The organism is Streptomyces sp. NPDC056373 (assembly GCF_042262425.1).
GTDB lineage: Bacteria > Actinomycetota > Actinomycetes > Streptomycetales > Streptomycetaceae > Streptomyces.
The window spans coordinates 56,360-167,476 of sequence record NZ_JBHJPX010000004.1 but is presented as its reverse complement, the minus strand read 5'-3'; the positions used below and the strand labels follow the sequence as shown (position 1 = coordinate 167,476).

106 protein-coding genes, 1 tRNA gene, 1 other RNA gene, 4 pseudogenes and 1 riboswitch (2 of these 113 only partly in view) are annotated in these 111,117 nt (G+C 71.9%); of the genes and pseudogenes, 49 read left to right on the top strand and 63 right to left on the bottom strand.

What is annotated here, in order from left to right:
* Positions 1-157 carry the 5' portion of a zinc ribbon domain-containing protein gene (locus tag ACFCXS_RS09920; protein WP_376642670.1) on the bottom strand. 65 nt of this gene lie to the left of the window's left edge, so 157 of the gene's 222 nt are visible here — the first part of the coding sequence; its start codon is at positions 155-157; the stop codon falls past the left edge of the window.
* Positions 158-406: 249 nt separating this feature from the next.
* Between ACFCXS_RS09920 and ACFCXS_RS09915 the strand changes: the two genes are divergently transcribed.
* The 3 genes from ACFCXS_RS09915 (at position 407) to ACFCXS_RS09905 (ending at position 5,163) form a co-directional block, all read left to right on the top strand.
* Positions 407-2,563, top strand: a complete 2,157-nt coding sequence (locus ACFCXS_RS09915; RefSeq protein ID WP_376643022.1) for a transglycosylase domain-containing protein — start codon at positions 407-409, stop codon at positions 2,561-2,563.
* 44 nt (positions 2,564-2,607) lie between these two features.
* Positions 2,608-3,885 carry a hypothetical protein gene (locus ACFCXS_RS09910; RefSeq protein ID WP_376642668.1) on the top strand — a complete coding sequence of 426 codons (1,278 nt, stop codon included), beginning with the start codon at positions 2,608-2,610 and terminating at the stop codon, positions 3,883-3,885.
* Between the two features lie 105 nt (positions 3,886-3,990).
* A complete protein-coding gene (locus ACFCXS_RS09905) occupies positions 3,991-5,163 on the top strand; it encodes an amidase domain-containing protein (protein ID WP_376642666.1) in 1,173 nt (390 codons plus the stop codon).
* A gap of 18 nt (positions 5,164-5,181) precedes the next feature.
* Here ACFCXS_RS09905 and ACFCXS_RS09900 read toward each other — a convergent pair whose 3' ends face one another.
* Entirely contained in the window at positions 5,182-6,543 is a 1,362-nt protein-coding gene (locus ACFCXS_RS09900) for a hypothetical protein (protein ID WP_376642665.1), read from the bottom strand.
* A gap of 149 nt (positions 6,544-6,692) precedes the next feature.
* Entirely contained in the window at positions 6,693-7,520 is an 828-nt protein-coding gene (locus tag ACFCXS_RS09895; protein WP_376642663.1) for a DUF4097 domain-containing protein, read from the bottom strand.
* Between the two features lie 208 nt (positions 7,521-7,728).
* On the opposite strand from ACFCXS_RS09895, the gene ACFCXS_RS09890 reads away from it, so the two are divergent.
* Positions 7,729-7,800, top strand: a tRNA-Val gene (locus ACFCXS_RS09890).
* Between the two features lie 80 nt (positions 7,801-7,880).
* On the opposite strand, the gene ACFCXS_RS09885 is transcribed toward ACFCXS_RS09890, so the two are convergent.
* Entirely contained in the window at positions 7,881-8,432 is a 552-nt protein-coding gene (locus ACFCXS_RS09885; protein WP_376642661.1) for a hypothetical protein, read from the bottom strand.
* A gap of 178 nt (positions 8,433-8,610) precedes the next feature.
* On the opposite strand from ACFCXS_RS09885, the gene ACFCXS_RS09880 reads away from it, so the two are divergent.
* Together ACFCXS_RS09880 and ACFCXS_RS09875 are read left to right on the top strand one after the other, a co-directional pair.
* Positions 8,611-9,039: a DUF6153 family protein gene (locus tag ACFCXS_RS09880; RefSeq protein WP_376642659.1), complete on the top strand. Its 429-nt coding sequence runs from the start codon at positions 8,611-8,613 to the stop codon at positions 9,037-9,039.
* 97 nt (positions 9,040-9,136) lie between these two features.
* Positions 9,137-9,802, top strand: a complete 666-nt coding sequence (locus tag ACFCXS_RS09875) for a DUF305 domain-containing protein (protein ID WP_376642657.1) — start codon at positions 9,137-9,139, stop codon at positions 9,800-9,802.
* Positions 9,803-9,856: 54 nt separating this feature from the next.
* Here the strand turns inward: ACFCXS_RS09875 and ACFCXS_RS09870 are convergent, their stop codons facing one another.
* Positions 9,857-10,210: a hypothetical protein gene (locus tag ACFCXS_RS09870; protein WP_376642655.1), complete on the bottom strand. Its 354-nt coding sequence runs from the start codon at positions 10,208-10,210 to the stop codon at positions 9,857-9,859.
* Between the two features lie 51 nt (positions 10,211-10,261).
* The gene (locus ACFCXS_RS09865) at positions 10,262-11,158 is read right to left on the bottom strand and encodes a ketopantoate reductase family protein (protein ID WP_376642653.1); all 897 of its coding nucleotides are present in this window, start codon (positions 11,156-11,158) and stop codon (positions 10,262-10,264) included.
* Positions 11,159-11,260: 102 nt separating this feature from the next.
* Here ACFCXS_RS09865 and ACFCXS_RS09860 point away from each other — a divergent pair, with 102 nt between their 5' ends.
* Positions 11,261-11,491, top strand: coding sequence for a DUF2277 domain-containing protein (locus ACFCXS_RS09860; RefSeq protein WP_234845278.1), 231 nt, complete (start codon positions 11,261-11,263; stop codon positions 11,489-11,491).
* 86 nt (positions 11,492-11,577) lie between these two features.
* Here the strand turns inward: ACFCXS_RS09860 and ACFCXS_RS09855 are convergent, their stop codons facing one another.
* The 6 genes from ACFCXS_RS09855 to ACFCXS_RS09830 all read right to left on the bottom strand — a co-directional run bounded on the left by ACFCXS_RS09855 (position 11,578) and on the right by ACFCXS_RS09830 (position 19,032).
* Complete coding sequence (locus tag ACFCXS_RS09855; RefSeq protein ID WP_376642650.1) at positions 11,578-12,864, bottom strand: phosphatase PAP2 family protein; 1,287 nt, start codon at positions 12,862-12,864, stop codon at positions 11,578-11,580.
* 130 nt (positions 12,865-12,994) lie between these two features.
* Positions 12,995-13,588 carry a DedA family protein gene (locus tag ACFCXS_RS09850; RefSeq protein ID WP_376642648.1) on the bottom strand — a complete coding sequence of 198 codons (594 nt, stop codon included), beginning with the start codon at positions 13,586-13,588 and terminating at the stop codon, positions 12,995-12,997.
* Positions 13,589-13,874: 286 nt separating this feature from the next.
* Positions 13,875-14,327: a DoxX family protein gene (locus ACFCXS_RS09845; RefSeq protein ID WP_376642646.1), complete on the bottom strand. Its 453-nt coding sequence runs from the start codon at positions 14,325-14,327 to the stop codon at positions 13,875-13,877.
* Between the two features lie 83 nt (positions 14,328-14,410).
* Positions 14,411-16,336 carry an FAD/NAD(P)-binding protein gene (locus tag ACFCXS_RS09840; protein ID WP_376642644.1) on the bottom strand — a complete coding sequence of 642 codons (1,926 nt, stop codon included), beginning with the start codon at positions 16,334-16,336 and terminating at the stop codon, positions 14,411-14,413.
* Positions 16,337-16,672: 336 nt separating this feature from the next.
* Positions 16,673-18,310 (bottom strand): alkaline phosphatase D family protein, encoded by a 1,638-nt coding sequence (locus ACFCXS_RS09835; protein WP_376642642.1) that lies wholly within the window; start codon positions 18,308-18,310, stop codon positions 16,673-16,675.
* Positions 18,311-18,387: 77 nt separating this feature from the next.
* Complete coding sequence (locus tag ACFCXS_RS09830) at positions 18,388-19,032, bottom strand: HNH endonuclease family protein (protein ID WP_376642640.1); 645 nt, start codon at positions 19,030-19,032, stop codon at positions 18,388-18,390.
* Positions 19,033-19,423: 391 nt separating this feature from the next.
* Here ACFCXS_RS09830 and ACFCXS_RS09825 point away from each other — a divergent pair, with 391 nt between their 5' ends.
* On the top strand, positions 19,424-20,005 hold the full coding sequence (locus ACFCXS_RS09825; RefSeq protein WP_376642638.1) for a TMEM165/GDT1 family protein: 582 nt from the start codon (positions 19,424-19,426) through the stop codon (positions 20,003-20,005).
* Positions 20,006-20,213: 208 nt separating this feature from the next.
* The gene (locus ACFCXS_RS09820) at positions 20,214-20,873 is read left to right on the top strand and encodes an HAD-IA family hydrolase (protein WP_376642636.1); all 660 of its coding nucleotides are present in this window, start codon (positions 20,214-20,216) and stop codon (positions 20,871-20,873) included.
* A 46-nt stretch (positions 20,874-20,919) separates the two neighbouring features.
* Here the strand turns inward: ACFCXS_RS09820 and ACFCXS_RS09815 are convergent, their stop codons facing one another.
* Together ACFCXS_RS09815 and ACFCXS_RS09810 are read right to left on the bottom strand one after the other, a co-directional pair.
* Positions 20,920-22,182 carry a peptidoglycan-binding protein gene (locus ACFCXS_RS09815; protein WP_376642634.1) on the bottom strand — a complete coding sequence of 421 codons (1,263 nt, stop codon included), beginning with the start codon at positions 22,180-22,182 and terminating at the stop codon, positions 20,920-20,922.
* 293 nt (positions 22,183-22,475) lie between these two features.
* Positions 22,476-23,003, bottom strand: a complete 528-nt coding sequence (locus tag ACFCXS_RS09810; RefSeq protein ID WP_376642631.1) for a GNAT family N-acetyltransferase — start codon at positions 23,001-23,003, stop codon at positions 22,476-22,478.
* A gap of 169 nt (positions 23,004-23,172) precedes the next feature.
* On the opposite strand from ACFCXS_RS09810, the gene ACFCXS_RS09805 reads away from it, so the two are divergent.
* On the top strand, positions 23,173-23,868 hold the full coding sequence (locus ACFCXS_RS09805) for a hypothetical protein (RefSeq protein ID WP_376642629.1): 696 nt from the start codon (positions 23,173-23,175) through the stop codon (positions 23,866-23,868).
* Between the two features lie 4 nt (positions 23,869-23,872).
* Entirely contained in the window at positions 23,873-24,637 is a 765-nt protein-coding gene (locus ACFCXS_RS09800) for a hypothetical protein (RefSeq protein ID WP_376642627.1), read from the top strand.
* A 19-nt stretch (positions 24,638-24,656) separates the two neighbouring features.
* On the opposite strand, the gene ACFCXS_RS09795 is transcribed toward ACFCXS_RS09800, so the two are convergent.
* Entirely contained in the window at positions 24,657-25,064 is a 408-nt protein-coding gene (locus ACFCXS_RS09795) for a DUF1992 domain-containing protein (RefSeq protein ID WP_376642625.1), read from the bottom strand.
* Between the two features lie 95 nt (positions 25,065-25,159).
* Here ACFCXS_RS09795 and ACFCXS_RS09790 point away from each other — a divergent pair, with 95 nt between their 5' ends.
* Entirely contained in the window at positions 25,160-25,552 is a 393-nt protein-coding gene (locus tag ACFCXS_RS09790; RefSeq protein ID WP_376642623.1) for a hypothetical protein, read from the top strand.
* A gap of 147 nt (positions 25,553-25,699) precedes the next feature.
* Here the strand turns inward: ACFCXS_RS09790 and ACFCXS_RS09785 are convergent, their stop codons facing one another.
* Both ACFCXS_RS09785 and proP read right to left on the bottom strand, forming a co-directional pair.
* A complete protein-coding gene (locus ACFCXS_RS09785; protein ID WP_376642621.1) occupies positions 25,700-26,371 on the bottom strand; it encodes an O-methyltransferase in 672 nt (223 codons plus the stop codon).
* Between the two features lie 89 nt (positions 26,372-26,460).
* A complete protein-coding gene (proP, locus tag ACFCXS_RS09780; RefSeq protein WP_376642619.1) occupies positions 26,461-27,846 on the bottom strand; it encodes a glycine betaine/L-proline transporter ProP in 1,386 nt (461 codons plus the stop codon).
* 360 nt (positions 27,847-28,206) lie between these two features.
* Between proP and ACFCXS_RS09775 the strand changes: the two are divergent.
* Positions 28,207-30,255: pseudogene (locus ACFCXS_RS09775) on the top strand (phosphatase PAP2 family protein); the annotation flags it as partial.
* Here the strand turns inward: ACFCXS_RS09775 and leuE are convergent.
* From leuE to ACFCXS_RS09760, 3 genes are all read right to left on the bottom strand, one after another.
* Positions 30,209-30,862 (bottom strand): leucine efflux protein LeuE, encoded by a 654-nt coding sequence (leuE, locus tag ACFCXS_RS09770; RefSeq protein ID WP_376642617.1) that lies wholly within the window; start codon positions 30,860-30,862, stop codon positions 30,209-30,211. The pseudogene ACFCXS_RS09775 and the gene leuE overlap by 47 nt on opposite strands.
* Before the next feature lie 65 nt (positions 30,863-30,927).
* Entirely contained in the window at positions 30,928-32,421 is a 1,494-nt protein-coding gene (locus tag ACFCXS_RS09765; RefSeq protein ID WP_376642615.1) for a B12-binding domain-containing radical SAM protein, read from the bottom strand.
* Between the two features lie 165 nt (positions 32,422-32,586).
* Positions 32,587-33,015, bottom strand: a complete 429-nt coding sequence (locus tag ACFCXS_RS09760; protein WP_376642614.1) for an ATP-binding protein — start codon at positions 33,013-33,015, stop codon at positions 32,587-32,589.
* A 93-nt stretch (positions 33,016-33,108) separates the two neighbouring features.
* Between ACFCXS_RS09760 and ACFCXS_RS09755 the strand changes: the two genes are divergently transcribed.
* Positions 33,109-33,957: a helix-turn-helix domain-containing protein gene (locus tag ACFCXS_RS09755; protein ID WP_376642612.1), complete on the top strand. Its 849-nt coding sequence runs from the start codon at positions 33,109-33,111 to the stop codon at positions 33,955-33,957.
* Positions 33,917-34,195, top strand: a complete 279-nt coding sequence (locus tag ACFCXS_RS09750; RefSeq protein ID WP_376642610.1) for a DUF397 domain-containing protein — start codon at positions 33,917-33,919, stop codon at positions 34,193-34,195. The genes ACFCXS_RS09755 and ACFCXS_RS09750 overlap by 41 nt, the downstream gene beginning before the upstream one ends.
* Here ACFCXS_RS09750 and ACFCXS_RS09745 read toward each other — a convergent pair.
* Positions 34,179-35,348: a steroid 3-ketoacyl-CoA thiolase gene (locus ACFCXS_RS09745; protein WP_053672109.1), complete on the bottom strand. Its 1,170-nt coding sequence runs from the start codon at positions 35,346-35,348 to the stop codon at positions 34,179-34,181. The genes ACFCXS_RS09750 and ACFCXS_RS09745 overlap by 17 nt on opposite strands.
* A 218-nt stretch (positions 35,349-35,566) precedes the next feature.
* On the opposite strand from ACFCXS_RS09745, the gene ACFCXS_RS09740 reads away from it, so the two are divergent.
* Positions 35,567-36,802, top strand: a complete 1,236-nt coding sequence (locus ACFCXS_RS09740) for a cytochrome P450 (protein WP_376642607.1) — start codon at positions 35,567-35,569, stop codon at positions 36,800-36,802.
* A gap of 28 nt (positions 36,803-36,830) precedes the next feature.
* Here ACFCXS_RS09740 and ACFCXS_RS09735 read toward each other — a convergent pair whose 3' ends face one another.
* Both ACFCXS_RS09735 and ACFCXS_RS09730 read right to left on the bottom strand, forming a co-directional pair.
* Positions 36,831-37,643 (bottom strand): hypothetical protein, encoded by an 813-nt coding sequence (locus ACFCXS_RS09735; protein ID WP_376642605.1) that lies wholly within the window; start codon positions 37,641-37,643, stop codon positions 36,831-36,833.
* A 4-nt stretch (positions 37,644-37,647) separates the two neighbouring features.
* Positions 37,648-37,788 carry a hypothetical protein gene (locus tag ACFCXS_RS09730; protein ID WP_376642603.1) on the bottom strand — a complete coding sequence of 47 codons (141 nt, stop codon included), beginning with the start codon at positions 37,786-37,788 and terminating at the stop codon, positions 37,648-37,650.
* Between the two features lie 336 nt (positions 37,789-38,124).
* Here ACFCXS_RS09730 and ACFCXS_RS09725 point away from each other — a divergent pair, with 336 nt between their 5' ends.
* A complete protein-coding gene (locus ACFCXS_RS09725; RefSeq protein ID WP_376642601.1) occupies positions 38,125-39,117 on the top strand; it encodes a LuxR C-terminal-related transcriptional regulator in 993 nt (330 codons plus the stop codon).
* On the opposite strand, the gene ACFCXS_RS09720 is transcribed toward ACFCXS_RS09725, so the two are convergent.
* From ACFCXS_RS09720 to ACFCXS_RS09680, 9 genes are all read right to left on the bottom strand, one after another.
* Positions 39,052-40,020: a DMT family transporter gene (locus ACFCXS_RS09720; protein ID WP_376642599.1), complete on the bottom strand. Its 969-nt coding sequence runs from the start codon at positions 40,018-40,020 to the stop codon at positions 39,052-39,054. The genes ACFCXS_RS09725 and ACFCXS_RS09720 overlap by 66 nt on opposite strands.
* Positions 40,021-40,065: 45 nt before the next feature.
* On the bottom strand, positions 40,066-40,797 hold the full coding sequence (locus ACFCXS_RS09715) for a 2OG-Fe dioxygenase family protein (protein WP_376642597.1): 732 nt from the start codon (positions 40,795-40,797) through the stop codon (positions 40,066-40,068).
* A 101-nt stretch (positions 40,798-40,898) separates the two neighbouring features.
* Positions 40,899-42,107: an argininosuccinate synthase-related protein gene (locus tag ACFCXS_RS09710; protein WP_376642595.1), complete on the bottom strand. Its 1,209-nt coding sequence runs from the start codon at positions 42,105-42,107 to the stop codon at positions 40,899-40,901.
* 341 nt (positions 42,108-42,448) lie between these two features.
* A complete protein-coding gene (locus tag ACFCXS_RS09705) occupies positions 42,449-43,273 on the bottom strand; it encodes an ECF transporter S component (protein ID WP_376642592.1) in 825 nt (274 codons plus the stop codon).
* The gene (locus ACFCXS_RS09700; RefSeq protein ID WP_376642590.1) at positions 43,270-44,928 is read right to left on the bottom strand and encodes an ABC transporter ATP-binding protein; all 1,659 of its coding nucleotides are present in this window, start codon (positions 44,926-44,928) and stop codon (positions 43,270-43,272) included. The genes ACFCXS_RS09705 and ACFCXS_RS09700 overlap by 4 nt, the downstream gene beginning before the upstream one ends.
* On the bottom strand, positions 44,925-46,097 hold the full coding sequence (locus tag ACFCXS_RS09695) for an energy-coupling factor transporter transmembrane component T (protein WP_376642588.1): 1,173 nt from the start codon (positions 46,095-46,097) through the stop codon (positions 44,925-44,927). The genes ACFCXS_RS09700 and ACFCXS_RS09695 overlap by 4 nt, the downstream gene beginning before the upstream one ends.
* A gap of 40 nt (positions 46,098-46,137) precedes the next feature.
* Positions 46,138-46,776, bottom strand: coding sequence for an SCO2322 family protein (locus tag ACFCXS_RS09690; RefSeq protein WP_376642586.1), 639 nt, complete (start codon positions 46,774-46,776; stop codon positions 46,138-46,140).
* Entirely contained in the window at positions 46,773-48,029 is a 1,257-nt protein-coding gene (locus ACFCXS_RS09685; RefSeq protein WP_376642584.1) for a prenyltransferase/squalene oxidase repeat-containing protein, read from the bottom strand. The genes ACFCXS_RS09690 and ACFCXS_RS09685 overlap by 4 nt, the downstream gene beginning before the upstream one ends.
* Positions 48,030-48,165: 136 nt before the next feature.
* Positions 48,166-48,231, bottom strand: a riboswitch (cobalamin riboswitch).
* 187 nt (positions 48,232-48,418) lie between these two features.
* Positions 48,419-49,444: an MBL fold metallo-hydrolase gene (locus ACFCXS_RS09680; RefSeq protein WP_376642582.1), complete on the bottom strand. Its 1,026-nt coding sequence runs from the start codon at positions 49,442-49,444 to the stop codon at positions 48,419-48,421.
* 158 nt (positions 49,445-49,602) lie between these two features.
* Between ACFCXS_RS09680 and ACFCXS_RS09675 the strand changes: the two genes are divergently transcribed.
* Both ACFCXS_RS09675 and ACFCXS_RS09670 read left to right on the top strand, forming a co-directional pair.
* Positions 49,603-51,054 (top strand): aldehyde dehydrogenase, encoded by a 1,452-nt coding sequence (locus ACFCXS_RS09675; RefSeq protein ID WP_376642580.1) that lies wholly within the window; start codon positions 49,603-49,605, stop codon positions 51,052-51,054.
* Between the two features lie 2 nt (positions 51,055-51,056).
* Complete coding sequence (locus tag ACFCXS_RS09670; protein ID WP_344457593.1) at positions 51,057-51,290, top strand: ferredoxin; 234 nt, start codon at positions 51,057-51,059, stop codon at positions 51,288-51,290.
* 374 nt (positions 51,291-51,664) lie between these two features.
* Here ACFCXS_RS09670 and ACFCXS_RS09665 read toward each other — a convergent pair whose 3' ends face one another.
* Complete coding sequence (locus ACFCXS_RS09665) at positions 51,665-52,324, bottom strand: TetR family transcriptional regulator (RefSeq protein ID WP_376642579.1); 660 nt, start codon at positions 52,322-52,324, stop codon at positions 51,665-51,667.
* A 211-nt stretch (positions 52,325-52,535) separates the two neighbouring features.
* Between ACFCXS_RS09665 and ACFCXS_RS09660 the strand changes: the two genes are divergently transcribed.
* Genes ACFCXS_RS09660 through ACFCXS_RS09650 form a run of 3 tightly spaced genes read left to right on the top strand, consistent with a single transcriptional unit; the run spans position 52,536 to position 55,788 of the window.
* Positions 52,536-53,981, top strand: coding sequence for a glycosyltransferase family 4 protein (locus tag ACFCXS_RS09660; RefSeq protein ID WP_376642577.1), 1,446 nt, complete (start codon positions 52,536-52,538; stop codon positions 53,979-53,981).
* Positions 53,975-54,724 (top strand): class I SAM-dependent methyltransferase, encoded by a 750-nt coding sequence (locus tag ACFCXS_RS09655; protein WP_376642575.1) that lies wholly within the window; start codon positions 53,975-53,977, stop codon positions 54,722-54,724. Before ACFCXS_RS09660 ends, ACFCXS_RS09655 begins: the two co-directional genes overlap by 7 nt.
* Positions 54,721-55,788, top strand: coding sequence for a prenyltransferase (locus tag ACFCXS_RS09650; protein ID WP_376642573.1), 1,068 nt, complete (start codon positions 54,721-54,723; stop codon positions 55,786-55,788). Before ACFCXS_RS09655 ends, ACFCXS_RS09650 begins: the two co-directional genes overlap by 4 nt.
* 96 nt (positions 55,789-55,884) lie before the next feature.
* Here ACFCXS_RS09650 and ACFCXS_RS09645 read toward each other — a convergent pair whose 3' ends face one another.
* The 7 genes from ACFCXS_RS09645 to ACFCXS_RS09615 form a co-directional block, all read right to left on the bottom strand.
* On the bottom strand, positions 55,885-56,175 hold the full coding sequence (locus ACFCXS_RS09645; RefSeq protein WP_376642571.1) for a hypothetical protein: 291 nt from the start codon (positions 56,173-56,175) through the stop codon (positions 55,885-55,887).
* Between the two features lie 46 nt (positions 56,176-56,221).
* Positions 56,222-57,232, bottom strand: coding sequence for an LLM class F420-dependent oxidoreductase (locus tag ACFCXS_RS09640; protein WP_376642569.1), 1,011 nt, complete (start codon positions 57,230-57,232; stop codon positions 56,222-56,224).
* A 99-nt stretch (positions 57,233-57,331) separates the two neighbouring features.
* Positions 57,332-58,159, bottom strand: coding sequence for a hypothetical protein (locus tag ACFCXS_RS09635; RefSeq protein ID WP_376642567.1), 828 nt, complete (start codon positions 58,157-58,159; stop codon positions 57,332-57,334).
* A gap of 158 nt (positions 58,160-58,317) precedes the next feature.
* Positions 58,318-59,268: an N-acetylmuramoyl-L-alanine amidase gene (locus ACFCXS_RS09630; RefSeq protein ID WP_376642565.1), complete on the bottom strand. Its 951-nt coding sequence runs from the start codon at positions 59,266-59,268 to the stop codon at positions 58,318-58,320.
* Between the two features lie 243 nt (positions 59,269-59,511).
* Positions 59,512-59,799, bottom strand: a complete 288-nt coding sequence (locus tag ACFCXS_RS09625; RefSeq protein WP_376642563.1) for a hypothetical protein — start codon at positions 59,797-59,799, stop codon at positions 59,512-59,514.
* Positions 59,800-59,951: 152 nt separating this feature from the next.
* On the bottom strand, positions 59,952-60,605 hold the full coding sequence (locus tag ACFCXS_RS09620; RefSeq protein ID WP_376642561.1) for a class I SAM-dependent methyltransferase: 654 nt from the start codon (positions 60,603-60,605) through the stop codon (positions 59,952-59,954).
* 102 nt (positions 60,606-60,707) lie between these two features.
* Positions 60,708-62,447 carry an MFS transporter gene (locus ACFCXS_RS09615; RefSeq protein WP_376642559.1) on the bottom strand — a complete coding sequence of 580 codons (1,740 nt, stop codon included), beginning with the start codon at positions 62,445-62,447 and terminating at the stop codon, positions 60,708-60,710.
* Positions 62,448-62,675: 228 nt separating this feature from the next.
* On the opposite strand from ACFCXS_RS09615, the gene ACFCXS_RS09610 reads away from it, so the two are divergent.
* On the top strand, positions 62,676-64,148 hold the full coding sequence (locus tag ACFCXS_RS09610; RefSeq protein ID WP_376642557.1) for an MFS transporter: 1,473 nt from the start codon (positions 62,676-62,678) through the stop codon (positions 64,146-64,148).
* Between the two features lie 46 nt (positions 64,149-64,194).
* Here the strand turns inward: ACFCXS_RS09610 and ACFCXS_RS09605 are convergent, their stop codons facing one another.
* The 3 genes from ACFCXS_RS09605 to ACFCXS_RS09595 are packed head-to-tail and all read right to left on the bottom strand — an operon-like array spanning position 64,195 to position 67,717.
* Positions 64,195-64,812, bottom strand: coding sequence for a response regulator (locus tag ACFCXS_RS09605; RefSeq protein ID WP_376642555.1), 618 nt, complete (start codon positions 64,810-64,812; stop codon positions 64,195-64,197).
* Positions 64,809-66,023, bottom strand: a complete 1,215-nt coding sequence (locus ACFCXS_RS09600; protein WP_376642553.1) for a hypothetical protein — start codon at positions 66,021-66,023, stop codon at positions 64,809-64,811. The genes ACFCXS_RS09605 and ACFCXS_RS09600 overlap by 4 nt, the downstream gene beginning before the upstream one ends.
* Before the next feature lie 14 nt (positions 66,024-66,037).
* Positions 66,038-67,717: a histidine kinase gene (locus ACFCXS_RS09595; RefSeq protein ID WP_376642551.1), complete on the bottom strand. Its 1,680-nt coding sequence runs from the start codon at positions 67,715-67,717 to the stop codon at positions 66,038-66,040.
* A 339-nt stretch (positions 67,718-68,056) separates the two neighbouring features.
* Here ACFCXS_RS09595 and ACFCXS_RS09590 point away from each other — a divergent pair, with 339 nt between their 5' ends.
* From ACFCXS_RS09590 to ACFCXS_RS09580, 3 genes are read left to right on the top strand one after another with little or no spacing between them, the layout of a single operon-like run.
* Complete coding sequence (locus ACFCXS_RS09590) at positions 68,057-68,914, top strand: MaoC/PaaZ C-terminal domain-containing protein (RefSeq protein WP_376642549.1); 858 nt, start codon at positions 68,057-68,059, stop codon at positions 68,912-68,914.
* 31 nt (positions 68,915-68,945) lie between these two features.
* On the top strand, positions 68,946-70,022 hold the full coding sequence (locus tag ACFCXS_RS09585; protein WP_376642547.1) for a Zn-dependent alcohol dehydrogenase: 1,077 nt from the start codon (positions 68,946-68,948) through the stop codon (positions 70,020-70,022).
* Between the two features lie 11 nt (positions 70,023-70,033).
* Entirely contained in the window at positions 70,034-70,981 is a 948-nt protein-coding gene (locus ACFCXS_RS09580; RefSeq protein WP_376642545.1) for a 3-oxoacyl-ACP reductase, read from the top strand.
* A gap of 81 nt (positions 70,982-71,062) precedes the next feature.
* On the opposite strand, the gene ACFCXS_RS09575 is transcribed toward ACFCXS_RS09580, so the two are convergent.
* Positions 71,063-71,230 carry a hypothetical protein gene (locus tag ACFCXS_RS09575; protein WP_376642543.1) on the bottom strand — a complete coding sequence of 56 codons (168 nt, stop codon included), beginning with the start codon at positions 71,228-71,230 and terminating at the stop codon, positions 71,063-71,065.
* Between the two features lie 97 nt (positions 71,231-71,327).
* On the bottom strand, positions 71,328-72,635 hold the full coding sequence (locus ACFCXS_RS09570; protein WP_376642541.1) for a hypothetical protein: 1,308 nt from the start codon (positions 72,633-72,635) through the stop codon (positions 71,328-71,330).
* A 197-nt stretch (positions 72,636-72,832) separates the two neighbouring features.
* Between ACFCXS_RS09570 and ACFCXS_RS09565 the strand changes: the two genes are divergently transcribed.
* From ACFCXS_RS09565 to ACFCXS_RS09555, 3 genes are read left to right on the top strand one after another with little or no spacing between them, the layout of a single operon-like run.
* Complete coding sequence (locus ACFCXS_RS09565; RefSeq protein WP_376642539.1) at positions 72,833-73,687, top strand: Nif3-like dinuclear metal center hexameric protein; 855 nt, start codon at positions 72,833-72,835, stop codon at positions 73,685-73,687.
* The gene (locus ACFCXS_RS09560; RefSeq protein WP_376643021.1) at positions 73,684-74,427 is read left to right on the top strand and encodes a zinc ribbon domain-containing protein; all 744 of its coding nucleotides are present in this window, start codon (positions 73,684-73,686) and stop codon (positions 74,425-74,427) included. Before ACFCXS_RS09565 ends, ACFCXS_RS09560 begins: the two co-directional genes overlap by 4 nt.
* 20 nt (positions 74,428-74,447) lie before the next feature.
* Complete coding sequence (locus ACFCXS_RS09555; protein WP_376642537.1) at positions 74,448-75,695, top strand: bifunctional RNase H/acid phosphatase; 1,248 nt, start codon at positions 74,448-74,450, stop codon at positions 75,693-75,695.
* On the opposite strand, the gene eda is transcribed toward ACFCXS_RS09555, so the two are convergent.
* From eda to ACFCXS_RS09535, 4 genes are all read right to left on the bottom strand, one after another.
* Entirely contained in the window at positions 75,670-76,344 is a 675-nt protein-coding gene (gene eda / locus ACFCXS_RS09550; RefSeq protein WP_376642535.1) for a bifunctional 4-hydroxy-2-oxoglutarate aldolase/2-dehydro-3-deoxy-phosphogluconate aldolase, read from the bottom strand. The two genes, ACFCXS_RS09555 and eda, sit on opposite strands and share 26 nt — an antisense overlap.
* Before the next feature lie 85 nt (positions 76,345-76,429).
* A complete protein-coding gene (gene yaaA / locus ACFCXS_RS09545; protein ID WP_376642533.1) occupies positions 76,430-77,212 on the bottom strand; it encodes a peroxide stress protein YaaA in 783 nt (260 codons plus the stop codon).
* A gap of 44 nt (positions 77,213-77,256) precedes the next feature.
* Positions 77,257-77,835 (bottom strand): hypothetical protein, encoded by a 579-nt coding sequence (locus ACFCXS_RS09540; protein ID WP_376642531.1) that lies wholly within the window; start codon positions 77,833-77,835, stop codon positions 77,257-77,259.
* 35 nt (positions 77,836-77,870) lie between these two features.
* Positions 77,871-78,635, bottom strand: coding sequence for a MerR family transcriptional regulator (locus ACFCXS_RS09535; RefSeq protein WP_376642529.1), 765 nt, complete (start codon positions 78,633-78,635; stop codon positions 77,871-77,873).
* A 173-nt stretch (positions 78,636-78,808) separates the two neighbouring features.
* Between ACFCXS_RS09535 and ACFCXS_RS09530 the strand changes: the two genes are divergently transcribed.
* The 4 genes and pseudogenes from ACFCXS_RS09530 (at position 78,809) to rnpB (ending at position 81,600) form a co-directional block, all read left to right on the top strand.
* Positions 78,809-79,378, top strand: coding sequence for a Uma2 family endonuclease (locus tag ACFCXS_RS09530; RefSeq protein ID WP_376643020.1), 570 nt, complete (start codon positions 78,809-78,811; stop codon positions 79,376-79,378).
* A 24-nt stretch (positions 79,379-79,402) separates the two neighbouring features.
* A complete protein-coding gene (locus ACFCXS_RS09525; protein WP_376642527.1) occupies positions 79,403-80,257 on the top strand; it encodes an AraC family ligand binding domain-containing protein in 855 nt (284 codons plus the stop codon).
* 19 nt (positions 80,258-80,276) lie between these two features.
* Positions 80,277-81,056, top strand: a pseudogene (locus ACFCXS_RS09520) (DMT family transporter); the annotation flags it as partial.
* Between the two features lie 121 nt (positions 81,057-81,177).
* Positions 81,178-81,600, top strand: an RNA gene (gene rnpB / locus ACFCXS_RS09515) — RNase P RNA component class A.
* Between the two features lie 372 nt (positions 81,601-81,972).
* Here the strand turns inward: rnpB and ACFCXS_RS09510 are convergent.
* Positions 81,973-82,149 carry a DUF6177 family protein gene (locus tag ACFCXS_RS09510; RefSeq protein ID WP_376642525.1) on the bottom strand — a complete coding sequence of 59 codons (177 nt, stop codon included), beginning with the start codon at positions 82,147-82,149 and terminating at the stop codon, positions 81,973-81,975.
* Between the two features lie 40 nt (positions 82,150-82,189).
* Here ACFCXS_RS09510 and ACFCXS_RS09505 point away from each other — a divergent pair, with 40 nt between their 5' ends.
* The 3 genes from ACFCXS_RS09505 (at position 82,190) to ACFCXS_RS09495 (ending at position 87,230) form a co-directional block, all read left to right on the top strand.
* Positions 82,190-82,825, top strand: a complete 636-nt coding sequence (locus tag ACFCXS_RS09505) for a DUF3320 domain-containing protein (RefSeq protein WP_376642523.1) — start codon at positions 82,190-82,192, stop codon at positions 82,823-82,825.
* A 201-nt stretch (positions 82,826-83,026) separates the two neighbouring features.
* A complete protein-coding gene (locus tag ACFCXS_RS09500; RefSeq protein WP_376642522.1) occupies positions 83,027-84,937 on the top strand; it encodes a DNA/RNA helicase domain-containing protein in 1,911 nt (636 codons plus the stop codon).
* Positions 84,938-85,115: 178 nt separating this feature from the next.
* Entirely contained in the window at positions 85,116-87,230 is a 2,115-nt protein-coding gene (locus ACFCXS_RS09495) for a DUF2075 domain-containing protein (protein WP_376643019.1), read from the top strand.
* 49 nt (positions 87,231-87,279) lie between these two features.
* Here ACFCXS_RS09495 and ACFCXS_RS09490 read toward each other — a convergent pair whose 3' ends face one another.
* The 3 genes from ACFCXS_RS09490 to ACFCXS_RS09480 form a co-directional block, all read right to left on the bottom strand.
* Positions 87,280-87,408 (bottom strand): DUF6408 family protein, encoded by a 129-nt coding sequence (locus ACFCXS_RS09490; protein ID WP_376642520.1) that lies wholly within the window; start codon positions 87,406-87,408, stop codon positions 87,280-87,282.
* A gap of 424 nt (positions 87,409-87,832) precedes the next feature.
* Positions 87,833-88,171 carry a MazG-like family protein gene (locus ACFCXS_RS09485; RefSeq protein WP_376642518.1) on the bottom strand — a complete coding sequence of 113 codons (339 nt, stop codon included), beginning with the start codon at positions 88,169-88,171 and terminating at the stop codon, positions 87,833-87,835.
* A gap of 41 nt (positions 88,172-88,212) precedes the next feature.
* Complete coding sequence (locus tag ACFCXS_RS09480; RefSeq protein ID WP_376642516.1) at positions 88,213-88,770, bottom strand: DoxX family protein; 558 nt, start codon at positions 88,768-88,770, stop codon at positions 88,213-88,215.
* 167 nt (positions 88,771-88,937) lie between these two features.
* Between ACFCXS_RS09480 and ACFCXS_RS09475 the strand changes: the two genes are divergently transcribed.
* The 3 genes from ACFCXS_RS09475 to ACFCXS_RS09465 all read left to right on the top strand — a co-directional run bounded on the left by ACFCXS_RS09475 (position 88,938) and on the right by ACFCXS_RS09465 (position 91,598).
* On the top strand, positions 88,938-89,264 hold the full coding sequence (locus ACFCXS_RS09475) for a nuclear transport factor 2 family protein (protein WP_376642515.1): 327 nt from the start codon (positions 88,938-88,940) through the stop codon (positions 89,262-89,264).
* Between the two features lie 55 nt (positions 89,265-89,319).
* Positions 89,320-90,306 carry an aldo/keto reductase gene (locus tag ACFCXS_RS09470; RefSeq protein WP_376642514.1) on the top strand — a complete coding sequence of 329 codons (987 nt, stop codon included), beginning with the start codon at positions 89,320-89,322 and terminating at the stop codon, positions 90,304-90,306.
* 164 nt (positions 90,307-90,470) lie between these two features.
* Complete coding sequence (locus tag ACFCXS_RS09465; protein WP_376642513.1) at positions 90,471-91,598, top strand: D-alanyl-D-alanine carboxypeptidase family protein; 1,128 nt, start codon at positions 90,471-90,473, stop codon at positions 91,596-91,598.
* Positions 91,599-91,880: 282 nt separating this feature from the next.
* Here the strand turns inward: ACFCXS_RS09465 and ACFCXS_RS09460 are convergent, their stop codons facing one another.
* On the bottom strand, positions 91,881-92,639 hold the full coding sequence (locus tag ACFCXS_RS09460; RefSeq protein WP_376642512.1) for an SDR family oxidoreductase: 759 nt from the start codon (positions 92,637-92,639) through the stop codon (positions 91,881-91,883).
* Positions 92,640-92,740: 101 nt separating this feature from the next.
* Positions 92,741-93,763, bottom strand: a complete 1,023-nt coding sequence (locus ACFCXS_RS09455; protein ID WP_376642511.1) for a Gfo/Idh/MocA family protein — start codon at positions 93,761-93,763, stop codon at positions 92,741-92,743.
* Between the two features lie 86 nt (positions 93,764-93,849).
* Here ACFCXS_RS09455 and ACFCXS_RS09450 point away from each other — a divergent pair, with 86 nt between their 5' ends.
* The 4 genes from ACFCXS_RS09450 (at position 93,850) to ACFCXS_RS09435 (ending at position 97,746) form a co-directional block, all read left to right on the top strand.
* Positions 93,850-95,157, top strand: coding sequence for a multidrug effflux MFS transporter (locus ACFCXS_RS09450; RefSeq protein WP_376642510.1), 1,308 nt, complete (start codon positions 93,850-93,852; stop codon positions 95,155-95,157).
* A complete protein-coding gene (locus tag ACFCXS_RS09445) occupies positions 95,100-96,278 on the top strand; it encodes a serine hydrolase domain-containing protein (RefSeq protein ID WP_376642509.1) in 1,179 nt (392 codons plus the stop codon). The genes ACFCXS_RS09450 and ACFCXS_RS09445 overlap by 58 nt, the downstream gene beginning before the upstream one ends.
* Positions 96,279-96,331: 53 nt before the next feature.
* Complete coding sequence (locus tag ACFCXS_RS09440; protein ID WP_376642507.1) at positions 96,332-97,315, top strand: small ribosomal subunit Rsm22 family protein; 984 nt, start codon at positions 96,332-96,334, stop codon at positions 97,313-97,315.
* Between the two features lie 77 nt (positions 97,316-97,392).
* Positions 97,393-97,746: a hypothetical protein gene (locus ACFCXS_RS09435; protein WP_376642506.1), complete on the top strand. Its 354-nt coding sequence runs from the start codon at positions 97,393-97,395 to the stop codon at positions 97,744-97,746.
* Here the strand turns inward: ACFCXS_RS09435 and ACFCXS_RS09430 are convergent.
* The gene (locus ACFCXS_RS09430) at positions 97,713-99,080 is read right to left on the bottom strand and encodes a S28 family serine protease (RefSeq protein ID WP_376642505.1); all 1,368 of its coding nucleotides are present in this window, start codon (positions 99,078-99,080) and stop codon (positions 97,713-97,715) included. The two genes, ACFCXS_RS09435 and ACFCXS_RS09430, sit on opposite strands and share 34 nt — an antisense overlap.
* Before the next feature lie 133 nt (positions 99,081-99,213).
* Positions 99,214-99,423 (bottom strand): DUF6243 family protein, encoded by a 210-nt coding sequence (locus ACFCXS_RS09425; RefSeq protein ID WP_376642504.1) that lies wholly within the window; start codon positions 99,421-99,423, stop codon positions 99,214-99,216.
* Positions 99,424-99,573: 150 nt separating this feature from the next.
* Here ACFCXS_RS09425 and ACFCXS_RS09420 point away from each other — a divergent pair, with 150 nt between their 5' ends.
* Entirely contained in the window at positions 99,574-100,215 is a 642-nt protein-coding gene (locus ACFCXS_RS09420; protein ID WP_376642503.1) for a TetR/AcrR family transcriptional regulator, read from the top strand.
* On the opposite strand, the gene ACFCXS_RS09415 is transcribed toward ACFCXS_RS09420, so the two are convergent.
* The gene (locus ACFCXS_RS09415; RefSeq protein WP_376642502.1) at positions 100,194-101,051 is read right to left on the bottom strand and encodes a glycerophosphodiester phosphodiesterase; all 858 of its coding nucleotides are present in this window, start codon (positions 101,049-101,051) and stop codon (positions 100,194-100,196) included. The two genes, ACFCXS_RS09420 and ACFCXS_RS09415, sit on opposite strands and share 22 nt — an antisense overlap.
* A gap of 207 nt (positions 101,052-101,258) precedes the next feature.
* Here ACFCXS_RS09415 and ACFCXS_RS09410 point away from each other — a divergent pair, with 207 nt between their 5' ends.
* On the top strand, positions 101,259-101,996 hold the full coding sequence (locus ACFCXS_RS09410) for a bifunctional DNA primase/polymerase (protein ID WP_376642501.1): 738 nt from the start codon (positions 101,259-101,261) through the stop codon (positions 101,994-101,996).
* A 99-nt stretch (positions 101,997-102,095) separates the two neighbouring features.
* On the opposite strand, the gene ACFCXS_RS09405 is transcribed toward ACFCXS_RS09410, so the two are convergent.
* Positions 102,096-103,088 (bottom strand): hypothetical protein, encoded by a 993-nt coding sequence (locus tag ACFCXS_RS09405; RefSeq protein ID WP_376642499.1) that lies wholly within the window; start codon positions 103,086-103,088, stop codon positions 102,096-102,098.
* Between the two features lie 285 nt (positions 103,089-103,373).
* Between ACFCXS_RS09405 and ACFCXS_RS09400 the strand changes: the two genes are divergently transcribed.
* Complete coding sequence (locus ACFCXS_RS09400) at positions 103,374-104,396, top strand: GAF domain-containing protein (RefSeq protein ID WP_376642498.1); 1,023 nt, start codon at positions 103,374-103,376, stop codon at positions 104,394-104,396.
* Here the strand turns inward: ACFCXS_RS09400 and ACFCXS_RS09395 are convergent.
* From ACFCXS_RS09395 to ACFCXS_RS09380, 4 genes and pseudogenes are all read right to left on the bottom strand, one after another.
* Positions 104,354-105,556, bottom strand: a complete 1,203-nt coding sequence (locus ACFCXS_RS09395) for an IS701 family transposase (protein WP_376642496.1) — start codon at positions 105,554-105,556, stop codon at positions 104,354-104,356. The two genes, ACFCXS_RS09400 and ACFCXS_RS09395, sit on opposite strands and share 43 nt — an antisense overlap.
* Before the next feature lie 344 nt (positions 105,557-105,900).
* Entirely contained in the window at positions 105,901-106,416 is a 516-nt protein-coding gene (locus ACFCXS_RS09390) for a shikimate kinase (protein ID WP_376642494.1), read from the bottom strand.
* Positions 106,413-107,492 (bottom strand): annotated as a pseudogene (gene aroC, locus ACFCXS_RS09385) (chorismate synthase); the annotation flags it as partial. The gene ACFCXS_RS09390 and the pseudogene aroC, both read right to left, overlap by 4 nt.
* 575 nt (positions 107,493-108,067) lie before the next feature.
* Positions 108,068-108,919 carry a helix-turn-helix transcriptional regulator gene (locus tag ACFCXS_RS09380; protein WP_376642492.1) on the bottom strand — a complete coding sequence of 284 codons (852 nt, stop codon included), beginning with the start codon at positions 108,917-108,919 and terminating at the stop codon, positions 108,068-108,070.
* A gap of 118 nt (positions 108,920-109,037) precedes the next feature.
* Between ACFCXS_RS09380 and ACFCXS_RS09375 the strand changes: the two genes are divergently transcribed.
* From ACFCXS_RS09375 to ACFCXS_RS09365, 3 genes and pseudogenes are all read left to right on the top strand, one after another.
* Positions 109,038-110,561 carry an MFS transporter gene (locus ACFCXS_RS09375; RefSeq protein ID WP_376642490.1) on the top strand — a complete coding sequence of 508 codons (1,524 nt, stop codon included), beginning with the start codon at positions 109,038-109,040 and terminating at the stop codon, positions 110,559-110,561.
* A gap of 107 nt (positions 110,562-110,668) precedes the next feature.
* Positions 110,669-110,899, top strand: coding sequence for a hypothetical protein (locus ACFCXS_RS09370; RefSeq protein WP_376642488.1), 231 nt, complete (start codon positions 110,669-110,671; stop codon positions 110,897-110,899).
* Positions 110,812-111,117 (top strand): annotated as a pseudogene (locus ACFCXS_RS09365) (NAD-dependent epimerase/dehydratase family protein) (its annotated part continues 39 nt past the right edge of the window); the annotation flags it as partial. The gene ACFCXS_RS09370 and the pseudogene ACFCXS_RS09365, both read left to right, overlap by 88 nt.

The following is a 111,117-nucleotide window of genomic DNA, read 5'->3' as shown; positions in this document are numbered from 1 at the left end:
GGGCGGAGGCCGAGCCGCCGACCGCGACCGTGGACAGGAGCTTCACCGTGTCGTCATGCCCGGAGGGGCAGGCCGCGGTATCGGAGGACTCGGCCATGGGACGGCTGAGTTCGAACGTGTCGCCGCAGGTCCGGCAGCGGTACTCGTAGCGAGGCATGGGGACAGAGTATCCGCGCCGACCCAAATGCCGCCTTTCGTGAACCCGTCCGACCATTGTTGCCGTACCGGTGTGGAGGACCTGTAAAGGCCGCTGATAACTTTCGAACGCGCGAGGAGCCGAACAGGCGGGGGATGACGAGGGATCGCTGCCGTCGACCACTGCAGCCGAGCCCTTCCGCGCGAGCACCACCGTAAGCGGGAGGGAGACGCAGCCGTGTCGAAGGCTGGGCGGGAACCGGACGAGACCATGCAGTTGAAGGTCCCCGACTCCGCGGACGTGGACGAGACCATGATGTTGCGCGTCGTCGGGGCGCCCTCGACCGACCAGGCGGACACGGCGTCCGGCGTGGCGAAGGACGGGAGCGCACCGGACGGATCGCGCCGGCGGCGCAGAGCTCCCCGGCCCTCCCCGCTGTCCCGTCTGTCCGCCGCCGCCCCGGGGCCGGCCCGACTCGCCGCCCGCGTCGCGTCCGAAGCCCGCCGCCTGCGGCCCCGTTACCCGCACGCCGACCGCACCGGCTGGCGGCGCTGGGCACCTTCCTGGCGGCAGTGGCTCGGTGCCGTGCTGACGTTCACCGGCCTGAGCGTCGTCCTGCTGGGCTCCGCCTACGCCGCGACCGACATCCCGGACAACCTCAACTCGTACGCCACCCAGCAGGACAACGTCTACTTCTGGTCCGACGGGACCCCCATGGCCCGCACCGGCTGGGTGCGGCGGCAGGCGATGCCCCTGAAGGACATACCCGAGGACGTCCGCGGCGCGGTGCTGGCGGCGGAGAACGCGAGCTTCTACAGCGACCCCGGCATATCCTTCAGCGGCCTCACCCGGGCCGTGTGGCGCACCCTCGGCCAGGGCGACACGCAGGGCGGCTCCACCATCACCCAGCAGTACGTCAAGAACGTGTACCTCAACCAGGACCGCTCGGTCGGCCGCAAGTTCACCGAGGCCATGCTCGCCCTCAAGCTCGACAACGAGATGAGCAAGGACGACATCCTGGAGGGCTACCTCAACACGAGCTGGTTCGGCCGCGGCACCTACGGCATCCAGCGCGCCGCCCAGGCCTACTACGGCAAGGACGTCGGCGAGCTCGACGCGGGCGAGGCCGCCTTCCTCGCCTCCCTCCTCAAGGGCGCCTCGCTCTACGACCCCTCCGTGAGCCAGGCCAACCACGACCGGGCGGTGGAGCGCTGGTCCTGGATCCTCGACCGCATGGTCGACACCGGCGCGCTGTCGAAGTCCGAGCGAGCCCGCTACAAGGAGTTCCCCGAGCCGCTGAAGCGGGCGCCCGGATACGACACCGGCAAGCAGAGCGACTACCTGGTGGAACTGGCCGCCCAGTACGCCAAGAAGGCGGCGCACCTGACGGCCCGGGAGTTCGACCTGGGCGGCTACCAGATCTACACGACCTTCGACCGCAAGCAGGAGACCGCGCTCACCGACGCCGTCGACAAGGCCCGCAAGCAGGCGCGCAAGGACCACCCGGCCAAGGCGAAGGCCCTGCACTTCGGCGCCTCCTCGGTGGCCGCCGACGGGCGCATCCTCGCCGTCCACGGCGGCCCCGACCACCGTGAGCAGGGCTACAACGAGTCGAACTCCACCACCGTGCCCGCCGGTTCGGCCTTCCAGCCGTTCGTCTACGCGGCGGCCCTGGAGAACGGTGTGCACCAAACCCGTGACGGCGCCGCGACCGAGGTCACCCCGCAGACGCTGTACGACGGGGACGACGGCATCGCCGTGCGGACCCCCGAGGGCCCCTACTGGGACCGCGGCGGCAAACAGGTCACGTCCCGCAACGACGGCGGGAAGTCCTACGGCCGCATCCCTTTGAGCCGGGCGCTCGCCCTGTCGGTGAACACGCCGTTCATGCAGCTCGGCATGGACACCGGCCTGGACACGGTGCGGGAGACCGCACAGCGGGCGGGCCTGCTCTCCTCCAGCTTCGGACCACAGGTGCCCGCCCTGTCCCTGGGCAGCGCCACACCCAGCGCGATCCGCATGGCGAGCGGATACGCCACGTTCGCCGCCGCCGGCAAGCACGTCGAGCCGTACTCCGTGGCCCGGATCACCCGCAACGGCTCCCAGGTCGCGCTGACGAAGCCGGCGGCCCGCCGGGCGGTGAAGGCGAGCGTGGCCGAGGCGGTCCAGTCCGGCCTCAGGGACGCCTTCCGCACCGCCCGCCCCGGCGCGGCCACGACCACCCCGGTGGCCGGGAAGTCCGGCACCACGCAGAACGACACCGCCGCCTGGTACGTCGGCACCGCCAACTCGGTGTCGACGGCCGTGGTGGCCTACCGCATCGACCTGACCAAGAGCCTCGAACCACTGCCCCTGGACGGGATCGCGGGGACTCCCGGCGACAGTGTCCCCTACCGCATATGGTCCGGTGCCCGAGGCATCGGCTGACCGAGCCCGATCCCCCCACCGCCCCCTCGCAGAATGAGCCGCGCATGAAACAGCCGTCCGGCCGCCGCCGCCGACCCTCCGCGCCCCGCCGCGCCACGCCCCCGCGGGTGCTGACCCTGGCGGCCCTCCTGGTCGTGGCGTCCCTGGTCGGCGGCTACATGGTGCTGACCCGCTCGGACACCACAACCCCGACCGCCTCCTCCGGGGCCCGCAAGGGGACTGCCGCCAAGCCGGACCAGGAACCGCAGTGGGACGGCAGGACGAAGGTGCTCGGGGACGGCTCCACCTCCTACACCGGCCCGCGGAAGGGCCAGTTGAAACCGGTGCCCCTCAAACCGGGTGAGAAGCCGCCCCAGTTCGTGGTCTTCTCCTGGGACGGCGCGCTGCAGGGCGACGACGGGCTCTTCTCGCACTACCGGGAGCTGGCCGAGGAGTACGACGCCCACATGACCTTCTTCCTCACGGGCATCTACCTCCTGCCCAAGAGCAAGAAGAACCTCTACGCACCGCCTCAGCACGCCAAGGGGTCGGCGGCGATCAGTTTCGCCACCGACGAGCACATACGCACCACACTGGAGCAACTCGGCAAGGCGTGGCAGGACGGGAACGAGATCGGCACCCACTTCAACGGCCACTTCTGCGGCAAGAAGGGCGGCGGCGACTGGAGCGTCGCGGAGTGGAAGAGCGAGATCGACCAGTTCTACGAGTTCACCGAGAAGTGGAAGACCAACACCGGCTTCCAGGACGTCGACCCCCTGCCGTTCGACATCAGGAAGGAGGTCACGGGAGGCCGCGCGCCCTGCCTGGAGGGCCAGAAGAACCTGCTGACGGCGGCCAAGGACTACAAGTGGCGCTACGACGCCAGCTCCGCGGGCGACTTCCAGATATGGCCCGCCAAGAAGAACGGCATCTGGGACTTCCCGCTGCAGATGCTCCCGTACGAGGGCGGCAAGTACCAGGGCCTCTCGATGGACTTCAACTTCCTCTACAACCAGTCCGAGGGCGAGACCGAGGGCGACCCTGCGAAGTACCCGGAGTGGGAGGAGCAGACCGTCGCCTCCTACATGTCCGGCTTCAACCGCGTGTACTACGGCAGCCGGGCCCCGCTGTTCATCGGCAACCACTTCGAGGACTGGAACGGCGGCATCTACATGCGCGCCGTCGACCGGGTGATCAAGGACATGTGCACCAAGAAGGACGTCAAATGCGTGTCCTTCCGGGAACTGGCCGACTGGCTCGACGTGCAGAAGCCCGGGACCCTGCAGCGGATGCGCGGCCTGGACCCGGCACAGTCGCCCGACTGGTCGACAGTCGTGAAGTGATCACGCCAAAGTAACGGCCGCAGCACCCTTCACAGCAGCCACACACTCCATGCGAAGATCTCGTACCCCGGCAACCCTTTGGCCGGGGCAAGAGGGGAAACACCAGTGAAATCAAGGAAACTGAGCGGGACGCGCCGCCGCGTCACGATAGTCGGGGCCGCGGCGACCTCGGTCGTCGCCGGAGTGGCCCTGCTGCCCAACTGGAGCGCGGGCGCGGCGGTCGTCGACGATCCGACGGTGGACGCGCGTACCAAGGCCACCTTCCAGAGGCTGGCGGACGCCGTCTTCACCGACCGCACCAACGCCTTGGTCGACGGCGGACGGGCCGGCGCCGGCAAGCCGCTGACCGACGGCTTCTCCGGCGATGTCGCGCTGTCCTCGGGCACGGCACGCACCGAGGACGCCACCCTCTCCGCCCTGGGGCAGCGCAAGGAGAGGCTGGCGAAGGCCGGCGAGACGTACGGCAAGGCCAGCACCACCGTCACCCTGAACGCCACGCGGGTGACGGGCCGTACGGCCAAGGCGGACGTCACCGAGACCACGACCCTGACCTACGCCGGGGCCCGTGGCAACGCGCCGAAGTCCACCGGATTCCAGGCCCGGCACGAGCTGACCTTCAAGGCCGACCGGCAGGGCGACTGGCGGCTGACCGGCATCCGCGACACCGACGAGGGCGGCCTCGCGGTGAACACGCTCTCCAAGCCGGCCCCGGTCAAGGCGACCACCGCCGCGGACAACACCACGCCGAACGCCCCGCGCGCGGCGATCACCCGCAACCCGGCCCCCGCCCCGAAGACCGGCACGACCTACGACTACAAGGCCATGGCGGCCTACGCCGAGAAGTACTGGAACGTCTACAACAAGGACTACCCGGACTTCAACGGTCACGGCGCCGGCGGCGACTGCACCAACTTCGTCAGCCAGTCCCTGAAGGCGGGCGGCTGGAAGCACGCCCCCGGCTACGTGTACGACTACACCAAGTGGTTCGGCAACGCCGACATCCAGTCGGACTCCTTCGTCGGCGTCAACGAGTGGTCCTGGTTCGCCCAGAACTCCAAGCGGACCACGCCGCTCGCCAACGTCTTCCAGCTCGAGGCCGGTGACGTCCTCCAGATGGACTTCGACCGGGACGGGTCCAAGGACCACACGATGATCGTCACGTACAAGAGCGGCGGTGTGCCGTACGTGACCTACCACTCCAACAACACCCTCCGCAGGTCGGTGGCGAGCCTCGTCGCGTCGTACCCGAACGCGTACTACTACGCCTACCGCACCTGAGAACGGGCGGGGCCGGGCTCAGTGTCCGGCCCCTCGCTCCTCGCGGATCCCGGAGACCACGTCGGCCACGGCCCGGCGGACCGCTTCCGTCTCCGTGAGGAAGTGCCAGTAGTCGGGGTGGCGGCCCTCGAGACCGGCGACGGCACGGTCCAGGCGGGCCACGGCGTCGTCCAGGGGCCGGGCGTGGCGCGGGTCGGGGGTGTTGCGGCCGGCCATGGCGAGGCGCTGGGCGTCGCGGATGGCGAAACGGGTGCGGTCGATCTCCTGCTGGGGGTCCTTCTGCACGGCGTTCAGGCGGTGCAGCCGGTCGCCCGCGGCGGAGACGGCCTCGTCGGTGCTGTTCAGCAGCGCCCGCACGGTCGACAGCAGGGCGGTCGCGTCGGCCCAGCGCTGTTCGCTTCGGGCGGTGCGCGCCTCGGCCAGTCCGGTCTCGGCCCGGCGGACGTTCTCGGCGGCGCTGTCGGGGACGTGCTGCAGGTCCTGCCAGCAGGCCGCGGTGAAACGGCGGCGCAGTTCGCTCAGGGTCGGTTCGACCTGCTCGGAGCGGGTGGTCAGAGCCTGGGCGCGGGTGCGCAGGGAGACGAGGCGGTGGTCGATCTCGGCGGCCCGGTCCGGCAGCCGCTCGGCCTCCACACGGACCGCCTCCGCCGCACTCGTGACCCGCGCGGCCCGCTCCAGGGTCTGCGGGACGCCGTGCTGTCCGGCGCCCTGGTTCAGCTTGGTCAGCTCGGGCGAGAGGGCGGCGAGCCGGGCGGCCAGATCGTCCGCCCTGAGCCCGGAGGCGCGTACGGAGTCGAGGGCGCCGGAGGCGGCGAGCAGGGCCTGGCGGGCCCGTTCGACCGCGGGGGCGAGACGGGCCAGCTGGGTCTCGGCCTTGCCGAGGAGGGGCCCGAGGCCCTCGGTGAAGCGGTCCAGCTCCTGCTTGACCCGCCCGAGTTCCTCCTTGGCGGTGGTCAGCTCGGCCCGGGCACGGGAGGCGGCGGAGGCCTCCAGGTCGTCGCGGTCGAGGTCGTGGGCGTCGACGGCGTTGATGTACTGGTGGCTGACCTCGTCGATGCGCCGGCCGAGGGCGTCGAAGTCGGCGACGGCGCGGCGGGCGGCGGGCGAGTCGTCGACGGCGCTGATCGTCTCGATCGAGATGCGCAGGTCGCGCTGGGCGGTGTCGAGCTCGTAGAACGCGGCGGCGGCGGCGTCCTTCGCCGCCTGGGCCTCCGCCCGCTGGCTCTCGGCCCGGCCGCCGAACCAGCGCCGGGTGCCCCCGCCCGCGAAGGCGGCGGGCAACGCCAGCGCGGCCACCAGCGGCAACGCCATCAGGCTGAGCACGTCCCGGAGCGGGCGGCCCGGCATATGGGGAGCGGGGCGACGCGGGCTGCCCGGCATACGGGGGGCGGGGCGACGCGGGCGGTGTGCACGCGGCGCCGACGGCGAGTCCGGCTGTCCTGGTGTCGCCGTCACATCCCTCTCCCGTGCTGTGGTCCGCCCTGCCCGGTGTCATTCTCCCACCGGTTATGGACGAACACACGGGCCGGTCAGTTCGCTGTTCGGACCGTCACTTTGCCGTCGCCGGTCCGGGCGGACACCACATGGGCGCTGCTGTCGTCGCGCGGCACGGACACGTCCACGCCGCCGTCACCGGTCTCGGTGGTCACGCGGTAGCCGGCCCGGGGCACGGCGATGGTCACGGAGCCGTCGCCGCTGCGGGACTCCACACGGTCCGGTACGACGCCGAGTTCGAGGCGGGCCGAACCGGCGCCGGTGTGGGTGCGGACGTCGCGGGAGGAGACGTCCGCCCGGATGGATCCGTCGCCGGTGCGCAGCCGCAGGGGACCGGTGGCGTCGCTGATCCGGATCGACCCGTCGCCGGTGCGCAGCTCGACGGGGCCGGTGGTGTCCGTGACGCGGACGGAGCCGTCGCCGGTGCGGATGTTCAGGGGGTCGTGGAAGCCGCGGGCCCGCACGCTGCCGTCGGCGACCTCGACCTTGACGGTGACGCCGCGGGGCACCTCGATGCGGTGTCTGGCGGAGCAGTCGACGATGATGCCGGAACACTTCATTCGCAGGACCAGCCGGTCGTCCCGCAAGGACCAGGTGGCCTCGGGGGCCGTGCCGATGGCGGCCTTGCCCTGGAACCAGCGGGTGACCTCGACCTTGCCCGCCGGATTCCGGCCGGCGGCGACGATCTCCAGGGCGGAGTCGTCGGAGTCGACGGTGAGGGTGCGGCCCTGGAGGCCGAAGGACCGGTGGTCGGGGTCCGTGTCGTCCCCGGCGGACGCCCCGCAGGCGCTGAGCCCGGCGACGAGCACGACGACGGCCCCGGCGAGGGCGGTGGCGCGGGCAGCGGCGGTGCGTGTGGTCATGACGATCTCCCCCTGGATGGACGACGGGCGCCTCGGGCGCTCTACGACCGTATGGACCGGGGGTCCGCAGGGGGATCCGGCACACTCCCGGGCCGGGGTGGGGTCAACCCCAGGCGCGGCGCCCGCCGCCGCCCCGCGATACGGGTTTGCGGGACCGTGCCCCGGGCCATGTAGGCTGTCGACTCGTCCTGGGTGTGGCCCGGGATCCGGGTGCGTAGCTCAGGGGTAGAGCGCCTGCCTTACAAGCAGGATGTCGGCGGTTCGAAACCGTCCGCGCCCACAGCACCGAGTTCCCACGGCAGAGGCCCTCCAGAGCGTCCTGGAGGGCCGTTCCTGCTGTGATGCCCTCGGTGGCGGGGATCAGTAGTTCGCGTTGGCGAGGAGTTCCCCGTCCTTGTCGTACACCGTGACGAGGCCGTTCTTCGACTCGTAGCAGGAGGTGAACGCGGAGGCGATGAGTTTGCCCTCGCCCTGGTGCGGGCCCATCAGGCCGCCGCTGAAGTCCGTGAAGACCTCCGCGGCGTCGAGGATGTCGTTGCGCTTGTCCGCGCCGGTCACCTTCGTGACGTGTTCGGCGGCGGCCTTCTCCGTGTCCGTGCCGTTCTCCGCGACGCAGTCGCGGAACTGCTCGGCCTGGGACTTCTCGTCGGCCGCCCCGGCCTTCTTCGGCTTGTCGTCGCCCGGCCTGCCGTCGGCGACGACGGCCTTGTCCTTGTTCGAGGTGTCGCCGCTGTCGTCACCCCCGCCGCTCGTCGCGATGGCGGCGATGACGAAGAGGGCGAGGATGCCCGCGCAGCCGAGGCCCGCGATCTTGCCCACGCCGCGCTTCTTCGGCGGCTTGGGCACCGGTGCGCCGTAGAAGGGCTGCTGCGGGTGGGGCTCGGCGGGCGGCTGCGGATACTGCTGGCTCATGGGTCCCCCTCGGGATCATTCGTGTCGTGCGTACGACATGCCGGGGGAGCCGCGTGGTTGTAGAAGGCTGAACGAGTTCACCTGATGGGGGTACGGGCGGTCGCACAGCCGCAGTCGACCCGTACGCGCGTCCGCCCCGGGTCGGCGGCCGCTCCGGGCCCTTCTCTACGATGAGTCCATGAACAGCCCCCGCCGACGCGCTCCGCGACTCGTTCTGGGGCCGTGGCATGTGCTGGGCGTGCTGGGGCTGTTGGTGGGGTTGCTGGGGATGCACGGGCTGGCGCCCGGGGGCGGTCTGCCCGGGCAGGGGCACGGGGAGCAGGCGCACGCCTCGCGGACGGCCGTGCCCCGGGGCCATGTGTTCGAGACCCACGAGCCCCGGACCCAGCTCATGCCCTACGGGACTTGCGGTGACGGGCACGTCCGGCATGCCGACGCGACCTGTGCGTCGGGTGCCGTGGGCGGGGGGCCGGTGGTGCCGCCGCTCGTTCCCGACCCGGTCCCCGTGAGTGCGGGGGCGTCCGCCGTACGGGCGTATGCCGTCGTGGATACGGAGGGTGCCCGGGCCCCGCCTTCCCTCTCCGAGCTTCAGCTTCTGCGGATCTAGACACCACGCGTCACGCCGGCCGGTACCGACCGGTGGCGGTGTGACGCCTCCGTCGTGTCCGCAATCCTCAGTTCCGTGCAGAAGCAGGAGTTCACGCATGAGCAACAGCATTCGTACCCTCGCGCGCCGTGCCGCCCTGGTGGTGGCGACGGGTGCCGCGTCCCTCGTTCTCGCCGCCTGCGGCGGTGACGGCGCGGACCGGGCCGCCGCCGGTCACGGCGACGCGGGAAGCCACAGTCCCACGGAGACCCCGTCGTCCGCCGGTGCCCACAACGCCCAGGACGTCGCCTTCGCGCAGGGCATGATCCCGCATCACCGGCAGGCGCTGGAGATGGCGCGGCTGGCCGGTGACCGGGCCTCCTCGGACACGGTCAAGGACCTCGCGGGGCGGATCGAGAAGGCGCAGGATCCGGAGATCCGGACCATGACCGGCTGGCTGAAGACCTGGGGCGAGGACGTCCCCGGGGCCTCCGGCGGCGGCATGGACCACTCCGCCTCGGGCCACTCCGGTATGCCCGGCATGATGGGCGCCGAGGACATGTCCGCGCTGGAGAAGCTGACGGGCAAGGCCTTCGACGTGCAGTTCCTGACCCTGATGGTCGAGCACCACGAAGGGGCCGTGGAGATGGCCCGGACCGAGCAGAGCAAGGGCCGCCACGGCAACGCCAAGAGCATGGCCGACGACGTCGTCACCGCGCAGAAAGCCGAGATCGGCGAGATGAACAAGCTCCTCGGCAAGAGCGAGGACAAGGGCCAGGGCTGAAGCCGGAGCCAGAGCCGGAGCCGGAGCCAGGGCTGAGCTGACAGCCCGGCCCCGTCACGAGGCTCCGCCGGTCTCCTCCGGTGGAGCCTCATGCGCGTGCTTCAGCTCCGAGCGGGCCGACACCCGCTCGGAGCCCGTGAGTTCGGACCAGTAGCGGTGGGTGCTGACGAACACCGCGAGTTCGTGCTCGCGCCGGCGGAGCTTCTCCACCTCGGCCTGTTCGTCTGAGCTCCAGCCGGGGGAGGCGGGCCGTTCCACCTTGCGCCAGCCGTTGTCGTCGCTGAAGCCGTCCAGTGGCTCCACCGACCACGGGAGCCGCTTCAGCAGGGCCGACAGCTCGGCCCGGACCTGATGGAGTTCCTCCTGGCCGGCCAGGAGGTCACTCGGAAAGTCATAGGTCGCAGCCACGACCCAATGATACGCCTGTTCGAATTTAGCAGGCGAGTTCCTTCCTGGGGTTCATGCGAACGGGTACAGCTCACCGACCACCCGGGCCGCCACCGGAGCCGGGATCCCGTGCCGCTCGGCCGCGCGCAGCAACGCGCCGCCGATCGCGTCCAGTTCGAGGGGCCGGCCGGCCTCGGCGTCGCGCTGCATCGAGGACTTCATGGACGGCGGGAAGGCGTCGTAGCGGGCGAGCGCCCGGGCCGGGTCCGCCGGGCCGCCGCACGCGCGGCTGACCGCGGCCGTCTCCTCGGCCAGCGCGGTCAGCTCGTCGCGGTGGCGGGTGCGGATCTCGCCCATGGGGAGGCCGTGGAGCGTGGTGAGCAGGGCGAACGGCGCCAGGAACGACATCTTCGCCCACAGGGCCGCCGTCTCGTCCTCCAGGACGCGGCTGTCCGGACCGGCCGCGGCGAAGGCCTCGGCCAGGGCGTCGAGGCGGGTCCTCGGCACGCCCGTGCCGGTCAGATCGATCTCCGCGAAGGGGCTGCCGTGCTCGACGTCGCCCGGAGCGACACGGGTCGACTCGACGCGGATCACTGCCGGGGCCACCCGGTCGGGCCGGTAGCGGGCGCGCAGGACCGCCGGGTGTTCGACGCCGTTCAGGAACGGCACGAGGAGGCCGTCGGACAGCACCGGCGCGGGGACCCGGCCCAGGGCGGCGTCGAGGGCCGTGTGCTTGACGGTGACCAGGCACGCGTCGACGGGCTCCCGCAGCTCGGTGTCCGCCTCGACGCGGGCCGTGAAGTCGCCGAAGCGGGCACTGCGCACCCGGATGCCGTCGGTGCGCAGGGTCTCGGCGGTCTTCTCGCCGGACAGGCAGATCACACGATGGCCGGTGCGGGAGAGCAGGGCGGCGAGCAGACCGCCCACGCCGCCGGGGCCCAGAACGGCCACGGTGAGTGCGTTCGCCATGAGGTGTTCCTCTCGTCGGTCGGCCCCGGGACGGTGGCCGCCTCGCAGCGATCATGGCAGGCATCGCTGTCGTACGGGGGCCGAAAGGGTGAGACTGGGGGCATGTGCCGGAGTATCAAGACGCTGCGCCCGCCCGCGATGCCCGAAGAGGCCACCGAGGCGGATGTGCGCGCTGCCGCCCTGCAGTACGTGCGGAAGGTTTCGGGATTCCGCGCCCCCGCCGCTCACAACCAGGAGGTGTTCGACCGCGCCGTGGAGGCGATCGCGCAGGCCACGGCCGAGTTGCTGGACGGCCTGGAGGTCCGCGGGGCCGGGGCACGGAAGGCGAGCTAGCCGGGCCCCGGGCACGGAGGGCGAGCCGGCCGGCCGTCGGGCACGTGAGTCGGCGGACGCGGAAGGCCAGGCGCTCGGCCCTCGGGTCAGACCGCCGGTTCCGGTTGTGGTTCGGAGCGCGGTGCGGGAATGGGCGTCGCCTCCCACAGCCTGATGGTCCGCCGGTAGCCGTGGACCACGGAGGCCATCGCCAGCAGGAGCAGAGGCGCGAAGAGCCACGGATACGCGGCCATCTCCATCGGCAGGAAGCGGTAGGACACGAGCAGCACCGCGAAGACGACCGTCCCGTAGCCGACCAGGCGCAGACCAGCCCGGTCCCAGCCGCGGTCGTACGTGCGCAGCGCCGCCTCGACCGTGTACGCGAACACCACGCCGGCGATGAGGTCCACGCCGTAGTGCCAGCCGAACCCCAGCGTCGCGGCGAGGGTGGCGATCAGCCAGAACGTGCCGGCCAGACGCAGGGCGCGCGGCCCCCTGCGGGAGTGGATGAAGATCGTGGTGGCCCACGCCGTGTGCAGGCTCGGCATGCAGTTGCGCGGGGTGATCCCGTCGAACGGCACCGCGTACGGGGTGGCGACCGGCGGCAGCGTGTCGGGCCACAGGTCGGCCACCGCCCAGTGCCCGCCCTCGGGGCCGTAGGCGAACATCGGCCCGACCACGGGATAGATCATGTAGACGGCCGGTCCGAGCACGCCGATCAGCAGGAAGGTGCGCACCAGGTGGTGGCGTGGGAAGCGCCGCTCGGCCGCCACGTTGCGCAGCTGGTACAGCGCCACGCACACCGCGGCCACCGCGAGCTGGGCGTAGACGTAGTCGAGGGCGTGCTCGCCGACCGGGCCGCTCGCCCTGAGGAGCCGGCCAGCCAGCCACGACGGGTTGCCCAGGGCGTGATCGGCCATGGCGATGTACGGGTCGAGTACGAGCGGGCGGGTCTTCGACGTGATCAGCAGCCAGGTGTCGCCGGTCTTGCGGCCGGTCACCAGCAGCAGGCCGAGCCCCACGCCCTTCAGCATCAGGACGCGCTCCGGGCCGGTGCGGCGGGTGAGGGCGACGACTCCGACGCCCAGGATCACCCACAGCGCTCCGTTGCCGAACGGATGACCTTCGTCGGGATAGGTGCCGGTCGCCCAGCGGACCAGCAGGAACACGACGTCGATGCCGATGGCGGCGCCGAGGGCGACGAGCCGTTGCCGCCAGGTGAGCACCACCATCGTCAGCGCGAGGCTGGCGTAGAGCAGGAACCCCGACTTGGGGGCGTAGATCACCTCGCGTGCCTGCGTGGTGATCGGCCCCGGTATGCCGAGGTGGTACGCGGTGATCTGGAGGGCGACGAGGAACCCGAGAGTGATCACGCCTGCCGCGGCCCACAGCATCGCCCGTGGGTGCCGCCGCGCGGCGGAGGTGATCCGTTCTGTTCGGGAGGCTTCCCGCGGCGCCGTCGTCGTCAATGTCTCAGCCGCTTCCAGGTCGAGGTGGTCGGGGTGGTGTGAGCCGGAGCCCGGGCTACGGCGTCCGCGGTTCTCGCATCAGATACGCCGCTCCCGCCCCGGCGCCGAACAGCGCACCGGCCGACACCGCCGTCGCCAGCCAGGTCGCGCCCAGCCAGTGGGCGCCGAACCAGCCGAGGGCGACGCTGTACACGGCCCAGGTGAAGCCGGCCAGGGCCGACCAGGGCAGGAAGTCGCGGGCGCGGCGGTGGGCGGCGCCGGCGCCGAGGGAGACCACCGAGCGGCCCGCGGGAGCGAAACGGGCGACGACGACGAGGGCGCCGCCGCCCCGGGCGAGCGCCGCGCCGAGACGTTCCTGGGCGGTGGTCAGCCGCCGGGAGCGGGAGATCGCCCGGTCCAGGCGGGCGCCGCCGCGCCAGGCGAGGCGGTAGGCGGCCAGGTCACCCAGGACGGAGGCGGTGGCCGCGCAGAGGGTCAGGGCGAGGATGTCGGGCACGTCGGTCGCGGTGCCCGCTGCCGCCGCCGTGGCCGCCGTGATCACCAGGACACCGCTGGGCAGCACCGGCAGGAACACGTCGAGCAGGACGGACAAGGCCACCACCGCGTAGATCCACGGGCTGCCGATCGGCAACCCCACCTGCTCCAGCACCGCGACTCCCCTTGACTCCCCCGTGGGCCAGACCGTGCCGCGATGGCGCGGGGGGAGCGGCAGGAGTGGCCATGACAGCCATAGAGCGTACGCCGGGGGTGTGACGGGCGGTTCACGGGGGGCTCATACGTTCGGTGCGGACTGTTCACCTCGCCTCGGCTTGTCCAGAGTTGTCAGCATATGCGGGCATGACGCCCTCCTTGCCCCGGCAGCGGGTCACCGCAGACGGAAACGGCGCCTTCCCCGGAGGGGAGGGCGCCGCTGTCGTGCCGAGGGTCCGGGCGGCTCAGGCGGCCACCGGGGTCTGGTCGGCGGAGCGCTGCTCGTGCGTGGAGGTGCGCTTGGCCAGCAGCCGGTCCAGGCCGAACGCGCCGGAGCCCGTGAAGATCAGCAGGAACATGGCCCAGCAGTACATGGCCGCGCCCTCGCCGCTGTTCTCGATCGGCCACAGCCCCTGGGGCTGGTGGACCTTGAAGTACGCGTACGCCATCGCGCCGGACGAGATGAACGCCGCGATGCGGGTGCCGAGGCCCAGCAGCACCAGGATGCCGCCGACGAGTTCGATCACCGCGGCGTACCAGTTGGGCCAGGCGCCGGTCGCGGCGGTGCCGCCCTTGCCGTCCGCGCCGCCGAGTACGCCGAAGAGTGCGACGGCACCGTGGCAGGCGAACAGCAGGCCGATGACGATCCGGAACAGTCCGAGCGCGTACGGCTGGGCGCCGTTGAGGCGAGCGGTCATGTGGGGGGTCTCTCCTTCGGTTGGCCGGCCCTGGGGAGGCCGGTCGGGGACGGATACCGCGGAGTAACCCACGTTAGGTGCGCCTAATTGATGCTTGCAAGTTCAACATTTGGCCACAGCTTTGCCTCCCGTTGAGGCTCGATCTCGGGTCCAACTGCACGTAGAACGGCTCTCGCCACCGCATCCGCGTCCGAAAGTGTGACCGAATCCACCCCTGGCCGGGCTCCCGCGGCGGTCACCCAGTGCACGCCTTCTGTCGGCACACCGATCGCGAACCGCCTTGTGTGTGCAACTCCTTGACGATCCATCAGGCGATAGGGACGCGGAGTGATGTCCAACCCCCCTGTCTCATAACCGTCGATGGTGTGCGGACGGCACCCCCCGTTGCGCAGCAGCCCGGCCAGCAGGGCGTCGGCCGTGTGCCGCAGGTCCGGTTCCGGCAGGCGGGCCTCTATGAGGGTTCTCACACGGACGACCGACCCCGGCACGTCGGGGGAGTGCGCCACCCAGCCCCCGTCCTCGTCCGTCACCCGCAACCGCGGCCCGAGCACCCGCACCGCCCCCGCCTCCACCAGCGCCGCGAGTTCCTCGATGCGGCGGCGCGGCGGACCGATGGACAGGAACGCGTTGAGCGGGGTGTACCAGCGGTCCAGGTGGTCCCGGTGGGAGGCACCGGCCAGTCCCCCGTGGTCCACGATCAGCCGCAGTTCGTTGCGCAGGTCGCGCAGCACGTCCAGTGCCGCCTTCCGCGGACCGTGCACATTGCCCAGAGCTGCCTGCGCGGCGTCCTCGCGCAGATACGCCAGCAGCCAGGCGTCCCACTCGCCGGGATGCCCGAAGCCCCGCCCGGCGTACGGGCGGGACATCCGCTCCCAGCACCACCGGCCGGCGTCCGGCACCCCGAACTCCACCGGCAGCGAGGCCTCCAGGGGATCGCCGTGCGGGACGGCGAGGAAGCGGTCGGTGAACTCCCGCTCGCGCCCCGCGTGCCCCGGGGTCCGCCGGATCAGCGCGCCGTAGTAGACCGTCTCCACCTCCTTCGCCACCAACGGCCATATCTCCGTCAGGAAATCGGGCGCCTCCCCGGAGTCCGCGCGCTTGCGGAACCCGGCGATCACCTCCGGGGTGAGGACGAGCGGGACGTGCCGGCCGTACGGCCCCTTCGCGTTGTCGCCGCGTGCCTGGTACGGAACCCCGCGCCTGGACCCGGCGAAGAGCCGCGGCTCACGGCCGGAGGGCAGGTACCGCAGCCCCTCGGCGTCCCGGACGAAACGGCCGCCCCGGCCCGTCGTCAGCAGGGCCGTGTGGTCGAAGAAGTTGAGACCGAGACCGCGCAGCAGCACGGGCTCGCCCGGGGGCACGGCGGACAGGTCGACGTCGGCCGGGTTGGCGGGCGGGACGTGACGCAGACCGTGCCGCGCGGCGTGGGACGCGTGCCGCAGCAGATCCGGGCCGGCGGTCCTCGGCAGGTGCCCCTGGGCCAGCACCACCGCGGACAGGCCGGTCAGGGTGCGGCCGTCGTCGAGGGTGAGGGCCTGCCGGTCGCCGGGGGAGTCGTCGAGCCGCAGCGCGCGGGCCCGGTGTGTCTCGACCCGTACGGAGGGCGGCGCCTGCCGTACCACCTCGGCGAACACCCACTCCAGGTAGCGGCCGTAGTCGGCCCGGCTCGGGTACTCGTCCGGGCCCAGCCTGCCGCCCGCCCACTCGTGCAGGCTCGGACCCGGCCGGACGGGGCCCGAGCAGTCCACGCTGTCGTCGGTGAACAGCGTCACCTGGCAGGCCACGGTGTTCATCAGCAGCTCCGGCGACTGGGTGGTGCGCCAGACGCGGCCGGGGCCGGGCGGGTCCGGGTCGATCACGTGGACGGTCAGCCGGGCACCGGGCGGCAGGAGTTCCGGGGCGGAGGCGCACAGTCGTTCCAGGACGCTGGTACCGCGGGGCCCGGCGCCGACCAGGGCGACGCAGACACCCTCGGGCCCCGAGGCCGGTCCGGGGCCGTCGGCCGGCACACATCCGCCGGTTCCCTCGCCTTCCCGGGTTTGATCGGCTTCTCCGGCTTCTCCGGCTTCTCCGGTTTCTCCGGCTTCTACGGTTTCCTGAGTTCCCTCGGCTTCCTGGATTTCCTGGGTTTCCTCGTGCGACGCAGACAAGGGTGGGACTCCCGGGCGTGGGGGGGGGCGCGTTCGGCGGTCCGCCGGGCAGGAAGCGGACGGTCCGCCTCATCATGCCGTCGCAGGGGAGAGTCACCGCGGTTCGTGGGGAAGGATTGACGGTCGCTGTGGGATGCCTCACGAGCATCACGGGACATCCCCGGCGCAACGCGGCAAACGGGTGGAACAGCCCGATCACGGGGCGAGTTCGGAGTCCAGCAGCGTCGTCAGGCGGGGCCCCGCACCCTCGCGGGCCTTGGCCTGCTCCAGTCGCAGCCGGGCGGAGCGGCCGCGCATGGTCAGGGTCATGAGCTGGTTGCCGAACCAGGGGCCGCCCGTCTTCCGCCAGCCGACCGGCGGGCTGGGGAGGCGGCCGTGCCGGGCGAGGCCGCGCCCGAGACCCCGCGCCATCGCGCTCCAGCCGATGCGGAAGGCCAGCCGCATCGACAGCGGCACCGAGTTGTGGACGGGGGAGCAGACGAGCTGCACGACCCGGGCGTCCGGGCCCCGGCCGGGCCACGAGGGCTCGGCGACGTAGGCGTGGTGCACGTCCCCGGACAGCACGCACACCGTCGCCGGCGCGTCCCGGCCCGAGCCCGCCTCGGCGATCAGCTCCGCCAGTCCCGCGAAGGACTCGGGGAACGCCGACCAGTGCTCCAGGTCGGCGCCGCGCCGCACCTTCTCCCCGAACCGCGCCCAGCGCTCGCCCCGTTCACCGCCGCACAGTGCCGCGTTCCACCCCTCGGCGTCGTGCACCAGGTGCGGCAACAGCCAGGGCAGCGAGGTGCCGATCAGCAGATGGTCGTAGGCCTCGGACCTGTCCCGCACCTGCGCGCGCAGCCAGGCCTCCTCGCCCGGGTCGAGCATCGCGCGCTCGTCCTCGGCGAGGACCCGGGCGGCCCTGCTGTCCACCATCACCAGGCGGACGCGCCCGAAGTCGCGCCGGTAGCTCCAGCGGGCCGTGGCCGCGTCGGCGTCGGCCCGGGCGGCGAAGTCGCGCAGCGCGTCGGTGCCGTCGGGGACCTTGCACACCACCTCGTACACCGGGTCGGCCGCCAGCTCCTCCAGGGAGAGGTTGCCCAGGTGCTGGTGGACCCAGTACGACATCAGGCCGCTCAGCAGCCGCTCCTGCCACCAGCCGGTGGCACGCATGTCGGTGAGCCAGGCGGCGGAGGTGTTCCAATCATCGATCACGTCGTGATCGTCGAAGATCATGAAACTGGGCACGGTGGACAGCAGCCAGCGGATGCGCGGGTCGAGCCAGGACTCGTAGTAGAGGTGGGTGTACTCCTCGTAGTCCGCGACCCCGCTGCCCGGTCCCTCCTTCAGGTCGCGGCGGCCCGCCAGCCAGCGCTGCGTGGAGTCGGAGGTCTCGTCGGCGTACACCTGGTCGCCGAGCAGCAGCAGCACGTGCGGCCGCTCGCCCTCGGGGTCGGCCGCGAGGCGGGTGGCGAGGGCGTCCAGGGCGTCCGGGCCGACGGGATCGTCACCGCCCGCAGGCGGGGAGGCCCAGCGGCAGGAGCCGAAGGCGACGTTGAATTCGCCGTCCGGGCCGGGCGCGTGGATCGCCGAGGGCGGGAAGGGGGAGCCGGGCAGGGGCCACACCCGGGAGCCGTCGAGGAGCACCTCGTACGTCGTGGTCGTACCGGCCGTCAGGCCCGTCACCGGGATCAGTGCGTAGTGGTGGCCCGCGATCTGGAAACTGCGGGCCGTGCCGCCGGCGCCGTCGGCGCAGCGCACCTCGGCGGTGCACGGACGGCTCGTCTCGACCCACACGGTGGCGGACGAGCCGTCGGTGTACCTCAGCAGCGGTCCGAGGCGCAGTGCGCTCATGTCGTTCCCCTCTCCGTCGCCCCGTACGGTACGCAGCGACGGAGGCCGGCGGGGAGGCCCCGGCGCCAATCAGCGTGTCAGCAGCTCGCCAGGTAGTTCGTCAGCGCGGACTTCTCGGCCGAGTCGACGGAGAGGCCGTAGTAGTACTTCACCTGTACCCAGGCGCGGACGTAGGTGCAGCGGTAGGCCGTCCGGGAGGGCATCCAGGTGGCCGGGTCCTGGTCGCCCTTGGCCTGGTTGACGTTGTCGGTGACCGCGATGAGCTGCGGGCGGGTCAGGTCGTTGGCGAACGACTGGCGGCGGGACGTCGTCCAGGAGTCGGCGCCGGAGTCCCAGGCCTCGGCCAGCGGAACCAGGTGGTCGATGTCCAGGTCGGAGGCGGCGGTCCAGGTGGCGCCGTCGTAGACGGAGTACCAGCTGCCGCTGGTGGCGGCGCAGGAGGAGTCCTGCTGGACGTCGGTGCCGTCGCGCTTGAGGACGACCTCGCGGGTGTTGCAGGCGCCGGACTGGGTGATCCAGTGCGGGAAGAGGTCGCGGTCGTAGCCGGTGCGGTCCTCGGGCGCCACGGTGAGGGAGGCGAGGTAGGTGCGGGCGGTGGCGGCGCTCACGGGGGTGGGGAGGGCGGCGGAGGCCGTGGGGGCGTTGAAGAGGCCCACGGAGGATATGAGCGCGGCGGCCGCGGCGGCGACACTCAGCCGTCGACGCGCGTAGAACCTGGGCATGCGAACTCCCTGGGGAGAGGGGGGTGTTGGCTTGCGAGCGAGGGAATGCTCGCGCTGCCGTGTGACACACAGATGTGCGTCCGGTGAGAAGTTAGTGACGCGACCATGACATGACAAGATTCAAGGCGGAACTTTTCACTCCGGGCGCGTCCCGTACCATGGACGGCGCAGAAGGGGAGTAGCTCTTCGCCGGACCGTCGACATACTGCTCAGCCCGCCTGAGCCGGCGCCCGGAGGCCGGTCCTTTCCCGGACCTGCCAGCGAGACCTTCGGCAAAGCAGTGCACGCCCGTGCCGTCCTCGGCACGGGTACCGATGTGCTGCCGTGCCGAGGTGTCGCGTGCGAAAGTCCAGCACTCTCGGTGGGGCAGCCCCGACCGATTGAGGAACCCTTGATCAGCCTGACCGTGACGGCCGTCGTCTTCGGCGTCGTCTTCCTCGCAGAACTTCCGGACAAGACCGCCCTCGCCGGCCTCGTCCTCGGCACCCGCTACCGCGCCTCCTACGTCTTCGCCGGTGTCGCCGCGGCCTTCGCGCTGCACGTCGTGCTCGCCGTCGCGGCCGGCAGTGTGCTCACGCTGCTGCCGCAGCAGATCGTGCAGGCCCTCACGGGTGTGCTCTTCCTGGGCGGGGCAGCGGTGCTGCTCCTGAAGAAGAGCGAGGAGGAGGAAGAGGTCCGCAAGCCGGAGAACCAGTCCTTCTGGAAGGTCTCGGGCGCCGGGTTCATGCTCATCCTGGTCGCCGAGTTCGGCGATCTCACCCAGATCATGACGGCGAACCTGGCGGCCCGCTACGACGACCCGCTCTCCGTCGGCCTGGGCGCGGTGCTCGCGCTCTGGGCGGTGGCCGGAATCGGCATCGTCGGCGGAAAGGCCCTGATGAAGAAGGTGCCGCTGCGGCTGATCACGCAGATCGCGGCGCTGGTCATGCTGGCGCTCGGGCTGTGGAGCCTGTGGGAGGCCGTGACCGGCTGAGCCGGGCGGGCTGAACAGTGGGTGAACGCCCGCCGGGGGCCCCTGGCGCGCAGGCGGCCTCTTTTTGTACCGTGGAGGAACAAAGTGGCCTCCGCCCGTTTTCCCTGACCGGCGGGCGGGGCCGCCTTGTCCCCCGGGGCGCGCCGGTCGCGATCCGTCGCCACCCCCACTCCCGCGCTGGAACGCGCCCCGAGCCTTGGAGCTGCCGATGACGGCCACCGCCGTGCTCACCGCCCGCGCCCTCCTCCTGGACATGGACGGCACCCTCGTCAACTCCGACGCCTCGGTCGAGCGGATCTGGCGGCGCTGGGCCGAGCGCCACGGGCTGGACGGGGACGACATCATGGAGGTCGTGCACGGCCGGCAGGGCTACGCCTCCATGGCACTGCTGCTGCCCGACCGGCCTATGGAGCAGAACCACGCCGACAACGCCCGGATGCTCGCCGAGGAGACGGCCGACACCGAGGGCGTCGTCGCGATCCCCGGGGCGCCGCAGTTCCTGGCCTCGCTGCGGGGGCTGCCGCACGCGCTGGTGACCTCGGCCGACGTGCCGCTCTCGACGGCGCGGATGGCCGCGGCGGGCCTGGAGCTGCCCGAGGTGCGGGTGACGGCGGAGTCGGTCGGGGCGAGCAAGCCCGACCCCGAGGGCTTCCTGAAGGGCGCCGCCGAACTGGGGATCGCTCCCGCCGACTGTGTGGTGTTCGAGGACTCCGGAGCCGGGATAGCGGCCGGCCGCGCGGCCGGGATGACGGTGGTCGGCATCGGCCCCCGGGCCGCGGCCCACGAGCCGGACGTGGTGGTCGAGGACCTCACGGCGGTGCGCGTGGAGCGCGGGGGCGACGGGACGATCCACCTGCACGTCGGCTGAGCCCGCGGCCGAGCGCAGCGGCGTCACCGCACGACGGCCCCGGCCCTCACGGCTCCCGGGTCTCCGACTCCAGCTTGGCCCGGGTCTCCCGGTCGTAGACGCCGAGGTCCTCGCTCTGGATGCCGCGTGACCACTGGTAGGTGCGGACCGCTTCCTGGAGGCGGTCGTCGAAGGTGCCGTCGGTGTCGTCGTCGTACAGATACAACTGGCGCAGGCGAAGCTGGAGTTCGGTGACCTCCGGACCCCGGTCGCCGACGCGCAGGACGGTGGGGCCGCCCTTCTGGCGGGAGTCGTCCGGGGGTGCCGGCTCGGCGCCGGTCGACGTGGCGGACGGCTGTGATGCCGACGGGGACGGCGACTGCGGCAGACTCGCCGACGCGCTGGGCGCGGACGGCGACGGCGAGGCGGAGGGGCTCCCGGTGCGGGACGGCGCCGGCCGGGGTGCCGCCGGGGCCGGGGGAGCCGCCGGGGCGCTGCCCTGCGGAGGTGTGGAGGCCGCACTGCTCGACGGGGCGTCCGGCACGCTCGCACGGATGTCGTCCGGCAGGGCGGTGTCGCGGGAAGGGCTCTCGTAGGAGAACAGCCCGCTCGCGTACCCGGCCGCCGCGACGACGGCGGCACACGCACCGGCGGTGGCGAGCAGCAGGGTGCGCCGCCGTCGCCCGGACCTGCGCATGCCGGTCCCGCCCGCGTCCGGCGCGCCGAGCTCCGCCCGTGCCGTTCCGTCGAACAGCCGCAGGTCGGTGACGCTCGGTTCGGCCGGGGCGGGAGCCGGGGGTGTCGGGCCCATCGAGACGGTGGCGGCCGGCAGTACGGCGGTCGCGTCGGAGTCGACCGGCGCCAAGGGCATCGTGGTGTCGGCAGGCGAGGTCGGCGGAGCGGCACTCCCGGCGGGCGCCGACTCCGCGTGCCGAGGTGAGGCGGTGACGCCCGGCGCCGTGTGCGGGTATGAGGCTGCGGTGCCCGTCCCCGCGTTCCGGGGCGCGGCTCCTTCGGCCGTCGGCCCCCGGCCCCGGGCAGGCGATGCCTGGGCGGGTCGGGGCCCGGCGCTGCCGTCCGCGTGGGGGACGCCCGGGGTGCCCTCCGTCGCGTCGGCCGGGGGCACGACCGGCGTCGCCTTCGCGCTGGGGTCGATCTCCACATACGGGCGGATCCGCAGCGGGTCGAAGTCCGCCGCTGCCGCCGCCTGGGCCGTACGGGCATCACGCAGGGCCTCGGCGGCTCGGTCCGTGCAGGCGCAGGCGGGGCTGTTGTCCCGCTGTCTGGGCGCGCCGCACTCCGGGCACGGGTGGCCGTTCGGCGGTTCCACGCGTCCTCCCTCCCCTCGCGAACTCCAGAGATTATCCAGATCTTCTCCACAGTGCCGTCGAGGAGCCCCCGGAAGCGCGGCTTCCAAAAGGGCCCGGCAGGCCATAACAGGTCACAGCGGTCACGATGGGAAAAGTCACAGGAGACGCGGGAGGCCGGATGGCTGGCCAGGGCCCGCGAGGATTCCCTCGCCGAGCTGCTCGGCGACTGGTGGGGACCGGACCGGCCGGCCGAACTGGAGCAGCTGGTGCGGGAGCTGAGCGGCGAACTGTGCGGATCGCGTCGCGAGCGGCCCTACCGGGTGCGCCCCTCGCGGGAGCCGGGCTGAGGCCGGGCCAGTTCCTTGCTGAACCAGTGCTCCGCGTACCGGGCGTCGTTGTGCGGCCCCGTCTCCGTGTAGCCGAGGCGGGCGTAGAGGCCGCGGGCTTCCACGAGATCGCCGCGGGTGTCGAGGATCATCCGGGTGGCGCCGAGCGCGCGTGCGGCGTCCTCGGCCGCCCGGACCAGGAGCGGCGCGCCGCCCCGGCCGCGCATCACCTCGTGCAGGAACACCCGCGTGAGCTCGGCGGTCGTGCCGTCCAGCAGCCGTACCCCCGCGCTGCCGGCCGGCTCGCCGCCGTACCGGGCGACGAGCAACAGGCCGTCCGGCGGGGCGAGGTCGGCACCCGGCCGGGCCGCGATCTCCCGCTCCAGCTCGGCCGGGTCCGTCCGGCGCCCCTCGTGCAGCAGGTACCAGCGGTCGCTGACCTCCGTGTAGTACGCCCGCCACAGTGCGGCGGCGACGGGTGAGTCGTACGGTTCCGGCGTCACGGTCCACATCACGAAACGCATTCTCCGCAGCCGCCCCGCCGGACACGCAATCGAATTGTTTCGGCCACGTGTTCGCACCCCGGTGCGACCGGGCGCCGTTTGGAGACGGGCTTTGGGGACACCCGACGGGCGAACCGGCTCGCGAGGAGAGCCGGTTGGGCCGAGAACCCGGAAGGCATTCATGTCCACTGGCCTGATCATTGCTCTGATCGTGATCGCGGCGGTCGTCATCATCGCGGCCGTCATGACCCTGCGTGCCCGAGGCCCTCGGCGGGGCCCGAGCCTGAAGCGGCGCTTCGGACCCGAGTACGACCGGGCCGTCGCCCGGCACGACGGTGACGCCAAAGCGGCCGAGCGCGAACTGACCGAACGCGTGCAGCGCCACGGCGATCTGCGCGAGCGGTCGCTGGAGCCGGCGCAGCGCGAGCAGTACGAGGCGCGCTGGACGGCCGCCCAGGAGCGGTTCGTCGACTCGCCGCGCGAGGCCGTCGCCGAGGCGGACCGGCTGCTCGCCGAACTCGCCGGTGCCCGGGGCTTCCCGGACGGCGGGCAGTACGAGGAACAGCTGGCCGCGCTGTCCGTGCACCACGCCCACCACGTGGACGGCTACCGGCGCGTGCACCGCGCGGCGCACCTGCGCGCGGAGGACGCCCGTGACGGCGGCCAGGGCACGGAAGACATGCGTGAGGCCTTCGTGGCGGCCCGCGCCCTGTTCGAGGAACTGGTGAAGCCGGCCCGCCACGACGGCGGCGACCACACCGGTGGACGGCACGACAGCGGCCGCGAGCGCGCGGCCCTGAACGGCGGCCGCAAGGCCCCGGCCCGCGGCAGTCACCTGCCCTGGGCGATGAACCGACGTCAGGCGAAGGAGAGTTGAGGCAATGACCGACATGACCCGACCGCCCGGCGACCAGACGCCGGCCGCCCCGGACGCCCGCGGCGAGAGCGCGCTGGGCACCGGCCACCGCCCGACCGCACCGGGCACGGACCGCCGCGAGACGGCCCCCGGCCCGGACCGGGGCCGCGGCGCAGGCCGTGACCTCGAAACGGACCGCGGAGCCGCACACGGCACCGACGCGGACCGCGGAGCCACGCACCGCACCGACACCGACCGCGGAGCCACGCACCGCACCGACGCGGACCGTGCCGCGGCGCACGGCACGGACGTCCCCGCCACCGACCGGAACGACCTCGACCGGAACCACCTCGACCGCAACGGCCCCGACCGGACGGGTATCGACCCGCACGGAACCGGCCGGCACGGCACCGACGCTCTGCGCGGTGAGCACGGCACCGACGCTCTCCCCGGCGAGCACGGCACCGGCACCGGCAAGGTCGGCTCCGCCAAGAACCGGGCCCACCTCCTCGCCCACGAGGAGTGCGACAAGCTCGGCTCGCAGCTGCAGCACGCCGTCGCCGGGTTCGTCGACGGGCCCCGGGCGGCCGTCGAGGAGGCCGACCACGTGCTGGAGGAGATCGCGGCCCGCTTCACCGAGGCCGTGACGCAGCACCGCCGCACCCTGCGCCACTCCTGGCAGTCCGTCGAGGGCGGCGAGAGCAGGTCCGCCTCGTCGGCCGACACAGAGCAGCTCCGGCTGGCCCTGAAGGACTACCGCGAGCTGGCGGAGAAGCTGCTGCACGTGTGACGCGGGGTGATCGCCCCCGTCAGTGATCCGCCCGGCGCTCCCGCCACTGCCGTACGACGTCCTCGACGTCGTACGGCTTCTTTCCCAGCGGGGGGCCGGGCGGCGGCTTGAACATCATCTCGCGGATCTTCACGTTGACCTCGTCGATGATCTTCCGCACGATCCGCTCCGAGGGGGCCGCGAGCGCGGCCTCCAGCGCGTCCTCCGCCTCCTTGCGCAGGGCCAGCGCCGGCGGGAGGACGGAGAAGCCCTCGCGGGCCATCTTCCGCTTGACCCACCACAGTTCGTCGTAGGTGCTCTCCATGTCAGGGGGGAGCGGCGCACCCGTGCCCGGCAGCCGGTCGAACTCCCCGCGTGCCTCCGCGTCACGGATCTGCTTGTCGACCCAGGACTCGAAGTCGACGCCCGGTGGCTTTCGCTCGGTCATGAGGCCATTGTGCCGGACACCGCGCAGCCGGGCGTTTTATCATGCGGCGGGTCAAGAACCTGGCTGACCACCAGGACGTCTCAGGAGGAGCGCACGTGCTCGAACTCACCATGGCCACCGTCGCGGAGGCGGAGGCGGGCGCCACGGCCGGCATGCTCATGGCCGACGCGCCCAGCGAGCCGGGCGCGGTGCTGCGGGTGGGCCGCGACAAGTCCGTGTGCCGGCTGAGCACGCCGGACGACTGGCTGTTCGTCTCCCGCGTCCACCTGGAGTTCCTGTGCGGGCCGGAGGGGACCTGGCAGCTCACCTGGCTGCGCGGCTCCCAGCCGGACCCGTCCTCCGAAGTGCGGCTGATGATGGGGGAGTACGCCCAGCCCCTGGCGTACGGCGGCACCGTCCCGCTGCCCCGGGGCGGCAGCGGCGAGATCATCATCCAGGACCGCACCGCCCCGCGCAGCGTCAACGTGGGCTTCTACCACGAGGCCTGACGCGAGGCAGCACGCCGTGTGACGGCAGCGCATCGCGCCGTGTGACGGCGAGCCGCCCGCCGGCTGAGGGCAGGGCATCACGTCGGGTCAGGGCCCGGGGCATGACCACGTGTGGGGGCGGGGCATGACCTCGTGGGAGGGCGGGCCTCACGCCAGGACGCGTGCCAGCGCGAACCCGTCGTAGCCCTTCATTCCCACCGTCTGGATCGCCGTGCCGCTCAGCCTCGGATGGCCGGCGATCAGCTCGATCGCCGTGCGGGTGCCCGTCACGTCCGGGGCGGTGCTGTCCGCGTCGACGACCCGGCCGCCCCGTACGACGTTGTCGAGGACGATCAGGCTGCCCGTGCTGGTGAGCCGGATCGCCCACTCCACGTAGTGCGGGTTGTTGGCCTTGTCGGCGTCGATGAAGACCAGGTCGAACGGGGGCGGGTTCTCGTCGGCCAGCTTGGGCAGCGACTCCAGGGCCGGGCCCACCCGCACCTCGACGAGGTCCTCCAGGCCCGCGCGGGCGATGTTGCGGACGGCGACCTCGGCGTGCCGGGGGTCGTACTCCAGGGAGACCAGCCGCCCGTCGGCGGGCAGGGCCCGGCCCAGCCAGATGGTGCTGTAGCCGCCGAGCGTGCCGATCTCCAGGATGTGGCGGGCGCCCTGGATCTGGGCGAGGAGCTGGAGGAGCTTGCCCTGGTTCCCGGCGACGTTGATGTGCGGAAGCCCGGCGGCGTCGCTGTCGCGCAGCGCGGCCGCCAGGGCTTCGTCGTCCGGGGCGAGGTGGGCGGTGAAATAGGCGTCGACCTCGTCCCAGACGTGCGACTCGCTCATGCACCTCTACCTTTCGTCAGCATAGTTGGCATCCCTGACTACTGGCGCTGACGAAGATAGTTGGTGCGCGGGGCGCTGTCAGTGGGTTTTCACTCGGCGTGTCGACCCGCCACCGACGGCGCCGAACCGGGCAGCGGACGCCCCGCCGACTCCGCCATGCGCCACACGGCGAAACCGCCGATCACGGCCGCGGCCATCATGTAGTACGCGGGCATCATCATGTTCCCGGTCGCGCCGATCAGGGCCGTGACCACCAGCGGGGTCGTGCCGCCGAACAGGGAGACCGAGACGTTGAAGCCGATGGACAGGGAGCCGTAGCGGACCTTCGTCGGGAACAGCGCGGGCAGGGCCGAGGGCATCGACGCCGTGAAGCAGACCAGCAGCATGCCGAGGGCACCCATGCCGAGCGCGACGGCCAGCAGGCTGCCCTGGCGGATCAGCAGCAGGGCCGGGACGGACAGCAGCAGGAAGCCCGCGCAGCCGGTGGCGATCACCGGGCGGCGGCCGACGCGGTCGGTCAGCGCGCCGACGAACGGCTGGGCGATCATCATCACGGCCATCACACCGAGGACGACGAGCAGACCGTGCGTCTCGTCGTAGTGGAGCTGGCCGGTCAGGTAGCTCGGCATGTACGACAGCAGCATGTAGTCGGTGACGTTGAAGACCAGCACCAGGCCGACGCAGAGCAGCAGCGCGCGCCACTGGCCGGTGACCATCTCGCGCAGCGGGGTCTTCGGGCGGTTGTTCTCGGCCTTCTCCGCCTCGGCCGCGAACGCCGGGGTCTCCTCCAGGCGCAGCCGGAGGTAGAGGCCGATGATGCCCATGGGGCCCGCCACCAGGAACGGGATGCGCCAGCCCCAGGAGGTCAGGTCGTCGGCCGAGAGCAGGGCGGTCATGATCGTGACCAGCCCGGCGCCGCCGATGTAGCCGGCGAGCGTGCCGAACTCCAGCCAGCTGCCGAGGAAGCCGCGCCGCTTGTCGGGGGCGTACTCGGCGATGAACGTGGAGGCACCCGCGTACTCGCCGCCGGTGGAGAAGCCCTGCACGAGGCGGGCGACCAGGAGCAGGATCGGCGCGCCGACGCCGATCGTCGCGTACGACGGGATCAGACCGATCGCGAAGGTGCCCGCCGCCATCATGATCATGGTGAGGGCGAGGACCTTCTGGCGGCCCACGCGGTCGCCGAGCGGGCCGAAGATCATGCCGCCGAGGGGGCGGACCAGGAAGGCCGCGGCGAAGGCGCCGAACGTGGACAGCAGCTGGGCTGTGGGGTTGCCCGAGGGGAAGAAGACCTTGCCCAGCGTGACGGCGATGTAGCTGTAGACGCCGAAGTCGAACCACTCCATCGCGTTGCCGAGCGCGGCCGCCTTCACGGCGCGTTTGACGAGCGCGGGGTCGGTGACGGTGGGGTCGGGGGTCTTCGCTTTGCGGGTTTTCACGAGAGAAGCGGGGGCGACGACTGAGGCAGTCGACAAGGCTCGCTCGCCTACCTTTCGACGGGGACAGGGAACCGGTCCCGCGCGGCGGCGCTGTCGTACGGGCCGAATGAGCGACGATAGGCGGATTTGCTCCGCTCACGGGCGGTACAGAAGTCGTTGCACGCTGCACGTAAACCGTTGCTGTACTGCTGCTTCTGCCCCCTCGCGAGCGGTTCCCACATGATCTTCATGTGATCCTTGTCGCTTCCGAGTGTGCAGTCGCCAAGTGATCAGCGATTGCCCGCGCCTTCTTCCCCGGGGTCGCGTGATCCCCATAGGGTTCGCGGGAGAATCCCCGCATTCTGGACATGTGGGATGAACCGCTTGGGATGAACTGCTGCGGAAGGCCGATGGGACGTGACGAAGGCGGATCACGGCGGACGACCGGCGGAGAGCTTCGGAGCGACGGCCGTCGACGGGGTCCGCACACGCCTGCGCGCCGCCCGTCTCGGGCTGTGGCTGATCGCCGCCGTCCTCGCCGCCCGGCAGGTGGCCGCGGTCCTCGCCACCCCGCGCGGTGAGCGGCTGACGGACCTGGAGACCTGGGTCGGCCCGAACGGCGTGCTCCACGTCAACGGCTCGCTCTACGACTCCACCCGCTTCACGGGCACGCCCTTCTCGGGCCTCGCCCTCAAACCCCTCACCCGCTCGGCCGAACAGGCCCTCGGCTGGGGCTGGACCTTCGGCACCCTGCTGCTCGTGGTCGCCCTCGGCCTGACCGCCGCCCGCGCCCTGCCCCAGCCGGTCAGCCGCCGCACGTCACTACTGGCCGCGCCGGTCGCCGTCAGCCTGCTGATGCTGTCCCTGCCCGTGCGCAGCACCCTGTCGCTCGGCCAGACCAGCATCATCCCGGTCCTGCTCGTCCTGCTGGGCTGCTTCACCGTCCACGGCCAACGGACCAGCGGCCTGCTGATCGGCGTCGCGGCGGCGCTCCAGCCCACGCTGCTGCTGTTCACGCCCCTGCTGTGGTGCACCGGCCGCAGACGCGCCGCGCTCGCCACCGGCGTCACCTTCGCCGCCTGCACCGGGCTCGCCTGGGCGGCGATGCCGCACGACTCCTCCCGGTACTGGATCCACCACCTGGCGGGCGCCGGCCTCGGCGGCCGGGCCGACGACCTCGCCAACCAGTCCCTGCACGGCGCCCTGCTCCGGCTCGGCCTGGACGGCCCCGCCGAGGTCGCGCTCTTCCTGTCGCTCGGCGCGGCCGTCGCCGTCCTCGCCCTGCGCCGGGCCGTGCACTGCTTCCGGGACGGCCGGCCGCTGCTCGCCGTCGCGATCACCGGCTGTGCCGCGATCGTCGTCTCGCCCACGGCCTGGCAGCACCAGCTGCTGTGGGTGCTGCTCGCGGTCGTCGGCCGGGTCGGCACCCGCGCCTCGGACCGCTACGTCTGGCCGGTCGCCGTCATCCTCGTCATGACCCTGCCGGCCAGGATGCTGCTGCCGGACATGGCGCTCCTGCGGCCGCTGCGCGACAACGTCGTCCTGCTGGCCGCCCTCGCCGCCGCCACCGCCGTGCCGTTCCTCTCCCGCTCCTCGCCCGCCTACCGCTCACCGGAACCGCCCGCCTACGCGCCCACCACCCCGGCCCGCTTCCGGCACGTGCCGCTGATGCCGTTCCTGCGCCGGGTCCTCACCAGGCCCAACCTCCTCCTGGAACTGCTCCTCCTGCGCGTCACCTACGCCGCCTACTCCCAGGTCCGCCTCGCCGCGGGCGGCGGCAGCAACTCGGCGGGGCGGGCGGAGGCGGAGGAGCACGGCAGGCAGGTCTACGACGTCGAACGCGCCCTGCGCCTCGACTTCGAGCGCCGGCTCAACCACACCGTCGTCACGATCGACTGGCTGCGCGACGCCCTCGACTTCTACTACACGTCGTTCCACTTCGTGGCCCCGCTGGCGGTCCTGGCGGTCCTCTACGGGCGCCACCCCGGCGACTACCGCTGGGCCCGTTCCGCACTCGGCCTCGCCACGCTGCTCGCCCTGGTCGGATTCTGGCTCTACCCCCTCGCCCCGCCCCGACTGATGCCGACGCTCGGCTTCATCGACACCGTGCACGGCACCCAGGACTTCTCACAGCCCGACTACGGCACGCTCACGCACCTGACCAACCAGTACGCGGCCATGCCGTCCCTGCACTTCGGCTGGGCGCTGTGGTGCGGCCTCGTGATCGCGGTCCTGGCGTCACGTTGGTGGGTCAGGGCGCTGGGCCTGCTGCATCCGCTGCTCACCGGAGTCTCGATCGTGGCGACCGGCAACCACTGGGTGCTGGACGCGACCGGGGGAGCGGTGGTGGTCGCGGTGGGCTTCGGGCTCACGTACGTCCTCCAGGGGCCGCGGGCGCGCACGGTGACGGCGGCCGCCGTCAGCCGCTCGTCGTGGCCAGCTTCGCCGCGAAACCGAGGAACAGGGCTCCCGCCCCGGTCGTCAGGCCCGCCGACAGCTTCCGGCGGCGGCGGAACTGGGTGGCGAGATAGGTACCGCCGAGGATCAGCGCGGTCACGTACGCGACGCTGATGAGCTGGTAGACGAGTGCGAGCAGGGCGAAGGACAGACCGGGATAGGCGTAGCCGGGGTCGACGAACTGCACGAAGAAGGAGATGAAGAACAAGATCGCCTTCGGGTTGAGCACGGTGATCACCAGCGAGCGCCGGAACAGCCGCCCGCCCGTGGACGGCTCCGGGGCCGCGGGATCCTCGCCGCCCCTCTCCTCGCGGCGTCGCCACATCGCCCAGGCCGCCCGCATCATGCCCACGGCGATCCAGGTCAGATAACCGGCCCCGGCGTACTTCACGATGGCGAACAGCAGCTCGTTGGCCTGGAGCAGCGAAGCGAGTCCGGCGGCCGTCGCCAGCATGAGCAGGGTCTCGCCCAGGAACACCCCCGCGGCGGCCCGGTATCCGGCCCTGACTCCCAGCCGTGCGGCGACCGACAGTGTGAACAGGGAGCTCGGTCCCGGCAGCACGATGATCAGCAGCGCACCCAGGGCGTAGGTGAGAAGGTTCTCCACTCCCAGCATTCCGGCACCTTCCTCTTCGCCCCCGGGGGCCCGCCCGGGTCGGACGGGCCCCCGGGGGATCACGGCTATCCGACGTTGTTTCCCGTGCGCACGTTGTGGGCGCTCACCATCTCGTCCACCTCGCTGATGCGCTCCAGCGCGTACCTCTCGCTGATGTGGGTGAAGTTGTCCGCCCAGAACGCTCCCAGTTCGTCGATGTCGAGCAAATCCTGGTCACCGAACCTGGCGGACATCTCCTCGCGTTGTTCGCGCGTCACCGTGATGCCCAGAGCGGCCAGGTAGCCGTCGATCTCGGTGCTGCTCTTGAAGAAGTTCGGCCGCTCGTAGTCGACCAGCAGATCCCACGCCGGGCTGTTCGGCAGCGGAATGAAACGTGAGAACTCGACCGAGGAGAGTTCGACCTCGCCCAGCATCTGCCCGATGCCGGAGATGGTGCGATCCAGCGTCTCCGGCCGCTCTCCCGGAGCGCCGGCGATGTACGAGGCGTGGACCGAGATATCCGCCTCGTTCAGCATGCGGATGGCTTCGAGGTTGGTTTCACCCGTCGTCTTGTTCTTCCGCTGCGCCTCGAGCATTTCGGGGTCGGCAGCGTCGAGTCCGATGTTGGCACGCGTGACGCCGAGACGCCGGAGCTTGTCGACGTTGTTGCGCTTGGTCAGCCCGAGGGCGCGGGCGTAGACCATGACCTGCAGTTCACCGTCGTCGATACGGCGTTTCAGGTGCGGCGGGGTGGCGTCGATGAGGGCGTCCACGTAGCGGGGGCTGGCGGTGAAGCTGTCGTAGACCTCGAAGAACAGGTTGATTCCGTGCTCGCGGTTGTACTGGTCTACCGATTTCCAGAATCCGCGCGGATCCCCCGTGTTGACGGTCAGATCGGCGATGGAGCAGTAGGTGCAGCGCTTGTACCCATTCTCGCAGCCACGTGCGTTGTTCACCGTGATGGGCCGCACCTCCTGGCCGTGGAGATGCCCGAACTGCGTGCGGTAGTTGTCGGCGTAGACGTCGAGCACGTCGTCGATGAAGGACAGGTCCGGAATGGTGTTGCGCAGCGACAGTGCGTACTTCGGCGCGGGGTTGCGGCGAATGCGGCCCTCGTGCCGGTAGGCGAGCGAGGACACCTCGGACACACCGGTGCCGTCGGCCAGAGCGCGGACCAGTTCCACGAACGGGATCTCGCCTCCGTCGTTGGCTATCACATAGTCGATCTGCGGCCTGTTGCGCAGGATCGTCTCGGGAAGGAAAATCGCGTGGTCGTCGCCCAGGACGACCTTCGCCCCGCCCGCCTTGGCGGTCTCCGCGATCTTCAGGGCCTCCGAGTACGTCGGTGTCAGCGCGCTGATCCCGACGACGTCGGGCGCGAAATCACGAACGGCCTGCCGCACGGTCTCGGTATTGCTGATGCCGCCGTCGACGACCCGGATGTCGACCCGGCTGCCCAGGGCCTCCCGCGTGGCCGTGGCGAGCTGGACCACGCCGATGTGCGGGTAGCAGGCGTAGTTCGAGGCGTTCCTGTTGGCCGTGGGGTTGGGGGCGTTCGCGAGCAGTACCTTCAACGTCATCTCATCACCTGGCACTGAGGGAGCGAAGCGACGGGCCGGCAGCAGTCCCGCCGCATGGACGGATCATGAACGGTTGCATGCGGGAAGTGACTGTAGAAGGCACCTATCGGCCAGTCGGGGCTGAAACCGGATGGCCCGATTCCATTCGGTCAGAGAGGGGGAAGATCAAGACACCTGAGTGGCGCGCGGCTCGCGAGCGGATTCGGTCCTGCATTCGAACCACACGGTCTTCCCGCCCCCCGACCCCAGCGACACGCCCCACTTGTCGGTCATCGCGTCCAGCAGGAGCAGTCCCCGGCCGTTCTCGGACTCCGCGTCCGGCGTGTCGGGTGTGCGGGGCAGTTCGTCACTGCCGTCCGTGACCTCCACCCGTACGCCCATGCGCTGCCGCAGCAGCAGCAGTGCGCAGCGCCGGTCCGGGACGTGCCGTACGACGTTGGCGAGCAGCTCGGTCACGCCCAGCTCCACGGCGTCCGAGAGGTCGGGCATGTCCCACCCGCCGAGGAACGAGCGGACGATGCGGCGGATGTGCCGGGGGGCGTGGTCACCGACGGTGAGGCGCATCGAGTACTGGGCGGGAAAGTATTCGTTCACGGGACGAGGTTGACGTGCGGTGACTACCCTCGGCTACAGAACGGATACAACCGGTTCTGTTGTGGACCGAGTTGCGTGAGAGGGGCTTTCGCCGTGACCCACATCAACTCCCTCGACCCGGGTGCGTCGCCGCTCGACTACTACGGCTTCGAGCTGCGGCGGCACAGGGAGGCCGCCGGGCTGACACAGCGGCAGTTGGGGGACATCCTCAACTACACGGGCTCCTTGGTGGGCCAGATCGAGACCGCCAGAAAACTTCCGACGCCCGAGTTCAGTGAACGGGCGGATGCGGCGCTGGGCACGGACGGTATGTTCTCCCGCCTCGTCGAGTTGGTGCTGCGGAGTCGGCTTCCGGCGTGGTTCCAGCAGGTGGCTGAGCTGGAGGGGCGGGCGACGGAGATCAGTACGTTCCAGACCCATGCCATCCACGGCCTCCTGCAGACTCCCCAGTACGCACGTGCCGTTCTCGGAGTGCTGGACGACACCGACCTGGAAGACCGCACTGCCGTCCGGTTGGCTCGACAGCGCATCCTGGAGAAGGGGCAGACCGCGGTCCTCTGGATGGTCATCAGCGAGTCCGTCCTGTACCAGGAGGTAGGCAGTCGGGAGACCATGCGGGGGCAACTGGCTCATCTGTTGGCCTTCGAGCGCATCCCCGCGGTCAACATCCAGATCTTGCCGTTCTCTGCCGGCGCGCATGCAGGAATGCAAGGCTCGTTCACCCTCTTCCGGTTCGCGAGCGACGCGGCCATCGTCTACACGGAGGGCTACGGCAGCGGGCATCCGACCGCCAATCCGGACACCGTCAGGGACTGCTCGCTCCGTTACGATCATCTGCAGGCCGCCGCGCTCTCCCTCAGGGATTCGGCGGAGTTGATCCGGCGATTGATGGAGGAACGCTATGGCGAGCAACGCGCTTCCGGCGGGGACTCAGTGGCGTAAGTCCAGCTATAGCGGCGATCAAGGCGGCGAATGCGTCGAATGCGCGCCGATCGGAGCCCTGGCCTGGCGCAAGTCCACGTACAGCGGCGACCAAGGCGGCCAGTGCCTCGAAGTCGCCGAAACCCCGAAGGCGACCGTCGCCATACGCGACAGCAAGACCCCGGCGGGACCGAACCTCACCCTCGACCCCGCCGCCTTCACCACCTTCGTCAACTGGGCGTCTACAACCGCTGAATGATAGTGCCGGTGGCCAAGCCGCCCCCCGCGCACATGGTGATCAGCGCGAACTCCTTGTCCGCGCGCTCCAGTTCGTGAAGCGCCGTCGTGATGAGCCGGGCCCCGGTCGCCCCCACCGGGTGCCCGAGCGCGATCGCGCCGCCGTTGACGTTCACCTTCGACAGGTCCTGGTCGAAGACCCGCGCCCAGCTCAGCACGACGGACGCGAACGCCTCGTTGATCTCCACGAGGTCGATGTCCTTCAGCGACATCCCGGCCTTGCCCAGCACCGCGTTCGTCGCGTCGATCGGGCCGTCGAGGTGGAAGTGCGGGTCGGAACCGACCAGCGCCTGGGCCACGATCCGGGCCCGGGGCCTCAGCTTCAGCGCCCGGGCCATCCGCTTCGACGCCCACATGATCGCCGCCGCCCCGTCGGAGATCTGCGACGAGTTCCCGGCCGTGTGCACCGCCGTCGGCATGATCGGCTTGAGGGCGGCCAGTCCCTCCGCCGTCGTGTCGCGCAGGCCCTCGTCCTTGTCGACCAGGCGCCACATGCCCTGCCCGGCGTGCTGCTCCTCCTCGGTCGTGGGGACCTGGACCGCGAACGTCTCCCGTTTGAAGCGCTCCTCCGCCCAGGCGTGGGCGGCCCGTTCCTGGGAGGCGAGGCCGAGTGCGTCGACGTCCTCGCGGGTCAGGCCGCGGTGGCGGGCGATGCGCTCGGCCGCCTCGAACTGGTTGGGCAGGTCCACGTTCCACTCGTCGGGGAACGGCTTGCCCGGCCCGTGCTTCGAGCCCGACCCCAGCGGCACCCGGGACATCGACTCCACCCCGCAGGAGATGCCGACGTCGATCACACCGGCCGCGACCATGTTGGCCACCATGTGCGAGGCCTGCTGGGAGGACCCGCACTGCGCGTCCACGGTCGTCGCGGCCGTCTCGTAGGGGAGCCCCATGGTCAGCCAGGCCGTGCGCGCGGGGTTCATGGACTGCTCGCCGGCGTGGGTGACCGTACCGCCGACGATCTGCTCGACGCAGTCCGCGGGGATGCCGGTGCGGCCGAGGAGTTCGCGGTAGGTCTCGCCCAGGAGGTAGGCGGGGTGCAGATGGGCGAGCGCGCCGCCGCGCTTGCCGATGGGGGTGCGTACGGCTTCGACGATCACGGGTTCGGCAGCCATGGGTGCGGGTCCTCTCCGGGAGGCTCAGCGGAACTAGTACGCGTTCTAGTTCTGTATGCAGTGTGCTGAGGGTCTCTCGGTGACCGCAATAGTCGTGCGGGCAATTGGCGGGCCCGTGCCTCTTGCTACTTGTAGAACCCGTTACTACCGTCACCGCAACTCCGCACAGCTGATGGGCCGTCAGACCGATGAGTCGGTACGAAGGGTGGGAGCCGCCCATGCACTGTCCCGCGCTGCCCGACGGGTTCGACTTCACTGACCCCGACCTGCTGCACAGTCGTGTGCCCCTGCCGGAGTTCGCCGAGCTGCGCCGGGCCGAACCGGTCTGCTGGGTGCCGCAGCCGGCCGGTCTCGCCGGCTTCCAGGACGAGGGCTACTGGGCCGTCACCCGGCACGCCGACGTCAAGTACGTCTCCACACACCCGGAGCTGTTCTCGTCGTCCCTCAACACGGCGATCATCCGCTTCAACGAGCACATCGAGCGTGACGCCATCGACGCGCAGCGGCTGATCCTGCTGAACATGGATCCCCCGGAGCACACCCGGGTCCGGCAGATCGTGCAGCGCGGTTTCACGCCCCGGGCGATCCGGGCACTGGAGGACCGGCTGCGGGCGCGGGCCCAGGGCATCGTCGCGTCCGCCCGCGCGCACACCGGGCCGTTCGACTTCGTCACCCAGGTCGCCTGCGAACTGCCCCTCCAGGCGATCGCCGAGCTGATGGGCGTCCCCCAGGAGGACCGGGACAAGATCTTCGACTGGTCCAACAAGATGATCGCCTACGACGATCCCGAGTACGCCATCACCGAGGAGGTCGGCGCCGAGTCGGCCACGGAGATCATCGCCTACGCGATGAACATGGCCGCCGACCGCAAGCAGTGCCCCGCCCACGACATCGTCACGCAGCTCGTCGCGGCGGAGGACGAGGGCAACCTCAGCTCCGACGAGTTCGGCTTCTTCGTCCTGATGCTGGCCGTCGCGGGCAACGAGACCACCCGCAACGCCATCACCCACGGCATGCACGCCTTCCTCACCCACCCCGACCAGTGGGAGCTGTACAAGAGCGACCGGCCGGAGACGGCGGCGGAGGAGATCGTGCGCTGGGCGACCCCCGTCGCCGCCTTCCAGCGCACCGCCACCCAGGACACCGAACTCGGCGGCAAGCGCATCCGCAAGGGCGACCGGCTGGGGCTGTTCTACGCCTCGGCCAACCACGACCCCGAGGTCTTCGACGACCCGGACACCTTCGACGTCACCCGCGATCCCAACCCGCACCTCGGGTTCGGCGGCGGCGGCCCGCACTACTGCCTCGGCAAGTCCCTCGCCGTGCTGGAGATCAACCTCATCTTCAACGCGATCGCCGACGCGATGCCCGGGCTGAGGCTGGTCGGGGACCCGCGCCGGCTGCGGTCGGCCTGGATCAACGGGGTGAAGGAGCTGCCGGTGAGCACCGGCTGACGGAGAAACCCCGCCGGCGGAGCGGAGTTCACAGCGGCGTTCTCGCCGAGCACATCCACGGCAGCCGGGAGATCAGCCAGCCGTCGCCCAGGGGGGCTCCTTCGGCGGTGAGCAGGATTCCCGAACGCGCCCGCACGGCGTCCGTCAGCGCCGTTCCGCGCGGTGCGTGATCCTCGGCCACGGCCTGCGCGAGTGCCGTGAGAGCGGCTCTGGCACGGCGTACCGCGCACCTCTGGGGGTGGACGGCCCACACCTCGCGGTCCGATGCCGCCCGGCGCAGGTGAGCGAACGAGACCAGCCCACAGTCCGTCGGCGTGAGGACGGGACCCGTACCCCGCAGGAAGCGCGCGAACCGGTCCTGCGGCGCCAGCACCGCCAGCGCGCCACCGGGGCCCGGCGCCAGCCCTGCTTTGTCGGCCTCCTCGACGACCGAGCGCCCGAGCGCGCGCCAGCGGGGTTCCTCGTCCGGGGCGACGGCCAGCGCGCTCACGCCGAGGGCCGTCGCCGCCTCGACGATCCTGCGGGCCAGCACGTCCCCGTCCGGTGCCCAGCTCAGCGCGGGCGCCCCGGCCCTGACGAAGGGAAGCAGACAGGGGAGCCGGGCGGCTCGGTACACCGGCAGGGCCCTGCGGGCGTCCTCCGTGTCGCTGTGGCCGACGACCGCCGCGTGTCCTGCGCAGACCACGGTCCGGGCGACCTCCGGCGCCTCGTCGTAGACGTGCCACTCGGCGGCGTCCGGGCGGGCCCTTCGGATCCGTTCCAGCTGGCCGAGGAGGGCCGCTCCCCAGTCCGTGCGCGGTCCGGTCAGCGGCGCGACGACGGCGATGCTCGGTCTGGCCACCCGGTCAGCCCCAGATCAGTGAGTCGCCGCTGGTCACGACAGCCCGGGTCTCGGTCGCGGGCGCCGCGGCGCTCTGCACGCCACCGAGGACGAGGGCTGCGGCGAGAAGCGCGAACAGGCCACGGAGCAGATGAGAAGCGGACATGGGGTCCCCCTGGATGATCGTCGCTCGACGGGCGTCGAGTCGCTGGTCGGTCGGTGCGTGGTCGGCGGCGGCCGCTGGGCGATCATCATGTTCCGGCGGAGCCGTCCGCGGCCATCCGCAGGGCGTTCCGGCACCGGCCATGGCCAGGGGCGGACGGCCGGCGGAGCACGGTGGGCGGCAGCCCGTCGCTGTCCGTTCCGTCATCGGTACGGCGATCCGAAGGCCGGTCCGAATGGCGGACCACGGGTTTCCCGCTGCGGGGGACCGTTCCTAAGATCCCCGAGGGAGTGCTTCACGGGGGACAGCGCTCATCACTCAGTAGGGGGACCCATTCCGGTGGACGTGCGTGCCCGAGCCCAGGAGCTCTACCGCCTCGCTCTCGACAACGCGGACTGGAACCCGCAGACCCTCACCGAACACCGCGGCTGGAGCGGGAGCGAGCTCGCCGGCGCACTCCAGCTGCTCGGTGAACTCGGCCTGCTGGTGCCGTCGTCGGGCCACCACAACGGCTGGATGGCCCTCGCCCCGGACACCGCACTGCGCAAGCTGCTTCTCGACGAGGAACAGCACACGGACGCCCTGCTGAGCGCCGTCCGGCAGACCCGCTCCGCGCTCGCCCAGGTGTTAGCGGACTTCCAGCCGGTGTACGCCCGGGAGTTGGCCTCCGTTCAGATGGAGGTGGTCAATGGTATGGCCAATGTATCCGCCGTTCTGGAGGACGCCTCACGGCGAGCGGAGGAGGAAGTGCTGTCCCTGCACCCCGGCCGCCCGCTGCCCGCGGAGATGGTGGAGGCGGGGCTCGAACGCGACCGGCTCGTGCTGGGCCGCGGCGTGCGCATGCGGACGATCCATCTGCGCTCGGCGGCCTCCGCCCCCCACATGACGGCGTATCTGCGGCGGCTGAACGGCGCGGGCGCCCAGGTCCGCACCGCGCACACCCTGCCCATGCGGCTCATCGTGGTGGACGGCTCGCTGGCGATCGTGCCGGCGTCCCGGACCGCGGACGGGGAGATCGCCGCCATCGTGCTGCGCGGCGAGACGCTGGTCGGGGTGTTCCGGGAGATCTTCCAGCACAGCTGGGAAAGCGCCGCCGTCCTGACCGAGTCGGCGACCGACAGCCCCGAGGGCGACTGGCGCCCGACCGGCCGCCACCGTGAGCTGGTGCGGATGCTCGGGGGCGGACTCACCGACGAGGCGATGGCCCGCAAGCTCGGGGTCTCCGAGCGCACGGTCCGCCGCCTCGTCTCCGAACTGACCGAACGGCTAGGAACGGCCAGCCGGTTCCAGGCCGGTGTCTGTGCGGTCCGGCTCGGCTGGCTCGACGACTGACGTCTGCCGCGGGGCGGCCGCGCTGCGGCCCCACGCCGTGCCCGCGAGCACGAGGAGCGCGCCCAGCAACCCCAGCCAACCCGGCCGGTCCCCCGCGAGGGTGACCCCCACGACGGCGGCCCACACCGGCTCGGTGCCCAGCAGCAGGCTCACCCGGGAGGGCGACGTACGGCGTACGGCCCACATCTGCACGAAGAACGCGAACAGGGTGCAGAAGACCGACAGGTAGAGCAGCCAGAGCCAGTCCCCGGCGTCCAGGTCCGCCGCGGCGGCCCACGCGGTGCTGCCGGTGCCGGGCAGTGTGGACAGCACCGCGAACACCGCGACCGCGCTGCCCAGTTGCACCGTGGTCATCGACATCGAGTCCGCGCCCTGCACCGACCGCATGCGCGACATCGCCAGCACGTGCACGGTACGGGCCACGGCCGCGCCCAGCATCAGCAGATCACCGAGGGACGGCGCGGTGAACCCGGCGCCCTGCGTGAGGAGCACCACACCCAGCACCGAAAGACCCGCCGCCGCCAGGAACGCCCCGGAGGGCCGCCTGCCCGTGATCCGGCTCTCCGCGAGCGGCGTGAAGATCATGGTGAGGCTGATGATGAGCCCGGCGTTGGTCGCCGAGGTGTGCACGACGCCGTACGTCTCCAGCAGGAAGATCCCGGACAGAATCAGCCCGAGGACGCCGGCCCCCCGCAGCTGCGCCCCGTCCAGCGCCCTGAGCTTGCGCCACCCGGTGCCGACCAGGACCGGCAGCACCACACCGAACCGCAGGACGAGCACGGCCAGCACGGTCTGTGCCGTGGTGACCTCCTTGGCGGCGAGATAACTGGAGCCCCACACCACCGCCACCAGCAGGACGGGCAGATCGGTCAGCCAGGCGCGGCGGGCCGCTTTGACGGTCATGGGGGGCTCCTAGGGCAGCGGACGGTGGAAGTCGGGAGGGAGGGCTCAGCGCGCCGTGTAGGCGATCACCAGCACGTCGCGGTGGGCGGCGCGTTCGGGGTCCACCGGGTGCACCGGGGTCACCGAGTGCAGCGTGCGGCGGTCGTCACCCAGCAGCAGGTCACCGGGCTCGGACAGGGTAGCTGTGATCAGGTGTTCGCCCGCGTCGGTCCAGACGGCGCTCTCACCGCCGGTGACGTTGCTGCGGCCGATGAGCAGCGAGGTGATGAAGGTGACACCGTCCCGGTGCCGGCCCTCGGGCGCGGGCTGACCCTGCTGGTCGGCGGAGGCGCTGATGCGGTACGGGTGCAGTTTCACGTTCCATGACGCCGTGCCGTCGACGTCGGTGAAGATCCGGCCGAGTTCGACGATGACGGACCGCAGCAGCGGGTCACCGGTGAAGGACTCCGTCAGCGGGTCGAAGACACGCTCGATGCCGCCGTTGAGCGGATTGATGTCCGACTCCTGACGGTAGGGCGCGTGCGGCAGCAGGGTGAGGGCGCCCGCGGCCGGGTCGAGCTCGAACTGCCCGTAGCGGCGGTACCGGTACGTGCCCCCGTCGGCCATGTACGTGTCGAGGGTGAGCTCGTCCCAGTGGGCGGCGAACCGCGCCCAGTCGGAGGCGCCGACACCGGCGAGTGCGGAGAGCCGTGCCGAGGGCATCAGATGACCGCCGCGCCCGGCGAGGGCGTTGACGGCGTCGTCGGCGGCGGGGTGACGGGTGGCGGCAGTGGTCATGGCGTACTCCGTAGGTGAAACCGCGGGTGGAAACCACGGGTGGGGTCCGCGGGTGGGACCCGCGAAGGAAAGAGGAGGGTGCGAGCAGGGGGAGCGGAGGGTCAGACGGTGGCGAGGACCGGGGCGGCCGCAGGGGCGAACGGCGCCGACTCCGCGCTGATCGACCGCTCCTCCCAGGCCTCCCGGTCGCGCAGATACAGCGGCGCTCCGACGGTGATGGAGCGCGTGTCGGCACCGCCGCTGCGCAGCCGCCAGGTCACGGACCCGGTGGTGCGGGCGGCGCAGGCCTCGATGAACACCTGCGTGGCGAGCCGCAGTTCGCCGAACCAGCGGCCTTCGAGGGCCTCACGGGTCCAGACCTGCTCCAGATGCCGCTTCTCGCGGATGAGTTCGGCGTCCAGGCAGGCGCTCTCGATGTGCCGGTAGCCGCTGAGCAGGAGCCAGGCGGCGGGCATCTCCCGGATCTCGAGGACCTTCTCGCCGTGGTCGAGGTGCTCCAGGCCGGAGTAGCGGCCGAGTCCGTACGCGCCGACCCTCCGGTTGAGGCGGTCGATCAGCCCGGTCAGGGGCAGCGGCTCTCCGTCGAGAGCGACGGGCCGTCCCTGCTCGAAGGTGACGGTGAGGGTGTCGGTGTCGCCGGGGAGGGCGGTCGGCCGGCTCCAGGTGTACATCTCCTCGGGGACCTCGTGGAGTTCGGGGTCGTCGAGGATGCCCGACTCGAACTCGCGGCACCACAGGTTGGAATCGCCGCTGACGATCCGACCGGCGAGCAGATCGATCCCGGCGTCGCGCAGTTCGGCCAGCTTGTCGTCGCGCGTGACGGGATCGAGGTCGTAGGGGCTGCCGAACACGCCCTCGTAACCGAGCAGCGTCAGCGCTCCGTTGAGCCGGCGCAGGGTGTTCTGGGAGCGGTTGGCGGTGTGCAGCACGGCCTGCGCGCCGAGCCCACGGGCCAGTTCGACCGCGCTGTGGGCGATCAGCGGGCGGCTCAGCGTGGAGCTGACGGGGTGGATTCCGAGGTACACGGCCTGGGCGGCGATCGCGGGAGCGACGTACTGTTCGGCGAACTCGGCCCGCCGGTGGAGGATGTGGATCGTCGCGCCGAGCGCCTCGGCGACCTGGCGTTTGTAGCCACTGGACTCGTCCTCGCCGATGTCCACGCTCACGGCGTGCACCTCACGGATGCCCATCCGCCGCAGCCGCAGCAGCAGATACGAACTGTCCAGCCCGCCGCTGAACAGCGTCACGACGGGGAGGTCCGGGTCCAGGGAATCGAGCTGCGAGAAGGAACGTATGAGCGGGGAACGCATGGCCTCTCCAACCTCTGCACTGATCACAGCGAGGAGACTTCCGTGCGGACCCCCGGCCCGACAATGTGTCTCGGCAGTCCGCGCCCGGCCATGACCGGACCCGGACGCGGATCCCGATGCCGGTCACGGGCGAGGGGCGCCCTCAAGATCGCCCCATGGGAAAGGCGGCGGCCCAGGGGATCAGAGGCCGCCGCCTTGAGGTCCAGAGGAACAGCTCCTGCGGCTGCCCGCAAAGCCCTCTCTTGCTAGAAGTGGCCGTATCCGGGACGAAGGTTTCGGCGGTGACCTGGTGCGGTCTCCACGACCTCGCTTCGTAGGTGACCCGGGTCACGTGGGGCGCTTCACTCCTGCGGCGCCTCGAACGTGACCGGCGCCTCGAAGGCCGCCCGGCGCGTGGCCCGGCGCAGCGCCCTGAGGACCGCGGGTCCCACGACGAGGGTCAGCACGAGCGTGACGAGGGCCCGGCCCAGGTCCCAGCCGAGCGAGGTGGCGACGCAGTACGCGACGAAACGGGCCAGGTTCTCGGCGAGCGGCGCCTGCGGGTCGAAGGCCACGTTCGAGGCGAGAGCGCCCATGAAGGGCCAGCCCGCCATGTTCATCACCGTGCCGTAGGCGAACGCGGCGAGGAAGCCGTAGGCCGCGAGTATCGCGAGTTCCGCCCGCCCGCGCAGCCGGTCCGGGCCGGGCAGCAGGCCCGCCCCCATGGCGAACCATCCCAGCGCCAGCATCTGGAACGGCATCCAGGGGCCGACCCCGCCCGTGAGCAGCGCGGACGCGAACATGGTCACCGAGCCGAGGACGAACCCGAAGCCCGGGCCCAGCACCCGGCCGCTCAGCACCATCAGGAAGAACATCGGCTCGATGCCCGCGGTACCGGCCCCGATCGGCCGCAGGGCCGCACCCGTGGCGGCCAGCACGCCCAGCATCGCGACCGCCTTCGGGCCCAGCCCGGCCTCCGAGATCGCCGCGCCCACGACCGCCACGAGCAGCACCAGCAGGCCCGCGAAGAGCCACGGCGCGTCCTGCGCGTGCGCGCTGATCCGCGAGGTGGGCGGGGCGAGGAAGGGCCAGCCGAAAGCGGCCACGCCCACCGCGCTGACCAGGGCCAGGGCGGCGAGGGAGCGGGGGCCGAGGCGGACGGCCCGGGCTTGCCTCCGGGTGTTCACGAGCGGGCTCCGGAGTGCAGCGCCGCGCGGACCTGGGAGACCGTGAGCCAGTGCTGCGGGGCCAGGATCTTGGTGACCTGCGGGGCGAAGGACGGGGAGGAGACGACGACGTCGGCCGTCGGCCCGTCCGCGATCACCTCGCCCTCGGCCAGCAGCACCACCCGCTGGGCGAGCTCGGCCGCGAGTTCCACGTCGTGCGTGGCCAGGACGATGGCGTGCCCCTCGGCGGCCAGCTCGCGCAGTACCGCCACCAGCCGGGCCTTCGCCGCGTAGTCCAGGCCCCGGGTGGGCTCGTCCAGCAGGAGCAGCGGGGGCCGGGCCGTCAGCACCACGGCCAGGGCCAGCGCGAGCCGCTGCCCCTCCGAGAGGTCCCGGGGGTGGGTGCCGTCGGTGACCCCGGGCAGCAGCTCGCAGACCAGGGCACGGCAGGTGCCGGGGGCGGCGCCCGCGTCCTTGTCGGCCGCCGCGCACTCGGCGGCGACGGTGTCGGCGCAGAGCAGGTCGCGAGGCTCCTGGGGGACCAGGCCGACCTTGCGGACGAGGTCCTTGGGGGCGGTGCGGTGAGGTGTGGCTTCGCCGAGGCGCACGGTTCCGGAGCTTGGCCTCATGAGGCCGACCAGGGAGTTGAGCAGGGTGGATTTCCCGGCGCCGTTGCGGCCCATGAGGGCGACGATCTCGCCGGGGGTGATGGTGAGGTCGATGTGGTTGAGGGCTTGGTTGCGGGCGCGGGTGACCGAGAGGGCTCGTACCTCGCCCATGGGGGCGGGGGGTGCCTCATGTCGGCGCGTGCGGGTTGTCCGTGGTTGATCGCGCAGTTCCCCGCGCCCCTTGGGAGCGGCGTTCTCCAGCTGTTGTTTCAGAGGTCCTGCCTTGCGGCGGGCGTTGCGGACCGTCAGGGGCAAGGGGGTCCAGGCCGCCAGGCGGCCCAGAGCCACCACCGGGGGGTACACCGGGGACACGGCCATCACCTCGGCCGGGTCGCCCAGGATCGGGGGTGCGCCCGGGGACGGGAGGAGGACAACCTGGTCGGCGTACTGGATGACGCGTTCCAGGCGGTGTTCGGCCATGAGGACGGTCGTGCCGAGGTCGTGGACGAGCCGCTGGAGGACCGCCAGCACCTCCTCGGCGGCCGCCGGGTCGAGCGCGGAGGTCGGCTCGTCCAGGACCAGGACGCTCGGGTGCGGGGTGAGGACCGAGCCGATCGCGACGCGCTGCTGCTGGCCTCCGGAGAGCGTGACGATCGGACGGTCCCGCAGGTCGGCGAGGCCGAGCAGGTCGAGCGTCTCCTCGACCCGGCGGCGCATCACGTCCGGGGCGAGGCCCAGAGACTCCATGCCGTAGGCGAGTTCGTCCTCGACGGTGTCGGTGACGAAGTGGGAGAGCGGGTCCTGGCCCACCGTGCCCACGACGTCGGCCAGTTCGCGCGGCTTGTGCGTGCGGGTGTCACGGCCCGCGACCGTGACCCGGCCGCGCAGGGTTCCGCCGGTGAAGTGCGGGACGAGTCCGCCGACCGCGCCCAGGACGGTGGACTTGCCCACGCCGGACGGGCCCGCCAGCAGGACCAGTTCGCCTTCCGGGACCTCGAAGTCGATGCCCCGCACGGTGGGTTCGGCGGCCCCGTCGTAGGTCACGGAGACATCCTCGAAGCGGATCACGACGGCTCCTTGGGGTCGGGGGCTACGAACGCGGGCAGCAGGCCGAGGAGTACGGCCGCGGCCGGCCAGAGGGGGAGGGTGGGGGCGACCAGGGGGACCACGCCCGGGTGCAGGGCCGCGGGGTCGCGGGACGCGGCGACGGCGAGCAGGGCCGCGACCGCGACGCCGGAGCCGACGACCAGCCAGGCGCGCACGTCCCAGCGGTCCGGGCGGTAACGGGTGCGCAGGGACCGGCGGCCGCCGAGTTTCAGTCCGGCGAGGGCGGCGGTGAGACCCGCGAGGAGTACGGGGACGCCGTAGCCGGCGCCCTCGGCGGTGAGCAGGCCGTACGTTCCCGCGCAGACGCCCAGCAGGCCGCCGAGGGTGAGAGCGGCGGTGGTACGGCGTACGGCGGGCGGGACCTGGGCGGTACGGCCGTAGCCGCGGGCGTCCATCGCGGCGGCCAGGGAGACCGAGCGCTCCAGCGCGCCCTCCAGGACCGGGAGCCCCACCTGCAGCAGGCCCCTGATGCCGTTGTCCGGTCGGCCGCGCAGACGGCGGGCGGCGCGCAGGCGCTGGACGTCGGCGATGAGGTTCGGGGCGAAGGTGAGGGCGACGACGACCGCGACGCCCAGCTCGTACAGGGCGCCCGGCAGGGACTTCAGGAGGCGGGAGGGGTTGGCGAGGGCGTTCGCGGCGCCGACGCAGACGAGGAGCGTGGCCAGTCTCAGTCCGTCGTACAGGGCGAAGGTGAGGGCCTCCGCGGTCACCTCGCCGCCGAGGCGGATGCCCTGGGCCCAGGCGGGGAGCGGAACTTCGGGGAGGGTGAGGAGGGTGTGCGTGCCGGGAACGGGGGAGCCGAGGACCGTCGCGAAGAGCAGACGGACGAGGATCACGGCGAGGGCGAGTTTGACGAAGGCGCTGTAGGAGCGGGCCCAGGGGGTGTCGGGGCGGCGGGTGGCCACGACGTAGGCGGAGACCGTGATGAGGAGGGCGAGGAGCAGCGGGTTGGTGGTACGGGTGGCCGCGGTGCCGAGGGCGAGCGCCCAGAGCCACCAGGCTCCGGGGTGCAGTTGGGCTCGGTGCCGGAGCCCGGGCCGGGGTGGGTGCGCAACCCGGCGCTGCTGGGTGCCGCCTGCGCCCACCCTCGCCCAAGCTCTCGACTGCGCTCGAGCAGGGGAGACCCCCATCGCCCCAGCGGCACGACTGCCCGCAGGCTGGACGGGACGGTTACCCACGCCGTCGTACCTGCCAGATCGCCGCGCCGCCCAGGATCGCCACTACGGCGATGCCCGCGATCAGGCCGAGGGACGGGCCGCCGTCCGACGGGTTCCTCTTCTCCGCCGCCGGCTTCTGTTTCCCCTTCCGGCTCTGCTCGACCTGTTCGCCGCAGCCCTGCTCCGGATAGCCCGAGATCGCGCACAGCAGGGCGTTGGTGTCGTAGCGCAGCGGCTTGGCGACTGCCGCCAGGGCCTCGGCGGTCGTCGCGTCGGGGGAGACCCGGGCGCAGGCGGTGCGGGCGGCGGGCGGGGTCTCGCCCTCGGGGGCGTCCGAGGGTGTGCCGAAGTCGAGGAGAAGGGCCACCCGCTTGCTGCCGTCCCGCGCGGGCGTCTTCGCGCAGATCGTCGCGAAGTCGGCCTTGCCGCGCGGCCGGGCCGCGTCCGCGGAGTCCTCGCTCACCGCGAAGCGGAAACCCTGGACGTCACCGTCCGAGGGGCGGGCCAGGGACGGGCCCTGCGTGGCGTAGACCCAGTGGCCGGCGTCGCGCTCCCAGAACGACCAGTACCGGTAACCGGCGGCCTGGGCCTGGCCCGCGCCCGCGCACAGCAGGAGCGGGACCAGGAGCAGGAGAAGGGCCCGGCGGATCACAGCTGCTGCTGCTTCTTGCGGCCGGTGAACAGGAAGCCGATGCCGATGCCGGCGACCAGGCAGACACCGACGTACCACCAGACGCCGAAGAAGTCCGAGCCGGACTCCTCCTTCTCGTCCGAGGCATTCCTCTTCTCGGCGCTCTTCTCGGCGGTCTGCGGGGCCGGGCCCGTGGCCCCCAGCTGCTTCACGAGGTCCGCGCCGCCGAAGTCGCGCGGGTCCGTGCCCGTCGCGTGGGCGGCGAGGATGAGCTGGGCGTAGGCGGCCGGACCGCTCCGGGCGGCCCAGGACGCGGAGTTCTTCTCCAGCCACCGCACCGACTTCCCGGCCTGCGCGGTCTCACCCAGCGCGGCGAGCGCGACGACCGCGTCGGCGGTGTTGCTGTGGTCGGGCTGGGGCTCGGCACCGGCCAGGGCGGACATGAGATGCCCGTCGTCCTCGGCGAGGGCGGTGGTGAGGTAGGCGGCCCCGTTGGCCGCGGCCTGCTCCGGCGTCCCGGCCTTCGCACAGCCCGCGCCGGACTTCTCGTCTGACTTCTCACCGGCCGTCTCGCCCGACTTCTCGCCGGGCTTGACGACCATGCCCTGGCCCAGCGCGCCCAGCACACCGGCCGCCGTGGCGTCCGCGTTGGCGGCGAGCTCACCCTTCTTGTCCGGCTGGAACGCGAAGGCGCCGCCGTCGTCCCCGCCGCACGGCAGGGCGAGCTTCAGCAGCGCGTCGTAGGGCGACTTGCCGTCCTTCTCGACCCGGCCGGGCTTCTCGCCCGCGGCGGCGAGCGCGCCTATGACGACCGACGTCGAGTTGGTGTCGCTGGGGCCGCCGGCCGAGTAGCCCCAGCCGCCGTCCTTGTTCTGGACGGACTTCAGCCAGCCGACGGCCTTGCCGGTGACGTCGTCGTGCCCGCCGAGCGCGGTGAGGGCCTGGACGGCGGCGGACGTGGCGTTGGTGTCCCGCATGGTCCTGGCGTCGCACGCGGTGGTCGGGTCGGGACGGTACGAGGCGAAGGAGCCGTCCGCGCACTGCTGACGCGCCAGCCACTGCACGGACTTCGCCGCCGGCTCCACCCCCACCGTGTCCTGCGCGAGCAGCGCGAGGGACTGCCGCCAGACCCCGTCGTACTTCGGGTCGCTGTCGCCGTACAGGGCGGAGGGGAACGCCTGGGAAGGCGACGGGGACGGGGCGGCGGCGGCCGGGGTGGCGGCGCCGATCACGGCGACGGCGGCCAGGACCGCGGCGCTGCGGCGGACGTTCATGATCGGCGGGTGCCTCTCCCTGTGGGGGAGCCGGGCAGCGCGGGACACCCCCGGGCGGCTCGGCTCCGTATACCTCGACGGTGCCGCGCACCGGCGGGCTGCCGGGCACGCGAGCCGGTCACGAACCGTACGAAGCGATCCGGCTCCCGCCGGTGCGGCGGTCACGGTTGCGAAGTCAGCGCCGGAATTGCACCGGCTTCCCCCCGTACGGTGTGATGACGACCCGCTTACTGTACCCGCACGTAGGAATCGGGCCGCGGGGAGCTGGGGAGCTGGGGAGCTGGGGAGCTGGGGAGCTGGAAAGCCGGGGAGCCGGGGGCGGGGTGGCTTCGCCGCATGCCGACCACATCGCCTCCGGGAAAGCTGCTCGTCCGAGTGCCGGCGCCGGCCTACACCGCCACGTACGCCACCGGCTCACCCCCGGGCACCGCCTCCGCCCGCCCCAGCTTCACCAGCCGCCGCAGGTGCGCCTCGGCCTCCGAGACGGCGATGGTGCGGGAGCCGTACGGGATCTCGGCCCAGGGGCGGTTCCACTCCATGCGCTCGGCGAGCTGCCAGGGGGTGAGGGGCTCGGCGAGCAGGGTCAGCAGGTCGGTCAGGCGGGACTCGTGGTGGGCGAGCAGCGCGCCGACGCGGGCGGTGGCGTCCGGGAAGGGGTGCTGGTGGGCCGGGAGGATCTCGGCGGGGGTCAGCCGGCCGACGCGCTCCAGGGAGTCGAGGTAGTCGCCCAGGGGGTCGGTGACGGTGGTGTCCTCCGGGTCCTCGTAGAGGCCGATGTGCGGGGTGATTCCGGGCAGCAGGTGGTCGCCGGAGAACAGGCGGCCGTGGCCCGGGAGTTGCGCGGGGTGGGCCTCTTCGAGGTGGAGGCAGACGTGGCCGGGCGTGTGCCCCGGGGTCCAGATCGCGCGCAGCCGGCGGCCGGGGAGGGCGAGGAGTTCGCCGGGGACGATGTCGCGGTCGGGCAGGGCGGGGGAGAAGCCGGGCAGGGGACGGGGCCGGGCCCGGCGCAGGGGTGCGAGGTGTTCCTCGGGCGCACCGGCCGCGGCGAGTTTGGCCGCCATGTACGTGTACCAGTGCTCGGGCCGGGCCTGCCTGGTCCGCCGGACGACCGCGGTGTCCGCCGCGTGCATCGCGATCCAGGCGCCCGACGCCTGACGGACCCGGCCGGACAGGCCGTGGTGGTCGGGGTGGTGGTGGGTGACGACCACGCCGTGGATCTCGGCGACCGAGGTGCCGCAGGCCGTGAGGCCCTGCACGAGGGTGTCCCAGGAGTCCGGGTCGTCCCAGCCGGTGTCGATCAGCACCGGGCCGCGGTCGGTGTCGACGACGTAGACCAGCGTGTGGCCGAGCGGGTTGTCCGGGATCGGGACCCGGAGCGACCGGACGCCTCCACCGTGGTCGGTCACCTGCGTCATTGGGTCCCCCGTCGCCGGCTCCCGCCACTATAACTAGAACGGGTTCCAGCGAGGAGTCTCCCCGTGGTGCGCGGTCCGTGGACTCCTCGTGGCCGGGCTGGTATCAGTGGGCGTACCTGATGAACCGTCAGAGAACGCTCCCGGGGAGGCAGTCGGCCATGACCGAGCTCGTGGAACACGGACAGCTGTTCATCGGCGGGGAGTTGACCGACCCCCTGGGCCAGGACGTCATCGAGGTGGTCTCGCCGCACACCGAGGAGGTCATCGGACGCGTCCCGCACGCCTCGACGGCGGATGTGGACCGGGCCGTGGCGGCGGCACGGCGGGCGTTCGACGAGGGGCCCTGGCCGCGCATGAGCCTCGACGAGCGCATCGAGGTGGTGGGCCGGATCAAGGACGCCATCACCGTCCGGCACGACGAGATCGCCCGCCTGATCTCCGCCCAGAACGGCTCTCCCTACTCCTGGAGCGTCCTCGCCCAGGCCCTCGGCGCGGTGATGGTCTGGGACTCGGCGATCACCGTCGCCCGGAACTTCACCCACGAGGAGCGGCGCGACGGGGTGCTCGGCAAGATCCTCGTGCGGCGCGAGCCCGTGGGGGTCGTGGCCGCCGTGGTCCCGTGGAACGTCCCGCAGTTCGTCGCCGCCGCCAAACTCGCCCCCGCGCTGCTCACCGGCTGCGCGGTCGTCCTCAAGCCCTCGCCCGAGTCCCCGCTCGACGCCTACCTGCTCGGCGAGATCGCCCGCGAGGCCGGGCTGCCGGAGGGCGTGCTGTCGATCCTGCCCGCCGACCGGGACGTCAGCGAGTACCTGGTCGGGCACCCCGGCATCGACAAGGTGTCCTTCACCGGGTCGGTCGCGGCCGGCAAGCGCGTCATGGAGGTCGCCGCCCGCAACCTCACCCGCGTGACGCTCGAACTGGGCGGCAAGTCGGCCGCCGTCGTCCTGCCCGACGCGGACGTCGAGACGGCCGTGGCGGGCATCGCCCCCGCGGCCTGGATGAACAACGGCCAGGCCTGCGTCGCCCAGACCCGCATCCTCCTGCCGCGCTCCCGCTACGACGAGTTCGCCGACGCCCTGGCCGCCGCGGCCGGCGCCCTGACGGTCGGCGACCCGCTGGACCCGGCCACCCAGGTGGGTCCGCTGGTGGCCCGGCGGCAGCAGCAGCGCAACCTCGACTACATCCGCATCGGACAGGAGGAGGGCGCCAAGATCCTCACCGGCGGCGGACGCCCGGCCGGCCTGGAGCGCGGCTGGTACGTCGAACCGACCCTCTTCGGCGACGTCGACAACTCCATGCGCATCGCCCGCGAGGAGATCTTCGGCCCGGTCATCTGCCTGCTGCCCTACGACGACGAGTCCGACGCCGTGAAGATCGCCAACGACTCCGACTACGGGCTGAGCGGCAGCGTCTGGACGGCGGACGTCGAGCACGGCATCGACATCGCCCGGCAGGTCCGCACGGGCACGTACTCCGTCAACACCTTCAGCCTGGACATGCTGGGGCCCTTCGGTGGCTACAAGAACTCGGGCCTGGGGCGGGAGTTCGGGCCCGAGGGGTACGGCGAGTACCTGGAGCACAAGATGATCCACCTCCCGGCGCAGGCGTAGCGATGGGCGACCGCTGGCACGTCGAGGTCGACCGCTCCCTGTGCATCGGCTCCGCGCAGTGCCTCCACCACGCGCCGGACGGCTTCCGTCTGGACGCCGCCCGCCAGTCCCGTCCGGCCGCCCCGGACATGGACGCGAACGAGCGGGTGCTGGAGGCGGCGGAGTGCTGTCCGGCGGAGGCGATCGTGATCACGCTGAGGGACAGCGGGGAGGCGGTGTTCCCGCCGGAGGAGTGACGCCCGAAAAAATCATGAATACAGGGGTTTCATTCCCTTTAGGGCGTTCTATCCTGGAAGTCGGCCTACGAGGCGAGTGAGGGAGTCCGACCGGAGTAGCCGACGTCGGCGGGAAGTGAAGTCGAGCTTCCGCTGGTGCCGACTGCGACGGTAGGGCTGAGAGGCCGGAAGGGCGCAGGGCCGAAAGGCCGGGCGACCGGAAGGCGACCCCCATCACCTGATCCGGACCATACCGGCGAAGGGAACCCGTCTCGTAGGTCCTTTGCGCGCCCGGCGCCGGGTCCACGGCGGTCGGCGACGCGCCCGGGGTCCCGGGTCCTCGCCGCGCCCGGGGTCCCAGGGGGAGGCGGGCGGTTCTCGTCGCGCGGCGGGTGCTACGGGGCGGTCGGCGCCGTCAGGTCGATCAGGCGGCACACCGTCTCGATGTCGATCTTCACCTGGGCGATGGAGGCGCGGCCCGACAGCCACGTGATGAGCGCCGAGTGCCAGGTGTGCTCGATGACGCGGACCGCCGACAGCTGCTCGGGGGTCGGGTTCTCCAGACCCATCGCGTCCAGGATGATCGCCGTCGTCTGGCGGGAGACCTGGTCCACCTCCGGGCTCACGCTGCGGTCGGCGAAGGTCAGCGCCCGGACCATCGCATCGGCCAGATGCGGCTCGCGCTGCAACGCCCGGAAGGCCCGCATCAGCGTCTCCGCGACCCGCTCGGCCGCCTTCTCGCCCTGCGGCGGCTTTTTGCGCAGCGTGCCGTGCATGTGCTCCAACTGGTCGTGCATCGTGGCGACCAGCAGGTGGATCTTGGACGGGAAGTAGCGGTACAGCGTGCCGAGCGCCACCTGGGAGGACTCCGCGACCTCCCGCATCTGCACGGCGTCGAAGCCGCCCCGGCTGGCCAGCTGCGCACTCGCGTGCAGGATGCGGCGGCGGCGGGCCTCCTGCCGCTCCGTGAGGGGCGGGGAGACGGGGGCTGCCGCTCTGGCTTCCACCTTGGCCGGCTTGTTCACCTTGGCGCTCACCTTGGCTTCCGCGGGCATGGGTCGGTCCCGTTCCGTGACCGTCCGTGAGGACGGGTGATCACACAGCATGGCACGGTGCCGTCCGTGGCGTGAATCACCTGATCCACTGCTCACAGCACCCTTACCTGCCGGTAGATTCAGAGCCTCCGGACGATCAAGTCTGAAACTTGTTCTAGATTAGCGTCCCGGCGTAATCTCGCGGGACAGTGCAGGGAGAAGGGGGCCCGGAGTGACCGCTGAGGCCAGGGAGGCCGGGGCTCCTCAGGCCCCCGCTGCCGACGGCTTGCGACCGCTCGACATCGCGCTCCTCACCTATAAAGGGAACCCGTTCTGTGGCGGCCAGGGCGTCTATGTCCGGCACCTCTCACGCGAACTGGCCCGCCTCGGCCACCGGGTCGAGGTCATCGGTTCCCAGCCGTACCCCGTCCTCGACGAGGGCCACGAGGGGCTGAGCCTCACCGAGCTGCCCAGCCTCGACCTGTACCGGCAGCCGGATCCTTTCCGCACGCCCGGGCGCGGCGAGTACCGCGACTGGATCGACGCGCTGGAAGTCGCGACCATGTGGACCGGCGGCTTCCCGGAACCGCTGACGTTCTCGCTGCGCGCCCGCCGCCACCTGCGCGCCCACCGCGGCCGGTTCGACGTCGTGCACGACAACCAGACCCTCGGCTACGGCCTGCTGGGCGATGTCGGCGCGCCCCTGGTGACGACCATCCACCACCCCATCACCGTCGACCGGCGGTTGGAGCTGGACGCGGCGGACGGCTGGAAGCGGCGCGCCTCGGTGCGGCGCTGGTACGCCTTCACGCGCATGCAGAAGCGCGTCGCTCGCCGGCTGCCGTCCGTGCTCACCGTGTCCGGCACGTCGCAGCAGGAGATCATCGACCATCTCGGGGTCCGGCGGGACCGCATCCACGTGGTCCACATCGGCGCCGACACCGACCTTTTCTCGCCGGATCCGTCGGTGCCGGTCGTACCGGGCCGGATCGTGACGACGTCCAGCGCGGACGTGTCGCTGAAGGGCCTGGTGCACCTCGTCGAGGCGCTCGCCAAGGTGCGGACCGAGCAGCCCGGCGCCCATCTCGTCGTCGTCGGCAAGCGCCCCACCGAAGGACCGGTCGCCCGGGCGATGGAGCAGTACGGCCTCGCCGGTGCCGTCGAGTTCGTCAAGGGCATCTCCGACGCGGAACTCGTCGACCTCGTGCGCTCGGCCCAGGTCGCCTGCGTGCCGTCGCTCTACGAGGGCTTCTCGCTCCCGGCCGCCGAGGCCATGGCGACGGGCACGCCCCTGCTCGCCACGACCGGCGGCGCCATACCCGAGGTCGCGGGCCGCGACGGGGAGACGTGCCTGGCGGTACCGCCCGGCGACGCGGACGCCCTGGCCGCCGGCCTGGGCCGCCTGCTGTCCGACGCGGACCTGCGCGCCCGCCTCGGCACGGCCGGACGCGAGCGCGTGCTCCGGCACTTCACCTGGGCCAGGGCCGCGGAGGGCACGGTGGCCCGCTACCGCGAGGCCATCGACCGGGCCGGGGCCGCCGACGCGCGGCGGGAACCCGGCCGTTCAGCCCCCACGACAGGTGCTGTACCCACAGCTCCCGCAGTCACCGCAGGTGCTGTCTCCGCAGCTCCGGCAGATGCAGAAGGCGTCAACTCCGAAAGCAGGGCCACGTGCTGACCGTCGACTTCTCCCGGTTCCCGCTCGCCCCGGGGGACCGGGTCCTGGACCTCGGCTGCGGGGCCGGGCGGCACGCCTTCGAGTGTTACCGGCGCGGTGCGCAGGTAGTGGCGCTGGACCAGAACGCCGAGGAGATCCGCGAGGTCGCGAAGTGGTTCGCGGCGATGAAGGAGGCCGGCGAGGCCCCCGAGGGCGCCACGGCCACCGCGATGGAGGGCGACGCCCTCGCGCTGCCCTTCCCCGACGAGTCCTTCGACGTCGTCATCATCTCCGAGGTCATGGAGCACATCCCGGACGACAAGGGCGTCCTCGCCGAGATGGTGCGGGTGCTCAAGCCCGGCGGGCGCATCGCCGTCACCGTCCCGCGCTACGGCCCCGAGAAGGTCTGCTGGAGCCTCTCCGACGCCTACCACGAGGTCGAGGGCGGCCACATCCGCATCTACAAGGCGGACGAACTGCTGGAGAAGATCCGCGGGGCCGGCCTGGAGCCCTACGGCACGCACCACGCCCACGCCCTGCACTCGCCCTACTGGTGGCTCAAGTGCGCGTTCGGCGTCGACAACGACAAGGCGCTGCCGGTGCGGGCGTACCACAAGCTGCTGGTCTGGGACATCATGAAGAAGCCGCTGGCCACCCGGGTCGCCGAGCAGGCGCTGAACCCGCTGATCGGCAAGAGCTTCGTGGCGTACGCGACCAAGCCGCACCTGCCGCGTCTGGCCGACACCGGGGCGGACGCCACGTGACCACTCCCCGGACGGAACATCTGGTCCTGCCCGGGGTCCTCACCGCAGGGCAGGCCGCCGCGACCGTCGCCGGCATCCTCGCCGTGCAGCGCGAGGACGGGGCGATCCCCTGGTTCCGGGGGCACCACCTCGATCCGTGGGACCACGTCGAGGCGGCCATGGCCCTCGACACGGCCGGCGAGCACGAGGCCGCCGAGCGGGCCTACCTCTGGCTGGCCCGGCACCAGAACGAGGACGGCTCCTGGTACGCCGCCTACACCGACGGCGAGGCCGACGCGGTCACCGACCGGGGCCGGGAGACCAACTTCGTCGCCTACATAGCCGTCGGCGTCTGGCACCACCACCTCTCCACCGGCGACGACGCGTTCCTGGACCGGATGTGGCCGGCGGTGTACGCGGCGGTGGAGTTCGTGCTGCGCCTCCAGCAGCCCGGCGGGCAGATCGGCTGGCGCCGCGACGACGACGGTACGGAGACGACGGACGCCCTGCTGACCGGCAGCTCCTCCATCCACCACGCGCTGCGCTGTGCCCTGGCCATCGCCGAGCAGCGGGAAGAGGCACAACCGGACTGGGAGTTGGCGGCGGGTGCGCTGCGGCACGCCATACGGCACCACCCCGAGCGGTTCCTCGACAAGAACCGGTACTCGATGGACTGGTACTACCCGGTGCTCGGCGGTGCGCTGACCGGCGCGCAGGCCAAGGCCCGCATCGAGGAGGACTGGGACCGGTTCGTCGTCCCCGGGCTCGGGGTGCGCTGTGTGGTTCCCAACCCGTGGGTGACGGGGGGCGAGTCGGCCGAACTCGCCCTCGCGTTGTGGGCGATGGGGGAGTCCGACCGGGCGCTGGAGATCCTGCAGTCGATCCAGCACCTGCGGGACGAGGACAGCGGGCTGTACTGGACCGGGTACGTGTTCGACGACCAGGCGATCTGGCCTCGGGAGTTGACGACGTGGACCGCCGGGTCGTTGCTGCTGGCCGTGGCCGCGTTGGGTGGGCACGAGGCTACGTGCCAGGTGTTCGGTGGGGAGTTGCCTATGGGGCTGGAGTCGGACTGCTGCGCCTAGGAGCTCGGGGGGCTCGCCTGTAGTGCGGGCGCGGGTGGTGGGTGGCTTGTCGCGCAGTTCCCCGCGCCCCTTCAGGGCGAGCCCCTCCGGGCGTTGTCAGTGGCGGGCCCGGTTGGCGATCGCGTGGCCCACGAACAGGTACACCACCGCCGCCAGACCGTAGCCGCAGACCACCCGGGCCCACGCCTCGTCGAACGTGAACAGGTCGTGCGACCAGCCGGCGAGCCAACGGGCCGCGTCGTGGATGAACTGGACGAACGAGTTGCCGGGGTTGGCGTCCAGCAGATACATCAGGATCCAGAGACCCAGGATCAGGGCCATGATGTCGGCCACGACCGCTACGATCGTGCCGGCTTGACTCGCGCCGTTGCGATATCGAGGGGACATAGTCTCCGGATTGCCCTTGAACTCTGGATGAAACCCGGGGATTCGCTCAGGAGTTCAACTCCGCGAGAACCCGCAGCGTGTGCGGGTCGGGGCTGAGCACGAGGAGGTCAGTCACCGGGCCCTTGCGCCACAGCTCCAGCCGCTCGGCGATCCGTTCGCGCGGACCGACCAGGGAGATCTCGTCGGCGAAGGCGTCGGGGACCGCGAGTACGGCCTCCTCCCGGCGGCCGGAGAGGAACAGTTCCTGGATGCGGCGGGCCTCGGACTCGTAACCCATGCGGGCCATCAGGTCGGCGTGGAAGTTGCGAGCCGCGTGCCCCATGCCGCCGATGTAGAAGCCGAGCATCGCCTTGACGGGCAACAGGCCCTCGGCGACGTCCTCGCAGACCCGGGCCTGTGCCATCGGCGCCACCACGAACCCCTCGGGCAGCTCGGCCAGGGCCGGGCCGTAGACCTCGGGCCGGGTCGGCGCCCAGTACAGCGGCAGCCAGCCGTCGGCGATCCGGGTCGTCTGGGCGACGTTCTTCGGGCCCTCCGCGCCCAGCAGGACGGGCAGATCGGCGCGCAGCGGGTGGGTGATCGGCTTGAGGGGCTTGCCGAGGCCCGTGGCGTCCGGGCCCCGGTAGGGGTGGGAGTGGAAGCGGCCCGCCAGTTCGACGGGGGCCTCGCGGCGCAGCACCTGCCGCAGGACGTCGACGTACTCGCGGGTGGCGGCGAGGGGAGAGGCGGGGAACGGGCGGCCGTACCAGCCCTCGACCACCTGCGGGCCGGAGAGGCCGAGGCCCAGCAGCATCCGGCCGCCGGAGAGATGGTCCAGGGTGAGGGCGTGCATCGCGGTCGTGGTGGGCGACCGGGCCGCCATCTGCGCGACCGCCGTACCGAGGCGGATGCGGGAGGTGTGCGCCGCGATCCAGGTGAGCGGGGTGAACGCGTCCGAGCCCCAGGACTCAGCCGTCCAGACCGAGTCGTAGCCGAGCCGCTCGGCCTCCTGCGCGAGAGGGACGTGGCCGGGGGAGGGGCCGCGGCCCCAGTAGCCGAGCGTGAGACCGAGCCGCATGCCTGCCTCCTGACGGTACGTCAGCTGACGGAGGCGACGACTGTACGGCAACGGCCCCCCGCCCGGAAGGGCGAGGGGCCGTGCGAGAGGTGTGCGGGCTCAGCCGCGCTGGATGCCCGACGTGTCCTGCAGGACGCCGCGGCGGCCGTCCTGCGTCTGGGCGACCAGGGCCGCTCCGCGCTGCTCGACGGCCAGGTACCAGGTGCCCGGGGCGAGTTCGGCGATGGGCGTGGGCGAGCCGTCCTCCGCGAACAGCGGCCGCGGCACCGGCACCGCGAACCAGAACGGGGAGAAGTCCCCGGCCGGCGGCTGCGGAGCCTGGGCCTGCGTCGGCTGCGGCTGCTGACCGCCGTAGGGCTGCCCCGGCTGCGGCTGGCCGTAGCCGCCGGGCTGCTGCGCGCCCGGGTAGCCGTAACCACCGGGCGGCTGGGCGCCGTAGGGCTGCGGGGCGGCCGGGCGGGGAGCCGGGACGAGGGCGCCCTTGAGGGCCGGGACGAGGGGCGTGGCGATGGCGGCGGCGGCCATCAGCAGCGTGGCGACGAGGGCGAGGATCATGCCGACGCCGGGGCTCGGAAGATAGTCGGCGCGAGTCCCCTCGATGTTGTCGTAGCCACCGGTCACGTCGAAGATGTTGCCGAGCGCGCTCCACGCGGCGAACACCGTGAAGGCCGCGCCGAACTGGCCGAGCTCGATCCCGGCGATCTTCGGCAGCTGCGGCAGGCCACGCGCCACGACGACCAGCGCGCCGCCGATGATCCCGGCCAGCACCACGCTGAACACGACCGGGCCGCTGCCCCACAGGCTGGGGAGGTCGACGCTGTCGGGGACATTGTCGAACGAGTAGAGGTCGAGGAACGACGCGATCAACAGCAACACCGCTGCACCGATCACCACGCCGTCGCCCCGAGTGAGGGAGCGGATATTCACTTCAGGTCCTTCGTAGGTCGTCTCGTCGTCCGTGGAGGCGTCGCCGTCACCATGCCGCCGTGTGGACTCGGTGTGAAGCGCGGGGGTGGCCCCTCATCGTAAGGAGGACCCTATCGTCCGCCAGGTCAGGGTGTCCGCCGGGATCTGCCGGTCCGGGACTACCCGCGCAGAAAACTCACGATTCCCTCGGAGATCCCTTGCGCCGCCTTCTGTCGCCACGCGCCGCTGGTGAGCAACGCCGCGTCCTTGCTATCGCGCATGTTGCCGCACTCGATGAACACCTTGGGAACCGTTGACAGATTGAGACCGCCCAGGTCCTTACGCGTGACGAGACCGCTGCCGTCGCCGATGTAGTTGGAGGGCGCGCTGCCGGTGACGGCCACGAAGCGGCCCGCGACGTGCTCGCCGAGATCGCGGGAGGGGCCGACGATCGCCCGGGTGTCCGCGGCGCCCGCGTGGACCGCGCCGGGCAGGATCACGTGGAAGCCGCGGTTGCCGGCGCCCGAGCCGTCCGCGTGGATCGAGACGACGGCGTCGGCCTTCGCCTGGTTGCCGATCCGGGCCCGTTCGTCCACGCACGGCCCGAACGGACGGTCGCCGTCCTGCGTCAGTTTCACCGTGGCGCCCTGCTTCTCCAGCAGCGTGCGCATCCGGTGCGCCACGTCCAGCGTGAACTTCGCCTCGGTGTAACCGTCGTTGGTGGACGTGCCCGTGGTGTCGCACTCCTTGGAGTTCGTCCCGATGTCGACCTTGCGGTTGATCTCGGACGCGTGCTGGAAGTTGCCCGGGTTGTGCCCCGGGTCGATGACGACGACCTTGCCCTTGAGCGGGCCGGAGGCGGCGGGCGCGGAGGCCGAGGGGGTGTCCGTGGGCCCCGGGGAGGCGCCCGGCTTCTTGGCGTCGTCGGTGGGCGCGCTCGACGCCGCGGGCGAGGAGGACCGCACGGTCGCCCGGCCCAAACCCCCGTCGTCCCCGGAGCCGCCCACCGTCTCGTACACCAGCCAGCCGAGCAGTGCCCCCGGCACCAGCGCGGCGAGCGCGACGGTCAGGGGGCCGCGGCGGGGGCGGCGGGGCTGGGGAGGTTCGAAGTCCGGGCCTACGTACGACACGCCTGCCACCCTAGCGGCCGCCGGCGGGGGCGGCGGGCCGAGGACGGCCCGACGGGTGGTGGCCGGGGGCGGGCGGGTGATGGCCGGGCCCTGACGGTTTCGGCCGGGTCGGCGGGTGGTGGCCTGGCTGACGGGTTCTGGTGTGGCCGACGGGTGTGGGCCGGGTCGTGTCCGCCGTCGCCCCGTCGCCCCGTCGCCCCGTCGTCCGTCCGGAGAGGAGCAGACGGGGGTCGCGGTCCCTGCCTACACCCCGCTCCCGCCGTCCTCCCCGTGCCGTACCGATTCCTTCACCCGCGCCTCCACCTCCTGGCGGGGGGTGCCCTCCTGCTTCGCGTACCCGGTCACCGCCGCCTGGACGTCCCGGGCGAGATCGCGCCAGGCGCGCCAGGCCGTCTCCCAGGTGCTGGTCTGCTGGCCGCTCCACTTGGTCTGGGTGGGCGGCCCGTACGCGTCCTGCAGATGACGCACGCGGGCGTACGCCTCGTCGGCCGCGCGTTGCTTCTCCACGAGCTCTTCGAAGGTGTGTGCCACGCGCCCGGATCCTTGGGCAGCGACGGTCGCCCACCGACGCGCCACGCCGCCCGTGGGCCGACCGGGCGGGGGTGCGTCCGGCGCAGTTCACCCGCCCGGGCGCCTGCCGGCACCGTGGCAGGCGACCAGCAGATCCAGAACCTGACGAAGCACTACTGGATGCCTCGGCCCGTGCGCCGCAGCACCCGCAGCGAGTCCGTCGCCGAGACCTCGGTGAACGCGCCGGAGGCGAGCGCCCGCAGGTAGATCCGGTAGGGGGCCTGGCCCGTGAACTCGTTTTGCGGGTCGGGGAAGACGTCGTGGATGAGCAGCAGACCGCCCTCGGCGACGTGCGGCGCCCAGCCCTCGTAGTCGGCCGTGGCGTGCTCGTCGGTGTGGCCGCCATCGATGAAGACGAAGCCCAGCGGCGTCCGCCAGAACGCGGCGATCCGCGGGGACCGCCCGACCAGCGCCACCACGTGCTCCTCCAGGCCCGCCCGGTGCAGCGTGCGGCGGAACGTGGGCAGCGTGTCCATCAGGCCGACCTCGGGGTCGACGGTCTCGGGGTCGTGGTAGTCCCAGCCCGGCTGCTGCTCCTCGCTGCCGCGGTGGTGGTCGACGGTGAGCGCGCTGACCCCGGCCTCGCGGGCCGCGTCGGCGAGCAGGATCGTGGACCGGCCGCAGTACGTGCCGACCTCCAGCAGCGGCAGCCCGAGCCGCCCGGCCTCCACGGCCGCCGCGTACAGCGCCAGCCCCTCACCGGCGGGCATGAACCCCTTCGCCGCCTCGAACGCGGCCAGGATCTCGGGCTTCGGGGCCGCGGGCATGGGGTTCCTCTCGGTCGTACGACGGTCAGGGCGCCCATCGTGCCGCACCCCCTGCCGCGAGCACGACAGGGGGTACCGGTGAGTAGGGGGAGGGGCGGCGGGTCAGGCCGAGACCGGCTCGCCCGGCAGCGACAGGTCCAGGTCGATCGGGCGCTCGTCGCCCGCGTGGGTCGCGGACGAGGCGAGCGGGCCGTGGCCCGTGGCCCGGGCGGCCACCACGTAGGAGCCCCGGTCGGGGACGACGAGCGTGTAGCTGCCGTCCTCGGCGGAGAGCGTCGCCCCGGCCTGACGGCCGCGGCGGTCGATCAGCGTGACCTTGGCGCGGGCGACGGGGGAGCCGTCGGCGCCCAGCACCCGGCCGCGGAAACCGCGCAGCACCTGCTCGGCACGCTCCAGTGCCGCGTCCTCCTCGCTGCTGGCGCGCAGCTGCGGCTTGTTCGACGGCCGCCGCCCCGGCAGGAACAGCGCCAGGAGCAGGCCCACGGCCACCGCGCCCGTCGCGATGAGGAAGGAGACCCGGAAGCCGTGCATGGTCGGGATCTCGACGCCGCCGACGTTGTTCGCGGTGTTCGCCAGCACCATGCCGATCACGGCACTGGAGACCGAGGTGCCGATGGAGCGCATCAGGGTGTTGAGGCCGTTGGCCGCACCAGTCTCCGACGCCGGGACGGCGCCCACGATCAGCGCGGGCAGCGAGGAGTAGGCGAGGCCGATGCCCGCGCCCAGGAGGACCGAGATGACCAGGCTCTGCCAGGCGGCGCTCATCAGGCCGAGGCCGGCGCCGTAGCCGATCGCGATGATCATCAGGCCGAGGATCAGGGTGAACTTGGGGCCGTACTTCGCGGACAGCCGGGCGTAGACGGGCGCCGTGAACATCATCGTCAGGCCGAGCGGCGCGACGAGCAGGCCCGCGACGACCATCGACTGGCCGAGGCCGTAGCCGGTGGACTTCGGCAGCTGGAGCAGCTGCGGCAGGACCAGGGAGACGACGTAGAAGGAGACGCCGACCATGATCGAGGCCAGGTTGGTGAAGAGGACGGCAGGGCGGGCCGTGGTGCGCAGGTCGACCAGCGGGGCCTTCACGCGCAGCTCCATCACGCCCCACAGCACGAGCACGACCGCCGAGGCGGCGAACAGGCCGAGGGTGGTGCCGGAGGCCCAGCCCCAGTCGCTGCCCTTGGTGATCGGCAGCAGGAACAGCACGAGTCCGGCGGACAGGCCGAGCGCGCCCGGCAGGTCGAAGGAGCCCTCGGCGCGCATCGGGGACTCCGGCACGACGAGAAGGGTGAGGGCGATGGCCACGACGCCGAGGCCGGCGGCCCCGTAGTAGAGGGTGTGCCAGTCGCTGTGCTGGGCGACCAGGGCGGCGGCGGGCAGGGCGAGGCCGCCGCCGACGCCGATGGAGGAGCTCATCAGGGCCATCGCCGAGCCGAGCTTCTCGAGGGGCAGCATGTCGCGCATCAGGCCGATGCCGAGCGGGATCGCGCCCATCGCGAAGCCCTGCAGCGTACGGCCGGTGATCATGAGCAGCAGATCGCTGGTGAGCGCGCTGACCAGGGCGCCTACGACCATCACGGCCAGGCTGAGGATCAGCATGCGGCGCTTGCCGTAGAGGTCGCCGAGGCGGCCCATGATCGGGGTGGCCACCGCGCCCGAGAGGAGGGTCGAGGTGAGGACCCAGGTGGCGTTGCTGGGGGCGGTGTCCAGCAGTTGCGGCAGATCCTTGATCACCGGGACGAGCAGGGTCTGCATCACCGCGACAACGATGCCCGCGAAGGCGAGCACCGGGACCACGGCCCCGCTCGCTCTGCCGGCGGGGCGGTCTGTCGTCGTCTGCGTCATTGAGGAGGGCCTCCAGGCCGGGGAGCGTCGGGTTACGTGGAATCTGAACCTTGTATGTCCAGGCAACTATTCCGTTGCTTCGGCACCCTAACGAAAACTTGACCTTTCCTTGGTCCTGGCGGGGGATTATGAGGGGATCCGCAGCGGTTTGTCCGGAGGCCTAGGTCCGAGGACCGAGTGCCGGGCCCTGCGAAATCCTGATGCAAGGGGCTCAAGGTGGTTGAGAGCATGACACCCATGCTCGAATCCGCCGATGCCGCCACCGCCCGACGCTCCCGCATATCCCGGCTCCCCCGGCTGCCCCGGCCGCGTCCGCGCGAAGCGCCGCCGATGTGGCTCGTGGTGGCGCTCACCTGCGCCGGGCAGTTCCTCGTCGTCCTGGACGTCTCCGTCGTCAACGTGGCGCTGCCGTCCATGCGGACCGGACTGGGGCTCGGCGAGCAGGGCCTGCAATGGGTGGTGAACGCCTACGCCATCGCCTTCGCCGGGTTCATGCTGCTCGGCGGGCGCGCCGGTGACCTCTACGGCCGCAAGCGGATGTTCCTCGTCGGGCTCGGCCTGTTCACCCTGGCCTCGGCGGCCGGCGGGCTCGCGCAGGACGACTGGCAGCTGCTCGTGGCGCGGGCCGTGCAAGGGCTCGGCGCGGCGGTGCTGGCGCCCTCGACGCTGACGATCCTCACGGCGTCGGTGCCGGAGGGCGCCGCGAGGGCCCGGGCCATCGGGACCTGGACGGCCGTCGGGGCCGGCGGCGGCGCGGCGGGCGGTCTGGTCGGCGGTCTGCTGGTGGAGACGCTCTCCTGGCGCTGGGTGCTGCTGATCAACGTGCCCGTCGGGGCCGTGGTGCTGTGCGCCGCGGCCTGGTTCCTCACCGAGGGACGCGCCGGAGACGGCCGCCGCCTCGACCTGCCGGGCGCCCTGCTCGTCACGGCCGGTCTCGGCACGCTGGCCTACGGCATCTCCCAGACGGCGGCGGCGGGCTGGTCGGCACCGGCCACCGTGCTGCCCCTGCTCGCCGGGCTGGTCCTCCTCGGGGCGTTCCTGGCGGTCGAGGCCCGCACGGCGAGCCCGCTGATGCCGCTCGGCCTGCTGCGCCTGCGCTCGGTCTCCTCGGCGAACGTCTCGATGTTCCTGTGCGGCTCCGCGATGTTCTGCATGTGGTTCTTCATGACCCTCTACGCGCAGAACGTCCTCGGCTACACCCCGATCGAGGCCGGCCTCGCCCTGGTCCCGAGCTCCCTCGCCGTCATCCTCGGCTCCAAGCTCGCACCGCGCCTGATGCGACCGGTCGGCCCGCGCAACGTCGCCGCGCTGGGAACCCTCGTCGCCGTGGCCGGATTCGCCTGGCAGTCCACGATGACCTCCGACGGCTCCTACACCACGGCGATCCTCGTCCCAGGCATCCTCATGATGCTCGGCGCGGGCCTGGCGGCGACCCCGCTGGCCTCCCTGGCCACCTCCGGCGCCGCCCCCGAGGAGGCGGGCCTGGTCTCCGGTCTCGTCAACACGTCCCGCACGATGGGCGGTTCACTGGGCCTGGCGGTCCTGTCCACCCTCGCGGCGGCCGAGTCGGCGGGCAGCACGACCCCGCAGTCCCTGACCGAGGGCTATGCCCTCGCGTTCCGCGTCGGAGCGGGGGTCCTGACGGCCGGGGTCGTGCTGATGTGGCTGTGGCTGCCACGGCGTGCGCCCCAGGTGCCGTGAGAGGGACCGGGGCGGGGTGGCCCAGGTGCCGTGAGAGGCACGGAGGTCACAGCCAGCCCTGGCGGCGGGCCTCGCGGAGGGCTTCCATGCGGTTGCGGGTGGCCGTCTTGCCGATCGCCGAGGAGAGGTAGTTGCGGACGGTGGACTCCGAGAGGTGGAGCCTGGCCGCGATGTCGGCGACCGTCGCGCCGTCCGCGGAGGCCTTGAGCGCGTCGCTCTCGCGGGCCGTCAGGGGGTTGGGGCCCGCGCTGAGGGCGGCGGTGGCCAGGGCCGGGTCGACGACCGTCTCGCCCGCCAGCACCCGGCGGACGGCGGCGGCGAGCTCCTCCACGGGACCGTCCTTGACCAGGAAACCGGCCGCTCCCGCCTCCATGGCCCGGCGCAGGTAGCCGGGGCGGCCGAAGGTCGTGAGGATCAGCACGCGGCAGCCGGGGACCCGGTCACGCAGATCCGCAGCGGCGTCCAGGCCGCTCCGGCCCGGCAGTTCGATGTCGAGGAGGGCGACGTCCGGGCGGTGGGCGAGGGCCGCGTCCAGGATCGCGTCTCCCGCGGCCACCTGCGCGACGACCTCGATGTCGTCCTCCATCCCCAGCAGCAGCGCGAGCGCACCGCGCATCATGCCCTGGTCCTCCGCGAGCAGCAGGCGGATGCGCCGGGCGGTCATGGTCCCGGGGTGGGGCGGGCCGTCTCCAGCAGTGAGGTCAGGGTCCGCATGAAGGACGCCGCCGAGTGGTCCGCGTGGTCGCGGACGCGCGCCGCGACCGTGTCGGCGCCCCCGCCCTCCAGGAGGCCGGCGATCCGGTCCAGGTCCTGCCCGTGCCCCTCCTCGGTGGTCAGGTAGAAGTCCGTGGCGTCGTACGCCATGTGGAAGACGTGCTTCTTCACATCGCTCAGCGTCAGGTAGTCGTCGTGCGTCTTGGGCGTCGGCTCGGGCGCGCCGACGCACACCGCGGGCGTACCGGCGCCCCACGCGTTGACGGCCAGGTGGTACGTGTCGGTGATGACCAGCCGGTAGCGGGGCAGGACCCCGACCAGATCGCCGACCGTGGGAGTCCCCGGGCGGGCCGCGATGTGGCCGACCGCGGCGGGGACGTCCCGGTCGAACCAGGGCAGCCACTCCAGCGGGACGCCCAGACGGTCGGACAGGCCCTGGCAGAAGGCGGGCAGCCAGTCGGGGATCGGCGTACGGGCGCCGAGGAAGACGCCGACGGCCCCGTTCTCGGGCACCGACCGGGACCACTGCGAGACCGGGAGGTGGTCGAGGTCGCCGGGGCGGGACAGCAGCGCCGCGTCCGAGCCGAAGTGGTCGGTCGTACGGTCCCGGCGCAGATGCGCGAGCTTCGCCGCCGAGAGCGGATCGCGCACCCACATACGGTGGCTGCCCGTGACCAGGCGGGAGAACAGCGGGCCGTACTCCTTGTCCTCGTAGTCCGACTGCGTGTTGTGCAGGATCGTCCCGCCGTAGCTGAGGGTCCGTGCGAGGACCTCGTCCGGCTGGTCGGCGAGGAGCAGGGCCCGGTTCAGCTGCGCCCGGGCGTCGTCCCGGTCCGTGGCGAAGCCGAAGTCGAGCAGACGGTTCGTCGCGTCCTGCGCCAGGTAGTGCCGGGTGTGCAGGAAGTCGCCCCAGAAGACGACCGCGTCGTGGTCGCCGAGCGTGTCGAGGTGCTCGGCCAGCGGATGGAAGCGGAACGGGAAGGCGGTGCCGCGCGCACCCTCGCGCAGCGGCACGGTCTCCGGCGTGTGCAGCGTGTACCAGGTGGCGTCGAACGCGGTGTCCATCCGCCGCCGCAGGGACTCGAACGCCAAGTCCACGGTCAGCATGCCCGTGTTGCGGTACCCGATGTTCGGCGCGGTGATGACGGCGACGCGTCCCATGTGCTCCCGTTCCCCTAGGGCTCTCGACCGTTGCCGGCGGCCTCGACGTGTGGTCGCGCGGACCACCGGCCAACGTACACGTCCGGGTCGCACCGGAAGCCGGCCGCCCCCGGCCCCTCCGGCCGCTCCTGCGCCGCGTCCGCCAAAAGCTCCGCCGCCACCGCGAAGCCGCCCCTGGCCCGCGACCCCGCGGTCAGCGAACCACCCGCCGCCGCGAGCCGCTCCGTCAGCCCGGTCAGCCCTGTGCCGTCGGAGCCGACCGTCGTGCGGGCTGAGCCGGTGGGTCCTGTGCCGTCGGAGCCGACCGTCGTGGGGGCTGAGCCGGTGGGTCCTGTGCCGTCGGAGCCGACCGTTGTGCGGGCTGAGCCGGTGGGTCCCGTGCCGTCGGAGCCGACCGTCGTGCGGGCTGAGCCGGTGGGTCCCGTGCCGTCGGAGCCGACCGTCGTGGGGGCTGAGCCGGTGGGTCCTGTGCCGTCGGAGCCCACCCTCGTGCGGGCGGAGCCGGTGTGCCCTGTGCCGCCGGTGTCGCTCAGCCCCCTGCCGCCGGAAGCCGCAGGTGCCGCGTCGCAGTTCAGCACCGTGTCACCGGCGACGGCCCCGCCACCGTCGTCCGAGACCGTCAGCCGAACCCGCTCCCCGTCTCCCGCCAGTGTGATCTCGCAGCGGTTCGCCCCGCTGTGCCGGACGACGTTGGTGACCGCCTCCCGGACCACCCAGCCCAGCAGCGCCTCGGTCTGCGGCCCGAGCGGCGGGCCGGAGCGGCTCACCACGGGCGTGATGCCCGCCGCCGTCAGGACGGAGTGAGCCCGGTCGAGTTCCGTGGCGAGGCTGCCCTGCCGGTAGCCGCTCACCGCCTCGCGGATCTCCGTCAGGGCCTGCCGTCCCACGGCCTCGATGTCCGTGATCTGGGCCAGCGCCGCGTCCAGGTCGCGGCCGGCCAGCCGACGGGCCGCCTCCGACTTCACGACGATCACCGACATCGTGTGCCCGAGCAGGTCGTGCAGGTCGCGGGAGAAGCGCAGCCGTTCCTTCTCGACCGCCCGGTGGGCCAGCTCCTCACGGGCGGCGCGCAGTTCGCGCACCGCCTCGGAGAGCCGCATGATCGCGGCCGTCACCATCGTGGAGATCCAGGTGGCGTACGCGATGTCGAGGCCGCCCCAGCCGTCGTGGAACCACGCCACCGCGCCCGCCAGCACCGCCAGGGCCGTACCGGCGGGCCGCAGGTGCCGCAACCGCAGGGCCGCGCCGGTCGCCAGGCCGAGCAGCGGGAAGAACAGCAGCCAGTTGTCGCCGTAGCCGGCGGCGAGCGCGCAGGTCACGGCCGCCAGCATGGCCAGTGCGACCCGGGTCGAGAGGGCCTCGCGCTTCTGCTTGTCGAACGAGCGGAACGCCACGTAGATGTACAGGCTGTTGAAGGTCAGCAGGCCCAGGCCGCCGATCCACGGATCCGCGTCGCGGCCCTGGAAGAGGTTGGAGAAGGCGCCCATCCCCAGCAGCAGCCAGGGCAGCAGGGTGAAGCCGGTGGGCGGCGGGCCGGCGGCGGCCGCGTCGGGCCCGCCCGCCTTCCGGGCCGCCCGCCACTCGGCCTTGAGCCGGCCCTTGTTCGCCCGGTAGTAGCGCTGGTGCTCCCGGGCCTCGCGGACATCCGACCGCATGGCCTCGAACCGGCACCCGACCTTGTCCCTCCAGGACATGTCCCCCTCCTTCGTCCCGACCGCGCGCGGGCAGTGCCCGCAGGGGCCACGCCGGGGACGGTGCGACCCGCCGGGCCCGCGCGGCCATGGCAGCGACGTTACGGATCCGCCGGGCCGCGCGGCAGATGCGCTTGTACGGACCGCGGCAGGACAAATGTCATCACCCGGCGATCTGACACAGTGTCAGGAGCCTTCACAACTGCCGGGGCCTCGGCTATACAGAGGCGCGGGACTGGAACGCGTTTCAGTTCGCGTCCCGGTCCGGTCCCAGACGGCCTCGGTGCGGCCGACGGTGCGGACGGCCGTACCGAGGTCTTTCCTCCGGCGATCAGGAGCCCCATGCCCATCGACGCAGCCAAGGCGCTCGCCGCCGCACCCCGGACCGGCGAACTCTCCTGGGACCCCAGGGACGTGCAGCTCTACCACCTGGGCATCGGCGCGGGCAGCCCCGCCACCGACCCCGACGAACTGCGCTACACCCTGGAGACCCGGCTGCACGTCCTGCCCAGTTTCGCCACCGTCGCCGGCGGCGGAAAGCCCGGCGTCACCAGCGGGCTGTCCATGCCCGGCGTCGAGGTCGACCTGGCCCGCGTCCTGCACGGCGGCCAGAACCTCGTCATCCACCGGCCCATCCCGGCGACGGGCACCGCCACCGCGACCAACCGCATCGCCGCCGTGTACGACAAGGGCACCGCGGCCGTCCTCGTGCTGCGCACCGACGTCGCGGACACCGAGGGCCCGTTGTGGACCAACGACGCCCAGATCTTCGTGCGCGGCGAGGGCGGCTGGGGCGGCTACCGCGGCCCCTCCACCCGCCTCGAACCGCCCACCGGCGAACCCGACCGGACCGTCGAGCGACCCGTCCGCGACGACCAGGCCCTGCTTTACCGTCTCTCCGGCGACTGGAACCCGCTGCACGCCGACCCGGAGTTCGCCGAGCTCGCCGGATTCGAGCGGCCCATCCTGCACGGCCTGTGCACCTACGGCATCACGCTCAAGGCGGTCGTCGACACCCTGCTCGGCGGGGACGTGACCCGGGTGCGGTCCTACGCCACCCGGTTCGCCGGGGTCGTGTACCCGGGGGAGACCCTGCGGATCCGCATGTGGCACACACCCGGCTCCACCCGGGTCGCCGTGAGCGCCGTCGAACGCGAGGACGCCCCCGTCCTCGCCGACACCGTCGTCGAACACTCCTGAACCACCACGCCGTACGAGGGGAGCCCGCACCATGCGCGCAGCCGTACTGCACGAGATCGGCCAGGACAAGCTGGAGGTCCTCGACGACGTCGAGGCGGCGGGGTTCGGGCCCGGCAAGGTCAGGATCCGGGTGCGTGCCACGGGGCTGTGCCACTCGGACCTGTCCGCCATGAGCGGAGTGCTCCCGCAGCCCGGCCCCTTCGTACCCGGCCACGAAGGGGCGGGAGAGATCCTCGAAGCCGGCGAGGGCGCCGGGCACCTGAAGGCCGGCGACCGGGTCGTGGTGTGCTGGCTGCCCGCCTGCGGCGCCTGCCCCGCCTGCAAGCGCGGCCAGAGCCAGCTGTGCCTGGCCGGGTTCATGAACGCCGGCACCCCCAACTTCAAGCGCCCCGGCGGGGACGTCTTCGGCTTCGCCGGGACCGGAACCTTCGCCGAGGAGGTCGTCGTCGACGCCGGCTGCGCGGTGCCGATACCCGACGACGTGCCCTTCGACATCGCCGCCCTCATCGGCTGCGGGGTGACCACCGGCCTCGGCGCCGCGCTCAACACGGCCGACGTGGAGGCGGGTTCGTCGGTCGCCGTCATCGGCTGCGGGGGCGTCGGCATCTCCGCGATCCAGGGGGCCCGGCTGAAGGGCGCCGCCGAGATCGTCGCCGTCGACCCGGTGGCCTCGCGCCGCGAGTCGGCGCTGAAGTTCGGCGCGTCGCGCGCCGTCTCCCCGGAGGAACTGCCCGACGCCAAGCAGCAGGTGACCGGCGGCGAGGGCTTCGACTACGTCTTCGAGGTCGTCGGCAGGTCCGCCACCGCCCGCACCGCCTACGAGAACACCCGGCGCGGCGGCACCCTCGTCATCGTCGGCGCGGGCGCCATGGACGACTTCCTCCAGCTCAGCATGTTCGAGCTGTTCTTCGACGAGAAGCGGATCCTGCCGTCCATGTACGGCGGCGGTGACGTGCTGACCTCCTACGAACGCACCATCGCCCTGTGGCGCGCGGGCCGGATCGACCTGGCGGGCCTGATCACCCACCGGGTGCCGCTCGCCGACATCAACGAGGCGCTGGACCAGATGCGCACCGGGACCGCCCTGCGTACCTGCATCGAGATCTGAGGACGCCACCGATGCCGCTGCCACTGCCACTCGAGGGGATGTCCGCCGTCGTCACGGGCGCCGGACGCGGGCTCGGCCGGGCCGAGGCGCTGGAACTCGCCCGGCTCGGCGCCGCCGTGGTCGTCAACGACTACGGGCAGCCCGGACGGGACGGTTCGGGCGAGGCGTCCGCGGGGCCCGCCGAGGAGGTCGCCGCCGAGATCCGCGCGGCGGGCGGGAAGGCCCTCGCGCACACCGGCGACGTCTCCGACTTCACGCAGGCCGGCGCGCTCGTCGAGTCGGCCGTCACCGCCTACGGCAAGCTCGACATCCTCGTCAACAACGCGGGCATCCTGCGCGACCGCATGGTCTTCTCGATGGCCGAGGAGGAGTGGGACTCCGTCCTGCGCGTGCACCTCAAGGGCCACTTCAACACCACCCGGTTCGCCGCCGCGCACTGGCGGGAGCGGTCCAAGCGGGCCGGGGAGCCGGTGTTCGGGCGGATCGTGAACACCTCCTCGGAGGCGTTCCTCGCGGGCTCCGCCGGCCAGCCCAACTACGCCGCCGCCAAGGGCGGGATCGTCGGCCTCACCACTTCCACCGCGCTCGCCCTCGCCCGGTACGGCGTCACCGCCAACGCCATCTGCCCCCGCGCCCGCACCCGGATGACCGAGGACGTCTTCGCGGGCGTCGAGCAGCCCTTGGGCACCGGCCTGGACCCGCTCGCCCCCGAGCACGTCGCCCCGCTCGTCGGCTATCTGGCCTCACCCGCCGCCGCCCACGTCAACGGGCAGCTCCTCGTCGTGCACGGCGGGATGGTCGCCGTCGTCGAACGGCCGCGGGTCGCCGCGAAGTTCGACAGCAAGCAGGATGCCTTCACCTACGACGAACTGGAGGCCGTCCTCGGCCCGTACTACGCGGACCGGCCGGCGGGGGAGACGTTCGCCGCGGCGGAGGTGCTGGGCCTGAAACGCGGGTGAGGGAGCGGGCGACGGGACGCGGAACGGCCCTCCCCGCCTGAGGCGGGGAGGGCCGTTCTCCGTTGGGTGACCGGCGTGCCGTCAGGCCGCAGTCACGGCCTGCTCGGTCTCCGCCACCGGCTTGCGGTGACGTCCGCGCGGAGCCGTCTCGCCGTCCTGCGTGGAGACTTCACCACGGTGCCGGCCGGGGCCGGAGGACTGATGCCGGACATCGGCATCGCTCGGCTGGTTCGTGCTGGCGTCGCTCATCGGATGGAATTCACCCCGTCAACATGATCTTTTTTACAGCCGGGTGAGTCTAACCGGCACCCCTGACCTCGGATCCAGGCGACCACGCCAACCGGCACTAGTTCGTTACAAGGCGTCCCAACGGCGCTTCCTGAAGGGGCACAGGACGTGCGGCCGAGGGCGCAGGAGGCCGGCCGGCCGGGGTCGGCGGATGGGGCTCGTCCGGCGCCGCGAGCCGTCCCGGGTGTCCCGGAGGCGGGGCTGCCCGCCGCGGCTGCGACGGTGGCTGTTGCTCCTGCGGCTGTTGCTCCTGTTGCTCCTGTTGCTCCTGTTGCCCCTGCGGCCCCGGCGCGGCCCCGGGCTCCGGCTCCGCGACCGGCGGCGGGCTCACCTGCGCGACCCCGCACGGCACGGCCTCCGTCGCGTACGGCAGCCGCAGCACCCCCTCCGGAGTCCACAGGCCCGTACCCGTCAACCACCCCTCGGGCGCCCGGAGATGGTGCACCCGGCGCTCGGCGGGACGCCAGACACCGACCCAGCTGCCCGTCGGCCCGTCCACCCGCAACGCCACCGCGCAGCTCTCGGGCGTCAGCACCTGACCCGGCTGGATGGCGAACGGCGTGACGGAGCAGTCCCGCACCCGCAGGCACTCCGGGAAGCGCACCGGGAGCGTGCTGCCGAGGACACCCCAGCCCAGCCGGTCCTGCCCCGGCGAGGGCGCGTCCGAGCGGACGATCAGCAGCCCGCTGTCATGGTCGGCGAGCAGCACCCGGTCGTCGCTGTCGGCGGCGATCTGCAGCAGCGGCGACACCTCACCGCCGCACTCCAGGTCCACCACGACGGCCTTGGTGCGGCCCTCGGTCTCCCGGTCCAGTGCCAGCATCCGTCCCGACCGGTCCAGCCAGACCCCGCCCGAACAGCGGCCGGGCAGCTCCGCCAGCCGCTCGGGCCCGAAGGCGCCGCCCGCCACCAGCCACACCGACGTCGTACGCGGCCCCACGGCGAGGGCGTAGGCCCGTTCCCCGTCCGGGGCGGGGGGCAGCAGCCGCAGCCGGGCGGTCCGGTCCGGGCAGCCGACCGCGCCCAGGGGCAGCTCCCCGGTGCCAGGGCCGGTCGGGTACAGCAGCGAGAAGGCATGCCGCCCGGCCACCACCCGGTGGATGAGCACCCGCCCGTCGGCCATCGGCTGCACCTCGGTGCCGGGCTCCTCCGGCTGGTTGCGCGGCAGGGGCACCGCGTACGGCTCGGGGCCGTCCAGGGTCCAGCGCTCCGGGAACCAGGAGCCGCCTGCCGACGCCAGACGCGCGCCGTAGGCGCCGTCCGCGGTGAACGTGCAGCCGGCCGGCGCGGGCCTGTCCCCGCGTCCACCCCCGTTCCCGTCACCGTCCTCGAATCCCGCCGAAGGCTCGATCGCACAGACCGTCATCGCTCGGTCACCTCCAGTGACGAAGGTAGTTCGCTCGCTGGAGTGTGGAATTCCGCGGCAGCGGGCTTCACACATAAGGGTGTTCCAGGAACGATTCGCCTGAGGAAAAGGGGGCGCTTGTGCTGAGCGGGGCGATGGGTGCCGGGAGCGGGCGGTGGCGGTGCAACGCCACAGATCAGGCGGGTAGCCTTGCTCCCGTGCCCCGTCTGTCTGAAGTCATCGCCGCGCTGGAGACCCTGTGGCCCGCCGAGCGGGCCGAGTCCTGGGACGCGGTCGGCACCGTCGCGGGCGACCCGGACCAGGAGGTCACGCGGGTCCTGTTCGCCGTCGACCCGGTCCAGGAGATCGTCGACGAGGCGGTGAAACTGGGCGCCGACCTGCTCGTCACCCACCACCCGCTCTATCTGCGCGGCACGACGACGGTGGCCGCGACGCACTTCAAGGGCCGCGTCGTCCACACCCTCATCAAGAACGACATCGCGCTGCACGTCGCCCACACCAACGCCGACACCGCCGACCCGGGTGTCTCCGACGCCCTCGCGGGCGCCCTCGGCCTGCGGGTCACCGGGCCGCTCGTGCCCGACGCCACCGACCCCGAGGGCCGCCGGGGCCTCGGCCGGCTCTGCGCGCTGGACCACCCGGTGACCGTCCGCGAGCTCGCCGCCCGCGCCGCCGAGCGGCTGCCCGCCACCGCGCAGGGCATCCGCGTCGCCGGCGACCCCGAGGCGCTCGTGCGCACGGTCGCCGTCAGCGGCGGCTCCGGCGACAGCCTCTTCGACCACGTACGCGCCGCCGGTGCCGACGCCTTCCTCACCGCGGACCTGCGCCACCACCCCGTCTCGGAAGCCCGCGCCCACAGCCCCCTCGCGCTGCTCGACGCGGCGCACTGGGCCACCGAGTGGCCCTGGTGCGAGCTGGCCGCGAGCCAGCTCGACGAGATCTCCGACCGCCACGGATGGGACCTGCGCGTCCACGTCTCGAAGACGGTCACCGACCCCTGGACCGCGCACGCGGCCTCGCCCCCTTCTGATCCCCTTGGAGCCCCGAACTGAACGCCGCGCCCGCCGACCAGATCCGTCTCCTCGACGTCCAGGACCTCGACGTCCGCCTCCAGCAGCTCGCGCACAAGCGCAAGTCGCTCCCCGAGCACGCCGAGATCGAGTCGCTGACCAAGGACCACACCCAGCTGCGCGACCTGCTCGTGGCCGCGCAGACCGAGGAGAGCGACACCGCCCGCGAGCAGACCAAGGCCGAGCAGGACGTCGACCAGGTGCGCCAGCGCGCCACCCGCGACCAGCAGCGCCTCGACTCGGGCGCCGTCACCTCTCCCAAGGACCTGGAGAACCTCCAGCGTGAGATCGCCTCCCTCGCCAAGCGGCAGGGCGATCTGGAGGACGTGGTGCTGGAGGTCATGGAGCGCCGCGAGTCCGCGCAGGAGCGGGTCGCCGAGCTGACCGAGCGCGTCACCTCCGTCCAGTCGAAGATCGACGACGCGACCGCACGCCGCGACGCCGCCTTCGAGCAGATCGACGGCGAGGTCGCCACGGTCACCAAGGAGCGCGAGGTCGTCTCCGCCTCCATTCCGGACGATCTGCTGAAGCTCTACGACAAGCTGCGCGGCCAGCAGGGCGGCGTCGGCGCGGCGAAGCTGTACGCGCGCAGCTGCCAGGGCTGCCGGCAGGAGCTCGCCATCACCGAGCTGGCCGAGATCCGCAAGGCGGCGCCCGACACGGTGGTGCGCTGCGAGAACTGCCGCCGCATCCTGGTGCGCACGTCCGAGTCCGGCCTCTAGGTCGTCAAGGAGCCCTTCCGGTGCGGGAGTTCATCGTCGAGGCCGACGGCGGGTCACGGGGCAACCCGGGGCCGGCCGGCTACGGGGCCGTGGTCGGCGACGCGGCGACGGGGGAGACCCTGCGCGAGACCGCCGAGTACATCGGCGTCGCCACCAACAACGTCGCCGAGTACCGCGGCCTCCTCGCCGGCCTGCGCGCCGCCCACGCGCTGGACCCGGACGCGACGGTCCACGTCCGGATGGACTCCAAACTCGTCATCGAGCAGATGTCGGGCCGCTGGAAGATCAAGCACCCCGACATGAAGCCCCTGGCCGCGCAGGCCGCCCGGGTCTTCCCGCCCGGGCGGGTCACGTACGAGTGGATGCCGAGGGCGCAGAACAAGCACGCGGACCGGCTGGCCAACGAGGCGATGGACGCGGGGGCCAGGGGCGAGCGGTGGTCGGAGGCGGAGTCGACGGCGGAGCTGGACACGGCCGGTGAGACGGCCAGGGCCGCGGAGGGCTCTGGTGCTGCCGCCGGAGTCGCGGAGGGCTCTGCTGCTGCCGGGGCGACGAAAGTCCCCGGGGACGCCGAAGGCTCCGCGCAGGCCGACACGCGTGCCGCCAAGGCTGTTGCCGCCCCCGGCTGGGCGCCCGCCGACATGGGCGCCCCCGCCACCTTCGTCCTGCTGCGCCACGGCGAGACCCCGCTGACGCCCCAGAAGCGCTTCTCCGGCAGCGGCGGCACCGACCCCTCCCTGTCCGACGCCGGCCGGGAACAGGCCGAGCGGGCCGCCGCGATGCTGGCCCGGCGGGGCACCGTCCAGGCCGTCGTGTCGTCGCCGCTGGCCCGTACGCGGCAGACCGCCGGGATCGTCGCCGCCCGGCTCGGGCTCGACGTGAGCGTCGACGACGGACTGCGCGAGACCGACTTCGGCGCCTGGGAGGGCCTCACCTTCGCCGAGGTGCGCGAGCGCCACCCCGACGACCTGAACGCCTGGCTGGCCTCCCCGGACGCCGAACCCACCGGAGGCGGCGAGAGCTTCGCGGCGACGGCCGTCCGGCTCGCCGCCACCCGCGACAAGCTGGTGGCCGCCCACGCGGGCCGCACGGTCCTGCTCGTCACGCACGTGACCCCGATCAAGACGCTCGTCCGGCTCGCCCTCGGCGCCCCGCCGGAGTCCCTGTTCCGCATGGAACTGTCGGCCGCGTCCCTGTCGGTGGTCGCCTACTACGCGGACGGCAACGCCAGCGTCCGCCTCCTCAACGACACGTCCCACCTGCGCTGAGCGCCGACGCCCCACCTGCGCTGAGCGCCGACGCCTCCCGGGCCAGCGCCTCGACGCGCCCCCAGTCGCGTCCGGCGACCGCGTCCGGCGGCAGCATCCAGCTGCCGCCCACGCACCCGACGTTGGGCAGGGCCAGATAGTCCGGGGCGCAGTCCGGGCCGATCCCGCCCGTCGGGCAGAACCGGGCCTGCGGCAACGGCCCCGACAGCGACTTGAGATACGCCGTTCCGCCCGCGGCCTGCGCCGGGAAGAACTTCATCTCGCGCACCCCGCGCTCCAGCAGCGCCACGACCTCGGACGCGGTCGACACCCCCGGCAGGAACGGCACCCCCGACGCCCGCATCGCCTCCAGCAGCCCGTCCGTCCAGCCCGGACTGACCAGGAACCGGGACCCCGCGGCCACCGCCTGCCCGACCTGCTCCGGCCGGATCACCGTTCCGGCCCCGACCACCGCCCCGGGCACCTCCCGGGCGATCTCCCGGATCGCCTCCAGGGCCGCGGGAGTCCGCAGCGTCACCTCGATCGCGGGCAGCCCACCCGCGACCAGGGCACGCGCGAGCGGTACGGCATCGCCCACGTCCTCGATGACGACGACGGGAACGACGGGCGCGAGGTCCAGCACGGAGGCGGGCAGGGCAGGGGAGACCATGGCGTCATCCTGCCGTCGGCTTGCAAAACGCGCAAAGGTCGTTGCGCATCATGCAATGGCGTATCTCATGACCTGTACACCGACGTCAGTGCACCTCGTCCACCAGTACGTCCAGCGACCAGGCCTGCCCCTGCCTCGCGGGCGCCTGTGCCTCCACGACGTAGCCGAGATCCCGGAGCGCCTCCACCAACTCGGCCGGACCCTTCGGGTCGGTCCCGGAGGCCAGCAGGCTGCGCACGATCCGCCCCTTCGTCGCCTTGTTGAAGTGGCTGACCACCTTCCGGGTGGGAGCGTGCAGCACCCGCACGGACGCCGTCCGCCCGGCGACCTCGCCCTTCGGCTTCCAGGCGGCGGCGTACGCGGCGGACCGCAGATCCAGCACCAGGCCGCCCCCGGCCACCTCGGGCAGCACCGACGCCATCGGCGTACGCCAGTGCGCGCCCAGCGCCCCGAGCCCCGGCAGCTTCACGCCCATCGAGCACCGGTAGGACGGAATCCGGTCCGTCACCCGCACCGCACCCCACAGCCCGGAGAACACCAGCAGCGACCGCGCGGCCCGCCGCTTGGCGGCAGTGTCCAGCGACGCCAGGCCGAGGGCGTCGTAGAGCACGCCGGTGTAGATCTCCCCGGCCGGCCGCGCCCCCGCCGTACGCAGCTCCGCGTTCTTCGCGACCTCGCCCCGCAGCCCCTCGCTCAGCCCCAGCACCTCGCGCGCCTTGACCTCGTCGCCGGCACACAGCTCGACCAGCTCGGTGAGGACGGCCTCCCGGGCGGCGGTCAGCCCCGGCAGCGACAGCGACTCCGGCTTCAGCGGGGCACCGCGGCCGGAGGAGGCCTTGCCTTCGGACGGCGGCAGCAGGACAAGCACGGGTACTCCTTCGATCGAACTCCGCCCGACAGCGTACGGGGAGCTCAGACACGGGCCTGGCCGAGGGCGCGCACGAGCCCGTCGGCGTCGTCGGCGTGGAAGCGGACGACCCGCACCTCCCGGCGCCGCCCGAAGAGGCCGACATGCGTGACCGGATCCGTCAGCTCCAGCGTGACGCTGGTCTGCGAGCCCACCTCCAGATCAAGCTCCCCGTCGGCAGGCTCGTGCGTCATCCGCAGCTCACGCCGCACGGAGCCGATCCGCTCCAGCGGCACCAGCAGGTCGACATGGACATACCGCCGTATCCGCAGGGTTCCGCGGGCCGCGTCCAGCACGTGCGGACGGACGACGGACGAGGCGTGCAGCGCGACCACGAACACGACCGTGTACACGTCCAGGAAGAGGAACGCCGCGTGCACGGCGGGCCAGTCCCGCAGCAGCACGGACACCCCGACCGTCTCGACGACGCACACGAACGCGAGACCGAACATCATCGCGCCCTGCCCCCGCGCATACCCGAAGGCCGACCCGCCGCCCGCCCCGTGCGTACGCCGCGCCACCCACAGGCCGAGACTCGCCAGCAACCGCACCTCGTGCCGGACCAGCAGCGCCCCGACCCTCATCGCCGCCCCCCGACCCTCATCGCCACCCCCGGATTTCATCGCCGCTCCTCGGCCAGGATCCGCAACGCACGGCGGACGGCCTCCGCCTGGGCCGGGGCGAGATCGTCGTAGAACGCGCGCAGCATGCTGTCGTGCCGGTCGATCTCACCGAGCTCACCGATCCCAGGGAACAGCGTCGGCGGAATGCAGTCGGCGAGGGCCCGGGCCGCCTCGTCGACCCGCGGGTCGACGGGCCCGGCACCGGCGAGCGCGTCGAGCAGCGCGTAGGCCTCACCTGCCCGCGCCACGGCCCCCGGACTCCCCAGCGCCTCACCCACCGACGCCACCAGCCGCTCCCGTTCCCCGAACGGCACGGCGGTCTCCAGGAACGCGATGATCTCGCGGTCCTTGACGGCCATGGGCGAGTCCGACAGATGCGCGGCCTGGGCGAACAGCGCGGCCAGCTCCGGTGACACCGGCCCCTCCGCCGGCACTCCGCCCTCCGCGTCCAGCAGGGTCCGCAGCCGCGCGCGCCGCTCCCGCAGGGCCGCCTCCTGCCGCGCCAGATCCTCGTCCAGCTCGGTCAGCACCTCGACGAGGTCCTTGCCGGCCTCGTCCGCGAGCACGTCCCGCACTTCTGCGAGCCCCAGCCCCAGCTCGGTCAGCCGCCGGATCCGCGCCAGCACGACGGCATGCCGCAACCCGTACTCCCGATAACCGTTGGCCCGCCGCTCGGGCTCGGGCAGCAGCCCCAGATGGTGGTAGTGCCGCACGGCCCGCGTGGTGACGCCGACGACGCCGGCGAGTTCTCCTATCCGCATGCCACCAGTGAAGACGTTGACGCTGCGGCAGGGTCAAGCGAGCCGTTCGGCCTTCTGACGAGGACCGTGCTCGTGTGCCACGATCGAGGGAAGGGATCCCGATCTCACGGACAGGTGATCAACCGATGTCCCAATCTGGCGGGCGACAGAAGGAGGGGCGTGACATGACTGCCATGGCCCACGAGCCGCTCTCGCAGGCAGACGTCCTGCTGGAGGGCTTCCTCGCCCTGGACACGCCGGAGGGCTTCCGGGCAGAGCTGATCGAGGGGGAGATCGTCGTGACGCCGCCGCCGGACGGGGATCACGAGGACTACATCGGACTGATCGTGAACCAGGTGATCAGACGTTCCCGGACCGACATGCAGTTCTCAGGCAACAAAGGGTTGAAACTGCGCAGCGGAGGCGGCTGCCCCAAGGACCACTTGGTCCCCGACGGCACATTCGCTCCGATGGAACTGCGCCTGTACCGGGGGGCCGATCCCTGGATGCCCTGCGACGGCGTCGCCATGGTGATGGAGGTGACCTCCACCAAGCCGCAGGCGGACCGCGAGGCCAAGCGCCGCTGCTACGCCCGCGCCGGCATCCCGCTCTACCTGCTGGTCGACCGGGACACGGCTCAGGTCACCGTGTTCAGCGAGCCGAAGGAAGACGACTACCGCGAGCACTGCGCCCGACCCTTCGGCAAGACCGTCACACTGCCGGAACCCTTCGCCTTCGACCTGGACACGGCCGACCTCCTCTGATCCCCTGTGGGCGGGGGGTACGCCATGGGGAGACAACAACAGACCAGCTGGACCCGGGCACGACTCGGCCGCGCCGGCCCGCCCCTGGACCTCCTCACCGCCCACTTCGACAGCCACGTCTACGCACCTCACGCCCACGACCAGTTCACCATCGGCGTGACCGTCGGCGGCTCGGAGGTCATCGCGTACCGGGGCGGGCACATCCACTCCTACCCTGGCTCGATCGTCGTCCTGGAGCCCGGCGAGATGCACACCGGAGGCCCGGCCGCCTGCGACGGCTACGCCTACCAGGCCCTCTACGCGGAACCGGCCCTCCTCACCGACGGCACCCTCGGCGGCCTCCCGCACTTCCGCGACGCCGTCCTCGACGACCCGGAGCTGGCGGTGGCCCTGCGCGCCGCCCACACCGACATCAGCGCCTGCCCCGACCCGCTGGAAGCGGAGTCCCGGCTGCCCTGGCTGCTCACGGCCCTGGCCCGCCGCCACTCCACGGCCCGGGCGACCGACGACACCGTGCCCGGGGCGGTGGGCATCGCCAGGGCCGTACGCGACCGCCTCGCCGACGAACTGCTGGACCCTCCCTCCCTGGCCGCCCTCGCCACGGACCTGGGCCTGTCCCGCTACCAACTGCTCCGCGCGTTCCGCACGACGATGGGCGTACCGCCGTACGCCTGGCTCGCCCAGCACCGGGTGGCCAGGGCGCGCGGCCTCCTGGAAGCCGGACTGCGCCCCGCCGAGGTCGCGGGCCTCGTCGGCTTCGCGGACCAGGCGCACCTCACCCGCTGGTTCCGCAGGGTGCTGGGGGTGACCCCGGCGGCGTACCGCAACAGCGTTCACGTCGCTGCGTACCGCAACAGCGTTCAAGACACCGGGGGGTGAACGGCCCGACACTCATCTCATGACTGCACGCGGCTGGTTCCTGTTCTCCCTGATGGGAGTCGTCTGGGGTGTCCCCTACCTGATGATCAAGGTGGCGGTGGACGAGCTGTCCCCGTCCATGGTGGTGTTCGCACGCTGCGCCCTCGGCGCGGCGCTCCTGCTCCCGTTCGCCCTGCGCCAGGGCGGCTTCGGCCGTACGGTCCGGACGCACTGGAAGCCGATGCTGGCCTTCGCCGTCATCGAGATCGTCGGCCCCTGGTGGACCCTGACCGACGCGGAACGCCACCTGTCCAGCTCCACGGCCGGGCTCCTCATCGCGGGCGTGCCGATCGTCGCCCTGCTCCTGGCCCGCTTCTTCGGCGCCGAGGAACACGTGGGCGCCCGCCGCATCACAGGCCTGGCCCTCGGCCTCGCGGGAGTCACCGTCCTCACCCTGCCGCACCTCACCGGCGGTGACGCCCTGTCGATGGCCGAGGTGCTGGTGACGGTCGTCGGCTATGCCACGGCCCCGCTGATCGCGGCCCGGTACCTCAAGGACGTCCCGACGCTCCAGCTGATCACCCCGTGCCTGACGCTGGCCGCCGTGGTCTACGCCCCCGCGGCATTCCTCACCCGCCCCGCCACGATGCCCTCGGGCGAGGTCCTGGCAGCGCTCGCCGGCCTGGGCGTCGTCTGCACCGCGATCGCGTTCGTGGCCTTCCTGGAGCTGATCAAGGAGGCCGGCCCGGCCCGGGCCGGCGTGATCACGTACGTCAACCCGGCGGTGGCGGTCGCCGCGGGCGCGCTCTTCCTGGACGAGAAGCTGACGCTCGGCATCGGCGTGGCCTTCACCCTGATCCTGGCGGGCTCGGTCCTGGCCACGGCCGCGACGCCGAAGCGGGACGCCCGCCGGGTACGGGTACCATGGTCGACACGGCAGACGAGCCGGGCGGACGGCCGCGTGGAGACCCCCTGACGGGGAGCTCCCCGAGGAACGTCCGGGCTCCACAGGGCAGGGTGGTGGCTAACGGCCACCCGGGGTGACCCGCGGGACAGTGCCACAGAAAGCAGACCGCCGGGACTGCGCTCTTTTCGAAGAGGGCGGTCCTCGGTAAGGGTGAAACGGTGGTGTAAGAGACCACCAGTGCCTGAGGTGACTCAGGCAGCTAGGTAAACCCCACCCGGAGCAAGGTCAAGAGGGAGCACCTCGGTGCTCCTGCGCGGACGATCGAGGGCTGCCCGCCCGAGTCCGCGGGTAGACCGCACGAGGCCGGTGGCAACACCGGCCCTAGATGGATGGCCGTCTCCCCGGCCGCCGCGAGGCGACCGGGTGACAGAACCCGGCGTACAGCCCGACTCGTCTGCCTTCTGGTCCTGGCCTGGGATTTCATCCTGGTCGGGGCCAATGCACCTGTCGGAGCAGATCCCGCCTTCACCTGGCACGTCGTGAGGCCTACAAGCATGCGCCCCCAACCCGGCGAAACTCCAGATCCACGCCGTGGAAGTGCTGGAATCTGTGTCGGCCACATGCATCGTCCGCTGCGTCGGCGGACGTGTACGTCCCGGTCAGCGCTTCACCCTGGAGTCTGCGGAGGGAACTCCAGGTGAGAGCTTCCACGTCACGCCGGACTGGATAGACCGTTATGGGCTTCGAGTCGACTTCTTCGACCCGCCCCATAACGCAAGGGTTCACCTCTCCGGGAGCGGAGCCTCTCTGTTGGAGAAAGGCCAGACGATCATTTCCGTCGAGTCTGCCGTGGAGTGAACAGGTGGCGCACGAGGCGTTGGAAATTGCTCCAGGCGTCGGGGTCGGTTCCGTCGCCCATCGGGTAGTGAAGAGCGGGCTTGCCCTCAAGGCCGACGCGCGTGGGCGTGAGGCGACGGCGGCACGACAGAGATGGTGGACGGCCCAATGAGCGCGGGGGCGCGGAGAGTCCGCGGAAGGGGCAGCAGGTGGTTCGGCAGTACCTGCGACTGGAGTTCGTGACGGTCGACGCCGACCCCGCACCCTGGAGCCGTCTCTACCAGGACGTTGACCCTGACCTGTTGGCAGACGCACGTGACAGGTCGAGTAGCCGGCGAGGCATGTGGGGCACGGAGTTACAGGACCCCGAGGCCCTCGACGTGGTAGCGGACGTGGCGTTGTGCGTGGTCGAGGTCGAAGGGCCCGTGGAGAAGGAGGTCATCTACACCCGGGTCCGTCTCGCGTGGGGCCTCGGACGAGCCGGCCAGGTGGTCCGCGACCGCATCGACCGAGCCCTTCGCCGCCTGCTCGAGCAGGGCAAGATCGCCCACGTCGGTACGGCCTACGACAGACCAGGCCACGAGACCGAGTTCGCCCGCACGCCTACTGAGCGGTGTGCCCGAGGCGTCGCGGAGGTTCTCGGGGCGGAGCGGCAGCTCGTGCTCAGAAACGTGGTCGACGAGGGACCGGGCGTGCAGCGCGAGGACCTGCTGCGGGAGGCTGCTCGCTTCTTCGGGTGGGATCGCCTCGGCGCGGACATCCGGGACGCGCTGACGGGCGCCATCGACGCGTTGATCACCGCCGGGGACGCGATCGGATCGAAAGGCGGTCTGATGCCTGCGTAGGGTTCATGACCTACTGCGGTGGACTCTCCGAATCGGTAGGCGAGATCGGGCACGGCGTCCGCTGCCGCCACTGCGACCACCGCCAGGTACCCTCGGAAACATCGTCAACGCGGCCCGACGGGCTTCCGCTCCACCCCGGTGGAGTCTCGAAGGACATGCCCCCACCCGCACGAGTCTCTTCGTGCTGCCTGGGGGAAGTCCTTGCTGTTCCGTGCGTCCGCGAAAACGGTCGCCGTCATGGCACTCGACCGTTCGCTGTTCCTGCACCTCACCGAGCAGTTCGTCCACATGCACGGCTATCGGCCCGGAGCTTCGGAGATGCGTTCCTGGGAGCGCAGCATCCCGCTTCTGACCGCCGCGCTCAACGACGCCGGTCTGGGCGCCGTCGAGATCATGCTGGAGTACGCGCTACCGCTGAACAGTAAGCGCGCAGACGCCGTTCTCGCGGGAGTGCACCCGGTCACGGGAGAGCCGTCCTACGTCGTGGTGGAGCTGAAGCAGTGGAGTCAGGCGGCTCCGCACGAGGACGACCCCACCCTGTGCCATGTCGATGCCTATGCGCACCCCGTACTCAACCCGATCGAACAGGTGCGTCGATACCGCGACTACCTGGTCAACTTCAACGGCGCCGTGGCCGAGCACGGCGACCGGATCCACGGAGTGGCCTTCCTGCACAACGCCACCGAGTTCGGGGTATCGGGGCTGCGGGGGATCGAGCGCGACGGCCGGGGACGGCTCTTCACAGCGGAGGGTCGCGGCTCGTTCCTGGACCACCTCCGCTCGAAGCTGAGCGACAAGCACCCCGGTGCTCACGCGGCTGACGAACTGCTCGCCGGCGCCACCGTGCCGTCGAAGCAGCTGATGTCCGTGGCAGCCCAGGAAGTGCGGGAGCGGCAGCAGTTCGTCCTCCTCGACGAGCAGCAGGTCGCCTACCGCATGGTGCTCAACGCGGTGGAGAGGGCGAAGCGCGCCGACCACAAGGAAGTCGTCATCGTCACCGGCGGTCCGGGCACGGGGAAGAGCGTGATCGCGCTTCAGCTGCTCGGCGAGCTGTACCGCAGGGGTGTGGCCGCGGTGCACGCGACAGGCTCGCAGTCGTTCACGAAGACGATGCGCAAGGTGGCCGGCTCCCGGAAACGGGAAGTCCAGGATCTCTTCAAGTACTTCAACAGCTTCATGACCACGGAGAAGAACAGCCTGGATGCGCTGATCTGTGATGAGGCGCACCGCATCCGGGAAACATCAGCCAACCGCTACACCCGCGCGGCACTGCGGACCGGCAAGGCACAGATCGACGAACTCATCGACGTCGCACACGTACCGGTCTTCTTCCTCGACGAGCACCAAGTGGTGCGTCCCGGAGAGATGGGCACCGTGGAGGAGATCCGTGAGGCCGCGGCCAGGCGGGGCATCGACTGCCATGTCGTCCCCCTGGAGAGCCAGTTCCGCTGCGGAGGCAGTGACGCCTATCTGCGTTGGGTGGTCCGGCTCCTCGGCCTCGAGCCCGGCGGGCCGGTCGTGTGGGAGCCCGACGACCGCATGCAGTTGCTCGTCGCCGACAGCCCTCAAGAACTGGAGGCGTTCCTCGACGCCCGCCGCGCCGAGAAATACGGTGCCCGGATGTCCGCGGGCTACTGCTGGCGGTGGTCTCCCGAGCCCAAGCCCGGGGACCCGCTGCCTCCCGACGTCGTCATCGGGGGCTGGGCCCGGCCTTGGAACCTGCGCGGGGACCGGTCGGTCTCGGGCGCGCCTCCGTCCGCGCTGTGGGCCACCGACCCCGCGGGTTTCGGGCAGGTCGGCTGTGTCTATACCGCCCAGGGCTTCGAGTACGACTGGTCCGGCGTCATCATCGGCCCGGACCTGGTCTGGCGGGGTGACCGCTGGGTCACCGACCGCACCGCCTCCAAGGACCCGGTGTTCAAGAGGTCCACGCCGGACGCCGACGTGGACCGTCTCATCCGGAACACGTACAAGGTGCTGCTGACGCGGGGCATGGTCGGCACGATCGTGTACTCGACCGATTCGGAGACCCGGGAGAAGCTGCGCGAGCTGGTTTCCGACCGACCGGAGTCGCGCCCTGCCGTGGTCGAGGAGCCCTCTCTGCGGAGGTGAGGGCGCGATATCCGGCCATGATGTCCGTGCTTCCAGCCGACCGACGTGTCCGATGCGTCGGGACGGGTGATCTTCTCTTTAAGATCCAGAACGTCATTGCGGCCCGACGGGCTTCCCCGCGTGGACATGCCCCCACCCGCACGAGTCACTCGTGCCTGTGGGGACCCACCTCGTGTCCATGCTCCTGCTGAAACTGGCGGCGCGGGATCTGCTGAACCTGAACTCGAGGCGCCGTATGGTGCCTCACCTCGCCGCCAGGTGGAAGCACTTCCTCAACACCGACGCCTCGTTGACGGAACGTTCTGCCTGGGCAGAGAGCCTGGTGCACCTTGCCGAGGATCTGGTCGCCGCCGACCGCGGGAACGTCGAGATGGTCGTCGAGTGCGCCGCCACGGTCGGCGAGACCGACCGCGCCGGCGACCCGCGGCTCATCGACGTCGTCCTCGTGGGCCATCACCCCGAAGAGAATGGGCTGTCCGTCCAGCTCGTGGAACTGAAGCGTTGGTCGACGGTGACCCGGGTGGAGCGAGCCACCGCGGAGCTGGTGCATGTCCCGGGCATGGGGGAGAAGAAGCATCCCGCACTTCAACTGCGCGAATACCACGAGGCGTTCACAAGTGACCGAGGACCGCTGCACGGACTGGACTACGAGTGCGGGGGCTTCGCCTATCTGCACAACGCCACCGATGCCGCGGTGCTCCCGCTGGTCGGCCTGGACGCGCCGACCGGTTCCTACGCCCGCGTCTACACGACTGACCGCCGCGCCCAACTGCTGACCGACCTGCGGAGCAGCTTCGCCGCCGACGGTGCCGACTCGGCGGCCGAGATCCTGCTACGGAGCATGGGCCTGCGCAACACCCCGTTGCTCGACGCCATGATCCGTTCCAACGGCGAGGACACCGTCTTCACGCTGCGCGGGCGTCAGAAGAAGGTCGCGGACCAGATCCTCGACACCGCCGCCAAGGTGCTTCCCGATCCCCGGCAGCCCGCGCTCATCCCCGACGAACGGAGGGTGGTATTCCTCGTCACGGGCGGTGCGGGTACGGGTAAGAGCGCCATTGGCCTCCAGCTCAAGGCCGAACTGGAGGCCGACGGCCGTACGGTCAAGTACGCCAGCGGCAGCCGGGCCTTCAACGGAGCCCTGCAGGAGCACGTCGGCTACGGCGACCGGGAGTTCAAGGAGACCTTCACCTACTTCAGCAACTTCGTCACCCCGCCCGACCCACCGCTGGACGTGCTGATCTGCGACGAGGCCCACCGCCTGCGCGACCGCTCCACCAACCGCTTCTGGAAGCCCGAGGACTGGGGCACCAAACCGCAGGTGGACGAACTCCTCGACGCCTCCAGGCTCACGGTGTTCTTCCTGGACGAAGGCCAGTCCGTGCGCCCGCAGGAGGTCGGCACCGTCGATCTCGTGGAGGACGCGGCACGGCGGTACGGCGCCCAGCTGGTCCGTTGCCGCTTGCGAGAACAGTTCCGGTGCGGCGGCAGCGACGCCTACATTCGCTGGGTGCGTGGCGCCCTGGGGGTGTCCGACGCTGAGCCCGAGCTGTGGACGCCGGACGGACTGATGCACGTCGAAGTCGTGGACAGCCCGGAGGAACTCGAGCGGATCATCCGGTCGGAGGCCGAGGCGGGAGCGTCCGCGCGCATGGTCGCCGGATACTGCTGGCCCTGGACGAAGCCCCTGGGCAAGGAGAAGCGACTCGAACCCGATGTCCGGATCGATGGCTGGCACAGGCCGTGGAACGCGGACAGCGACTCCTTCTGTGAGAACAAGACCGTCCCGCCCTCCAAGATCTGGTCCGTGCACGAGAACGGCCTCGGCCAGATCGGCTGTGTGTACACCGCGCAGGGCCTGGAGTGGGACTGGTGCGGCGTGATCATGGGTGATGACATGGTGCGCCGGGGCGGCCGTTGGGTGTTCCGCCGGGGCAAGGAGCGGACGGACAAGGAGGCGGGCGTCAAGCGCGTCGCCGTCCCCGGGTCGTTCGACCCCAAGGTGAAGCCGAAGAGCGTGGACGACGACGAGTTCGCCCGACTCGTCCGGCATGCCTACCACGTGCTGATGACCCGTGCGAGCCGGGCGACCGTGCTCTACTCCACGGACGAGGAGACCCGGGAGTACCTGAAGGGACTCGTCGGCGACGTCGAGATCCACGGTCTGCGACCCACTTGGGAGAACTTGCCGGAGCAGGCCCGGCAACCGCATCTGCCCCGCCCTGGTCGGGGGCGGCGCCGCCGCAGGAAGCGCCAGAAGAACAGCCCGCCCGGAGAGATGTTCCTCTTCTGAGAGAGACCGTCCGGTGGAGTGGCGGGCTCCCGGGCCCGCCACCTGCCGGTCAGATGACCAGGCGCGCTACCACGACAAGGGCCGTCACCACCAGATTGGTGATGACTCCCACCGTGACGTCGACCAGAATCTGACGAATCCGGTCACGACGTGCAGGCTTGTACTCAACGGGGTTCATCGGTTTCCACTCCTGAGCGTGAGCTGGGAATGGCAGGGATCGCCCTACCGGGCATCCGCAGTCACACCGCATGTGGCACGCGGTGGAGACCACTCGTCGCTCATCGCCGGGACCGGCACCTGGAACACCGCCGACGTACCCTCCGGGAAGGTGCGCAGCGGGTAGTCACGTTAGCGCACGCGTGAGTTGGCGTAGATCAATTTTGGACGCCGCCGTGCCTCCATCACTGCAGCCCTCGCCTGTGACGAGCATGCCAGGACGCCGGCCGGAAAGGACTAGGAAGGGCCACTGTTGATCGGGTCACCACTCGTGGCGCCGGCCGAGGGCGCTGTGGTCTCGTCCTTCAGGCCTGGTGGGGCTCACGTCCTGGTCAAAGTGGTGACGCAGCCGCTTCCACGTCGTGTGCGGGTGACCGGGTTGTGAGTCAGCCCGCCGACCTCAGCGCCCTCTCCCGCACCCGCTCCAAATGCCCCCCGAACACCCCCCGGGCCTCCGGCGTAAGCGTCCGCAACGCCATCAGCGCCGTGATGGCGACATCACACAGCTCCGCCTGCACGTCCTCCCACGTGTGCGTGACGCCCTTGCGAGGGTTCTGCCCGGTCGCCCCGATCACCGCCTCCGAGACCTCGCCGACCTCCTCCGACAGTTTCAGGATGCGCAGGAGGAGGCCCTCGCGGCCCTCGACCGGACGGTTGGTGTCGAGCCACTGCGTCAGGGTGTCGATGGTGGACCAGAGTTCAGGGGCGGAGGTCTGCTCGTTCATAGGGGCGCAGCCTGCCATGCGGGACTGACAACGCCCCGCCCCTACTCCATGTACTCCTCCTCGAACAACGCCTCCTGCTCCCCCTCCTTCGCCTTCCGCAGCCGCCTCGCCCGGGCCCCCACCACCACCGCCGTGCCCGCCGCCGTCGCCGCGAAGGCCGCCGGGATCATCCAGCCGCGGTTCACCGCGTGGCCGAGCAGGTGGTCCACGGAGAGGCGGCCCGGGCCGGTGATGGCCAGGCCCGCCGCCGTGAGGCCCAGCGTCGCCGCGTACTCGTAGCCGCCGCCCTGGTTGAAGAAGCCGTTCGGGGCGTGCACCGCCGCCGCTCCGGCCATCGCGCCGGCTGCCGCCGCCCCCGCGGCCGGGGTCGCCAGGCCCAGGGCCAGCAAGGTGCCGCCGCCCGTCTCCGCCAGGCCCGCCGCCGTCGCGCTCGCCTTGCCGGGGGAGTAGCCGACGGACTCCATGAACTGGCCGGTGCCCTCGATGCCGTGCCCGCCGAACCAGCCGAACAGCTTCTGCGCACCGTGCGCCGCCAGCACACCGCCCGCCCCCAGCCGGAGCAGCAGCAGACCCAGATCACGTCGGTCGTTACGCCTCACGTCGTCTCCCGGAGCAGGAAGCAGGAACAGATGTGCTCGATGTGCTCATTTCTTCGCCTGTCCACCGTCGCACTCCTCACACCCCACGACACCCCGCGGACCCGCCCGCGGACGCCGTTCGGGTGGCAGCGGTGGCGTGCGGTCGTGGCCGGTACGAGGCTGCTGGCATGACGATTCAGACCACGCGCCTCAGCGATCCGGCCGTCCGGGCCTTCGTGACCGCCGTGAACAACCACGACCGCGACAGCTTCATGGAGCTCCTCGCGCCGGGCGCGACCATGACCGACGACGGCTCGGACCGTGACCTCGACGACTGGGTGGACCGGGAGATCTTCTCCTCCCACGGCCACATGGAGGTCGACAACGAGTCCAACGGCGGCCGTTCCCTCCTCGCCCGCTACAGCAACGACACCTGGGGCGAGATGCGCACCCGGTGGAGTTTCCAGGTGGACGAGGACGGCAGGATCACGCGGTTCGACACCGGGCAGGCCTGAACCTTTACCCGTGGGGGGTTGTCCTCGCCCGCACTCCAACTCCTAGCCTCCCGGCATGGAGACCACACGCCCGCTGGGACGCAGCGGCATCGAGGTGAGTGCCCTCGGCTTCGGCTGCTGGGCGATCGGCGGAGAGTGGCAGGCGGCCGACGGGCAGCCACTCGGCTGGGGCAAGGTCGACGACGAGGAGTCGGTACGGGCGGTGCGGCGCGCCCTCGACCTGGGCGTCACCTTCTTCGACACGGCCGACACCTACGGCGCCGGGCACAGCGAACGCGTGCTGGGCCGGGCCCTCGGCAAGCGCAGGGCCGACGTCGTCGTCGCCACCAAGTGGGGCAACGTGTTCGACGAGGAGACCCGTACGCTGACCGGCGGTGACGACTCTCCGGCCTATCTGCGTCGCGCCCTGACCGCCTCCCTGCGCCGGCTCGGCACCGACTACGTCGACCTCTACCAGTTCCACCTCTCCGACGCCGATCCCCAGCAGGCCGCCCTGCTGCGGGACGCGTGCGAGGAACTGGTCGGCGAGGGGCTGATACGGGCCTACGCCTGGAGCACCGACGACCCCGCACGCGCCGCCGTGTTCGCCGAGGGGCCGCACTGCGCCGCCGTCCAGCACGCTCTCAACGTCCTGACCGACGCGCCCGCGATGCTCGCGCTGTGCGAGGAGGCCGGCCTCGCGAGCATCAACCGCAGTCCGCTCGCCATGGGGCTGCTCAGTGGGAAGCGCCGGGACCGGCAGCCGTTGGAGGCCGGTGACATCCGCAGCAGGCCTCCCGCCTGGATGCAGGGCTTCAGTGACGGGTCCGGCGCCGACCCGGAGTGGCTCGCCCGCGTCGACGCCCTCCGGGACGTCCTCACCAGCGAGGGCCGTACGCCCGCACAGGGCGCCCTGGCCTGGCTGTGGGCGCGCAGCACCCGCACGGTGCCCATCCCGGGCTTCCGGTCGGTCGCCCAGGCCGAGGAGAACGCGGGAGCGCTGGAGAAGGGGCCTCTGACCGCCGCCCAGCTCGCAGAAGTGGATCGGCTGCTCGGGCGGTGACCTCGGGTGGTGACCTCGGGCGGTGACCTCGGGCGGTGACCTCGGGTGGTGACCTCGGGCGGTGACCTCGGGCGGGGACCTCGGGCGGGGACCTTGCGGGACCTTGGGGCAGTCTTTGAACGTTCCGTGCACGCTCTCGTGGTTCCGCTTCGTACCGTCGCGGGATGTGTGACTCGGCCCGGCTGTCCAGACGCTCCCTGCTCGCCCTCGGCATGACCCTTCCGGTTGCCGCCGCACCCGCTCCCGTGCTCGGCGGCGACCGTCTCGGCCGCGACGGTGTACAGGTCGGCAGCGCCACCGGACTGCCCCGTGGGCTCACCGCCCGTTCCTGGCTCGTCGCCGACGGCGACAGTGGCGAGGTGCTGGCCGTCTGCCGGGCGCACCGGCGGCTGCCGCCCGCTTCCACGTTGAAGATGCTGTTCGCCGACACGGTGCTCGACCGGTTCCCCCGCGGCGGCCGGCACACCGTCACCGCCGCCGACCTCGCCGGCATCCCGGCGGGCTCCAGCCTCGTCGGCGTCCGGGCCGGGACCACGTACACCGTCGACCAGCTCTGGCAGGGCGTGTTCCTGCGCTCGGGGAACGACGCCGTGCACGTCCTCGCCCACATGAACGGCGGTGTGGCGAAAACCGTCGCCGACATGCAGGCCAGGGCGCGTGAACTGCAGGCCCTGGACACGCACGTGGTCAGCCCGGACGGCTTCGACCACCCCGGGCAGCTGTCCTCGGCGTACGACCTGACCCTCTTCGCGCGGCAGGGGCTGCGCGATCCCGGCTTCCGCGCCTACTGCCGGACGCGGACCGCACAGTTCCCTGCCGGGGGTGGGAAGACCTTCCAGATCCAGAACACCGACCGGCTGCTGAGCGGAACATGGGGCCTGCGGTCGTACCCGGGGCTGATCGGTGTCAAGAACGGCTACACCAGCGACGCCGGCAACACCTTCACAGGGGCCGCCACACGGGCCGGGCGCACCCTGCTCGTCACCGTCATGCACCCCGCCGACCGCGCCGAAGCCGTCTACGAGGAGGCCGCCGCACTGCTCGACTGGGGCTTCTCGCACGGTGCTTCGGCACGGCCGGTGGGTGTGCTGGTCGAGCCGGTGATCGAGGGGCAGGGGGCGAAGCCCTCACCGAGGAGCTCAACCGTCGCCTCTCCCGCGGTCGCGGGCAGGCCCTCGACCGGGCGGCTGGTGGAGGGCGCGGGGACGGCGGCGGCGCTGCTGGCGGGCGGGGCCTGGGCGCTGCGCCGGCGCAGGGCAGCCGGGCGAGCGAGGGGACGGCACAGGGAGTGACGGTCACCTGCGGGGCGGTGCCGGTTGGACCGAGCGGCAGTCGTTCCACGCCCACCGGTGCGTACTCCGCGGTCCCTCGCGGAATCCACCCCCACCCGGTGCCGTGGAACGACTGCCGCCTCCCCCCAGAAGGTGGCCAACGGAAGTGCTCCACTCCAACTGTGAAGCTTTCGTGTAGGAGAGTTGAGCATATGCTCCCTACCGGCCGCAATGGGGCGGAGGTTCATATTCCGTTTGTGCAGGTTGACGAGTTGACGAATTCTGCCGAGTGACGTCGCGCGCTCAGCCGCGGCCGACGTACGGCATCGCCGTCGCCAGTACGGTCGCGAACTGCACGTTCGCCTCCAGCGGCAGTTCGGCCATGTGCCGCACCGTGCGGGCCACATCCGCGACGTCCATGACCGGTTCCGGGGCTACTTCCCCGTTCGCCTGGAGCGCTCCCGTCTGCATACGGGACGTCATGTCGGTGGCCGCGTTGCCGATGTCGATCTGCCCCACCGCGATCCCGTACGGCCGTCCGTCCAGGGAGAGGGACTTCGTCAGGCCGGTCAGCGCGTGCTTCGTCGCCGTGTAGGCCACCGACATCGGGCGGGGCGTGTGCGCGGAGATCGAGCCGTTGTTGATGATCCGGCCGCCCTGCGGGTCCTGCTCCTTCATCTGCCGGTACGCCGCCTGCGCGCACAGGAAGGCCCCGTTGAGGTTCGTGTCCACCACGTGCCGCCAGGCCTCGTAGGGCAGTTCCTCGACCGGCACACCGCCGGGGCCGAACGTGCCCGCGTTGTTGAACAGCAGGTCGACCCGGCCGAAGCGCTCCACGGTGGCGGCGAACAGGGCGCTCACGTCCTCGGGGCGTGAGACGTCCGTCCGCACGGGGAGGGACGCGGTCCCCGGGGCCAGCGCCGCCGTCTCCTCCAGCGTCTCCGCGCGCCGGCCCGCCAGCGCCACCGACCAGCCCGTGCGCAGCAGTTCCACGGCGACCGCCCGGCCGATGCCGGAACCCGCCCCGGTCACCACCGCGATTGCATTGTCCTTGGCATTCATGGGCCCGCAGCGTAGCCATGGGCGCCGATCCCCACCCCTGCGCACCCGATCCCCTGCCCCTGCGCACCCGATCAGGTGCCCCTGTGCGCCCGATCAGGACCTCAAGCCGACGTGAGTTCCGGCTCTCCCGCCTCGTCGGGGTAGCGGACGCCGACACGGTCCCGGATCGCGTCCAGCGTGCGCATCACGGCGAGCGTGCCGTCCAGCGGGACCAGCGGGGACTCCGTCTCCCCGGCGCGCAGTGCCCGCATCACCTCGGCCGCCTCGTGGCGCAGGCTGTTGCGGGGTCCGTCCGCGGGATCGGCCGTGAACTCCTCGGCGTCGCGGCCGTCCCGGTGCAGGACGAACCGGTCCGGGAAGAAGAAACCGTGCGGGATGTCGATCCGGCCCCTGGAACCGGTGACCGACGCCGAGGTCGCCGTACCGCCCACGATGGAGCAGTGCACCGAGCCGAGGGCGCCGCTGTCGTAGGAGAGCACCGCCGCCGTCTGGAGGTCGACGCCCTCCTCGGAGAGCACCGCCCGCGCCACGACGTCCGAGGGCTCCCCGAGCAGCAGCTGCGCGAACGACACCGGGTACACGCCGAGATCGAGCAGCGCGCCGCCGCCCAGCTCCGGGTTCCGCAGCCGGTGCGAGGGCGGGAAGGGGCCGGCCAGCCCGAAGTCGGCCTGGACGCTGCGCACCTCGCCGATCGCCCCGTCGTCGACCAGTGCCTTGAGCCGCCGTACCAGCGGGTTGCAGTACATCCACATCGCCTCCATCAGGAAGCGCCCGTGCTCACGCGCCAGGGCGACGAGTTCCCCGGCCTCGCGCACGTTCAGCGTGAACGGCTTCTCGCACAGGACGTTCCGCCCGGCCGCGAGACACAGCCCGGCGGCGGTCCGGTGCGCCGTGTGCGGGGTGGCGACGTAGACGACGTCGACCTCCTCGTCCTGCGCGAGCTCGTTCCAGTCGCCGTAGGCCCGGGGTATGCCGAAGCGCTCCGCGAACGCTCGCGCCGACTCCTGCGACCGGGAGGCCACCGCCACGACCTCCGCGTCGGGCAGGTCGATCAGATCCGCGGTGAACGCGCCCGCGATTCCGCCGGTCGCCAGGATCCCCCACCGCACCGTGTCCGCCGTCATTCGCGCCCCGCCTTCACCTTGTGACCCCGAGCACTGCGTACGAGCTGAGAGCATAGGTGGCGATCGACTCGGAGAGGGAGGGGCTCATGCCCGAGGGTGGGGCGTCCATATCGAACACCGCGCAGGAGGCCGCAGCCGGGACGGAGCGGCCCGACCGCACACCGCACCGTCGCACCGGGCTCCTGGTCACCTTCCTCCTCGGAAGCCTGACCGCCGTGCCCCCGCTGGCGATGGACATGTACCTCCCGTCCCTGCCGGAGGTCACCCGTTCCCTGCACGCGCCCGCCGCGACCGTCCAGCTCACGCTCACCGCCTGCCTGGCAGGCATGGCACTCGGGCAGCTGGTGGTCGGGCCGATGAGCGACCGCTGGGGGCGCCGCCGTCCGCTGCTCGCGGGGCTCGCCGTCTTCGTCGTCGCCACCGTCCTGTGCGCGCTCGCGCCCACCGTGGAGACACTGGTCGCCTTCCGGCTGGCCCAGGGTCTCGCGGGCGCCGCGGCCATCGTCATCGCCCGGGCCGTCGTCCGCGACCTCTACGACGGCATGGCCATGGCCCGCTTCTTCTCCACCCTCATGCTGATCTCCGGTGTCGCCCCGATCGTGGCGCCGCTCATCGGCGGGCAGGTCCTGCGCGTGACCGACTGGCGGGGCGTGTTCGTCGTTCTCACCGCCATCGGCGTGCTGATCGGGGCCCTGGTCTGGACGAGGCTGCCCGAGACGCTGGAGCCAGCCGAGCGGCACGTCGGCGGCGTCGGCGAGGCCCTGCGCGCGATGCGCGGCCTGCTCGCCGACCGCGCCTTCGCCGGCTACATGCTCACAGGCGGCTTCGCCTTCGCCGCCCTCTTCGCCTACATCTCGGCGTCCCCGTTCGTCATCCAGGAGATCTACGGCGCCTCCCCGCAGACGTTCAGCCTGCTGTTCGGCGTCAACTCGGTCGGGCTGGTCCTCGTCGGCCAGATCAACGGCAAGATCCTGGTCGGCCGGGTCAGCCTCGACCGGGTGCTGGGCATCGGCCTCACGATCGTCATCACCGCCGCGACCGCGCTGCTGCTGATGTCCCTCGGCGTCTTCGGCGAGGTCGGCCTGGTGCCGGTGGCCGCCGCGCTGTTCGTGCTGATGTCCGCGATGGGCATCACCCTGCCCAACACCCAGGCCCTCGCCCTGATGCGCACCAAGCACGCGGCGGGCTCCGCGTCGGCCCTGCTCGGCACCTCGTCCTTCCTCATCGGCGCCGTCGCCTCCCCGCTCGTCGGCGTCGCCGGGGAGGACACCGCCCTCCCGATGGCCGTCGTCCAACTGGCCGCCGCACTGGTGGCACTGGCCTGCTTCATGGGAATGTGCCGACCCTGGAAGCAGGAGAGCAGCCGCGCGAGCGTGGAGGGAGCAGTCAGCTGAGCGCACCCAGACTGCGCGACGGCACGCCGGAGCGGGCCGGACTCGACCCGGGGGAACTGCGTCACCTCGTCCGGGAGGTCCACGTCCTCACCACCGGGCAGCGCCCCTGGGCACCGGGCGCGGTCCTCGTCGTCGGACGCGGCCCGGTGATCGCGGTCGAGGAGGCGGCGGGCTGGGCCGTCCGCTACTCGGCCTACGACCCCGACGCCGACGCCGGAGTGGAGCTGCCTGCGGAGCGACGGGTCCCGATGACCGTCGGCACGCCCTTCGACCTGGCGTCCCTCACCAAACTGTTCACGTCCGTGGCCGCCGTGCAGCAGATCGAGCGGGGGACGCTCGGCATCGACGCGCGGGTCGGGGCGTACCTGCCCGACTTCACGGCGGCCGCCCGGCACGGCGTCACCGTACGGCAGCTGCTCACGCACACCTCCGGGCTGCGGCCCGAACTCCCGTTGTACGACTGTGCCGACGACGCCCAGCGGCTGGCCGCGCTCCGGGCGGAGCCGCCGGTCGGCGTGCCGGGCACGTACTGCTACTCCGACCTGAACATGCTGCTCCTGCAGTACGTCCTGGAGCGCATCACCGGCCGCACGCTCGACGTCCTGATCCGCGACGGCATCACCCGGCCGCTGGGCATGACGGCGACGGACTTCGGGCCGTGCCCGGGCGCCGCGGCGACGGAGGACCAGCGGCGGCCGTGGGCCAAGGCGGACCGGGGCATGCTGCGGGGTGAGGTGCACGACGAGAACGCCTGGGCGCTCGGGGGCGTGGCCGGGCACGCGGGGCTGTTCTCCACCGGCCGGGACCTCGCGGTGTTCTGCCGCACTCTCCTGGCCGGCGGCTCGCACGGCCCGGCGCGCATCCTCGGCCCCGACTTCGTCGAGCTCCTCTTCACCCCGCCGGGCCTCGGCTTCTCCCTCGACCAGCCGTGGTTCATGGGCGACCTGGCGGGCCGCGGCGCGGCGGGCCACACCGGCTTCACGGGCACGTCCCTCGTCCTGGACCCGGCCACGGACACGTTCCTGATCCTGCTCACCAACGCGGTCCACCCGCGCCGCCGCCGCCCGGACAACGCCCCGAGAGCGGCAGCGGCGTCGCGGGTGGCGCGGGCGGTGCGGTGATTTCCGCGCACCGCACCCGCGTCCCTCACCCCACCGCCTCGTAGAATCGCCGGGTGAACGCCCCCGCACCCCCGGCCGAAAACCTCCGTGCCGCCCTTGCCGGTCTGCTCGACGGGCTGCCGCCCCGGCAGGCCTCGCAGGCGGTCGAGCGGCTGATCGCCAGCTACCGGGGGGCCACCCCGACCGACGCCCCCATCCTCCGGGACCGGGCCGACGTCGCCGCCTACGCCGCCTACCGGATGCCCGCGACCTTCGAGGCCGTGCGCTCCGCGCTGGAGGCGTTCGCCGACGCCGCGCCCGACTGGGTGCCCGGCGGGCACACCGACCTCGGCGGGGGCACGGGCGCCGCGGCCTGGGCCGTGAGCGCGGTCTGGGGCGGGCAGCGGCCCGTCACCGTCCTCGACTGGGCCGAGCCCGCGCTCGCCCTGGGACGCGAGATCGCCGCGGCCAATCCGGGGCTGAAGGACGTCCGCTGGCAGCGCTCCCGGATCGGGGCGGCCCTGACCCTGGAGAGCACGGATCTCGTCACCGTCTCCTACGTCCTGAACGAGCTGACCGCGGCAGACCGCACCGCCCTCGTCGACGCCGCCGCGGCCGCCGCCCAGGCCGTCGTGATCGTGGAACCCGGCACCCCCGACGGTTACGCCCGCCTCATCGAGGCCCGGGACCGGCTGATCACCGCCGGTTTCCGGATCGCGGCCCCGTGCCCGCACAGCGCCGCCTGCCCCATCGTCCCCGGCACCGACTGGTGCCACTTCTCCGCCCGGGTCAGCCGCTCCTCCCTGCACCGGCAGGTCAAGGGCGGCTCCCTCGCCTACGAGGACGAGAAGTTCGCCTACGTCGCCGCCGCCCGCTTCCCCGTCGATCCCGCTGCCTCCCGGGTCGTCCGGCGCCCTCAGATCCGCAAGGGCCAGGTCCTCCTCGACCTGTGCGAGAGCGAACCGTCCCTGCGCCGCAGCACCGTCACCAAGCGCCACGGCGACCTGTACAAGGCCGCCCGGGACGCCGACTGGGGAGATCCCTGGCCGCCCTCCTGAGCTTCTGTCAGGTACGCATAAGATCAACTCGCGCCCTCGGGCGTGCACCACGCGTACCACTGAAACGGGAGGAACCCTTGAAGAAACTGCTGATCACTCCGCTGGCGGTGGCGGCCCTGGCCCTGGCCGCCTTCGTGCCGAGCGCCTCCGGCACGGCGACCGTCAAGAGCGACGGCATGGCCACCGTCGCGGCGACGGCGCAGTGCAAGAGCCTCACGGCCCTGTCGACCGTTCACGTCCGCAAGACGGCCAGCACGAAGTCCACCAGCCTGCGCCTTTGGTACAAGGGCACCAAGGGCTGCGACATCAAGGGCGTCGACGGCGGCTCGTACAAGAACACCTGCGGCATAGACAGCTACCACTACTGGCGCAAGGTCAACTACCGCGGCACCGTGGGCTACGTGCCCAACGTGTGCGTGAAGTACTCCTGACCCGCCCAGCGGACCAGCATGTCCTCCGCCGACGCCCGGTCGGCGGGGGACAGGTCCGCGAGGTCGGCGCCGTGATTCCCACCCGGCACCCACAGCAGCCGTGAGTCCGGACCCCCGGGGCGGAAGTGTTCCGCGACCGCGGGATCCTGGGAGCCGTTGACGAACAGCAGCCGGCTGCCGTGCCGCCGGACCCAGCGGTCGATGTCGGGCATGGCGGCCCGGTCGAAGCGCAGGGGGACGTCCCGGGGGACGAAACTGCGCGGCTCGGCCGCGCCCGGATGACGGAGCAGGTCGGCGAGGTGGGCGGTGGGGAAGCTGCCGTACCCCAGCTGGGTGCCGATCTGGTACCAGTACGGGATGTAGTTCCGCGCCGTCGTGTCGGCGTACAGCGCCAGGCCCGTCGTGTCGTCCAGCCAGGCGTAGAGCTCGTCGGCCGTCGCCCCGGGACCGGGGATCGCGGCGATGTCGGCCGGGGTGCCGCGCTGCCAGAACATGAACGGCACGCGCAGGACGGCGATCTCGAGGGCCTTGTCGGCGCTGCCGACGAGGCGGAAGGTGTCGCCGGTGGCGGCGGCCCAGGCCTCGTAGCGTGCGACCAGCTCGGCCCGGCGCAGCAGGATCGACCGCTGGGCTGCCTGAAGACCCTCCCGGGCGGCGGGGGTGCCGACCGTCTCCAGGAAACGCAGATACGCGGAGTCGTCGCGGTCGTCGACGTTGTTCGGGGCCGAGTGGACCACCGTGCCGTTCACGTCGAGGGGATGGAAGCGGCGGTGGTAGACGCTCGCCATGCCGCCCTTGCTGCTGCCGGTGGAGATCCACGCGCCGGGGTAGAGGCGGCGGAAGAGCCGGACGACGCGGTGGTGGTCGTCGGCGGCCTGCCGGACGGTGAGGTGGGTGTAGCCGGGGCCTGCCGGGCGTGAGGTGCCGAAGTAGCGGTGCTCGACCTGGAGCTGGTTGGCGCCGAGCAGGACCGCCGGTTCGGTCCGGCGTGGGGTGAGTACCGCGTGGTAGCCCGTACTGAACAGCACGGTGGGGCGGTCGGCGGCGGTGTGCAGCAGGGTGAGGCGCTGCTCGAAGGTGCCTGCGGCCGGGTTCGTGTGGTCGACCGGCTGGCGCAGACCCAGGACGAAGTGCCGGTATCCCGGTTCGGCGTCGTGCCGCTCCTCGACCAGGCGCAGCCCGGGCAGCGCCCGCAGCGCTTCGGCCACGTCGACGTCCTCGGGGCCGGTCGTGGCCGCCGCCCGGGCGAAGGGGGCCGCCGTGCCGGTTATGCCCGCCGCCGGGAGGGCCGTGGCCGCAGTGGTGAGCAGTCGTCGTCTGGTCCATGCGGTCATGAGCCGAGTCCTCCCGGGGGTCCGTGGGGCGGGTGTCCGCCGGTCGCGGGCCGCGACCGCCTTCAGTACATCCGCCGGACCGCCCGGGAGGATCCCGCGCGCGGGGGTCCGCTCTCCCCCTCACGGGGGAGGCTCATGACGCCGTGCCCGCCGTGCCCCCTTCCGGCGTGTCCTGCTGCTGCCGTTTTTCCTGGAGCCTGCGCAGCAGTTCACGCTTTTGCGCCTGCGGGTCGAGACCGCCGCCGATCCGGCCGCCCCGGCCGCCGCCCCGCAGCTCCCTGCGGCCGAGGTTCTTGCGCGATCCGCCGACACCCAGCATGTTTCCGGCTCCGCCTCGGGTCATTTCGGGCTCCTTCCGTGGTCATCTTCCGTGGCCCGTGTTCCGTGGCCGACTTTCGTGGTCGTCACCTTCGGGTGACGAGACGTTTCGTCTCGTGCGACTGTCTTACTGTCCGCGAGACGGTCCGTCTTGTCAACCTGATAAATTCGGCCCATGGCCGTCCAGAAGTCCACCCAGCCCGCACCCGGCAAGCCCGCCCCCGACTCCACCCGGCGCAGCGAGAAGTCCCGCCGCGCCATCTACGACGCCGCCCTCGCGCTCGTCGTCGAGGTCGGCTACCCGAAGACCACCGTCGAGGGCATCGCCGCCCGCGCCGGCGTCGGCAAGCAGACGATCTACCGCTGGTGGTCGTCCAAGGCGGACGTCCTGATGGAGGCGTTCCTCGACCTGGCCGAGCTGTCCCTGCGGGAGGCCGGGCCCGCGCCGTACGTCTTCCCGGACACCGGCGACCTCGCCGCCGACGTCAAGGGCGTGCTGCGCGCCACCGTCGACCAGATGAACGACCCCCGGTTCGACGTGCCGTCCCGCGCGCTGGCCGCCGAGGGCGTCGTCAACGAGCAGCTCGGGCGCGAGCTCGTGGCCAAGTTGATGCAGCCCTCACTCGACCTCTACATCGGCCGGCTGCGCGCCGCGCAGGACGCCGGCCAGGTGCGGCCCGAGATCGACCCGCGCATCGCCCTGGAGCTCTTCATCTCGCCGCTCGCCCAGCGCTGGCTCCAGCACACCGGACCCATCTCCCACGAGTACACCGACACCCTCGTCGACTACGCCCTTCACGGCCTCGCCCCGCGCTGAGCGGCCCGGGCCAGGCGCCCCGGCGCGTCCGTGATCACCCCGTCGCAGCCCAGCGCCAGCACCCGGTCCCGCTGCGCGTCCGTCACCACGGTGTGCGCCCACACCCGCGCGATCCCCGAGTTCACCGCCCGCGCCAGATCCGCGTCGCGCGCCCGGTGGTCCACGTCCAGCAGGTCCACGAACGAACGCCAGCGCTCCGGGCGGTCCGTGCGCAGCTGCTGCGCCGAGCGCCACACCTGCGAGAGCAGGCCGAGGCGGTGGACGCGCCGGGCCACCTCGGGGTCGTTGGAGTTCACGAACACCGAGCGGGTCAGACCGCGGGACCGGATCATCTCGGCCAGCCGGTCGAGGCTGAGCGGGTCCTTCGCCTCCAGCATCAGCACGATCCGCCCGCCGAAACGATCCAGCACCTCGGCGACCGTCGGCGGCCGCTCCGACCGCCAGCTCCCCGGGAGCCTGTCCTTCGGGCGCAGCCGTACGCCCCGCCACTCCCGGGCGTCCAGGCCGCGCACCGCGCCGCCCAGGTAGGTGGTGCGGTTCAGGGTCTCGTCGTGGAACACCACCGGCGTGCCGTCGCGCAGCAGCCGCGTGTCGAAGTCCAGCACCTGCGCCGTCCCGCGCTCGTAGGCGGTCGCCAGCCCGGCCATGCTGTTCTCGGGAACCTCACGGGCGCCGCCGCGGTGGGCGACGTACGTGATCCGTGGCAGGGCCGCCACGGTCAGCGGGCCCGCGCCCCACTCCAGCGGGGCCGGGGCGCGGCCGACGGGTCCCGACAGGAGCAGCGAGACCACGGACGCCGCGGAGGCCAGACCCGACAACGCGATCCTTGTGACCATGGCGACCACGGTAGGGCGCCATGTCATGTCAAAGCGGGGAATGACACCCGATCACGGTGGAGAGTGGGGCTCGCCGTTCTCCTCCCGTCCGGCGCCCGGTGCGCGGTGCGTCCCAGCTGTCCTGGATGTGGGCACTGGCCCCCCAGTGCGCGGGAAGATGGGACGATGAGGCATGCTGTTCGGCACGACGGCGAGGCGAGGGGATAGATGAGCGCGGAGTTCGGCGGCCGGAGCGGCCTGCAGGGCAAACTCACCCAGTGGCTGCGCGCCGGGCGCCGGCCGAAGGAGACCGCCGGGGACGGCGGCCGTGAGGACCTGCTGCACGCCGCCGCCGGCGCGGGACTGCCCCTCGCGCCCGCCGCTCACCCGGCCGGCTATCGCTGCTCCTGCGACCGGGTCGGCTGTCCCACCCCCGCCCGGCATCCGGTGTCCTTCGCCTGGCAGACGCAGTCCACCACCGACCGCGCCCAGATCGAGCGCTGGGCCCGCCATCAGCCGCAGGCCAACTTCATCACCGCGACCGGCATGGTGCACGACGTCCTCGACGTGCCCCTCGACGCCGGTCGCGACGCGTTGGAGCGGCTGCTCGCCGCCGGTGTCGAGGTCGGGCCGGTCGCCGAGAGCGACGACGGCCGCCTCCTCTTCTTCACGGCCACCCGCGGTACACCCGAGGACGAGGACGAGTGGTGGCCGTGCGAACTGGACTGCCACCCCGAGACGATGGACGAACACCCCGGGCTGCGCTGGCACTGCCGGGGCTCCTACGTCCTCGTACCGCCGGCGCGGCTGCCCGGTGAGGAGCAGGCCGTGCGGTGGGTGCGCGGGCCCGAGTACGCGCTGCCGGATCCGCTGAGCCTGCTTGAGGTGCTCACCGAGGTCTGCGGGCGCTACGCGGATGAGGACACCGGCCGGGCCGACGAGGCGGCCTGGCCCCTGCGCCACTGAGGCCGGCCGGCGACCGGGCCGTGCGACGACCGGGTCGTGCGGGCCGCCGGGTGGTGAGGGCCGCCAGGTGGTGAGGGGGCCGGGTCGTGCGCGCCCGGGTTACGAGCCCTCCGCCGAGGTCAGTCCCTGGATCCTGCCCAGGATCGTCACCTTGCCCGGGCCCTTGGGGTCCAGTGCCACCTCGTTGGAGACGACCTCCATCGTGAGGGACTGCTTGATCTCGCCCTTCGTCAGGGCCAGGACGTCCTTGTTGGGGGCCGGGACGGACGTGCCCGCGTAGGCCGTCTGCTTCTCGTAGTGGCGGGTCGTGAAGAACACCAGCGCCCCGCCGTCCGTCGTGCGCAGCGCCAGCGGTGCGTAGTCGCCGTTCGTCAGCGGCTCGTCGATGAACTGGGTGACCATGCCGGGTTTCTTGCCGTTCTTCTTGCGCAGGGCACGCCACTGGCTCGTGTGGGCGCCGCCCGCGAAGGTCTCTCCGCCGCTCTTCAGGTACGTCGCGTACGTCCGGCTCAGGTCGCCGGGGGCGGTGGCCAGGCCGGTGGAGTTCACGGGGACGGACTCCGCCCAGCCGTCGGCGTCCTTCTTGAACTGCGGGACCTTGCCCGGGGCGACGAGCGTCAGGTACGCCACCTGGAAGGGGTCGTCCAGGCTGCTGCGGGTGAAGACCAGGAGCCAGCGGGCGGTGCCGCCCTTGTTGCCGGCCGCGTCGGCGACGAACCAGCGGGGCCAGCCGGCCTTCTTCGGGATCGTGAACTTCGCGTCCGTCAGTTTCAGCGGGGTGTGGCGCGGGTTGCCGTCGGGGTTGTTCGCCTTCCCGGCCTTGAGGCGGGCCGAGTCGATGTCGGCGAGGGCGCCCGTGGTGTGGTCGGCGTCCAGGGTGCCGTCGTAGGCCTTGTCGGCCTCGTTGTACGCGGTCGTGAACTCCTGGAGGGCCTGGGCGGCTTCGGCGCGGGTCGTGGACGGGAGGATCTCCCGTTCGCCGTGGACGACGACGCATCCACTGGCCGTGAGCGACAAAGCGGTCGCCGAGGTTGCTATGAGGGCGCTCCGGGCGGGCCTGCGGAGCGTTCGAGGGTCGCGATCCCTGCTCATCGGGTACCTTCACCTTCCCCTTTCCGGAGGCGAACCCTACCGGGTGCCTCCGGCGGTTGGGGCGGGGTGGGTGCGCCTGCTCGCCGGGGTGCCGGACGCCCTTCACCGGGTCCGCGACCCGGCGGTGACCACTCCTTGTCGCCGAGTGTTTCCATGGCGTCAAGATTTACATTGCTTCAATAACTCCTCGCCGAGCAGGCTCCACCGGGCCGGTTCGACGAGCTGTTACAGCGAGCCCGGCGAGACGGCACGACGGATCAGGAGCTGGCCCGTCTGGAGCGTGCCGTGCATCTGGCCCGTGGCGTACAGGCCTCGCAGGGGCAGCGCCGTCAACGCGAGGACGGGCTGGCCGACTTGGTGGACACCGCGCGGGACCTGACGTGTCCCCACGACGTCGAGACCCTGCTCCAGGTGGTCACCCGGAGGGTCAAGCGGCTCCTCAACGTCGACATGACGTCCGTCGCCCTCCTGGAGCCGGAGGGCGACCTTCACATGTGCGTCTCCGACGGCTCGACCACCGCACTCGCCACCGGCCACACGACCCCGGCCTCCTACGGCCTGGGCCACCCGGCGCTGGCTGCCAGAGCGCCGCTGTGGACGGCCGACTACCTCGACGACGACTCGTTCGCGCACGACGAGAGCGCCGACGCGGTCGTGCGCGCCGAGGGTCTGCACGCCGTGATGGCCGTGCCGATGTGCAACGGCGAGCAGATCGTCGGGGTGCTCTACAGCGCCGCGCGCTCCGTACGCCACTTCAGCCCGGTCGAGATAGGTCTGGTCTGCTCGCTGGCCGCGCTGGCCGCCATCGCCATCGAGCGGGCCGGCACGTTCGAACAGGTCCGGGACGAGGTCGGCCGCCTGGAACAGGACGGTTTCCGCACACGCACGAGCCTGCTCAGGCTGCAACAGCTCAACGAGGCACACAGCCACACCCTCGGCCTGCTGCTCGCCGACGACCACGACGTGGACGGCTACATCCAGTGCGCGATCGGCCCGGTCCTCGACTACGACCGCGAACGTCTCACCGACCTGACCGGCACCCTGGAGTCGTACTTCGCCTCGGGCGGCAGCCAGGCAGGCGCGGCAGACACGCTGAACGTCCACCCCAACACAGTGGCCCGACGGCTCGACCGGGTCACCGACCTGCTCGGCGACGCGTGGCAACAGCCGGGCAGAACGCTGGAGGTGCAGCTGGCGCTGCGGCTGCACCGCTCCCGCGAGGTCCTGCGCCGACAGCGCCGGGTGTCCACGCATGCCACGGATGCTCAGGCGGAGGCGAGTTCAGCCGGGCCGCCCCTCTCGCAGTAGCCGTCGTGAGCGTCGTAGCCACCGCCGGACAGCACGACGGCCGCGTGGGCGGCGGAGGCGAGCGTCATGTGCCGGTGCCAGCCGCGGAAGGAACGGCCCACGTAGTCCCGTAGTCCGGTGTCCGCGCCGACGCGTGCGAAGTCCGCGTCCACGCGGCGGGTGAGCTTGGTGAGGCGCAACAGCGGACCGGGGCCCGGCTGCGTCCTGCCTGTCAGCCACAGCGCGGACGGCGGACGGGACGGGTCGGTCCACTCACCGAGCAACGACAGTCCGTGCCTCGCACCGGAGGGATCCGGCAGCGCCACCGGCACCATCGCGGCGAGCGACGCGCGCGGGGCGAGGCCGGCGACCGCGTCCTGCCACGGCACCGGTCGGCGACCCCCCTTGACCAGTTGGAGGATGCGCTGAGCCGGCAGCGGGCCGCCCCGGAAGCCGGGCATGGCGGGGTCCGCGACGGACAGCCGCTGGGCGTCGCCGATCCGGAGGAGGAAGGGGACACCGACCGCCGAGAGGGGGGCCACCGCCGTGGACACGTCGCCGTCCCGCAGATCGATCAGAACCGGTCTGCGCGGCCCCCAGCGGCGCGCGGCCTCCAGGGCGACCGTGACGGCGCACTGCTCCGGGCTCTCGGCCCCCGTCCCCTCAGGCACGCCCGCCCGGTCGCGCAGCCTGCGGTCGTGGACCCACTGATCGGGCAGGACCAGACGCCAGTCGACGGGCGCGCTCAGTTCCTGCGAGGCGAGCCACACGCCCAAGGCCTGCTGCCCGCGAAACGTCTGGCGCAGGTGCGGGGCGGACCCCCGGTCGACACCGACCGAGTGCTCACCGGTCTTCGGTATCGACATCTGGCGCACCACCCAGGCCTGGACGGCCGTCTGCCGCTCCAGATGGGCCGCCAGCGCGACGCGCAGCGGCTGCCAGTTCCAGGTGGAGTCGGCGATGAAGTGATGCAGCGTCTGCTCCGTGGCAGGCGCGCCCAGCTGGGCCGCGATGTTGCGCGCGGTCTTGCGTCCCTGGGTGGTGAGCAGCCCGCGCAGGTACTGCTCTCCGCGCAGCCGCTGGTCCTTCCTGGGGAAGGACGAGAAGAGGGTGGCGCAGAGTTCGGAGACGGCGTCGGCGGCTTCGGCCGGGTCGGCGGGGCGCCTGTTCCGGCGAGGCACCGTCAGCGGTCGAACCGGGTCTCGTCGCCTGATGGCAGCTGTGTTCACGACACTCCAACCATGGGGGGCGTGCTCTGTTGCTCTCCCACGATCGCTCCGCGAAGGTGCCGCGGACGAGGTGTCCGCGGCACCCACATCCCGTCACTCATGGGTGCTGGGACCACTGGTGATCCGGCCGTTCGGCAGGCGGGGGGACGCGACGGCCGACAGGGCTCCGGCGGGGTGTGGCCGGACCACCACGTGGGCCCGGCGGGTGCGCGGTCACCCACCGGGCCGGGGCCCTTCGGGGACGGCGGGCTCGCCCAGGCAGTCGAGGACGATCAACCGGTGTGGACAGCCGCCCGTCAGCGCCTCGGCTCCAGAGCGTCGAGGACCGCGTCCGCGACCTCCTCGGGTGCGCGACCGTCGGTGGCCACGACCACCCGGGCGACTTCGGCGTACAGCGGGGCGCGGGCCTTTGCCAACTCCTGCCAGCGCTCCAGCGGATCGCCTGCGAGCAGCGGCCGCGCGGCTGCCAGCCCCGCGCGGCCGACCGCCACCTCGACGCCCATCGACAGATGGACCACCGCCGTGTGGGCGGCCAGCAGGCGCCGGGTCCCGGCGTCCAGGACCGCGCCGCCGCCGAGGGCCGGCACACCGTGGTGCTCGGCGAGCGCGGTGGCGACGGCGTCCTTCTCCAACGCCCGGAAGCGTGCCTCGCCCTCCTCGACGAAGATGTCCGCGACAGAGCGCCCCTCGGAGGCGACGATTACGTCGTCCGTGTCCCGGTACGCGCAGCGCAGCCTCTCCGCGAGCAGCGCGCCCACGGTCGACTTGCCCACCCCCATCGGTCCGACCAGGACGATCAGGGGCGCGGTCACCGGATCTGGAGGTTGTCGAGGTACGACCGCAGGTTACGGCGCGTCTCCGGCACGCTGTCGCCACCGAACTTCTCCACCACCGCGTCCGCGAGAACCAGCGCCGTCATCGCCTCGGCGACGATCCCAGCAGCAGGCACCGCACACACGTCCGACCGCTGGTGATGTGCGTGCGCGGCGTCACCCGTCACCACGTCCACCGTCGCCAGCGCGCGCGGAACCGTCGCGATCGGCTTCATCGCCGCCCGCACGCGCAACAACTCACCGGTCGTCAGCCCACCCTCCGTGCCACCCGAGCGGCCCGAAACGCGCCGGATGCCGTCCTTCGTCCGCACGATCGCGTCGTGCGCCCGCGAACCCGGCACCCGCGCCAGCTCGAAACCGTCACCCATCTCGACACCCTTGATCGCCTGGATCCCCATCAACGCGGCGGCCAGCCGCGCGTCCAGTCGCCGGTCCCCGTGCACGTGCGAGCCGAGCCCCACCGGCACGCCATGAGCCAGCACCTCGACCACACCACCCAGGGTGTCGCCGTCCTTGTGGGCCTGGTCGATCTCCGCGACCATCGCCTTCGACGCCTCCGCGTCCAGGCACCGCACCGGATCGGCATCGAGCATCTCCACGTCGGCGGGCGTCGGGTAGACCCCGTACGGCGCCTTCGCCGCCGCCAGCTCCACCACGTGCGACACGATCTCGACCCCCGCCGCCTCCCTCAGGAACGAACGGGCCACCGCACCGAGCGCCACACGCGCCGCCGTCTCCCGCGCCGAAGCCCGCTCCAGAACCGGCCGCGCCTCGTCGAACCCGTACTTCTGCATACCCGCCAGATCGGCGTGACCAGGACGCGGCCGCGTCAGCGGTGCGTTGCGCCCCGTCTCCTTCAGCTCCGCAGGGTCGACCGGATCGGCCGACATCACCTTCTCCCACTTCGGCCACTCCGTGTTCCCCACCATCACGGCGACCGGCGAACCCAGCGAAAGACCGTGCCGTACACCACCCAGGAACGTGACCTCGTCCTGCTCGAACCTCATCCGCGCGCCTCGCCCGTGGCCGAGGCGCCGCCGCGCGAGGTGGTCCGTCTCGTCGGTGATCGTCCTCTGCTGCGACGCAGGCGAACTGGTCTGGAGCGGAACGTTTACGTACCCGAGGTATGTGCAAGCCAGGTCGATGACGGTGTAGTCGCCGCTGGCGAAACCGAGCAGGGCGACGCGGTCGCCCGGATTCAGCTGATGATGTGGCACTGTGCCATTCATTCGCCACCGCACGCACACGCTCCCACAGTTCGCCGAAACTGATCTTTTCGTACCGTGGGAGCAGACGGTACGAAACACGGCCGGTTTCGGGGTCCTGCACAAATTCCTTGGCCCGTTCACCGATGGCCGGCCGGTCGGCAAAACGCACCATGACGTCTTCCATCACTTGCGCAAGTCGCATTTTTGGTCTCCGCGTCGTTTACGGACCTGATCTCGGCTGACAGCGAGAGGAATTGGTGGCCGGTGACCGCGAATGTTCTGGCCCGCAGGTGTGAAGAACCCCGGGGCGCCACCCCTGCTCGCATCACGACGCTATCTATTCGAGCGCCCCGTGGCTAAGCCGATGAATCGTCTATGTCATGTCCGTCGCGCGAGAGCGAATGTTCAGCGGACGGTGTCGGTCAGTCGTCTCGCGGGGATTCGGCGCGGCGGTGGCTCTGGTGGGGCAGGACCTGCAAGGCGTCGGCAGAGCTCGAGTCATTGGGCGTGTAGACCTCGAGGCGGTGGTCGGGACTGTCCGGCTGCAGCCAGACCTGGTAGTCGACACTCACGGCGCCCACGGTCGGGTGCTGTATGTGCATGGTTCCCGTGGTGCAGTCCGCGACGTCCCGATTCGCCCACAGGGCGGAGAAGTCGTCGCTGTGCATGGTGAGTTCGCCGATCAGCCCCGCCAGGCGCGCGTCGGTGGGATAGCGGCCGGCCGTCAGCCGGAGGTACGCGACGTGAGCGCGGGCGAGCGTGTGCCAGTTGCTGTACAGGTCACGCGTGACCGGGTCGAGGAAGAACATGCGAGGCATCGACGGCCGGCGTTCCGGGTCGTTCGGTGTCTCGAAGGCGATGTGCTCGGCAAGAAGCGCGTGCCCGCTGCGGTTCCACGCGAGCACGTCTCCGCGGCGGCCCAGGACGATCGCCGGCGTGGTCTCGCCGAGGGATTCCAGCAGCGTGAGGACGCGCTTGTGAGGTTCTTCCGCCGGGGGTTCGGCGAGCCGTGGCGTCGCCGCGTGCCGAGCAAGGTTGTGCAGGTGCACCCTCTCGGTCGAGTCGAGCTGCAGCGCCCGGGCGAGCGCGTCGAGCACCTGCTCCGACGCCGTCTCGGCCTGGCCTTGTTCCAGCCGTGTGTAATAGCCGGCGCTGACTCCGGCCAGCTGGGCGAGCTCCTCCCGTCGCAGCCCGGGAACGCGGCGCCCCGTGCCATGTGTGCGTAGCCCGATCTCGTCCGGGGTGACCCGGTCGCGGCGGCTCTTCAAGAACATTCCGAGGCTCTCCACAGCGGCAAGCGTAGGCCGGACGTACGCACCGGTGGGTATACCTGTCGGGTGTACCCCCAGCAGGGGGGTGGCTGTTGGCATGGCTGTGACCGACGGTCGAGGCATGTCGGAGCACACACACAACTCGCCCGGCCTTCGTGCATGGTTGGGACTGCTGGTCGTACTCGGCCCCGTCCTGCTGGTTTCCATGGACGGGTCGATCCTGTACCTGGCGATGCCCCGGGTCAGTCAGGACCTCACACCCACGGCCGATCAGGCGCTGTGGACCCTGGACATCTACGGTTTCGCGGTCGGCTCGCTGCTGATCGCGTTCGGCAACATCGGGGACCGGTACGGTCGGCTGAAGTTGCTGATGATCGGAGCGAGCGTCTTCGGCCTCGCGTCCGCGGCCTCCGCATTCGCGCCCAACGCGGAGCTGCTCATCGCGTCCCGCGCTCTGATGGGTGTGGCGGGCGCGACACTCCTGCCGTCGGCACTGGCCGTGCTGAGCGAGCTGTTCAGCGACCCGCGACGGCGGGCGCAGGCCATCGGCATCTTCGCCGCGGCCTTCGCGGCGGGGTTCGCCATCGGCCCGGTCGCGGGTGGCGTCCTGCTGGAACGCTTCTGGTGGGGCTCGGTCTTCCTGATCAACCTGCCCGTCATCGCCCTGTTCCTCATCTTCGCGCCCATCCTGCTGCGTGAAGTGAGCACGACCCGCCCCGGCCGCATCGACGCTTTGAGCGTCGTGGCGTCCGCGGCCGGCCTCCTGGGCGTCGTCTACGGCCTCAAGCACGCCGCCGCGGAAGGGTTCTCGCTGCTCTCCGTTCTCGTGGGACTGGGCGGTGTCGTGCTGCTGGCCCTGTTCGTGCGCCGGCAGCGGCACCTCGAGTACCCGTTGATGGACTTCTCCCTCTTCCGCGACCGGGTCTTCACCGTCGCGATCATCACAGGCCTGCTGCCGCTGGCGGCCTGGTCGGCGGCCGCCTATCTGTCGGGTGTATACCTCCAGTCCGTTCTGGACCTGCCTGTCCTGCAGGCAGCACTCCTGGCACTTCCCGGCGCGCTGGTTCTGACCGTCACCTGTGTCGTCACGCCCATGGTGGTCGACCGCATCGGCAAGCGGACGATTCTCATCATCTGCCACTTCTCCATCGCGGCAGGTCTGCTCTTCCTGCTCCCCACCACCATCACCGGCGGGGTCGGCTGGTACATCGCGTCGACGGCCATCGCGGGTCTCGGCTACGGCATCTCCTTTAGCGTCGTCGCCGACACCGCGGTCGGCGCGGTGCCCGCCGAACGAGCGGGTTCGGCCGGCGCGATCGCCGAGACCAGCAACGAGATCGGCAACGCCCTCGGCATCGCGCTCATCGGCTCCCTCGCCGCGTTGCTCTTCCGGCTCCAGGGGCCGGACCTCGCTCCCACGCTCGACGAGACCCTGCAGCTGCCCGGTCTCTCCTCCGCCGTGGTCACGGACGCGAAGTCGGCCTTCGTCACCGGCCTGCACGCGGCTGTGGCGGTGGCCAGCCTCCTGCACGTCGCGCTCGGTGTGCTGGCGCTTCGCTGGCTGCCCAAGGCCACGGCCGAGCGGCAGGCACCGGACTCCCTGCCCGAGGAGACGGCCGTTGAAGTGGAGAGCGCGACCCGCTGAGGGGCACCGGTCCCGGCCGCGGGGGCATGCGAGAGTAAGGGCAGTGTCTGGCGCACCCGTACTCGATCTACGAGTGGTGGGCCGACCGCTTCCACCAGGAGCTCGTCGTGGCGCGGCAGAAGGACCAGCTGCTCGGTGGCGTGGACGAGGCCGCGTTCGCACAGCTCCTGGTCGCCGCGTACACCGGTACGCAAGTCATGTCCCAGCTCTCCACCGGCCGTGCCGACCTTCCCCGTCGGATCGCCGACATGTGGCGCTGTCTGCTGCCTGCCCTGGCACCGGCCTCCGTCATCAGCGGCCTGCAGATCCCCGAGGCCGGCGAAGTGAGCCCCCCGTGAGCCGCCCCCTTCGGATCGTGCTGACCGGGGCGACGGGCTTCGTGGGCTCACGGGTGCTGCACGGACTGGCCTCGGCCGCGCGCGAGACCGGCTGCGAGCTCTCGATACGCGCCCTCGGCCGCTCGGCCCCCGTGCCCGCCTCGGCCCCGCCGGGCGTGACGTGGACCCCCGTGGACCTGACGGACCGGGAGTCGCTGCGTACGGCGGCGGGCGGGGCG

What these genes read in the sequence shown, in the direction of transcription:
- ACFCXS_RS09820 (WP_376642636.1), top strand. Translation starts at nt 20,214, where the DNA reads ATGACGGCCACCGCCGTGCTCACCGCCCGCGCCCTCCTCCTGGACATG.
- ACFCXS_RS09750 (WP_376642610.1), top strand. Translation starts at nt 33,917, where the DNA reads ATGGCGAGCAACGCGCTTCCGGCGGGGACTCAGTGGCGTAAGTCCAGC.
- ACFCXS_RS09900 (WP_376642665.1), bottom strand. Translation starts at nt 6,543, where the DNA reads ATGCCGGGCAGCCCGCGTCGCCCCGCTCCCCATATGCCGGGCCGCCCG.
- ACFCXS_RS09575 (WP_376642543.1), bottom strand. Translation starts at nt 71,230, where the DNA reads ATGAGCGACGCCAGCACGAACCAGCCGAGCGATGCCGATGTCCGGCAT.
- ACFCXS_RS09590 (WP_376642549.1), top strand. Translation starts at nt 68,057, where the DNA reads ATGCCCATCGACGCAGCCAAGGCGCTCGCCGCCGCACCCCGGACCGGC.
- ACFCXS_RS09420 (WP_376642503.1), top strand. Translation starts at nt 99,574, where the DNA reads ATGGCCGTCCAGAAGTCCACCCAGCCCGCACCCGGCAAGCCCGCCCCC.
- ACFCXS_RS09680 (WP_376642582.1), bottom strand. Translation starts at nt 49,444, where the DNA reads ATGACGCAGGTGACCGACCACGGTGGAGGCGTCCGGTCGCTCCGGGTC.
- ACFCXS_RS09410 (WP_376642501.1), top strand. Translation starts at nt 101,259, where the DNA reads ATGAGCGCGGAGTTCGGCGGCCGGAGCGGCCTGCAGGGCAAACTCACC.
- leuE (WP_376642617.1), bottom strand. Translation starts at nt 30,862, where the DNA reads ATGCTGGGAGTGGAGAACCTTCTCACCTACGCCCTGGGTGCGCTGCTG.
- ACFCXS_RS09685 (WP_376642584.1), bottom strand. Translation starts at nt 48,029, where the DNA reads ATGAACGTCCGCCGCAGCGCCGCGGTCCTGGCCGCCGTCGCCGTGATC.
- ACFCXS_RS09455 (WP_376642511.1), bottom strand. Translation starts at nt 93,763, where the DNA reads ATGACGGCGGACACGGTGCGGTGGGGGATCCTGGCGACCGGCGGAATC.
- ACFCXS_RS09530 (WP_376643020.1), top strand. Translation starts at nt 78,809, where the DNA reads ATGGCCCACGAGCCGCTCTCGCAGGCAGACGTCCTGCTGGAGGGCTTC.
- ACFCXS_RS09535 (WP_376642529.1), bottom strand. Translation starts at nt 78,635, where the DNA reads ATGCGGATAGGAGAACTCGCCGGCGTCGTCGGCGTCACCACGCGGGCC.
- ACFCXS_RS09495 (WP_376643019.1), top strand. Translation starts at nt 85,116, where the DNA reads ATGCTCCTGCTGAAACTGGCGGCGCGGGATCTGCTGAACCTGAACTCG.
- ACFCXS_RS09710 (WP_376642595.1), bottom strand. Translation starts at nt 42,107, where the DNA reads ATGCGTTCCCCGCTCATACGTTCCTTCTCGCAGCTCGATTCCCTGGAC.
- ACFCXS_RS09615 (WP_376642559.1), bottom strand. Translation starts at nt 62,447, where the DNA reads ATGACGCAGACGACGACAGACCGCCCCGCCGGCAGAGCGAGCGGGGCC.
- ACFCXS_RS09610 (WP_376642557.1), top strand. Translation starts at nt 62,676, where the DNA reads ATGACACCCATGCTCGAATCCGCCGATGCCGCCACCGCCCGACGCTCC.
- ACFCXS_RS09805 (WP_376642629.1), top strand. Translation starts at nt 23,173, where the DNA reads ATGTCCACTGGCCTGATCATTGCTCTGATCGTGATCGCGGCGGTCGTC.
- ACFCXS_RS09380 (WP_376642492.1), bottom strand. Translation starts at nt 108,919, where the DNA reads ATGTTCTTGAAGAGCCGCCGCGACCGGGTCACCCCGGACGAGATCGGG.
- ACFCXS_RS09865 (WP_376642653.1), bottom strand. Translation starts at nt 11,158, where the DNA reads ATGGCGAACGCACTCACCGTGGCCGTTCTGGGCCCCGGCGGCGTGGGC.
- ACFCXS_RS09730 (WP_376642603.1), bottom strand. Translation starts at nt 37,788, where the DNA reads ATGTCCGCTTCTCATCTGCTCCGTGGCCTGTTCGCGCTTCTCGCCGCA.
- ACFCXS_RS09875 (WP_376642657.1), top strand. Translation starts at nt 9,137, where the DNA reads ATGAGCAACAGCATTCGTACCCTCGCGCGCCGTGCCGCCCTGGTGGTG.
- ACFCXS_RS09885 (WP_376642661.1), bottom strand. Translation starts at nt 8,432, where the DNA reads ATGAGCCAGCAGTATCCGCAGCCGCCCGCCGAGCCCCACCCGCAGCAG.
- ACFCXS_RS09490 (WP_376642520.1), bottom strand. Translation starts at nt 87,408, where the DNA reads ATGAACCCCGTTGAGTACAAGCCTGCACGTCGTGACCGGATTCGTCAG.
- ACFCXS_RS09540 (WP_376642531.1), bottom strand. Translation starts at nt 77,835, where the DNA reads ATGAGGGTCGGGGCGCTGCTGGTCCGGCACGAGGTGCGGTTGCTGGCG.
- ACFCXS_RS09765 (WP_376642615.1), bottom strand. Translation starts at nt 32,421, where the DNA reads ATGACGTTGAAGGTACTGCTCGCGAACGCCCCCAACCCCACGGCCAAC.
- ACFCXS_RS09785 (WP_376642621.1), bottom strand. Translation starts at nt 26,371, where the DNA reads ATGAGCGAGTCGCACGTCTGGGACGAGGTCGACGCCTATTTCACCGCC.
- ACFCXS_RS09405 (WP_376642499.1), bottom strand. Translation starts at nt 103,088, where the DNA reads ATGAGCAGGGATCGCGACCCTCGAACGCTCCGCAGGCCCGCCCGGAGC.
- ACFCXS_RS09800 (WP_376642627.1), top strand. Translation starts at nt 23,873, where the DNA reads ATGACCGACATGACCCGACCGCCCGGCGACCAGACGCCGGCCGCCCCG.
- ACFCXS_RS09670 (WP_344457593.1), top strand. Translation starts at nt 51,057, where the DNA reads ATGGGCGACCGCTGGCACGTCGAGGTCGACCGCTCCCTGTGCATCGGC.
- ACFCXS_RS09855 (WP_376642650.1), bottom strand. Translation starts at nt 12,864, where the DNA reads ATGCTGTGGGCCGCGGCAGGCGTGATCACTCTCGGGTTCCTCGTCGCC.
- ACFCXS_RS09665 (WP_376642579.1), bottom strand. Translation starts at nt 52,324, where the DNA reads ATGCCCGCGGAAGCCAAGGTGAGCGCCAAGGTGAACAAGCCGGCCAAG.
- ACFCXS_RS09845 (WP_376642646.1), bottom strand. Translation starts at nt 14,327, where the DNA reads ATGACCGCTCGCCTCAACGGCGCCCAGCCGTACGCGCTCGGACTGTTC.
- ACFCXS_RS09830 (WP_376642640.1), bottom strand. Translation starts at nt 19,032, where the DNA reads ATGCCCAGGTTCTACGCGCGTCGACGGCTGAGTGTCGCCGCCGCGGCC.
- ACFCXS_RS09620 (WP_376642561.1), bottom strand. Translation starts at nt 60,605, where the DNA reads ATGCCCGCGGCCCCGAAGCCCGAGATCCTGGCCGCGTTCGAGGCGGCG.
- ACFCXS_RS09460 (WP_376642512.1), bottom strand. Translation starts at nt 92,639, where the DNA reads ATGAATGCCAAGGACAATGCAATCGCGGTGGTGACCGGGGCGGGTTCC.
- ACFCXS_RS09470 (WP_376642514.1), top strand. Translation starts at nt 89,320, where the DNA reads ATGGAGACCACACGCCCGCTGGGACGCAGCGGCATCGAGGTGAGTGCC.
- ACFCXS_RS09580 (WP_376642545.1), top strand. Translation starts at nt 70,034, where the DNA reads ATGCCGCTGCCACTGCCACTCGAGGGGATGTCCGCCGTCGTCACGGGC.
- ACFCXS_RS09640 (WP_376642569.1), bottom strand. Translation starts at nt 57,232, where the DNA reads ATGCGGCTCGGTCTCACGCTCGGCTACTGGGGCCGCGGCCCCTCCCCC.
- ACFCXS_RS09835 (WP_376642642.1), bottom strand. Translation starts at nt 18,310, where the DNA reads ATGAGCGCACTGCGCCTCGGACCGCTGCTGAGGTACACCGACGGCTCG.
- ACFCXS_RS09525 (WP_376642527.1), top strand. Translation starts at nt 79,403, where the DNA reads ATGGGGAGACAACAACAGACCAGCTGGACCCGGGCACGACTCGGCCGC.
- ACFCXS_RS09880 (WP_376642659.1), top strand. Translation starts at nt 8,611, where the DNA reads ATGAACAGCCCCCGCCGACGCGCTCCGCGACTCGTTCTGGGGCCGTGG.
- ACFCXS_RS09600 (WP_376642553.1), bottom strand. Translation starts at nt 66,023, where the DNA reads ATGGGACGCGTCGCCGTCATCACCGCGCCGAACATCGGGTACCGCAAC.
- ACFCXS_RS09740 (WP_376642607.1), top strand. Translation starts at nt 35,567, where the DNA reads ATGCACTGTCCCGCGCTGCCCGACGGGTTCGACTTCACTGACCCCGAC.
- ACFCXS_RS09595 (WP_376642551.1), bottom strand. Translation starts at nt 67,717, where the DNA reads ATGTCCTGGAGGGACAAGGTCGGGTGCCGGTTCGAGGCCATGCGGTCG.
- ACFCXS_RS09605 (WP_376642555.1), bottom strand. Translation starts at nt 64,812, where the DNA reads ATGACCGCCCGGCGCATCCGCCTGCTGCTCGCGGAGGACCAGGGCATG.
- ACFCXS_RS09375 (WP_376642490.1), top strand. Translation starts at nt 109,038, where the DNA reads ATGTCGGAGCACACACACAACTCGCCCGGCCTTCGTGCATGGTTGGGA.
- ACFCXS_RS09695 (WP_376642588.1), bottom strand. Translation starts at nt 46,097, where the DNA reads ATGGGGGTCTCCCCTGCTCGAGCGCAGTCGAGAGCTTGGGCGAGGGTG.
- ACFCXS_RS09745 (WP_053672109.1), bottom strand. Translation starts at nt 35,348, where the DNA reads ATGGCTGCCGAACCCGTGATCGTCGAAGCCGTACGCACCCCCATCGGC.
- ACFCXS_RS09465 (WP_376642513.1), top strand. Translation starts at nt 90,471, where the DNA reads ATGTGTGACTCGGCCCGGCTGTCCAGACGCTCCCTGCTCGCCCTCGGC.
- ACFCXS_RS09570 (WP_376642541.1), bottom strand. Translation starts at nt 72,635, where the DNA reads ATGACGGTCTGTGCGATCGAGCCTTCGGCGGGATTCGAGGACGGTGAC.
- eda (WP_376642535.1), bottom strand. Translation starts at nt 76,344, where the DNA reads ATGGTCTCCCCTGCCCTGCCCGCCTCCGTGCTGGACCTCGCGCCCGTC.
- ACFCXS_RS09675 (WP_376642580.1), top strand. Translation starts at nt 49,603, where the DNA reads ATGACCGAGCTCGTGGAACACGGACAGCTGTTCATCGGCGGGGAGTTG.
- ACFCXS_RS09585 (WP_376642547.1), top strand. Translation starts at nt 68,946, where the DNA reads ATGCGCGCAGCCGTACTGCACGAGATCGGCCAGGACAAGCTGGAGGTC.
- ACFCXS_RS09430 (WP_376642505.1), bottom strand. Translation starts at nt 99,080, where the DNA reads ATGACCGCATGGACCAGACGACGACTGCTCACCACTGCGGCCACGGCC.
- ACFCXS_RS09450 (WP_376642510.1), top strand. Translation starts at nt 93,850, where the DNA reads ATGCCCGAGGGTGGGGCGTCCATATCGAACACCGCGCAGGAGGCCGCA.
- ACFCXS_RS09485 (WP_376642518.1), bottom strand. Translation starts at nt 88,171, where the DNA reads ATGAACGAGCAGACCTCCGCCCCTGAACTCTGGTCCACCATCGACACC.
- ACFCXS_RS09915 (WP_376643022.1), top strand. Translation starts at nt 407, where the DNA reads ATGCAGTTGAAGGTCCCCGACTCCGCGGACGTGGACGAGACCATGATG.
- ACFCXS_RS09860 (WP_234845278.1), top strand. Translation starts at nt 11,261, where the DNA reads ATGTGCCGGAGTATCAAGACGCTGCGCCCGCCCGCGATGCCCGAAGAG.
- ACFCXS_RS09715 (WP_376642597.1), bottom strand. Translation starts at nt 40,797, where the DNA reads ATGACCACTGCCGCCACCCGTCACCCCGCCGCCGACGACGCCGTCAAC.
- ACFCXS_RS09720 (WP_376642599.1), bottom strand. Translation starts at nt 40,020, where the DNA reads ATGACCGTCAAAGCGGCCCGCCGCGCCTGGCTGACCGATCTGCCCGTC.
- ACFCXS_RS09910 (WP_376642668.1), top strand. Translation starts at nt 2,608, where the DNA reads ATGAAACAGCCGTCCGGCCGCCGCCGCCGACCCTCCGCGCCCCGCCGC.
- ACFCXS_RS09415 (WP_376642502.1), bottom strand. Translation starts at nt 101,051, where the DNA reads ATGGTCACAAGGATCGCGTTGTCGGGTCTGGCCTCCGCGGCGTCCGTG.
- ACFCXS_RS09895 (WP_376642663.1), bottom strand. Translation starts at nt 7,520, where the DNA reads ATGACCACACGCACCGCCGCTGCCCGCGCCACCGCCCTCGCCGGGGCC.
- ACFCXS_RS09425 (WP_376642504.1), bottom strand. Translation starts at nt 99,423, where the DNA reads ATGACCCGAGGCGGAGCCGGAAACATGCTGGGTGTCGGCGGATCGCGC.
- ACFCXS_RS09475 (WP_376642515.1), top strand. Translation starts at nt 88,938, where the DNA reads ATGACGATTCAGACCACGCGCCTCAGCGATCCGGCCGTCCGGGCCTTC.
- ACFCXS_RS09645 (WP_376642571.1), bottom strand. Translation starts at nt 56,175, where the DNA reads ATGTCCCCTCGATATCGCAACGGCGCGAGTCAAGCCGGCACGATCGTA.
- ACFCXS_RS09795 (WP_376642625.1), bottom strand. Translation starts at nt 25,064, where the DNA reads ATGACCGAGCGAAAGCCACCGGGCGTCGACTTCGAGTCCTGGGTCGAC.